Origin of the sequence: Pontibacter cellulosilyticus, assembly GCF_014306105.1 — a bacterium.
In the GTDB taxonomy this organism is placed as follows: domain Bacteria; phylum Bacteroidota; class Bacteroidia; order Cytophagales; family Hymenobacteraceae; genus Pontibacter; species Pontibacter cellulosilyticus.
The window spans coordinates 1-115,343 of record NZ_JACRVF010000001.1; the positions used below are offsets into that span (position 1 = coordinate 1).

Genomic DNA, 115,343 nt, shown 5'->3' on the forward strand with positions numbered 1-115,343 from the left:
GTACACACGTTACTAAAGTGAGCAGGAGGGCAAGAAAGGCCCGGCTAGCTCTCTTATTTGCATAAGAGGTTAGTGCATTCATCTTTTTTGGCTAAAAGTTGAAAATTTGACTTTACTAATAATTTGGAGTTTGATAGATGTCTTAATTCTGTTGGCGCATCCTTAAGACTGTGCTATAAACCTTTCTACAATTGCTTTCTTTTAGGTTGTGTGGCTAAGCGATTCATATATAAGTTGTTGCAAATATAATGGGGAATTTTTTACAAATGCTAATATTTTATTCAGAAATCTAAAAAAAATTATAGATGTCAAAAATAATACTATTATCTGTATGGCATAAAATGCCTTTTTTGATGTAAAAATAAAGATTGCATGCGTACGGTTATATCTATAAAAGGTTATTATGCTTGGTAAAGTTATATATGTTGATGTTATTAATTTGCGGGTTAACACTTGTTTTTCTTTAGTGAAAAAAAGACACAAAAGCACACCAAGTTGGAACTTTTAGGTATGAGAGAAATGCGCCATGTGGAGGAGATAATATAGGAATATTGTTATACTGCTATATCTGTCATTAATTCAGTACAACCATTTATTGGAAGAGCATATAATTTCTCTATTATAATTTTATCGGTAGGTTGTTAGTTATTGATAGGACCTATAGTTATGTTGTTGCTCTTCAGTTTATTAAGCCATAATCTGTATTCTTCTTTCTCATGAGCCTGTGTGATTGTACCGTCTAGTAACACATTTTCATAAGTAGCTGCCGCCACAAAAGTACTGTCTAAAATATCGTTTCGCCAGGTTCCGGTTTGGCCCATGGTGCCCAACACATTATGGTGCATAGCGTTATTATATGTAGAGTTGAGTTTGTAATAGTCCTTGGCCCAAATACCACCCGACCAGCATTGGAAAAGAGACCCATCTTCAAATCTGGCAGACACAATGGCTCTGTTCTGATACATTTCAATATTGTTACCACCTGCAATGCCCAAGCAGTAATTACCAAGACCCACAAGTTGATTATCGTAGACTTTTAAATATGCAGTGGCCATGGTAGAATCAGTACCAGGAGAGTCAGTGATAATGCCGCCACCAGTGTACTTTTTCTCATTAGCTGGAAAAGGGAAGGCTCCCTGTATGTAATTGTTATGGATTCTGATAGGAGAGGTGGCAGTTCCCCGAGAGTTATAAATATTAATATTATCCTCTACAGCAGACTTATTAGGTTCGTTTACTACTTCGTTCCATGCTATTTCTATATGCGGTACTTCTCCTCGGTAGTTAAACTGCACAAACTGAACAATGGCCAATCCATCATAAACTCTACCATCAATATTGCGCACCTTATTATACTTAATTTTAACAGTATTTGCAGGAGTACCGTCTCCCACGTATTGCACCCCAAGATAGATGCCAGCAGTGCTCTGTAATAAGCAGTTCTCAATAACTATATTCCTAAAGACATCTACATTTAAAAAGCGGCGGGGTTTTTTATAGTCAGAGTATGGGGTGGGGGTAATTCCATAACCTTCTGTATTGCGAACAGTGATATTAGCGCCATAACCCACTGAACGAATTAATGGACCGGCGCCTCTTATAACAGCATTTTCAATGATAACAGGTTCCTTTGTGCGTATGTCTATGGCAGGCACATCAGCATCTTTAGATTCCCACTTACCAGTATAGGTACCGCCATGTTTGATAATCAGTGGCCCCTGAAAACCTTGTTCTGCTGTATGCGGAGACACCTGCATTGCTTTAAACAAAGCAACTGCAGAAAAAAGTAACAGCAGGGTAAGTATAAAAAGTAAAAGCCGTTGCCCGGTACGCTTGTGGTTACCGGGAACGGCAAAGTATAAACTCTTTATATTTCCAAAGTATGTATAGGTCATTTTAGGATATACCCGAAAATGCGCCTTGCATAGCCGTTGGCTAAATAATACGGTATGTAAGGGCTTGGGCAGTTTTTAAGGGTAAAACGAGTAAAGTCGCGAAGGTTACCGCCTCCTTTTATATCGAAAAGGTGGTTGTAAAAATTTTTGATAGACTTAGACTGCCTGTTTTTGCGCTCCCCGCTTTCTTCAGGGTAAGTATAAAGTTTTGCGTCGTAGTTGCAGTACAACTCAAAGCCATTGCGCAGAGCTGTATGAGTGAAATCATAGTCAGCTACATAATGAGGGAAGTTATCCTGGTCCAGTAAACCGATTTTCTCAAAAACGGCTCTTGGTACAAGGAGTCCTCGGCCTGGTAACTGTGATACCAGATGGATGCCAACCTGCTTTTCTTTGGGTAATTCCTGTAGCAGGTAGCGCACTTTGTTTAGCTTGAAGTCGATGATCTCACCACCAAAAGCAGGCTCGCGGGTAGCTGCGTCCATTTCTAATGCACCAAGTATGGCATTTGGCTTCTGTGCCATCCATTTATAGGTGCTTTCGATAAAATCAGGAGCAGCCTCTAAATCGTTGTTCAGTGTCATAATGTACTCTGCGCCATGCTGTAGCGCATACTTAATGCCCATGTTTACACTGGCTGTCCAGAACAGGCCTCCGTCCCCAAACAACACATCTACCTCCGGAAACTCCTTTGCCAGCATATCGGCAGTTCCATCAGTAGATCCGTCATCTACAACTATAACTTTGAAAGAAGTATTTGTCTGCTTACGCAGCGATAAGAGGCATTCTTTTGTGAAGTGCTTTCTGTTAAAAACAGGTATAACTATATATATCATGGGTGTAAGGGCTAATATGTAACAGAGAGTTTTACAGTATCTGCTAAAGTATACTTGTTGTAGAACTCGTTGATATGTTTTGTTTTTACGGGCCAGGTTTGGGATTTAGAAAAGGTATAACCGTTTCTGCCCATCTGTACCCGCAGTTCTGGGTTATAGTAAAGTTGCTCCACTGCTTTTGCCAGTCGATCAACTGTTTCTTCGGGTGTTGTTACGGAAATTTTGATGCCAGCGTTATCAGGCACCAGATTTTTACCGCCGTGCAGGTCCAGCGTAAGTATGGGCAGTCCGTAGGCCATCGACTCTAAGAACTGTGCTGCAGAAGAGTCGCGGAGGCTGCAGAACATAAACAGGTCGCTTTTGGTATAAGCGCGCTTTACCTCATCCCACGGCACCTGGCCTTTCCAGTCTACTTTGTTTTGCAGGTTATACTTTTGGATTAATTCCGGGACCAAGTCGTGCATGTGGCCATCGCCAAGTATGGTTAGCTTGAATGGTACATCCGGACTTACCTTGCTTAGTGCCTCCAGCACCAATGGCAGGCCTTTACGCGCAAACAGGCGACCAACCCAAAGTATTTTAAGTTCCTCAGTAGGTGGTCTTTCCGGGTAAGCTTCCGGGTAAAAGCTCTCGGGAAGGCTAGTGTCCAGGAACATCTGCGGGTTGAGGGCTCCATTGTCGCGGGCCATATTGTAAGTGTCCTCATTAGTGGTAAGCACCAGCGAGGAATTGCGCATGGTTTTACGGAAGTCAGGGTTAACCCGCAGCAGCAACTTACTTATCCAGGAACGGATTACTTCTGTTTTCCACCAGCCATAGAAATATTTCTTGAAAGCTCTGGGTGCTTCCTGTCCGCCGCCGGCAGGTCCAAAAATCAATGGCTTGTTCAATCGCCAAAGTGCAGTGCCAAGTTGCAGACTTCCGATGGTTACGTGGTGCACCAGGTCAAAATTGATCTGCTTGTCCAGCTCTTTTGCTTTTTTATAAGCTTGCTGCTGCCAATAGAGGTAGTGTGGGTAAAAACCCAAATGGTATTCAAACAGCTTATCCACTAGTTTCGGTACCTCAACAAACACAATGTGCAGGTTAGGCATGTTAAGCTTCTCTACTTCCTTCTCAATGCTGGCTTTTCCTTCTACCGTAGTCAGGCACCATACTTCGTGTCCAAGCTTGGCAGTGTTCAAAGCCCAGTTCCAGCCGTTGCCCAGTTCAGTTCCTCGGTTCGGTTCGCAGGCATATGCTGATAAGAGTAGTTTCATGGTAAGGGTATTTTAGAGGCTAAAACTAAACAGGGCCTTCAGTTTAGCGCTTACTTTGTTCTTGATCAGGTAATTAAAGTTTCTTCTGTCTGATTCCATATCGCGGAGCACAAACCGTGGGTGGCGCAGCGGAAATGCAATTTCCTGCTCTGGCACAAAGGCATTCTTATCATGGAGGTTAAAGGTATGGGTAGCATCCTCGCCAAAGCCAATGTTGCGCACCAGGTTTACTTCTGGTATCACACACAGGCCAGAGTTGCTGTATACAGTAAACTCCCACTGGTAGTCCCACACGTCACCTTTGTTAATGTTAGCATACGTTTTCTCCAGTTGGCCCAGTCGGTACTTTTCCTCCAATTTGTTCAGGAAGATGCCGTTTAAATAGCCTTTCTCCTTCAGCTCTTTATAAGTTGGAATGTTGAAGTCGAAAAGCTGCCAGGCACGGCGCCAGGTAGCCCAACCCCAAGCGTTTACCTTATCAGAGAAGTAGTAGGAATAGTCGTTGTCGCGGCGCCAGCCATTAAGGTAGTTGTTGCCGCTGATGTGCATTACGCGGGTATCATACTTATACTTTTCCAGCACCTCCTGGCAAAACCAGAAAAAGCTCTTAGAGGGTACACAATCGTCTTCGAGTATAATGCCGGTTTCCTCGTTCTCGAAAAGCCAGGAGATAGAGGTGGAAGGGGCCACACCACAACCCAGGTTAGTCTCCTGAAAGAGTGTTTTTACTTCACAATCCCAGTCTACCTGCTCTACAATACGGCGTGTTTCGGCACATCGTTCGGCATCGGTGGGTACGTGGGGGCGCGGACCGTCAGCGGCAACATAAAGCTTCTTGGGCTTTACCTGTCGTATGCGATCAAAAACTTTCTGTGTTGTGTTGGCTCTGTTAAATATGATCAGCAACACCGGAGTGTGCAAAGGTTCGTTTGGAGTAGAAGTACTCATACTTGTTATAAGGGTTTATATAGGATAGTACTGCTCTTTCTAAAATGTGGTTTTGTATGATTTATACAGAATTCAATATTTTTTGCATGTTTAGGCGGCGAGCCTTCATACGCATCCCGGATTTTTGAATAAATGTTTGGTAAGTGACTTTTTCCTCCTCTATTGCGGCAATAGCCCAACCAAGCACACCATAAAAGAAAACAGGCAGCACGTATGAAATACCAAAGATGAACCCACTGCTTAAAAATGAGACAAGTATAATCTGATTGATTGTGAGCACACGCATACGCATGGCCTTGACAATAGGGTAGAGGCTAATGAGTAAAAAAAGAATGAAACCGATGAAGCCTGCATAGAATAGGATCTCAACATAAAAGCTATGGAAGTGATGTCCATTTCCGTCTTCAAATACGGGTGCATCTATATCGTCGCGGTAAAACTGGATAGGGAGCTCAAATCCTTCGAATCGCATACCCAGCATAAAATGCTCCTGTATAAATGGCAAATACGACAGCCATTGCTGGTAACGCCAACCACCGGTTCCCTGACTTTCGAAGTTTTCTATATCTGAAAAGCTCTCTTGTACCTTTTCTATGATTTCGGGGTGTATAGATAGAATAAAGCCACTCGCAACTACTCCAAGCACACCCACTATAGTACCGATAGGCAACAGCTTCGTAAGAAAGTTAATGGGCTTATCCGTTTTAAACTGTATAAAGAAGTAATAAACAATCAGCACGAAGGCAGTAGAGATCCATACGGTTCTGTGCTGAAAGAAAAAGATGGCAAAGAGCATAAAAAATGCCATAAAGAGGCTGGCGAACTTGCTCTTATAGAAGTAGTTGCTTAAGAAGTATAAAAATGGCACTACCAGCATGTACACTGAGTTGGAATATACGCCCCGCTCATGGTTAGTAAAAGCAGATATACTAAGTGTGTGCGGGTTTATAAGAAGAACATTGAGCCAAAACCCTGCAAGTATAAACCATACTACATGCTTTGTTTTCAGGTGGTAATTCGCCTTATAAAAAGTATAAACAAAGTAGGTGTAGGTGAAAATAAGCACCTTTACAAACACGTGCGGGTACACCATAAAAGAACCATACACATACTTCGATTCGAAAACAAGAGCCGCTATGTACAATAGCAACATAAAGAAAGCAAACCGCATGTATTTTGACATCCTGTTAAAGAACAGGATGCAGTACAGCATAGAAAAACCTGCCATACCCTTTAAAAGCATGTTCTGTATTAATCCTTGCTGCAAAGGGTTGTCAGGTGCCATCAACTCCACAAACATCTGATCCATCAGCATGATGAGAGCGAGTGGTATTATAAACAGGAAAGTATAATTCAGCTTCATAACAGAACTGTTTTAAGCCCGCATAATGCTTCTGCTATCCGCTACATGTTCTTTGTCTTGTAGGGGTGAAAGCGGTTTTTCTAATATTTCTGAATAATATGCAAGGTGTTGATCCACAATTACTTCTTCAGAATAATTGTTGCGGGCAAAAGTGTAGGCCTGCTGTGCCAACTGCTTGCAAAGCATGTTATCTTCTATCAGTTTGAGTATTGCTTCTGAAATCTTCTGTGGCAAATTGATATCGCAGAGTAGGCCGGCATTGCCACCATCCAACAAGATTGGTACATATCCGCTGTCTTTACCTCCGATTACAGGCGTTCGGGCAATCATTGCCTCAAGCAATACCATTCCGAAAGATTCTTCCCGGGCAGGGTGCAGGAGCAGCCTGGCGTGGCTGATCTCGTGCAGTACCTCATCATAAGACTGTACGCCCATAAATTTTACGCCGTCTTCTAAGCCTTGCTCTCGTGCATACTGTTGTGCAGCCCCTTCTGGCTCCATACCGGCACCTAAAAGGTGGTACTCCAACTCAGGGTGCTTTTTCCTTACTAATGCGAAAGCATGTAAAGCTGTGCTAATATTTTTTCGATGCGTAAAACCCATCCCCACCGATACAATGTGGTTGCTTTTCTGCACAGGAACCTTGAGCTGGTCCTCGAGTTCGGCTGGATAGAAATTATTTATGATACGAGTTTTCTTCTTGGTACTGTTGTCCAGCATATTATAAGTATAGCTGGAGTTTGCGATCAGGTGCTTTGCTTTGGTAACCACAATGTAGTTTATGGCCCAACGCACTAACCTGAAAATGTCCTTGTGTTGGAATAGAATCTGTAACGCCACATCGTGCAGGCCAACTGCTGTTGGAATTCCTGTGCGAAGGGCAGCCCAAGAATACTCATAAGACCAGAAAGCGCTTATAAAATCAGATGGGTGTTGCTCTATCAGCCGCTGAAGCTCTTTTACTTCGAACTGAAAAAAGCGACGGCCAGGCTGTGGACGTTGAGGCGCAATACAGACCTTCAGGTGCTTGCCTTCAAAAACCATTGCTTCCTCTATGAAGGGAGAATTTGTGTAAGCTATCACATTAAAGCCACGGTGCAGCAATGCATTGATAAAATGCGTTGGCAGTGGAAATGTATTTGTTTCCGGTAAGTTCTGTTCCTTAAGCTCCCAGTCGAGCAGTCTCAGGTCTATAGGTCCACAAACCCCTATGGTAAGTTTCTTATTCATACTTCTCATACTCCCTCCGGTTCTTGAATAATACTGTTTTTGTACTTTGATATAATGCGGCCCGTGAAGCTCGAAGTGTCCTCTTGAAGTCCCATTTTATTTAAAACAAGACTGATTTCTGATTTCAGTACTTTGTGTGGGTATAGCAGTGTGAATAACAGGAACAGTATGCCGCACGCTGCTAACTGCATGGCAAATATTACCACAACAGGTAACTGCATCTCTCTTAAAAACAAGCTAAGCAAGTGCACTGCCACTGCTATCAGAGTGCCGTTTAAAACACCCGGTATATAACAACGCAACTGGTTTCTGAAGGATACACTCAGAATGCGCTTCATAGCGAACTGAAACAAGCCCATCCTGATAACCTCGCCGAAGAAAACTGCTGCGGCAAAGCCAACCAGACCATAACCCTTTAACAGCAGGAAAAGGCCAATCAGGACCACCATGTATACAATCGTGATCACGATCTTCAGGTTAAGTTCTGCTTTTGCATCGCATACAATGCCCGAGAACATTGTGATAAAGCTAATTGGAATAGCTAAACTGAGTACCTGGAGTACTGGAACAGCTTCTCCCCACTGTTCGCCCAGCACAATGCGCACCAGTTCTGGGGCAGCAACCAATATGCCCATACAAACCGGGATAAGCACAGCCGCCAACAAGGTAATACTGGATAAGTATACTTTCCCTAGCTTCAGGACGTCGTTCTGCAGTTTACTAAAGGAAGGAAAGATAACTTTAGATATTGTACGGGTGATGTTATACATGGGTAAGTTTACCAGCATGTGCGCTCTGGTGTATATACCTAGCTTATGCATGCCCAGCACTTTACCCACCAAAATGATGTGTAGTTGCGAGTAAATGTACTCCAGCACACCCAAAAAAGACATTTTACTGCCATAGTTAAACAATGGCTTGTAAGCAGGCCAGTATAAGATCGGAAAAACAGAGTGGCGCACCATAAAATATGAACCAATTGCAGTAAGCACTACCTGTGTTAAAGTAGCATACACTAAGCTCCAGAAGCCAAAACCCAGGTAGGCTAGCACTACACCTACTATCAAATATGATATGATGTAAGACGCAGTTTCTACAATTCCCATGGCTTTAAACCTCATTTCGCGCTGTAGTAAACTTAATGCTGTAGACGAGAAGCCGTTGATCAGAAACGAGAATGCCATAATCCTCACAATTGGAGCTACTTCTTCGTTTTCGAAAAACAGGGCGGCTGTAGGTGCCAGAAACCATACAACAACTGTAATAACTACACCCAAAAGAACTGAAGTAGTAAAAGCAGCTCTGATGTTTTCTTTACTTAGCTCCTCTTTCTGGATAATTGCCTGGTTCAGACCCAAATTGGCGAAATAGTTACCAAACCCGAGGATAACTGTGGCAAGGCTAACAAGACCAAACGCCTCCGGAGCCAGCAACCTTGCCATCACCGAAGTATAACCAATCTGCATAACAGCATTGGCTACAGTGGAGGCGGTTGTCCATTTAAGTCCTGTAAATGCTCTAGAAGCTAATCCTTTACTCATTCCAACAATTAAATTGCTTTTTATTATAAGCGCCCACCAACCTTAAGATGGTGGGCGCCCCATGTATGACCTAAGCTGTTAAAGTTCTTCGCTACACATAATAGTAGCTTGCTTTACGCTTATAACCATACTCGTATGTTTTATCAAAATTCAGGTCGTTGATTATTATATGGATATTCTTAATCTTCTTGGCAGCATATAGCTCGTTTACCTGGTTGAGCAATTCCTTGTTTGTATACTTATGCTTTACTACATAAATATTGGTATCCATATGCTTCATCAGTACGAAGAACTCTGATACATAACCTATTGGAGGAGTATCTATTACAATAAAGTCATACTTCCCGCGAAGTTCTTCTATCAGTTTATTCATGCGCGGCAACTCCAGCAGGTGAATAGCATTTTCCGGAATCGGACCGCACGGTATTATATCCAGGTTTTCAATATCTGTTTTCTGAATTACCTCATCGGCAATCATGTCCTGGTTAAGGTAAGTGGATAGGCCTACCTCTGAACTAACATTAAAGTACTTGCCAAACGTCGGTTTTCGCATATCAGACTCTATAAGTATGGTACGTTTGCCCGACAAGGCAAATTCGTGACTCAGGTTAACAGAGCAGAACGTTTTACCTTCACCTGAAATAGAGGAGGTAATTCCTACAACCTTAAAGTTGGTGCTTGATAACAGGTACTGCAGGTTAATTCTGATAGACCTGAAAGACTCTGCTATGGCTGATTTTGGATTGGTTTTTACAGCCAGCTTATCTGATTTAGATCCGTGGGCAATAACTCCCAAGAACGGTATGTTTGTAATAGAACTTATATCATTTTTGCCCTGGATGGTATTATCAACATTGTCTATCAGAACAATAAGTCCGGCAGGTATTGCCAGACCAAGTAACAGGGCCAGCAGATAAATCATGTTCGGCTTTACGTTAACCGGACCATTACCCCAAAATGAGGCTCTGTCCACTATCTTCTTATCGGTAGTGTTGGTGGCCAGTGAGATAGCAGCCTCTGCACGCTTCTCCTGCAGGAACTCATACTTCTTATCTATAAAATCTGCTTGCCCTTTCAGGTCTGCCAGGCGGCGTTCGTGCTCAGGCTGCTTGGCCAGTGTGGTCTCAAGGGTGGTTATGCGTTTTTCTGTTTCCCTGATGGCAATATCAGCTGAAGAGATCAGGTTTTTAAGGTTAGCTATAATAGCGCTTCTTATACTTGCGATCTTACCGTCTACTTCTTTTAGCATAGGGTTGATCTGCGTAGCACTTGTCTTATATCCTGCCTTTTGTTTGTTCAGATCAGAAAGCTCCAGGAAAAGGTTTGCCAGAATAGGGTTTTGTACACCTGCTACTGCCGGCGATACCGCTTCTGTAAAGCCTTGGTTATTTTCTATCTCCTCTAAAATAGCAGCGTAATATTGCCTGTCGGTGCTCAGCTTTGCCTTATCAATTTCCAGCTGCGACAGACGCTCATAGGTGCTATTTGCCTGGGCATCTATGTTTGAGATTCTGTTGGCAGAACGGAATGATGACAGGGCTTGCTTGCTTTGCTTTAAAGAGTCAGTCAATGTGGCGATCTGGCTATCTATGAACTCCAGTGTTTTGCGGCCGTTGGTGTTTTTCTCTTCCAGGTCACGAGCTACATACACATCCATCAAGGTATTCAGGAAAAGCATTTCCTTATCAGGTATGGTACCTTTAGTACTTAACTCGAGCACACGCGAATCTCTTTCAATCGGGTCGATGTTCAATGTGGCAAGGCGTTGGCCAACCTGGCTCTCCAGGCTATTAAGTACAAAGTAGTGTTTTTTTGCTGGCGGCTCACCTGCTCCTTTTTTGTTTCTTCTTAAAGTGAAACTGATATTCTCGTCAGTGTAAGGCTCTCCAAACTTCAATACTTTAGTAAAGCTGATGTATGGCACATAGCCTAGCACCTCATGGCGGTTAAAGTTGTAGCGTGGTACATTCTCACCCTCAACTGTTAGCTCATACTCTTTGTCGTTCAGTACTTTCACTTCAAAGGGTACATCCACCAACTGGATACCGGATGTGTCTAGCTCAACTATATAAGGCGTTGTTTCAAATTGCTCTTGTTTTATGAGGTCAAAGCCACTGTTGAGCCAGTGGTCTGGTACTTTATAATATGAGGTGGAGAAATCTAATCGTTGCAAGGCCGACTTTATCATATCAGCTGACTTTAGCAAGCCAATCTCGTCTTCCACTTTTATACCCTTATCCTGCACATGCAACAGCTCCAGTAGTTCCTGTGCTTTTTTAGATCCAGTTTGCTGATCTCCTAGCAAAAGAGTAGAGTGGAAAGCATAAATTCTCTCTGAACTTTTTACATAGACATAAGCTACAGCAAGTGCCAACAGCGTAAATCCAGCAAAAAGGTACCATCTCGATCTGAACTTGAATAACCAGCTTCTAAGGTCTATTTCATGTTCTTTATTCGCCTTTTTCATTTTATATTCACAAAATTTAATATAAGTCCAGCCGTAGAAAGCACGCCTAGAATAGTGCTAACTACAATCAAGTTATCTCTTCTAATCTGCGTTTTGCGCGGCTCAACATACAGCACATCGTTCGGCTTGAGGAAGTAGTACTGAGATTGTACGAGGTTTGGGTCTTTGAGGTCGAGTAAAATAACCTCAGTGCCACCAGGCTTCTGGCGTATAAGCTTCAGGTTTTCTCTGTTAGCACCCTGCGTAAGGTCGCCTGCCATACTTAGCGCCTCCAAAAGGTTCGCCTGCTCATTGTATACATAGTAGTAGCCAGGAGTTCGCACCTCACCTAAAACACTAATCTTAAAACTTATAAGCTTTACTACAACGGTTGCATCATTAAAGTATTTGTCGAGATTTCGCTGTATCAGGTTTTGTACCTGCGCTACTGATAAACCGGAAACTTTCAGTTCACCTAGCGTTGGAAGCATAATTTTTCCGTCTTTATCAATGGAGTAGCCGCTTAGATAAAGGCTGCTAGGGCCTGATATGCCGAAGGCATTGTTAGGATCAATGATGTTGAAGGCATTGGATAGCTCAGGCTGATTGCTAATCACTTTGATAGAGAGGACATCATTGGGCTGCAGTTCGTATTCTTTGTAAGGAGTAGTAAAGTTTGTTGGTGTGTTCTTCTTAAGCTTTTCGTTTTGCATGTAAACCAGCTCTTTCTTCGTGATGCAAGATGTCGCCATCATTATAAGAAGGAGATAGCACAGAATATTTCTCATGTCTCAATATTAAGGGTGTAAGATGGCCTTAGGGGGCCTGCCAAATAACAGCCGAGGCATTGCAAGGCTGTCCATTTAGGTGCATAAATGAATTCAGCCATATATACTATAGCTAGCTAAAAAAGATGCTGAATTGATGAAATATTATAGAGATTTAATATATAAACCTGCGTTTTGGCCAGTAAGTGAGGTTTTTGAGAAAGGAGACACAGGAGGGAGGCAAAAGCACGATAGGTTTGAAAAGTTAAGTCTATCTATGAAAAGTATAAAAGCAAAGAACCGTTTCATGGGAGTGCAAAGCACTTCACCAAGAAACGGCCCTAACCTTTAGCTTAATATCTTATATGGTATGCTATTCAATCCATTTAGTCCTCTTAGCTTTGATAGCTGCAGGTTTACGCTGTGTTGTTCTGGTAACAGCACCCGGATGGCGCACTAATTGCTGCGCATAACCGTTCAAGTGCTCTAGTATGCCACCTTTTAACTTCCAACCCATTGGGATAAACCCTGCTACTTTTGTTGCCAGCAATTCTAAATCCGGGGCAACAACAATATTGTATTCCATTTTGATTACCTTTTAACTACAGATTCAATCTACTAATAAATTTTGAAATAACAACGGCTGCGCTACGAAAAATTAGCGCAGAGGTTACATTCATTAAAAATATTTAGCATATAATTTAAATAGTTATACTTAACACACTGCTTTGTGAGAATAATGTTGATTTAGTGCTAGTTTGAAGAGTTGTTGGATGAGTTGTTTGAGAAGTGACAAAGCAAAAATCATCTTTGGATTACTGTATGAGAAATTCTTGGTGCCAAAAATTCTATGTTTTTGTACTTTGCAGTAAAAGCTGATTTGGTAAAATGTTGATAGTTAGGTAGAAAGATAGTAGTTAAGCAACTAACTTAGCTAAGATTGATTATAAATTCAGTTTTGCCTGAGCCATTGCTGCTGAGAGAGAAAGTATAGCCGTGATTCATGAGGATATCCCGTACCATGGTTAAACCAATACCTTGTCCTGTTTTCTTGGAAGTATAAAATGGGGTGAACAGGTGCGGCTGCACATGCTCTGGAATGCCCTCGCCGTTGTCTGTAATGGTGATGCGGGGCGGGTAGAGCTGAGTTTGTACCTCGATTTCGCCGTTTTCTCCTATGGCCTCCATAGCATTTTTAAGAATGTTCAGCAGCACCTGCTCCATCTGATTCTTGTCTAACGAAACGTGCAGGGGCGCAGTAGCTAGTATAGGTTTGAGTTGAATGTGTCGCTTTTCGAGCTCGGGCTTTAGTAGTCTGTGCAGGTCGTGGAGGAGGGCATGCACGTCTACACTTTCTTTTTTTGGCTGCGGCAGGCGCACAACATCTGCAAAATTGGCCATAAAGCGACTTAGGTTCGAGTTGCGCTCAATCGCTACCTGCAGCACATGCTCATAGTCCGGCTGATCGTCGGGGTTAAGCTGCGGAGCGTAGTACTGCAAAGAACCAAGTATAGAGTTAATGGCGCCGGTTGTATTGTTCACTTCATGCGACATTACCCGAATCACTTTCTCATAGGCTTGCCGTTCGTTGGCAAGTATAGCTTCGGTTAACTCCTCTATAAGTATAAAGTAATGCTGAAAGCCCCGATCCAGGAAATGGGCACGGTGGCATCGAAAAGTCCAGGTGCCGTGTATCCGGAACGTGACCGATTGTCCGGTTTGCAGGTCTTGTAGCGGTTTCGCCCAGTCTGCGGGTAATTGGCTTACGTGCTTTCCTTTCAACTCTTCCAGCTGTTTGCCCAGGAAACGCTCTGCCGCCGGGTTTATACTTTCCACTTGGTAATCGAAGCCTAGAAGTATAATGCCGGCAGGGGAGGCCTGAATCAATCTTTCCAGCAGATAATGCTTTTCTGCCTGTGCTACCCTTTCCTGCCGCAGTTGCGTCATCATACGGTTATACACGTTTACCAGGTCGTCGAGGTCTTTCTGGCCTACTGCCATAAAGGTAGTAGAGAAGTCTTTGTCTTTCATCGACTCAATACCAGCCCTAATGAGGTTCAGCGGCTTGAAGAATGATTTGTAAAGGCTAACAGTGAAATAAATAGAAACAAGTATAAGCAGCTCCATTCCCAGGAAAAGCAGTTCATCCTGTTGCAACAGGTACCATGCCAGCATGCCCAGCAGAACATGCACAAACACAGCGAAAAGTATAAACTTACTGCGCAGGGTCATAAGGAATGTTAAACTTATCGAGGCGGCGGTAAAGGGCAGCACGGCTCAGACCAAGCGCCCTAGCCACTTTGCTAATGTTATTATGGTAGTAATCCATTGATTTCTTGATCATGGATGCCTCCATTTCGTCCAGGGTCATAGTGCCCACCGCAGGCAGAGTCTTGTCGCCGGGTTTGGCAGGGCTTTGCTGCGCCTGCGCCTGAAAATCCTCAGCCTCTAATACCGGCTGTTCAGCAACCAACACCGTGCGCTCCACCAGGTTCTTCAGCTCACGGATGTTTCCCGAAAGGTGCAGACTTTTTAGCCACTGCAGTGCACGTTGGCTAACCTTTAGCTCTGGTCGGTTATAGGTTTGCTTTAAATTATCAACAAAATACTGCACCAGTAGCGGTATATCTTCTTCGCGTTCACGCAGAGCCGGCAGTTTTATCTTAATAAGGTTAATGCGGTAGTACAAGTCTTCTCTAAACTTGCCTTCCTCTACCAGTTTTGCCAAATCGCGGTTGGTAGCGCATACAACCCTGATGTCAAGCTTACGGGAGCGGCTGTCGCCTAGCACTTCATAAGTACGGTCCTGTAGCACGCGCAGCAGCTTTACCTGGCTGTTCATGTCTAGTTCACCAATCTCATCCAGAAAAATAGTGCCTTTATTTGCCATCTCGAAGCGCCCCATACGGTCAGACTTGGCATCTGTAAAAGCACCGCGCTTATGGCCAAACATCTCACTCTCGAAAAGGGTAGAGGAGATGCCGCCGAGGTTTACCTTTACAAAGGGCTGCGATTTACGGAGGCTATTGCGATGCACAGCCTCCGCTATTAGTTCTTTGCCAGTTCCGCTTTCGCCCTCTATTAACACAGAGGCATCAGTAGGTGCTATCTGGCCAATCTTTTTCAGTATCTGCAGCAACTGCGGGTCCTGGCCCACAATGTTTCGTAAATCATACTGCTGGTCCAGTTTTTTACGTGTAAGTGACTCCCCATTGGTTTCGGATGCCTGCTCGGAAAGGCTCAGGGCCGTACGAACCGCCTGCAACAAATAGTCGTTACTCCAGGGCTTCGTAATAAAATCAGCTGCACCCAAACGCATGCCTTCCACGGCCAGACTGATAGAGCCCCAGCCAGTAATAAGTATAACCGGAAGGTGAGAGTACACTTTTTTAAACTGCTCAATTAATGCCAGACCATCATGGCCGGTGGTATCCATAGAGAAGTTCATATCCATGATCACAAGCTTCAGGGCATGCTGCTTAGCCATGAGAAGCGCCTCTTCCGGAGAGGACGCTTCTTTGGTTTTAAAGCCGTTCTGCTTCAGCAGCAAGCTAAGCGATGCGCGTATCGCTACGTCATCATCTATTATCAGGATCATGGTTTATGGGCGAATTAGAAGTATAAATATAAGCTTTATTAGAATAACTGCTGCAGTCGCAGCTTAATCTTCGTGCAAGGCAATAGCCGGATGTATGGCCGCCGCTTGTTTACTTGGATACAGAGCACATAGTATTACTAAAGTATAAATCAAAAATACTGAAGTAAGTATAGCTTGTATAAATGTTTCGGTAGGCACCTCTTGTATTATGCCCAGCAGCGGGAACTGTACCGCAAAGAAACACCCTATTACAAGGCCAAAGGTTGCCAACACCATAATCTCACCAATAAACTGCTTGTATACACTACTGGCAGAGGCACCCAATGCACGGCGAAGGCCAATTTCGGAGTGGCGCTTGTTTATGTTATGCCATAGTACGCCAAACAGCCCCAATGCCACATTTAAAATCAAAAAAGCGCATACAATGGCAAATATGATCATCGGAATTAGTATTTGCTTCAGGTATGAGCGGCGCAAGTCTGGCATTTGCTGTAGATCTGTGGTCCAGCCAGTGCCGATGTTAGCTGCCGTTTCCAGTACCTCTTCTTCGAACTGCGGATTTGTACCGGGTTTTATTTTAATGTAAATGGTGCCCATTGCCCTTGATGCCGTGTCTTCCAGAGCCGTTCTTTCAAAGTATGAACTGGTGAGGTCATCCATTTCACCGGTTGGCTTAAAGGCTGTGATCACACCAATAATGGTACGCTCTGTATCGCCTCGCATTACCGTTTTGCCAACAGCTGACTCACCCGGGAAAAAGGCTTCTTCCACATCTTTGGTAACCACAATTGGTTGCCTGTTAGAAAATGCATCCTGATCGTTAAACCAGCGGCCATCCACCATCTCAATACCCATTACATCTTTAAATGCATTGTCTTGTACTGTTATCACATTGGCTGTTCGTTCCATGCCATCATGGGCTAGTTCCGTATTAGAAGAACTTCTTGTATATGGTCCGTTGGGTCCTGCCAGGGCAGCATGCTCAATCTGTGGATAGCTTCTCAGTTGCTTAAGTAACTGAGCTGTACGCTCTCGCCTTTCGGCATCAGGCATGTCGTTGCTATATGTTTGGAGTACCCATACATTGTCGTATTTAAAGCCAAGCGGTTTAGAGGCATTTGTATAGAAGTACAGTAGTAGGGTAGATACTCCGAACAGTACCAGGAAGGAGAAGAAAATCTCCACAATCATCAGAAAGTTACCGCGCTTTCTGTTCCACATCAACTTAAATAAATGGCGGATCATACATTACCTCCTTTCAGGGCTGCCACTACGTGCAGTTTAGACATTTTAAAAGCCGGATACACACCGGATAAGAATCCAAAAACAATACAGATTAAGAAGCTATAAGCAAAAATGGTTGGATTAATAGCCAAGTTGGAGTATGGAATAATGCCGCTGCTGTTAATATAAGCCAGCACCCCCTGCGCCAGCAAAAGACCAAGTGCACCACCTATAAGCGTCAGGATCATGTTCTCCACCAAAAACTGCCCTACCAGCGTAGCTGAAGAAGCACCAAAGGCTTTTCTAACGCCAATCTCGGAGGCACGCTCAATAATGCGGCTAATGTTAATGTTTACCAGGTTGATGGTGGGCAACAACATAAAGAAGAGCACTCCCAGCGTTACCCATGTAAAAAACATGGTAATGCTAATTTCTCCCTCAGCACTGGTTACACCTCTGATGTAGGTTTCTACCAAAGTATCTGCATGTAAGTATACACTCTTATAGTTGGCAGCATCAGGGCCTGGTATGATTACATTTTTGAAGGCCTGGTTAAACTCTTCTTTGATGTTATCAATATCAGATGGCGAATTGGCGAGGATAATGGCTTCAAAACTGCCTCCGAACTGTGGCTTGCGGTAATCTTCTTTAATATTTGTGTAAGGAAGCCAAACATCGGCGTAAGTATAAAGGCGGTTTGCAGCTACGTTTTTAACTACACCCACAACTTTATACTTTGTTCTGTCTACTTCTATAAACTTGCCTAGTGCATTTGTACTGTTGCCAAAGTAATTTTGTCTCGTAGCCTCATTTATAACGGCTACTCTGCTTATGCCATCCACATCTCCTTTACTGAAAGGCTGTCCTTCTACAAATTCAAAATCCAGTACATTCCAGAAGTTGCTGTCGGTAAATCGCACATCCAAAGGCAGTTTTCGATTATTTACGTAAGCATTGTAGCTGTAGTCGCTTGTATAAAACGTCATGTCCTGTGGCGTTTTAAGTGGACGCACATACTTGTCCAGAATATAATAGCCTGGGTTTGAATTCATGGTATAGCCGTTGCCGGTCATTTTGAGCCTGTTTACATAGAGCATCCTGTCTGTTTTGAGCTCTGGGTTTTCGGGGCCAAAAAGGTGATTAACCATGGCAGTAGCCACCATCAGTATCATGAGAGTAAAGCTTATGCCAAAGAGGCTGATGAAGGTAAAGAACTTGCGCCGCAAGAGCACCTTCCAGGCAATTTTAAGATAGTTCTTCAGCATGGCCTTAAACGTTAGCGTAGTCGAATATCTTGGAATCTGATACCTGCTGCCCATCGAAGAAACGCACAAGGCGCTCTGTTTTCAGAGCCATACCTTCGTCGTGTGTCACCATTACGATGGTGGTCCCGTCAACTTTGTTCAGGTCCAGCAGAATGTTCATGATTTCTTCACCCATCACAGAGTCCAGGTTACCGGTAGGTTCGTCGGCAAGTATAATTTGCGGCTGACCAATAAGTGCACGGGCAATGGCCACGCGCTGGCGCTGCCCACCTGAAAGTTGATTCGGATAATGCTTGGTGCGTGCGCTAAGGCCTACTTTCTCCAAGGCCAGTTTTGCTCTTTTACTGCGTTCTGAAGCAGATATTCCACTTCTGTAGAGTAGGGGTAGCTCCACATTATCCAGCACACTCAGGTCGTTAACCAAATGGTAGCTCTGGAAGATAAAGCCGATCTTCTCGTTTCGGATATGTGCCAGCTCTTTGTCTTTGTAGGTTCGGATTACCTGGCCGTCTATCTCCACAGTGCCGCTGGTAGGTATGTCCAGCAGGCCCATGGTGTTAAGCAAAGTAGACTTGCCACAACCGGACGGTCCCATGATAGACAAAAACTCTCCTTTCGGCACGTGCAGGTTCACGTTTTGTAAGGCCACCGTCTCAATGGTTTTGGTTTGGTAGACCTTTTCGATGTTTGATAGCGTGATCATAGTTCTAATATCGTTAATCGTTGGTAGTTAATTGCTAATTGTTGCTTCTTTATAGTATCTGTTTACTTTTCAATCTTTATAACTTATCGCCTGCTGCTGTTGAAAGTCAAATAGGGTGAGGGCTCTTAGCTGGTAATAAGCTTCCCAAAAAGCACTTAGCGAAGCGATGTAAGCTCTCCGGGCCTGGTCTTTCTCTGCCAGGGCAATGTTAAGATCTGTAATGCTGATGCGGCCAATTAAGAAGGTGCTCCTGGTAATCTCATAGCGTTCTGCGGCAATGACATCGGCTTCGGCGGTAGTGGCAATTCTGTTTTTGAGGGTGTTATATTGATTTACCTGTGTAATTACCGCCTGCTCAAAATTCGTCTGTTCCTGGTTGATCGTGTATTCTACCAGCTGCTGATTTAGCTGTGCTGCTTTTGTGATGGACCGCTGGCGGCCCCAGTCGAGCAGTGGCATCGTAAAGCCAATGCGGGCACGCTGCTGATTATCGGGCTGATTGTATATGTCTGTGAAAGACTCACCACGGTCTGTAAGACCAAAGGTGGCGAAGAGACTGGCGTTTAATCCGTTATCGCCTTTAGCCTTGGCTACCTGACTTTCGGCCTCCAATAGCCTGCGCTTAAAGCTTATACTTTCTTTGCGGTTCTTTCTGGCTTCTGCTAATGCCAGCTCAGCAACTATACCTGTCTCCGGCACATTCTGTGGCACCAGCAGCGCAAGGGGCTCATTTTCTTTTATACCTAAAAAATTCTTCAGGGCAAGCTGTGCAGTCTGCTCGTCAAGTTTTGCTTGTGCGAGTGCCAGATCGGCATTTAGTACAGCCAGGCGCAACTGCAGCAGGTCGTTCTTAGAGAAACGGCCCAATTTATATTTTTCATCAGCCACCTGGTACAGTGTGTCGTTGTTTGCCAGGTTTTTAGCAGCTATACTCTTATTTACCTGCGCTAGCAAAAGATCAAAGTATAAGTCTGTCGCTTTAACTGCCAGCTGCTCTTTGTTTTCTGTGAACTGCTTTTGCGATTCCTCATACTTTAGCGGCTCTATGCGCTTAGTCCAGGCTAGGGCGTTGTAAGCAAACAAGGGTTGCTCCAGTCCGATAATAGCCGGGTTGCCGTTGTAGCGGGTTTGGTCGCGGTCAAAATCGTCGAAGCGCTGCATAAGCGAGGTTACAAACACACGGCCACCTGTCGGGCTGATTACCTGGCTAAGCGACACCCCCACATCGGAGCTGTTGATGGACACCGGCTGAAAAGCGATGGTACCGTCCGGCTGGGTAACCGGTGTAATGGTGCGGCTAAAGTCTGGTAATGTGCCGGCGAGGCTAAGCTGTGGCAGATAACTAGACTTAAAGCTGCGCCACTGCCAATAACTGTTTTCTCGGCTGGTTTCTACCTGCTTCGCCTCAGTAGATTGTTCCTGCGCCATAGCAATTACCTCTTGCAGGCTTAGCTGCCTGATTGCCGTCTGGCCCATACTTTGGCTGCAAAGCAGTATGAAGAGTAGAAAAATCAGGTATCGGTATTTCATAGTTTTGTTGATTTAATCTGCATCTGTTGACCCACCCCTGGCCCCTCCTCGGAGGGGCCAGGGGTGGGTCAACTCGTATAGTTTAATTTAGCTTCATCTTCTTTAGGTGCTCGTGCTCTTTCATAGAAGAAATGATTACTTCATCTCCGGCGCTAACACCGTTTTCCAATTCAACAAAATCAGGGTTACTCACGCCTAAGGTTACCGGTACACGAACTACCTCGTCATTGCGAAGTATAAAAACCTGATTACCGGTTGCGCTGCTGAAGTATGGACCGTTCTTAACACGCAGCGTGCTTGGTTTGGTAGCGGTTATCACCTGCACATCCACCCGCAGATTTGGCCTCAGAAGCTTATGCGCTTCACTTGGCAGTGCTACATAAAAGGTGATGGTGCCGTTTGTTACGGTGGGCTCTATGGTTGCGATGGTGCCTTTTAGGTCGGTATTTCCTACCCTAATGCTGGCTTCGCTGCCTACTTGAAGTTGCTCTGCGTAGGTGTCGGAAATAGAGGCTTTTACTTTAAAGCTGCTTAGATCGGCAAGGCGGGCTATTACATCACCGGCGTTAATATTGCTGCCTACTTCGTTTTTTACCCAGGTTACCACTCCCGGACTGGTTGCACGAATCTCTGCCTGTTCCATCTTGCGCTCCAGCTCTTCAATGGATCTGCCTTGCATGGCCAATGTAAATCCCAGTTCCTGTTCGTCGGCTTTCAGTAAGGCGCGTTCGCTGGCAATATCACGTTCCAACTGGGCAAGCTCCTGCTGTGCAATCTTCAGGTTTAGCTCAGCCTGTTTTACCTGCTCTTGTGTGCCGCCGCCAATCTTTATCAGATATTTTTCATCGTCAAGTCTTGCTTGCAGGCTTTTCACGTTCATGCGCTTTATCTCCAACTGCGACTCCAGGCTGTTAAGCTTTTTCTGTAGCTGCAGGCGCATCTGCACACTTTTATGTTGGTTTAGCTGTTGCTCGTCTTTTAGTTTGTCGTAAGCGAGCTGGGTAAAAGAGCGGTCGAGTAGCAAGATCTGTTCGCCGGGCTGCACCTGCTCACCGCTGCTGCGTACTACCTGCTCAATGCGTGCCTGTATCGGGCTTGTAATTACCTGTTCATTTTCGGGTACCACCACACCGGTTGCAGTTAAGGTAGCTATCACCGGACCATTCTCTACCACAGCTGTGCGTATCTCTGCGCGGCTTATACTTGGTGTGATCAAACTTCTGAAACCAAGTATGGCAAATACTACCAAGGCAATGGCTGCCGAAATTTGCCAGATGCGTTTTCTCTTGTTGGCTTTGATGGTTGTAGATGATAGCTCCCGATCCATAGTTTTATTTTATACTTGCTCGGTTCTATATAGCCAATTCAAGTGCCAATTATTTAATTAATTGATAGTGAGTTATTTGCGATATAAAAGTATGATTTTAAGTATATAAAATGTGTTCAGTATTGAACAGGTTGTTCGGTTTTAGGAGTAATTTAGGAGAGGGTAAATTAATGTTTGAAGGGTAAGGAATAGAGAAGTTTCATCTTAAATCACGACACTATTTCTTGACGTTTTGCGCATACTTTCCCTTGTGACTCCTCGTTATAAACGAGATGAGGATTATACTTTTATCCCTACTTTTCCTAAACATTTTAGTACCGGCAGTTGCCCAGAATCTTGTTAAAAATCCGAGTCTGGAGATTTACAAAGACGGTGTTGTCGGCTTCAGGAGAATCAGCGGCACACCTGATGTAGCCTCTAAGTATGATAAAGTAATTCAATACCCGCCATACTACAATTCGTACCAGGCAGACCTGCCCACCAGGAGTGTGTCAAGCGTTCGCTTCGGTGACATTTGCCTGTGCCAATGGTTCAGCGAAACATCCAGTGAGCTAACACAGGTACAACTGCGGAAACCGCTCAAAAAGAATAAGGAGTACCTGGTTAGCCTTTATACTATAAAAGCATCTGTAAGAGAGCCAGCAATAAGTGAAGTGCCAGTATACTTTACTAAAAAGAAGCTGCCATCAACGAGCAAAGTATATGGCTTTGAAGAGCACGAGCTAACAGGCCAGCAGATACCATACGTGTCCCTCACCTCAGCCAGAAGTCCTGTGCTGGATTCCATGGAAGACTGGGTAAAAGTATCGGCAGTGTACAGGGCAAAAGGTGGAGAACGCTACCTGACCATCGGCAATTTTCTGGGTGCTAACCAGGAGGCGCTGGAAGCTATGAACCCCGAAGGCTGGGAGGAGATAAAGCGGTACATTGTGCAGGGTACTTATTATTGCTACGACAATATTAGTGTTATTCCGCTTTCAGAGGCAGTGCCAGAAGAGGGGGAGATTACAAAGCCAACCAATGTAGAATCTCCCTTTGCTGCGGACAGAATCATTACCTTAAGCGATGTCAACTTCTTAACCGGCAGTCACGATATCTTGCCTGTTGCTTTTCCTACGTTAGATGCGTTGGCAGACTTTATGGCAACTGAATCGGAAGTAACGGTGCACATCATGGGTCATACAGACGATGTCGGATCTGAAGAGGATAACCTGCGGCTTTCTGTACGTAGGGCTAAGGCAGTAAAACAGTACTTGGAGAGCAATGGAGTTGCAGCTGATCGGGTTACTTATACAGGATTTGGGGAAAACGAGCCTAAGGTGCTAAACAGTACTGACGAAAACAGAGCCAGGAACAGGAGAGTTGAAATACAAATCAGGCAAAAGTAGTAATGGAGGCCATTGAAGACTATTTTCCTGGGCAAAACCCGGTGCCGATGGAGCGGGTAGTGAATGCTTACGTCAAAAGTATTCAGGGAATAGGCACAGGTGAGATTATTCGGGTGTTTTATCTATCTTCCTGAGCATTTCTCCGCATCTTTCCTTAATTTGCCCCAAACCGAAAAACAAAACGCTACATGACCTACAAAGAAAGATTAGCAGCTATCCGCAGCCAAATGAAAGGCGAGGGCGTGAGTGCCTATATCATTCCATCGGCAGATCCGCACATAAGTGAGTACGTTCCAGACAGATATAAATGCATTGCCTTTGCTTCGGGCTTTACCGGCTCGGCAGGCACACTAGTTATAACCGAAGAGGCAGCACACCTCTGGACAGATGCCCGCTATTTTGTGCAGGCCAACGAACAGTTAGAAGGAACAGGTTTTGAACTGGCTAAACTAAGAGTGCAGAATGCACCGGAATATATTGGGTGGTTAGCAGAGCGCTTGCCGGCAGGAGCTACCGTAGCTTACGACGCTAAACTAATTTCTGTAAGTCTTGCACAGTTATTGGAGGCAGAGCTTTCGCCGCTTGGTATCAACATAAACAGCGACCGCGATTACCTAGACCCGATCTGGCAAAACCGTCCGGACCTGCCTACTGCACCAGCCTTCCTGCTTGGAGAAGAGGTAGTAGGAGAGTCGCTGGAAAGCAAAATGCAAAGACTCAGAACCGCCCTTAAAAAATACAGAGCTGATTACCACCTGATCTCTTCGCTGGATGATCTGGCCTGGTTGTTTAACATGCGTGGCTCTGATGTAAAGTGCAATCCGGTGGTGTTAAGCTTTGCGTTGATAAGCCAGAATAAGGCAATGCTGTTTGTTGATGCGGCCAAATTCTCTGAAGCAGACCAAGAGAAGCTAAGAGCAGCAGGCGTTGAGCTGGAAACATATGACATGATCGAACGCGCTGTTTCGGCCATACCTGCTGACAGCATTCTGGTAGATCCCCGCCGCAATTGCTACGCGCTTTATAAGCAATTGCCCAAAGAGGTTCGCGTGGTACAGGATACAAATCCAACTACTTTCTTTAAATCACAGAAGAACGAAGTGGAGGCAGAGCACACCCGCCATACTATGGTGAAGGATGGTGTTGCCCTTACCTGTTTCTTTAAGTGGCTAGAGGAGAACATCGGTAAAACCAGAATTACCGAACTGACAGTGGTAGACAAAATGCGCGAGTTTCGTGCAGAGCAGGAGGGGTTTGTCGGCGAAAGCTTCGATACCATCTCTGGCTATAAGGCACATGGTGCCTTGCCGCATTACCGTGTAACCGAAGAAAGTGATGTGGAGCTGCAGCCGGATGGCTTGTTCCTGGTAGACTCCGGCGGACAGTATACTTCCGGCACTACCGATATCACCCGCGTGGTGTCATTAGGCAACTTAACAGAGGAGGAAAGTATAGATTATACATTGGTGCTGAAAGGTATGATCGATGGCTCGACAACCCGTTATCCAAAAGGCACCAAAGGTTACCAGATCGATGCGATCACCCGTAAGCCGCTTTGGGACTATGCCCGCAACTACGGTCATGGTACTGGTCACGGTGTCGGCTTCTTCCTGAATGTGCACGAAGGTCCGCATGTACTAAACCCAACACCAACGGATGTGCCGCTGGAGTTAGGCATGATCTCGTCTGTGGAGCCTGGTATTTACCGCGAGGGTAAACACGGCATCCGCATCGAAAACCTGGTACTAACGGTGAAGGATGAGACCAACGATTTTGCTGAGTTCTATACTTTCGAGCACCTCACACTGGCGTTGATCGATACCACACCTATTAAAAAGGAGCTACTGGAAGCACACCAGATCAAGTGGCTGAACGAGTACCACCAGCAAGTGGTAGAAAAACTTGGTCCGCACTTGCGTGAAGACGAACTGGCCTGGCTAAAAGAGAAAGCGAAGCCTATATAACTGGTAATTGTAGACTGATTTTTTTGGAGCGGCTATACTTTGAGGTATAGCCGCTCTTTTGTTTTTAGCCGTATATGAGATTTAAAGTTGAATTCCTTGAACAGGATATGCATAGGGGAAGCAAGTTATAGAAAAAGCCCATCAACTTTCATTTAAAAAGCTACTTCAACCCTACTAAATAGTAGTACAAATCCGCAACATTTCCTCTAAAAATCAATATACAGTAAGTCGATAACAAATGCTTATACTATGCCCTTGAGAACTTTTTACCGCACCATAGCTGCCCTGGTTATACTTAATTTACCTTTGGCAGCACAAGCACAAACCACACCCCGACCAGCTTCTGTAACTGTTAAAATTGATGTTCCGCAAAACATGCGCACCGGCGTTTTTGCTGTTGATCGTTTTGCCACCATACCACCCGATTTTAAGCTGGAAGTTTATGCGCGGGTAAGCGGTGCCCGTTTTATGGCGGTAGCACCAAACGGTGACCTCTTCGTCTCGATGCCCTGGGATGGGAAAGTAAAAGTGATAAGAAAGTTAGCAACTGGCGGAATAGAAGACTTTGATTACGTAGATGGCCTGCAGCGTCCGCACGATATTGTTTTCCATAAGATTGGCAGCACGCAATATGTTTATATCGCCGAGAAGAACCAGATAGTCCGGTATACTTACACAAACGGCGACAGACGCGGACAGAACAAGCAGGTTGTGGTGGCAAATTTGCCAGACGAAAGTTTGCCTGAGTTACAGGGCAGCTATGGCCATGTGCTCAAAAACATTGCCCTCGACAGTAACCATAAACTGTACGTATCCATCGCCTCTACCTGCAACGCCTGTGTAGAAGATACTCAAAGCAATCCTAAACGCGGCGCCATTTACCAATACAATGCCGATGGCACGGGTGGTCGCTTGTTTGCGCAGGGCATCCGTAACGCGGAAGGGCTTGATTTCGTGCCGGGCACCAATAACCTGTGGGTAACACTAAACCAACGCGATAACGTGGCTTATCCATTTAACGACGGCACCGGCAATTATGGCAAAGTGGTACAGAGCTATGTAGATAATAACCCACCTGAAGGTATAACTTTTGTGCGCGACGGAGGCAACTATGGATGGCCTTTCTGTAACCCCGACCAAAGACAGGGAATGGACAATATGCCTTTTATTAATGATGTGCAGTTAAATGCAAACGGTGCCGTTGACTGTAATGGAATGGACCGCGTCAGCAAAGGAATACAAGCGCACTCGGCACCACTCGGTTTGCTGTTTACGCAAAACACACAGATGCCGGAGGCTTACCGCAATGGTGCATTAGTGGCCTTGCACGGCTCCTGGAACAGACGAAAAGCCACAGGCTACAAAATTGTATACTTCCCGTGGCAGAATGGCCTACCCGGAAACCAGATGGACTTAGTTGGCGGTTTCCTGAACTCAGACTCTACAGAAGCTTATAGCCGCCCCAATGATATTGCTATTGATGCACAAGGCAACCTATACATCTCTGATGATGGAGCAAGCGCAATTTATAAGCTAACCTACACTGGAGCCGTTACCTCTGCAGAACGCGAGGCGTTGGATAGAGCTGTTGAAGTGTATCCTGTACCTGCCTCTAAAGCATTGAACATCAATGTAAGCAACCTGAAGAGCAGAGAGGTACAGTTTATACTTACCAACGCTCAGTCAGCGAATGTGCTGAACGAATCAAGGCATATAAAAGCGGGTGCGGCCAACAAACTACAGCTAGATACCAGTAAACTGGCAGCCGGGGTATACTTTTTAAGTATAGTCTCTGGTGATACCCGCGTAGTGCGCCGCATAGTCATTCAGTAATCATAAGAAAGCTGCAACTAAAGAAGCCCCTTATACTTCTGGAGGTATAAGGGGCTTCTTTAGTTTGAATAATATGTTAAGTAATGCTAGTACTAATTTATTGCATCACCGTCCAACAATCATTTAAACAGATCAACAATTAGCCATACCTTTGCGGCTCACGACAGGCTGTTTTGTGGCGGCCACTTTTCATGAGCAGTTTTATACTTTTATTCGGGTGCCTTCTACTTGGTGTGCTGCTGCAGCGGGTTCGTAATTTCCCGCCGAACACGCCGCTGGTGCTCAATCAGTTTATCATCTACATTTCGTTGCCTGCGCTGGCGCTATACTTTATTCCGGAGGTAGCACTTGATAGCACCGTGTTATTGCCGGTAGGAGTGGCGTGGATATGTTTTGCGGGTTCAGCATTATTTTTCTGGAGCCTGGGCAAAGCATTTGGTTGGTCACGTAAGCTGATCGGTTGCCTTATACTTACAGCCGGCTTGGGTAATACTTCCTTTATTGGCTTTCCGGTAATAGAGGCTCTTTACGGACAAGAGGGTTTGAAAACAGCTATTTTGATTGATCAGCCCGGATCCTTTTTTATACTTTCTACGGTAGGCATTGCAGTAGCTGCGGCATTCTCCAGAGGTACAACCGATGCCAAGGCTATTGCTAAAAAGATATTTACCTTTCCGCCCTTCTTTTCTTTTGTGCTGGCTATAATTTTAAACCTGCTCAACCTGCATTTCTCAGATGATGTGAAGGAGGTTTTCCAGCGATTGGGTAGTGCCGTAACGCCGCTGGCACTGGTTTCGGTAGGGCTGCAGCTCCGGATTGAACGGAAAAGTAAACACTGGCGATTCCTTATTCTTGGGCTCACTTACCAGCTTATGCTTGCGCCTCTCCTGATCTATACTTTATACTATGGAATTATGGATTTGCGAGGGGAAATGATTCAAATAACCATCGTGGAAGCTGCCATGGCACCCATGATTACTGCTTGTATTGTGGCGGCAACATATGGGCTTAAGCCAAAGCTGGCCAACATGATGATTGGATTTGGTATACCGATCTCCTTCATTACCCTAGCCTTCTGGTATTGGTTAGTGCAGGGAATTTAAGTGCAGAAGAGCATTAAAAGAAAGAGTGGCCTTTTCGCCACTCTTGATTATTCTTCCGGCTCTTCGTACGTGTCGAGCTTGATTTTCTCAATCATCAGGTAGTTCTTAAACTGATGGATCATGCGGTCCATCTCCTTCTCCTTGGTGGCAAGCGCCTCTACTTCTTCATCTGATGTCTGCAGCACAGGGCGCAGTTTGTAAAGGCTGTCCTGTAATTGCGGAATAGCTGCCTCGGTATGTTCTCTCAGCTCTTCGTTTGGCTGTGTATGCAGGCTCTGCTCCAGCTCCTGGATATACATCTCGAGGAACTCAGCCATATGCCACGGGTTGTTTGGTTTGTTCCAGGTAAAGGTGGTGTTGCAGCGGCGGCAGCGGTAGGTGTTGCACTTCCAGCCATGCTCGTTGGTGGCAACGCCATTCTTCTTCAGCATATCAGCTTTTCCGCACTTGGGGCATTGGGCGTTATCCTCAATTACCTTCTCCAGGCGTTCTCGCTTATCCAGTATAGCAGCACGGTTTTCAGCATGTTTGTAAAGCTGTGCCTCTAAGTTCTGGCAAGCATTGGTAAGTTGCTCATGCTCTTGGCTCAGTTCTCCCGTCTCCATCAATAAAGTGGCACGCTTGCTGAAAAAGCGTATCAGTTTTATCAATTCCCTCTCGTTTGCCTTAAGTGCTGTAGTGTTCATAAGTTAATGCTTTGTACAAAGGTACTAAAATATGATGGAAGAAGACAGGAGAGGGGGAGTCTTCTGTCTCTGGCGGTGAAATCCAATTTATGAGATGAATATTAAGATTCTTATTAATCTCACCTATTTTGGAAATTTCTCTGAGCCATGCCAATTTAGGTGTAGGGTCATTTATTCTTTGCTGCTTTCAAAGTAAATAAACGTGTTGACTTTTAGCTGGCTTTTCGCCTCGCCGGCTGGGCCTTACTTTGCTCCTTGATGAGAAAAGTAAGCAAAAGAATCAAGACGCTCCAAACTCGCTGAACGCTCAAACAAAAAATCGTCATTTGGTGCACCTCGCTGAAGCTGTTGCTGCGAACTAGTGTTTCTGTTTGTACTTCCATGGCAAAGGCTATAGCCAAGAAGTGACTATCCCAGTTTCTCTGTGGGGGTAGGGGCCCTCTTTAAAGAGGCGCCTTGTGAGATCCGGTGCCCGGAGGGCAGCGCGTCAGCGCAGGAGGGAACACAGCGGCGATGCAGAGAAACGAGGCCTCCCGGCCTTGAGGGCACTAAAGCCTGAAGTGAAAGTATAGGCAGGTAAGACTGAAGGAAAGACCTAGCTAGAAAGAATAGCAGCTTTTACATCTCGATTTTATCTCTACTTCTCCCTAACCCTCTTATAAATTCTGATAGCGAGCATCAGAATGATAGAAAACAATATCAGTCCTATTATGCCCCAAACCATACTTAAAGCACTTTTAAGCACTACCAGAAACACAATGCTTATCAGGAAAAGCGTGGCTACCTCGTTCCAGATTCGGAGTTGGGTAGAAGTATACTTTAGCATACCCTGTTGCTGCTGTTTAAAAATGCTATGGCAGAGAAAGTGGTACACGTAAAGGCCAAGCACAAAAGACAGCTTCCAGAGTAACCAGCTTGGGAAGGGATCATACAAACCTAGTGTAACCACAATGCTGGTTCCGAAAATAAGGGTAAGTACAGCAGAGGGCCACGTAATGCCATACCAAAGCCGCTTTTGCATAATGGAGAACTGCTGCTGAAGTATGCTGCGCTCTGGTTCCGGCTTCTCCGAGGCCTCTGCGAAATAGATAAACAGGCGGACGATGTAAAAAAGGCCCGCAAACCAGGTAACTACAAAAATAATATGAAGCGCTTTGAGGTAAAGGTAGTCCATAGCCCAAGGTGGTGTTTCTGCAAAGGTAATCTGAAATGTTTAAAGCACTACCCAAAACAAGAGCTATACTTTTGCGCAGTATTTTTGCGCGGAGTTTAGTACCTTCACAGCATCCTGCAAAAAATTACCTTTGTTAAGATGAAAATAACCACACCCACCCTTTTACTGGACAAGCAGAAAGCCCTGAACAACATCCAAAAGATGGTAGAGAAAGCCAGAACGAGTGGGGTGCGCCTGCGCCCGCACTTCAAAACCCATCAATCGGCACAGGTCGGGGAGTGGTTCCGAGACTTTGACATCGATGCCATTACTGTTTCCTCTGTCAGGATGGCGCAGTATTTTGCCGGCCACGGCTGGAACGATATACTGGTGGCTTTTCCGGCCAACATCCTGGAAATGGAAAGTATAAATGAGCTGGCAAGTAAGATAAACCTGCACCTGGTGGTTGTAAACATCGAAACAGTAGAGGCGCTGGCGCAGGGCGTGAAGTATCCGGTTAAAATATGGGTCAAGATTGATGCTGGCTATCGCCGCACCGGTATATTGCCGCATGCGCACAACGAGCTGGATACAATCCTGAATGCAATTCAGCAGAGCGGGAAGCTACAATTCGAAGGATTCCTGGTGCATGACGGGCACACGTATAAGCAAACAGAAAAAGAGGCTATCCAAACTATCCATAACACTTCTGTTTACCTGCTGCACCTGCTCCGCGACCGCTATAAGAATCAGTTCCCGGAGCTTAAGCTTTCGCTGGGCGATACACCATCTTGTAGTGTTTTAGATGACCTGAGCGGGGTTGATGAAATAAGACCGGGCAATTTTGTGTTTTATGACATAACACAGCAACATATTGGCTCTAACACTTACCAGGATATTGCTGTCTGTATGGCTTGCCCTGTAGTTGCCAAACACCCCGACAGGCATGAAATCATACTTTACGGCGGCAGTGTGCATTTCTCCAAAGACATGCTGTTACAGGCAGACGGCAGTCCCAGTTTTGGCGCTATTGTAGCCCTAACAGCAAATGGTTGGAGCGAACCGCTGGAGGGGATAGAACTGGTTTCGCTTAGCCAGGAGCACGGTATTGTGCGGGCTACCCCGAAGCAGTTTGAAAAGTATAAAATCGGAGATCTGATGGGGGTGCTGCCGGTACATTCCTGCCTCACTGCCGACCTGATGAAAGGTTACCTGACCACTGATGGGGAGTATCTGGAGCATATGTCTGGAGTAGTACAGCAGCATGTGTAGCTATGGCAAAGCAGATGGACCTGTGGCCTGAAAACAAGGCTACTTACGAGGAGGAGATGGCTTTGGAAAGTATAAAGAAGATTAAAAAGCCAGCTGTCAGGTACAAAGAACCAGCAAAGCGCACAGCAGTCAAAAAGCCGGCGAAACCAAGAAAACCACGAGGTAAAAAGAAACAGCAAAAATCATCGAAACCCTTCTGGATAGGCGTTGCCGTGCTGGCAGTTATTGCCATGGTAGTGCTGTACGTGGAGTTTGTAGCAGATAAAAAAGAACCTGTTTGGCCGGAAGGGCACAGCCCTATGGGCAATACCTTGCTAGGTGTGGATGTATCGCGGTATCAGCGAAAAGTAGAATGGGACAAAGTGAAGGCAAACGATGTATCCTTTGCTTTTGTGAAAGCAACGGAGGGCGAAAAGTTAAAAGACACCTATTTCGACCGAAACTGGGAAAACACAGGCAAGGCCAGCATCATAAGAGGGGCATATCATTTTTACCTGCCTCACCTGAAACCTGATGTGCAAGCTAAGAATTTCATCAACACAGTTACATTGGGCCCCGGAGACCTGCCGCCCGTGCTGGATGTGGAGGTGAGGGGCAAGATGCCACTTAACCATTTCCGGGGCGACCTGAAGGAATGGCTGGTAAAAGTAGAGCGTGCCTACGGGGTTAAACCCATCATTTATACCGGTTATAGTTTTTACAGAGACTACCTGGAGGGCTACTTTGACGAGTATCCGCTCTGGATCGCCCACTACAATGTAAAGGAGCTGAAACTGCAGAAAGATGAAAGAACTCTTCTCTCTTTCTGGCAACACACCGACAAAGGCTCTATAGAGGGAATTAAGGGCAGCGTAGACTGTAACATATTTTACGGCAGCATGCGTGAGCTAAAAAGGTTTTGTATTCAGCCGCCAGTTGCCAGAAACTAAAAGGGCGCAGCCATCTGGCCGCGCCCTTTTAGTTTTTATACTTCCTGACTAAAATCTGTCATAGTCTCTGTGTCTGTCCTGGTCAAAGTCTCTGTTCCAGGTTCTGCTACGGTTACGGCTACCCATAAACTCAGGCTTCTTTCTGGAGTCGAAGGCATGGTTCGGGTCATAGTCGTAATCGCTGTCGGAGTGGTGGATGCGAGTGTTCTCCGTATCCCGCGCGTAAGGGTCGTGGCGCTGACGGCTACCATAATCTCCGCCGGAGTAGCTGCCTCTGCTGCTAGAACTGCTTCCGCTGTCGTAGGAGCCCATAGAGCCATAGTCGCCCATGCTGGAGCCTCTGCTGCTGCGGTTGTACCCGCTGCCCATGTAATTGCCCTCAGATCCACCGTAATTCGACGAGCCGTAGTTATCGCGGTCCCAGTAATTGCTGCTGTCGCTCATGCCTCGCTGGCCTCTGCTGCGGTCGCGGTCAAAGTTATAGCGGCCCTGGTCAGAGCCCTGGAATCTTCTGGAAACATCAGAGCCGTAAAGATCTTCTGGATTGTCATCGTAATTGTAACCGGAGCCGTGGCTGTCGTAGTCGCTGCTGTAGCCATAGGAACGGCGTCCGGAGGAAGAGCCTGAGCCCATGCCGCTCTCGTAGTGATAAAGCGAATCGGAGCTACCAGAACGCTGAGAAGGATAGCCGCCTCTACTGCTGCCATACCCTTGCGAGCCACCGTAGCTGCCCATATTACCAAAGTTGCGGGAAGTGCTGTAGGTGTCGCCGCGGCCGCTTACATTTCGTGAGCCACCCATTTCATTGCCTTGGTTGCCCCAGGTGCCACCATAGCTTTCATTACCATATCCTCCTCTAGCCGATGCGCCATAGTCATCAAAACGGTAGTTCGTGTCTCGTTCAGGATGTCTGTACTTTTCGGAGCGGCGCGTCTGATAGCTTCCTTCACCATACTGTTCTGGATGTCTTGTGTTCATAGCTTTCGTTTTTAAGGTTGTAAATTCGATTTTACATTATTCCTTAACGAAAGACGGGAGGAGTAGTTAACCTGTTTTGCTTATTCGTGCTGGCTGCGCTTTAACTTTTCCGAATGAAAGAAGGCGGAGAGTGAACTTGGCTCCGGACGCATAGGATCCGCTTTAACTACTTTAGGTTGTAAATAGGCACTAAAATGACTTCGGCTGACAGTATAGCCTGCTGATACAAGGGCTGCTCCTATCACAAGCACGTATGCTGCGTACCGGATGCCATCGTAAAAGCCATGACGGGTGCGGTGAATCATCAGCCTGAGCGGCATAATTACCGGCTGAAGCAGGGAAGCATGCAGCAGATTGCGCCGCACCCATTCCATAAAACGTTCCTGACCAATAACAACGATAGTACCTACAATGGCTACGTTGGTTAACGCAAATAATGACATCATCTGCACATAAGGGTTGTTATACACGTGCCCATACTTGTGCTGGCTAAAGATGATAGCACCTATACTTAGCAGGCAAATTAGTATGTTAGGCAAGCTGAGTAAGAAGTTGTTCTTTGGCTTGTCATCTTTCGGAGTTGGGATGTAAGGCACTTTAATCCGAAGGATAGAGTAAATGAGCCCTAAGCCAAAAACCCACCAGGTGCCGGTACGAAGTATACCGCCAAACATATGAAAGCCTTTTTCACTTTTCTCGTGGTACCACCGCTGCGCAAACTGCCTTATGCAGATAGAAATACACAGGAACGGCATAAACATCACGATAAACTCACCCAGCGACACATACCACGGAAACTCAGCAAGTATAAGCGCCAGTACGGGAATCAGGAAATCAACGAAGTTGAATACCCCGAACAGGTAGTATAGCGGAAGTGTAAAGTAATGTATTTTCTGGCGCCAGGTAAATTTCGAGAATAGCTTGGGGTAAACCGCAAACAGCAACTCAAAGGTGCCGCGCGCCCATTTTATCTGCTGCTTGTAATAAGAAGCCAGCGTTGCCGGTACAAGTCCTCTGGTGAGTATCTTGGGTACGTAGGCAGATTTCCAGCCCTTGGCGTGTAGTTGCATGGCCGTATGCATGTCTTCAGAGAGACCAGCCGCATGCCCTCCAATGCTATCCAGTGCTTTTCTGCGGAAGGTACAGTTGGCTCCGATTGCCTGCACAGTGCCGTAGCTGTTCATGCCCATCATCATAGGGCCGTAAAAACTGTAGGTTTGCTCTGCGGCGCCGTAAGCTATAAGACTTTCCTTTTGGTTGCTGTACGCTTGCACCACCTGCACAAAGCCAACATCCGGGTCTTCGAAGTATGGCAGCACCTCATCCAGAAATTCAGGTTGTGGCACATGGTCCGGGTCAAGTATAAGGCAAATATCGCCGGTAGCCTGTTTCAGAGCATTATTAATGTTGCCAGCCTTAGCGTCGATTTTTTTAGTGCGTGTTACATGTATAACTCCCAGTCGCCGACAGGCAGCTTTCAGAGCAGGGTCGTCACCTTCATCACACAAGTAAGTAGTATGCGGGTATCTGATATTTTGTATAGCCTCTAAAGTGCCGATTATCATACTATGCGGCTCTCCGGGGCAGGCTGTCGTTAAAACGTCTACTTTATACTTTGATTTGAGATTAGGCTTAATAGGAACGCTGACGTCATAGTAATGGTACCATTCGTGCAGCGTACGGAGAAGCTTAAAGCCAAGGGCTGTAGTTAACAGCCAGAACAGCGGTCCGTAGCCTACATGGTCTTCATCCAGAAACCAATACAGGAATAACCCCATCGTCAGAAGACCCAGCAGTATCATTAGTCGAATAGCTCTAACATCCCTAGGGTCAGGAGTTAGTTCCATGTCCGAACGGTTGTGCTGAGTGGTCTGATGTTCCGGGCTAGTAGAAAACATCATGTATGCGTATTCTTAAAGGGTTTCAAATTTTCTTCGCAGAATCTCTCCGGGGCTAACATCACATTTTTCATATTCTGTAACTGTGAACATCTGCACCCTATCCTCGTAACTATACTTGCCGGATTCATAAAAGTTGAAGTTTAGTCAAAAAAATATTATAATTTCTGCATATCGTCATACCAATTCATCCTTATGTCGAATTTGAAACTATCTATAATCGTTATACCTGTTTTTATACTTTTTATTCTCTTTTGGGTTGGCTGTACCTCCAAACCAGCCATACAGGATAAGTATGTGGCAAAAAGCCGCAAAGTAGAGGTAATAAAGGAAAAAGATGGGAAGTACGTGCTGTATAGGAATGGAAAGCCCTATTACATTAAAGGGGCTGCCGGGTATGACTATTATGATCGCGTGGCAGCCTATGGCGGAAATTCGGTGCGGGTGTGGGATACCGAAGATGCCCAACGCATATTGGATGAAGCCCACAAGAACGGACTGACTGTTACACTTGGCCTGTGGATGCAACGTGAGCGTGAAGGGTTTAATTACTACGATAAGGAACTAGTGCAGCAGCAAAAGGAGGAGCTAAAGCAGGTTGTACTCAAGTATAAAGACCACCCGGCTCTGCTGATGTGGTGCGTGGGCAATGAGCTTTATGCAGAGGGATCTAATGTGAAAGTATGGGATGCCGTGAACGGTATAGCCGAAATGATACACGAGGTAGATCCGGACCATCCTACCACTACCACGGTTATGAACGTGCCCTTAAAAGTAATTAATTTGATTGTGGATCGTTGCCCCGCATTGGATATCCTGTCAATCAATTCTTTTGCCGGATTACATAATATGCACAGCGAGATGGCACAGACAGACTGGAAAGGGCCCTATGTTGTGTCGGAGTTTGGAGGTCGCGGCTATTGGGAGTCTTACCTAACCTGGTGGAATGCACCTATCGAGCAAACAAGCTCAGAGAAAGCGGAATTTACCCGAAAGTTCTATACGGACGTTATTCGGAAAGATACGACACATTGCCTTGGCTCGTACGTGTTCCTATGGGGCGAAAAGCAAGAAACTACACCAACCTGGTTTAGTACGATAAATACTAAAGGTGAAGAAACAGAGATGATACAAGTAATGGGGGAACTATGGAGCGGCAATGAAGCAGATAACAAAGCACCTTACATCGCATACCTTAAACTAAATCACAAATTTGCCTTCGATCAGATCTACCTGCGGCCTAAGCAAGCATATCTTGGGGCTGTTTATACTTTTGATCCCGATAAAGATTCGCTGCAATTGCACTGGGAAGTACTACCAGAGATAAAATCAGAAGACGGCAACACCGGAGAAGAGATAACGCCGCCACCTATCCACGGCCTTCTGTCAAATACGGGCAACGATAAACTTATACTTACCACACCGCAAAAAGAGGGAGCTTACCGGCTATATGTATATGTGCGTGACGGCAAAGGTAAATTAGCCACAGCCAATATTCCTTTTTATGTGACGAAGCAGTGATGCAAAGTTGGTGTGCTTGCTTATGTTCAATTTGTAATATTTGTATTGTGTAAATTAAAAGTTGCTTTAAACTAACTAAATGCTGCCTTTATGTTGTGCAAACACAACCAACTGCAGGTAAGTTAAGTAAAAGTTTCTATTCAAGAGTGATGGATAAGATGTGGTAAAATACAATATTATAGATATTTATTTTTGACAATTTACCCCTCTCGGTTATCTATAAATGAAAACAAAATGGCGAAGGTAATAGAATTACAAGAAGGGTTGCACCAGCAGAAAGCCCATGATTTTTACCGCGAGGCGTTAGGTATACTTGCTGAGAGCAAAATAGACTTTCTAGTAGGCGGAGGGTTTGCCCTACGCCTGTACACAGATATTATGCGCGACACGAAGGACTTGGATGTATTTTGCCGGTCCGGTGATTGCCCTAAAATGCTAAAGGTATTTAAAGAACAAGGATACGAAACCGAACTGACAGATGCACGCTGGCTGGCAAAGGCTAAAAGCGGTGAAAATTTCATGGATATCATCTTCAACAACCCCGGCAACCACTGTGCCGTGGACGATACCTGGTTCGAAAAATCTGTGAAAAGCGAGCTGCTTGATATAAAGGTGCGGGTTATACCTGCCGAAACCCTTATCTGGTCTAAGCTGTATGTGCAGAACAGGGAACGGTACGATGGGGCAGACATCAACCATATCATTCTGCGCTATGGCAAAAAGCTGGATTGGAAATGGCTATGGTCACACATGGAAACGCACTGGCAACTCGTGCTGCAACAGTTTATGTCATTCATGTTTGTTTACCCATCCGAAAGAGACCTTATACCAAAGTGGCTTTATGATGAGTTGCTGGTAAGGGCAAAGGATCAGTACGAAATGCCGGCGCCAGTAGAGAAGATTTGTAGGGGGCCGCTTATTGACCAGACACAGTATGCAACCGATATCACCGATTGGGAATATAAGGTTGTAACAATCAGATCAGTATAAAACATGGCAACAAAAAGCAAAGACACCAAATTACGCGTAGCAGCCGTTGGCGATATACATGTGCGGGAAAATGATACAGGTAAGTGGGAAGAATATTTTAAGGAGGTTTCGGAAAAGGCAGATGTGCTGCTGCTGTGCGGAGATCTGACAGACACTGGCAGAGTAGCAGAGGCCGAAGTACTGGCTCATGAGCTAAAAGCCTGCTCTATACCTGTAGTGGCTGTTCTAGGTAACCATGACTATGAGCGCGATCACCACAAAGGTATTCGTAAAACACTGGTTAGAGAAAACGTGCATGTGCTTGATGGGGATTGCGTGGTAATAGATGGTGTTGGCTTTGCTGGCGTAAAAGGCTTTGGCGGAGGGTTTGACAAAGGCATGCTGGGCATGTTTGGAGAACCCATGATAAAAAATTTTGTGCAGGAGGCAGTGGATGAAGCCCTAAAACTGGACGGAGCTTTAGCAAGGCTCGACAGCGAGAATGAGAACATCAAAAAAGTAGTGCTGCTGCATTATGCGCCTATTAAAGGGACTGTAGTAGGGGAGCCGGAGCAGATATTCCCTTTTCTTGGATCCTCGAGGTTAGCAGAGCCTATTAACCGCAGAGATGTAGTGGCTGCTTTTCACGGTCATGCGCACATTGGCACCTTAAAAGGTGAAACCTCTAAAGGGGTAAAAGTATTTAATGTGTCCAAACCTATACTTGTAAAGGAGGGGTATGAGCAGCCGTACTTCATACTAGAAGTATAAAATAAGCGTTAACGAAAGTCTAGAATGGGGCCGGAGTATGATGCTGCGGCCCTGCTTTATTTTTAAAATGTAATCATTGTCAAAAAACTGGTGTTGGTAGTCAGGAGATTAGTCTGTGAGAAATGCTGCAACTGAAGAAGACTTAAAAATACTCCCAAAAATTAAATTACCTTTACACCCTTTTGGGTCGGAACACATTGTCCAGCCTGAATTCAACAAAATTAAACTTTATGGCTGCGCCAAAATTCCAGATTCAAAAAGACTCTTTCCACGCTGAGCTAAAGCGAAGAATACAGGATTACTTCCAGGAGGAAGGCATCTCCACAACAGGCAACTACAAACTTTACACAAAGGCCATCATACTTACGCTAGGTCTGCTGCTGTTTTACATACACGTGGTATTCTTTACTCCTGAGAGCGCACTGCTTGCTATACTGGAGTGTATTATACTTGGTATACTTACAGCAGGTATAGGGTTTAACATTGTGCACGATGGTTCACACGGCAGCTTCAGCAAAATTAAAAAGTTGAATAGCATTGCCGGCCTGTTCCTGAACCTGCTGGGTGCCAATGAATTTATGTGGAACACCAAGCACAACGTTATACACCATGCTTATACTAACATAGACGGTGTAGATGACGATCTGGATGCCGGGCCGCTGTTAAGGCTATGTGAAACACAAAAGCTACGCAGTTTCCACCGTTTTCAGCATTTCTATTTCTGGGCTGCCTATTCTATGCTTTTCTTCTATTGGGCTTTCTTCTCAGATTACCAGAAGTACTTTACCAAAAAGGTAGGGAGCATGCCGCTTAAGAAGATGAAGGTATCAGACCACATCAGCTTCTGGGCGTTTAAAGCAGTTCACATCATTTTCTTTGCCGTGCTTCCGATCTATACGGTAGGTCTGTTGCCTTGGGCGATTGGTTTCTTTGCCTATGGTCTGGTGGTTGGCTTTGTTATGAGCATTGTGTTCCAATTGGCGCACACTGTACGCGAAACGCACTTTCCGGTAGCTTCTGTAGCCACTAACAGGATGGAGGACGAATGGGCCGTGCATCAGCTTAAAACCACTGCCAATTTTGCTACAGATAATAAATTGGTTACCTGGTTTTCAGGTGGCCTTAATTTTCAGGTGGAGCACCACCTATTCCCGAAAATATCGCATGTGCACTATCCGGCAATAAGCAAGATCGTAGCGCAGGCATGTATGGATTTTAACATTCCTTACCACAACATACCAGGCATGCGCCTGGCGGTGGTGTCGCATGTATCGCATTTAAAGCAATTATCAAGGCCGTAAAGTATAAAGTTTATACTTTGGCTAAAAAAGGGGCTGCAATTTTTTGCAGCCCCTTTTTTATGCTTTAGTAATAGCAAGACCGCTACTGAACATGATGGCATCCTCGATGGTGCCGCTAATCGAATCGGGGAGGTTCGTATACTTTTTGATGGCTTTCCGGAGGTAGAAACTAGCAAAGGTGCCTGCAATGGCTGCAGCTGCGCCTACAAGTGCGCCTTTTGCCGTATCGGCTTTGTTTGCTGTAAACACAGTGGCACCAACTACTGCCCCAGATACAGCACGTATGGCCAGGGAGGGTGCTTTAATTCTATCCGGCACTTTTGGGAGTTTATCTCCTAGCAGCTCAGTCGCTGCCAATACTTTTAGGCCCTTGGCTACTGTGTCAGATTGCAGGAAGTGAAGTGGGCTGTGAGCTAAACTGCTGGAGGGCATTCTACTTAATTCATCACTCAGCAGCGCCGGCGCCGACATAGCCCTCATACCGGCCACGGCACCCATTCCTACTGCTTTCCAGATATAGTTACTTTGATCGTATAGCATAAAATTTGTTTTCGTTTCTGCTGTATACGCATAAAGCTTGTTTGTTACCGCCTCTGAATAGAAGAACTTGGACAGTATATGTTTTCTACACTATGGCACAAAGTATAAAAGCAGGTGCAGAATTGGCAGGAATAGGCTTAAATCAAAAAGGGAGCTCCAAAAGAACTCCCTTTTTCATACAGTGCAGTTTTAGCTGGCTCTGTATAGTTTATAGTTGTAAATAAAATCAACAAAATCATCAACCGAATATACCGGCACGTCATCCGGAATTGTGAGGTTATACTTTTTTTCCAACTTAAGTATTATCTCCACAACATCCAGGATATCAAAGCCTAGCTCCGTAAGGTCGTTGACCGAGATAAGCCGCTGTGGGGTTATTTTTTTAAATGAACTTATAACTTTAACCACTTCCTGGCGAATAGCCTGTGAAGTAAATTGTAAGGTACTCATGAGAATAAAAATAAAATTGAGTTAAGCCCCTGAGAGGTAGGTTGTGCACAGCAGGTTACCGTGCACAGCTCCTAAAGCATCAGGAATAGCATTTAATACACAAACTCGTGCGCCATCTTTTTCTCTTCCAGTTCCTTGGTCTCGTGCTCCAGCTCTTCTATGGTCTTATCAACCAGCTCAATCCTGGTCTTTTTATCCAGGCCAAGCTTAGCCAGAATACGATCAAAGCCATAGTAGATAATTGGCACCACGATTAAAGTCAGGAACATAGATGAGCTTAAGCCTCCAATCAGGGCCCAAGCCAGACCATTTTTAGAAGCTGCCACCGAGCCACTGGCTAATGCTATCGGCAACATACCAATTACCATGGCCAGCGTCGTCATCAGAATAGGGCGGAAACGGATTCTTACTGCTTCGATCAGGGCTTCCTTCACTTCCACGCCTTCATCTTTCAGCTTGTTTGTAAAGTCAACCACCATAATGGCATTTTTGGCAACCAGACCAATCATCATAATGATACCGAGTATAGAGAAGATACTCAGCGACTGGGCAGCCAGCCCCAGGGCAAGCAAGGCACCAATAATGGCAAGCGGAATAGAAAACAGTACCACCAACGGATACACGTAAGAGTCGTACAGCGCCACCATGATCAGGTAAACAAAGATGATGGAGGCCAACAAAGCAATGCCTAATGTGCCGAAGCCTTCGCTTTGATTTTTCAGGTCGCCACCGAATTCATAGTTTACACCTTTAGGCGCATCCATTTCATCTAGCTTAGCCTGAATATCGGCACCGATCGCACCGGACGTACGGCCAATTACCTGCGAGTTCACGTTAACCGAAGTCACACGGTTGTAGCGCTCTAACTGAGACGGACCAGTAGACTGTTTGATATCAGCGAACTGCGCCAGGCGCACCAGCTGCCCTTTGTTGTTAACAAAAGACAGATTGCCTATGTCGGTTACGTTGCGGCGATCAAACTCATCCAAGCGGATGTTGATGTCGTAGTCTTCGGTGCCGGAGCGGAACGTAATATCGGAGTTACCGCTAAAGGCAAGCTGCATACTTGCACCTACACTCTCCAGCGACAGACCAACATTAGCCATCTTATCACGATCCACTACTACCTCAATTTCCGGGTTACCACCTTCTACCGAAGTCTCTACGTCTACAGTACCCGGCACACCTTCTACAATACCCATCACCTGCTGTGAAAAGGCCATCACGCTATCAAGGTTAGAGCCAGAAATTATGATTTGAATAGGCGCCTGCGCGTTACCCACCAGGCCCACCGGCACCGGTGTTACTTCCACGTCTGGAATTCTACTTTCGATATCCGCCTTGGCCTGGCGGCTGAACTGGTTAGTGCTGAAGCTACGCTGCTGCACATCTACCAGCGACACAGAAACATCTGCTTTATAGGCGGTATTCTGGCCGGCCTGGGCCGATGAAGTTGTACCAACAGTAGTAAATACTTTCTCTACCTCAGGAATAGACTGTAGGTACTCTTCTACTTGCTTTGTTGCAAAGTTTGTCTGCTCAACGGTAGCATTTTTAGGTAATTCTAACTGTAGGCTCACCTCACCACGGTCGCCGGCAGGTATAAACTCCGAACCGATAAAGCCATACTTAGGCAGCATGAACGAAGCAACCAGCATCAACAGGGTGACACCCAGCGTTATGAATTTGTGGTTAAACGCCCATTTAAGCGCTGCTGTAAAGCCATCTATAATCCTATCCAGGAAACGCTCAAAGGCAAGTATAAATCTTCCGAAGATGTTCTTATCCGATATGTGCTCCAGTCGTGAGAAACGGCTGGCAAGCAATGGTATTAGCGTAAAGGCTACGAACAATGAGATCATCGTTGCAATGGCTACCACCACGGCAAACTGACGCAGGATGTCAGACACCAATCCAGAAGAAAGCGCAATCGGGATAAACACTACCACAATTACGAGGGTAATGGAAATTACTGTTGACGCAATCTCACGGATACCATCATAAGCAGCCTGTGCCGGCTTTTTACCCATCTCCATATGGCGGTGAATGTTCTCGATCACCACAATGGCATCGTCCACGAGTATACCAACTACTAGCGACAGCGCCAGCAACGACATCAGATTAAGCGAGTAACCCAGCAAATACATGGCAATAAACGTTGCCACCAGCGAGGCCGGAATAGAGATCATAACGATCACGGCATTGCGCAGCGAGTGCAGGAACAGCAACATAACCACCGCCACAAGTATAACGGCGATCATCAGGTCGTGCATCACCGAGTCGGCAGCCTCCAGGGTAAAGTCAGAAGAGTCGTTGGCGATGTTAAATGCCAGGCCTTCTGCTTCGTAGGTTTTCTCTAGTTTGGCTAGTGCTTCTTTGGTCAGGCGGCTCACTTCCACGGCATTGGCATCAGATTGTTTCTGGATCGTGATACCCACAGAGGCCTTTGAATTGATACGGTTAAGTACTTCAATATCCTTCTGCGTATCCTGTACCTCCGCCACATCGCCCAAACGCACAATGCCATTCTGGTCTTCGCGAATGATCAGGTTGTGCAACTGTTCCAGCGATTGGAATTTACCAGCCAAGCGTATTTGTGTCTGCCCACTTTCCTGCTTTATTTTACCAGTAGGAAAGTCCAGGTTAGAGTTGCGGATCTTCTGCTGCACCTGCAGGATAGACAAGTTGTAAGCTTCCAGCTTATTTGCATCTATATTTACTTTGATCTCACGTTCCTGGCCACCCAATACTTTGATAGCAGCCATACCTGGCACACGAGACAGCTCCGGCTTAATCTTTTTATCGATCAGGTCATAAAACTCTGTTGCCGACATGTTAGCTGTGGCACCCATTTTGATGATCGGCAGGTCGTCGAAGTCGAATTTGTTCAGCGTTGGCGCATCGGCATTCTCAGGCAGCTTGGCCAAAATAGTGTTTATCTTACGCTGCGCATCCTGTAAGCTTAGGTCTACATCAGTACCCTGGTTCAGGTTGATAACCACCATGGAGAAGCTCTCCAGCGATGTGCTTTTCATCTCTTTCACATTCTCCAGCGAAGACAAGGCATCTTCTATTTCCTTTGTAACCGAGTTTTCTACCTCGTTTGGCGAAGCACCAGGGTAGATCGTACTAATCGTGATTACAGGCGGACTGAACTTTGGAAGAAGCTCGTAGTTCAGCGATTGATAGCTCACAATCCCAAGCAGTGTGAGGACGGTAAATACCACCACTACCAGGGTTGATCGCTGTATCGATAATTTGGTTATGTTCATTTCTTGGTTTCTCTTAAGAAAGAATTAAATGCTATTCAGTAACGCGAGCATAAACGCTCGCAACAGCAGGGTGGATTACAGCACAGAGACTTTAGAGCCTTCGCGAAGATTGATCTGCCCACTCTGTACTACCTTTTCGCCAGGCTGCACACCTGCCAGTACCTCAACCTTGTTCTGTGTTACGGTACCCACTTTCACTTTGCGGACGGTCGCAACACCGTCTTTCACCACGTACACGCTTGGGTTCTGAATGCTGCCTACAATAGCCTCACGTGGTAAAAGCTGTGCTTCGCGCTGGTCGGTGATCTCGAAGAAGGCAGTGCCATACATACCCGCTCTTAAGTTGTTGTTCTCAGCGTTTTTTACTTCCACTTCCACATCAAATTTTAGGGTAGGGTCTGCCTGGGCTGCGATGGCTGTAACCGTGCCTTCATATTCCTGGCCAGCACCGGCATCGGCCTTTACGGTTACTTTATCACCTTTGCTGATCAGCAATACTTCGCTTTCGTTTACTTTTACCTGGAGCTTCAATTTATCTACGTTCACAATGTGGTACAGCTTAGTGCCCGGGTTTAGAAACGAGCCAACTTCTACATAAATCTCGTTGATCTCACCACTGATAGGGGCAGTAATACGTGTTTTAGCTAAACGCTGGCGTGCAGCTATTAACTGGGCTTGCGTAGATTTTGCTGCTAAACGGGCATCTTCCAGTTGCCTTTGTGTAATTGCCTCTCCGGCAGCCAGGTTCTCGAAACGCTCAAGGTCTCTTTTAGCCTTCTCGGCATTTGTTTGGGCAGTGGCTAAGTCAGCTGCCATGGTGTTGCTTTCAACCACTGCTAATAGTTCGCCGGCACGTACTTTATCGCCTTTGCGCTTTAGCACACGCTTTATCTGTCCTTGTGTTTCTGACAAAAGTGTTAGACTTTGGATAGGAGCGAAGTTACCCTGTGCTGTAAATGACTTATCCAGCCTTTCTGCTCTAACTTCCGTGATTGCTACCGGTATAGCGTCGCTTTTGATATCTGCAACTGCTGCATTTGCTGCCATCTGCTCTTTATTGCTCATCAGTTTAAAACCAATAGCCGCCAGGGCAACAAGCACAACTACGATATAAATAACCTTCTTCATTTTGTATTTTGATGTATGTCTTATTTTGTAAGTGATTCCAGATTTCCTTTTGCCTTCAGATAGTTTAGTTGTGCTATCTGGTATTTCAGCTTCTCGTTGTTTAGGTTAGTGAGCGCTTCGCGCAGTGCTGTTTCTGCATTAAGCAAATCGCTAAGTGGCGCCAGTGCTTCCTTGTATAGTTTGTTGGTGGTGTCATATACTTCCTGGGCAAGGGCTACATTACGCTGTTGGGCTGCTATGTTGTTCTGGCTGTTGCCCAACTGGCTCAGGGCATTGCTTAGCTCCACTTGTGTATTCCTGTTGTATTGCTGTATATCCAGGTCCAGTTTTTTTAGTTCAAGCTGGCGCTGCTGTACCTGTGCTGCTTTGCGCAGACCGTCAAACACCGGTATGTTTAGTTGCAAGCCCACCTGTGAATTGGGAAACCACATAGCTCCAGAGTTGCCGATCATCTGGCCATCATATTGCGACTGGTAATTGTAGTTACCAAAGGCAGCAAGAGAAGGGTAGTAGCCAGCCCTGATATTCTCAATCTCAAGCGCCTTCAGTTCTTTCTGTTTATTTAGGATTTTGAATTGGGCACGCTCTGTTGCGGTTTCAATATTACTGGTCAAATTTGGATGCTCCTCCAGCAATACGTTATCAGCAGAGGCTCCTAAAGTAAGCTGCTCCTCAAGGGGCATTCCCATAAAGAACTTTAGTACATTAAGCTGCTGCACGTAACCTGCCTCCAGGTTCTCTTTCTGGTTCTGCAGGTTAATCTTGCTCACTTTAATGCGGTTCACATCTACCTTTTTTACCAGGTCGTTTTTGTACTGCAGCGTCAGGATCTTCTCCAGTTGGTTTAGTTTATCCAGGTTAGCATTGATGCTGTTAAATTGCTCTTTCGTCTGCAGTACTTGGTAGTAAGCGCTGCCAACGTTATAGATCACATCTTCGGTGGTCATCTCTTTTCGGATGCGGTACAGGTCTTCGGCACTTTTGGCAGCTTTTAGGCCTACAAAGTATGATTTGCTGAACAGCAACTGCGAGACGGACAGACCAGCCTGTATGGTGTTGTCTGTACCCATCGGTTTGATAAGCGGGCCAGTGCCTTCCGGGTTAAAGTCGGCTGGCAGGGCGATCATAGACTTCTCCAGTGTTCTTATGGCCGAGCCCTTTACATCCACCTGCGGTAAACCGGCACTGCGAACCTCATTGATCTGGTATTTGGAGAACAGCTCATCATAAGAGGCCTTTTTTATGGACTCGTTGTGCTCCAGGGCATATTTTATACTTTCCTGCAGCGTAAGCGTTTTGGCACTGCCCGGCCCTTGCTGCTGAGAGAAGGCTGGCGTTAGTAGAAGTGCCATCATGCCTGCAAGTATGTGTTTCTTGATCACGGTATTATGTTTGTTATATTCTATAAAAAACTACTTAGTTCTGAATTATAAGAACTAATAAGACAAATTTTTTTATTTTCTGCTTTCTTCCCACTTTTTCAAAAGAAGAGGTAACTCATGCTGCAGATACTCCAGGAAGTCGATAAATTCAGTAAGACAGCTATTGAATTCTGTTGCCTTATCAGACCGTGCCTCGAGAACCTCTATGAGCAGCGACTTAAAGTTGATAATGTTGTTGAAACGCTGTGCCAGCGAGTCGCGCCAGTTAGATGTTTTTAATTTAAAATAGCGCTTGCGGTCACCGGCAAAGGTTATGTACTCTACCGGACCCGTTTCTATCAAAAGATTCAGTGCTGTACTAGTCGCACTTTTGCTAATGTTTAGTGTCTCACGGATCTCATCAAACGTAAGCTCAGGCCTGTCTGCAACAAACATAAGTCCCATGATACGGCCGGCAGCTGGCTGCATACCCAGCTTCTCGTAGAAGATGCCTATTTTCTCAATAAGAGCTTTCTTATGTTCTGTTAATGCCATTTATCTATATTAATGCTGTGCTAAGAACAGTACAAATGTATAAATTAGTTCTTTTGGTTCAAAATATACAGAACTAAAATTTATTCTTCTTCAGCAATTCAAATATAGGGTTTTCGCTATTGACAGAAAATACCTAAACAGTAGTTTAGTTAGATTGATTAATCCAAACTTACAGGAGTTGAAAGAGCTGGCAGTTTATAATGCTGCAGGTGGGGTAATATCCAGGCTTTAGCCTCTTCTGTGGTATCAAAAAATTCAATACCTACATTTTTGCCATAAATACGATAGGCTTTCTCGCGAAGGGAGTTACCCGGAGCAGTGTGCGATATATCCGCAGGACGCACAATGGCAATGTGTTTTAAATTAGTTTGGGTAAGAACAAGGGCCAGCACTTCAGTAGTCCATTTCTGATCTTCCATACTAAGCTCGTTCATACGTCTACTTTCGTGTATCCACAACTGAATTTCATTGTTGTGAATCAACTGTGCCAGTTGTTGCAAACCATTCTTATACTGTTGGCTACCGATAGGCATAGCCCACTTGCTGTAAAGGAGCTTTTTAGAAGAATCTAGCCCATATAAGAGATAATCTAATTCGTTTTTCATGATCAAGTACCCTAAGCTAAAAGTAACAAATAATACTTTTTGTTAATCAACAAAGCACGAGCCAAACAAGATATCAAATTTATCAAATTTTTCTGTAAAGCATTAAAATAAAGTAGTTTAAAGCCGAAATGTATGATAAAGGCCCTTTTTAGAGTATATAATAAGCTTTGTACTTATGTCTGTAGTTACATAGGGTGATAATTTATAAACAGCAGATTTTCCAAGTAATGGAAAACCTGCTGTACAAAGTATAAATTCTGGAAAAGTCTTACAGCTTTAATCTAAATTTTGGTATTGTACCGGCTACTACATCTATTAACTGGGTAGTTAATATTAGGAACATTTATTCGTTGTTATATTCATCGTTTTTCCATTTATCCGCTGCCATTGCGCCAAGCACAAGTCCGCCAAGGCCAAGTATGCCGGTTAGCAGTTTATACTTGTTTTTGCTCAGCCAAAGTTGGGGACTAGAATCGGTAGCCTCTGCTTCAAAGTTGCCGTGCGCTCCATGATCCCCGGGTACAGGTTCCCATAGGTTGTGCTTTCGGTTAGGGTCTTCCGGCTCGTCTGTTTGTTGGCCTTTGAATCCTGTTTTTGCCAGCACATAATCGCCTAGTTCCGGTGCTATTTTATCTCCTACAATGGCTTGTACAGTTGGGTAACCTACGTATATTTCACGTCGGTCGTGTTCAGCGGCAAAGAGTATGGCATCAGCAGCTACCTCTGGTTGATAGATCTTGCCCATCGGCTTCGGCTTTTTGGGCAGTCGTGTTTTCACAAAACCAAATTGGGTCGTGTTCATGGCTGGCAGCTGCACCATTGTCGTCCTGACATTAGTTTTGTCGTGCATCAGCTCTGTGCGCAGCGAATCAAAGAAACCTTGTATGGCATGCTTGGAACCGCAGTAGGCTGACTGAAGCGGAATACCACGGTAAGCAAGCGCCGAGCCTACCATAATAATAACCCCTTTATTGCGGGGCAGCATGCGCTTAAGTGCCGAAAGTGTACCATATACCTGGCCCAGGTAGGTTACCTCAGTTACACGTTTATACTCTTCGGCTTTCATTTCTTTTATTGGACTGAAAACGCTGTTCATAGCGTTGTTCACCCATACATCTATCGGGCCTAATTCTTCCTCTATTTTAGCCGCTGCGTTCTCTACAGCCTGTGCGTCTGCTACGTCTACCTGCACATACACAGCTTTTCGTCCCATTTGCAGTACTTCTTTCTTAGCACCCTCCAAGCCATCGATGCCGCGGGCAAGCAGGCCCACATCGTAGCCAGCCTCAGCAAATTTTCTGGCACAAGCCCTTCCTAGACCTGCCGATGCTCCGGTTATTACTACAACGCCTTTGCTGGTGTTCTCAGTTGTTTCCATATAGTTCGTTTATGGTTGTCAGTATATTTCTTAAGCTCTGTTACGCCTGTATTTTATAGTAAGTTTATTTATCTGCTATGCGGGTGCAGCAGGCTATACTTTATAGTTTTAGCCTGGCACAACACCTTTTGGCGCAGCAGCGTAGACTCCTAACATTATAAACGCACAAGCTATGAAACAGGAAACCAGCATAATTGACCACATTAGAAACGATAGCAGCAAGCCAACATCGTACCGTCGCGATATTGCCGCGCTGGCAGCACTTGGTTTACTAGACTTTAGTCTGATCTCTCTTTTTCAGATGGGTAAGATAAAGGAGTTGCCTGACTTGCCGGGAGAGGTGTTTGATACCAAAAAAGTGAACACGGCAAAGGATGCCGTACTTTTTGGTCTTCCTGATGGCGTCATCAGCCTGGGAGGTTATGCAGCTACGATGTTTTTGGCTATGGCAGCTACTAGGTACAAAAATCAATCGAGGCTGCTGGATGTGGCGCTGGGTGGCGTAGTATTAGGACAGGCAGCAGGTGCGGCACAGTATATGGTAAACATGACTACTGTACAGAAAAAAGCCTGCATTTATTGCATAGCAGGTGCCGTAATTAATTTTGCCGCGTTAGTGCCCTTAACCAAATTGTTTAAAAGAAGAGGGTAGAGAGTGATGCCCGTTTGCAGTTATTGTTCCTATTTATGATGAACATGGGCTAAACCTAGTCTGCTGCATGTGCAGCAATTTCAGATGTCTTTGTTCAGTTCCTGTAATAAGACTTTTGATGTGCTCGGAAGATAATAGGATTCTAATCTCTCAACATTCAGGATGGGATTGGATTACTGTCTTATCAAATATTAACTGCAAATATTTACTCGGTATAGCACCTTGCGAATGTTACCATTTCTTTGATCAAAGGATTTACTAATTTTCCTTTTGAAGTTAAAGAGTACTCAACCCTAGGAGGAACCTCTCCAAAGTTTTCTCTGTGCACAAGTCCGCTATCCACTAACACCTTCAACTCCTGAATAAGCATTTTCTCGCTGATATCAGGGATCGTTGCTTTCAAAACACTTAATCTTAGTGGCTTGTTGTATAACTGGTGCAAGATGAGCAGTTTCCATTTTCCGCCAACCAGTTCTAAAGTGGTGCGAATGGGGCACTTTGCTGTAATGTATACTTTCTCGTTTTCCATACTTACAAAAAGGTTAGTACTGTTTAATTGTTATAGTATGTCAAAGGTGACTAAATTTAGCTTTATTCTCAAGAACTAAACTGTTTAAGATGAAAAAGATAGCGTTGATGGGAGCAACTGGTCAAACAGGTGGTGAATTTTTGAAGTTGGCTCTTGATAAGGGTTATCAAATAAAAGCATTAGTTAGAAACCCAGAAAAGCTAAAGTTAAGGCATCAGAATTTAGAAGCCGTGCAAGGAGATGTGCTCAATGAAAAAGATGTAAGAACTGCTGTGCAAGGATGCGATGTGGTAGTAAGTCTTTTTGGCCATGTAAAGGGTTCGCCAGAATGGCTTCAGACGAACGGCACAAAGAACATTGTGGCAGCCATGAAGCAAGAAAACATCAGCAAAATAATCTCCCTGTCGGGTGGAGGACTTCCTTATCCGGAGAAGGACCAACCTAAGTTTGCTGATAAGCTGATACGCCTGATCATGAAGATAGCCGTGCCTAAAATCTTAAATGATGCCGTTGAGCATCATAAGGTGCTTGCGAACAGTGGTTTGAATTGGGTAATTGTAAGAGGGCCCAGGCTTACCAACGACACGAAGCAAGGTGCTTACAGAGTTGGTTGGGTGGGAGTGAACGCCAGCACCAAGATTGCAAGGGCTGATTTGGCTGACTTTATACTGAAGCAGGTAGAAGATGAGCAATTTCATCATCAAATGCCCTTTGTAAGTTACTGATTCGGCTGCAGCAAATTCTCGTTCTTTTTCACAAACTCTGCAAAGCTGTTCGGGCTTTCATCAATTATGTTCTGTACCCAAGGAGATATATGAGGTAGCTTTTGAAAGCGGGGCAGGAAATGTAGCATGATCATTACCAGAATAAACTGAGAAGGTATACCCTCTTGTCTCTTCGTGAAGTAAAACGACAACAGGTTGGGGCTTTTATAACTTATCTCTCTACCAAGAACATTGCTCAAAACATCTGCCATCTCATTAAAGTTTAGCCTTTCTTCATTTGTCAGGTCATAGGCTTTGTTGATGTGTGCTGCTGGTAATGCCAAAACCTTTGCGGCTACTTTCCCAACATCTTCTACATCAACTAAAGTGAACTTTGCATTACCGGCAGGTAAGTATATGCTGTTCTTCTGAACCAGATCTCTTCGTAACGTCGTTGTAAAATTCTGCATGAAGTATGCTGGCCTTAAAAAAGTATAGTTGATTCCGCTCTTTATAATCAGCTTTTCAATTTTATGATGTGGGATGAGAGAACTCGTATCTGCTCCCTGCACTGAAAGGAAAACAATATGCTTTACACTTTTCTCCTGAGCAATTCGTATGAGCGGGTTAAAATATTTTTCTACATCGGATAACTGAGGCGGACGCAATAGGAACAATGTATCACAGACTTTAAGTGCTGAATTTATACTTTGTTCATCAGAAAAGTCAAAATGTACTGTATCTATATGTAGCTGCCCGAACAAATCATCATCTGTTTTAGGCTCCCTTACACCAGCAATAACCTGGAAATCACGTTTTATTTGGCTAAGGCTTTTAATTACCTCCAGCCCTACATTGCCAGTTGCACCCGTTATAAGTATTGTGCGCAGTTTGTTTGGTGTGTGCATAGAGCAACTATGGTTCGATAGCTTATATTTTGATAAGATACAATTTAATTGGTTAAGGTGCTTTATAGGACAGAATCACATTTAAAGCTGGCTCAGCTAAGTTCTATATTTTTATGAAGGGGATTCTCAGTTACCGTGGCAAAGTTTATGGCTAATAAATCCCAATCGGCATGATACACAAAAAGCACCTGAAGTCAGGTGCTTTTCGTACAGTAAGTTATACTTTCTCTACTCATTTGTTTCTTCCAGGTGCACCAGGTACTTGGTAAGCTTATCCCATTGTAGAGCTTGTACACCAGCCCAGCCGCCTTCAGCAATCAGGGTGTTTAGTAGTGCACGTTCGCCGGCGTCTTTGCCTTGGTTGTTTATACCTTCGTTTTTACCAATCTCGTAGCCGTGGAGCGTGTTACCTTCCCGAGTTACTCTAAAGGTACTGCTGGCCTCTTTTATAAAAAAATGCTCTATTTCTGCGTCACCTTCACCTAACTCCTTTGGTTGTTCACTTGGGTGAACAGTGAACTCAGCCAGATTATCTTCAACTCTGATACCTGTAATCCGCACCCAGTTATCGATGGTAGTAGCGGGTAGGATGATTTTCATAAAGAATCCGATCTCTGGCATTTTAGCAGTTATGCGTCGGCCTCTTTTATCATACAGGTGAAACGTGGAGTTAATCCCCGACATCTGAGACCACTCATTTACATCAAACAGTTTTTGCTTAGAACGTTCAAACTCATGTATAGCCGTTTGCTCGCTAGGGTAGGTGTTCTTGTTGCTGTATACTTTATCTTTGGTTTCCTCGCCCTGCACTACCTTTACTTCTTCCTTTATTTTATTAAAAATATCTTTTATAGACATACTTATTCTCCTTTCCAGATTATTTGTACTACACCTTATACTACGAAGAAAGTACGCATTGGCTCAGGAGATGTTAGTTAATGCGACATACTAGTTTGTTGCCTACTTACCTATTGGCAGAGCTGCGTAAGTTAAAAGGCATAAACAGTTTAACATATCAAAGTTTAATGTGCAGACATGGTAAGGCTGTTTTTTTAACTTAAAAGTATACCTGCTCGTTAAATTATACTTTATGAACTACACTTAAATAAAACTATGGAAGATTTTGCAGTAGGACTTGGTGTCTTTGGGCTAATTATAGGCTTGATAGTACTAGTTATTTACCTCTGGAGTATTGTATGGGCTTATAAAGATGCAGAACGGCGCGGAAAACCAGGATGGCTGGTTGCCATTGTGGTTGCTTTCCTGGCATGGCCTATAGGTTTGCTTTTGTGGCTACTCGTACGCCCAAACGACAGAACCACCTACAACCCTTGATATAATTGCTGGAGCAGGAAGCTTTATTTTCTATTAATAAGGTATGCACCGATAATCAGGGCGATGGCTCCTAGAGCACGGGTAAGGGTTAACGAATTTTGCTTAATTCCGAGCAGTCCGAAGTGGTCGAACAATAGTGCTGTAATTAGCTGGCCTGCTACTACCATTGCCAATAGGTTAGCCACGCTCATACGCTGTACCGATACAATAACGCTGGTAATAAAAAAAGCACCCAGAAATCCGCCTGCGAATTTGTACCAAGGAGCACCTGATAGCTGGCTTAGCTGAGGAATTTCCTGCTTTGTTAGTAGCACCAGGGTAACCAGTACCAGCGTACCTACGGAAAATGAGATAAGCGCTGCTAGCAACGGACTGTTCACAACAACCCTCAACTGTCCGTTAAGTGCAGTTTGTGTGGCTACTGCTGCGCCTGCCAGTATGGGCAAAAGTATAATCCAGTTAAAGTTTACCTGGGGCATAAAGTATAAATTAATTGAGCATATAAAGGTAAAAGTTATTTTGTACTGCTGCCACCCCAAGATGTCAAACCCAATATTTTAACATAAAAAAAGCAGCGACCAGAAGCCGCTGCCTTTCCTTTATTATCCATTCTGTCATTAATTTCCTGTGCGGTTAAGCTCTTCCAAGTTTATGTTGCGCTTGCGGGTTTCAAATTTGGTGCCTTTGTTAAAGCGGTAACGGATGTTTACTCTTAAACTTCGGGCACCCTGGTACTGGTTTATGGCATTCACGTTACCGTTCAGATTAGTTTCAATTTCCATCAGGCGGCCTTTAAAGATGTCTGTCACGTTCAGGGCCAGTGTTAATTTGTCATCCATAAAGCTGCGCTTTAATCCAGCATCAAACCACAGTTGGTCCTTCATGCTGTACAGGCCAAACACTGCAGGGCTCTGGTAACCGCCGTTTACTTCCAGTTTAAAGTTTTTTGGCAGCATAAAGCTATGGTTGCTTTGGATGATCGTAGTCACTTTGTCGTTTACCACCACATCGCCACGCGATAGGGCAGTGTACTCCTGATACATGGTGATGATGTTATTATTTACCTGCCACTTATTTGAGATAGTGATAGGAGCTACCAGGGTTACTGTTGCACTTTTAAGATCCTTCACGTTCTGCTGCTGGAAAACCGTAGTGTTGTCTTCCGGATTCTGCTCCGGCATCTCAGCCATAAAGTCTTTAGTGTGGGCATAGCTCATAATCAGGTTGTAGCGCTGCTTATAGGTATGCGTCATTTCAAAAGAGTTAACATACTGTGGCTTCAGGTCCGGATTTCCTTTTACATAAGTATAAGGGTCTATGTAGAAGATAAATGGATTGAGTGTTTGGTAGTTTGGTCTGTTAATGCGGCGGCTGTACTTGTACCCGATCTGGTAGTTGTCGTTTACTTTCTGCTGTAAGAAGATGCTCGGGAACAGGTTCAGGTAATCGCGTTTGTTCTCTGTGTTTTTGGTAACCAGCAAACCGGTTGAGTTTGTCTGCTCGGCACGTAAGCCTGCCTGCATTGTAATGTTTTTGCTTAGTGTAGCTGAAACGTTTGCATAAGCTGCATAAATGTTTTCTTCATAGATAAAGTGGTTGCTGCGTTTTAGGTCAGCTATGCGTACGCCATCAGATAGCTCAAAGAACTTTAGCTGATTATCAGACTTCACATAGCTGGCTTTTGCACCTGTCTCTAGTTTAGCCTTGCCTATTGTTTTTGTGAAGTCTACTTTGGCAGAATAAATGTTGTAAGCTACTGGGTTATCGCTTTGCAGTTGCTCATTCTCAGCTGGCTCACTCAGGTCAGCTCTCTGCAGGAAGTTGTTGATATCAGAGTTGGTTTCACTGGAGATGCTCACATAATCCAGGTCTGCAGATAGAGTAGTACCAAGTGTATCTAACTTTCCAACATAGTGTAAGTTGTAGGTGCCACCTTTATAAATTTCTCCTGTTCTGTTTTTTGCCTGTATAAATAAATCGTTGCCATTTCTCAGGTAGGAGTCAGAATCGAACCTAGTGGTGTTATCTCCGCCATTTAAGCGGGCCATGATTCCTATACTGTGTCTGTCGTTCAGATCGTAGTCGGTGCCAATGCGCAGCGATGGTTGTATACGCTCGGATTTTTCATAGGCAGTTTGGTCATACTTGCTTTTGCTGCCGTCCTGGTTCAAAAATACACGGTCCAGTTCAGCATCGCGGTACCACATGCGGCGGGTAAAGTCAAGGTTTGCAGATGTATTCCATTTACCGCTTTTGTGGTGTATCTCGCCACCGGAAGTATAGGTGCTTAGGCTGTTGTACTGGTATCCGGCGTAGGCGCTGCCACTCATACCTGCAACCTGCGCTTTTTTAAGGTTGATGTTGATTATACCGGATGCGCCTTCTGCGTCGTGTCTGGAAGACGGATTGGAAATGATCTCCAGATCTTTAATGTTCTCGGCACTCATACCCTGCAGCATACTTTGCAACTCTCTGCCAGATAGGAACGAACGCTTGCCATTGATCATCACCTGTACACCTGCTTTACCATTCAGCTGCAAATTGCCATCCTGATCTACCCAAACACCCGGAGATTTCTCCAACACTTCATAGGCTGTGGCACCGCTGGCTAATGCAGTACCTTCTACACTAACCACCATTTTATCCGGCTCTATTACCACCGTTGGGCGCATGGTTTGCACCTGCACTTCAGCCAGTACTTTGGTGTCGGAGTTTACCTGAATTTTTCCGAAGTCTTTTATAAAGCTGGCACCGGTTACTTCGAAAGTTAGGGTTTTAAATTCGGTGTAACCAAGGCCGCTGATCTTAAGCAGGTATTTGCCGGCGGCAGGTGTTTTGATCTGGAATCGGCCATCCATGTCAGCAATGGCACCGGTTACTACCTTAGCAGAAGTTGCCTCTAATACGGCCACATTTACAAAGCCCGCCGGCTGTTGTTTTTCATTTAAAACAGCGCCGGTCAAGAATCCTTCGGATTGGGCTAACAAGCTTTTGTTGCCAAGCAACAGCAATAACGAGAATAGGAAGTATAATTTTTTCATAGTTCTATTTGGTTCGTGGTAATTACTGTGATTTAGTATTGCAAAGTTAGCTATAGTACTTTGTAATGCAAGGTACTGTTGAAGTATTTTCCACACTTTTAGACGAACTGCTGGATTTTATCGGTTAACGCTGCCGGGTTCGGGCTTAGAAAGTATAGAAAAGCTGTGCGCTTCAGCTTACAACACACACTAGATGCAGCACGTAGAAAGCTGGTTGCCTGAGTTGCTGAAAAATTACAGAAGATAGGGGAGGGGTATAAAAAGAAAGCAGGTAACCTTTTGATTACCTGCTTTATACTTTGCTTGATTAAGCGTATTTATTTTTTGAAAACTTCTTTATTGCTACCACACGACAGCATGGCATCGCCAAAGTATGGGTTACGGATTTCCTCATTAGAGCTAAGCCAGTAAGCACCTTTGTTGTTAAAGGCCATCGGGCAATACTGGTAGTACAGCGTCTCATCTGCTGCATCAAATGCCTTAGCCATCGAGAATACAGCTTCTGATAGCGGTTGCAGGTTTTCACGCTGAGCGCCTAAATCTTCTGAGTTTGCGATCTTGGTGGCATTGTCTACTACCACAGCCGTTTTTTCTTCAGCAAATGCTTTTTCGTCGGTAGTAAGTGTGGCTATAGGCATCGCCTTCGCTACGGTAAGTACCTCGTTTGCTGCGGCTTTGGCAGCTGCGGCATCAGATGCTACCAGTGCGTCAGTTAGTTTCATGTACTGGTCTACCAGCTGCGAAACCTGCGTTTTTAGCGGCTCAGCCACATTAGAATAGTCTGGAGTTTCAACTACAACTGCCCCCTCAGCCTCGTCAGTAGCCATGTCATCGTGGTCCATGCCTTCGTGCATTTCTGCCGTTGCCTCTGCGTTTTCTGTATTGTTCTCAGAGCAAGCCGAGAACGTGAATGCTGCCACAACAGCTGCTGCAAAAAGTGTCTTTTTCATGTGTTGTTTATTATTAGTGATTAATTTGATTTACTTTATAAATGTAACTACAGCTCCAACAGCTGCATGAATCAGCCATTTTAGCCATACTTGCAATTTTGACTTTGGCTCCCCTTCTCCGATTTTATAACAATCCCTGATTAATACTTCAGGTGTTTACTTGTAACCTACGCTAGCTAGTGCACATGGCTCTCCACAGGTTCTGGCTTTTTTGCTTTATCTACCATTACCTGCCCCTCACGGTATGTTTGCGTTGTTTCGCCGCAAGTTAGCATGGCCTCGCCAAAGTATGGGTTACGAATCTCTTTCTGCTCGCTCAGCCAGAAGGCACCTTTGTCATTATTGGCCATCGGGCACTTCTGCTTATACACCACATCCTTGGTAGTACCAAAAGTCTCTACTGCATCAATCAGGTGGTCCGACAGGGGTGAGAAAGCTGTTCGCTGCTGCTCTAACTTGGTACCCTGCTGTATTGCCTCAGCATGTGTTTTAAGACCTGGCAAAAGCTGCATCCATTTGGCGTGTGTGCTGCCATCGAGTAAACTCATATCTACTTTGTTTATTACTTGTATCAGGTTGCCTGCTTGCTTACGCGCTGCAGCTGCATCAGAGGCTACCAAAGCATTTTTCAAAGTATAATACTGATCAACTGCTGCAGTTAACTGATTCTTAAACGCTTCTGGAACTTCCATTTGTTTATTGGCTGGCGCTGTCATCATACTATAATTACCGCTTAACTGAGCTGCACCGTCCACGGCGAATACACCATTCGTTACCACCTGCTCACCTTGGCTCAACCCAGATTGGATCGTGTACATATCGCCTATACGTGGACCTAACGTTACTTCGCGCATTTCAAAAGCAGGTGTTTCACGGTCATCCACTTTTACATAAACCACAGAGCGTTTACCTGTCCAGAGTACAGCAGAGCGCGGCACAGCCAGGGCATCTCCATTACCGGTAGCTTTGGTAGATGACTTAATGCGGGCATTCACAAACATACCCGGCTTTAACTGCTTGCTGGGGTTCATGATCTCGGCACGCACCTCAACTGCTCTTGTACTGGCATCTAGTACTGGTGTTACAAACTGTACCTTAGCTGTAAACTCCTCACCAGGAATGCCTGGCACAGTAAAGTTAACGGTGGCACCTTCTTGTAGCCAGGACAAGTCTGTTTCATAAGCATCCAGCACAATCCACACAGAAGATAGGTTGGCTACTTCAAAAAGTACTGAGCCAGTGCTTACATAATCGCCCACAGACACCATACGTTCTGTTACCACACCTGACCTATCAGCGTAAATATCAAAGTTGGTGATGATCTGGTTCGCGTTCTGGATGCGCTGTATCTGGCTATTCGACAGGTTCCAGAGTTTTAGCTTGGTTCTAGCAGCTTCGTACAGCTCCGGGAAAATGTCTCTTGATTTGGCTGCCTCCTGTAGTTCACGCTGCGCAGTGATCAGTTCCGGTGAGTAGATTGACGCCAATCTTTCACCTTTCTTAACTTCCTGACCTGTAAAGTTTATATATAAACGCTCGATTCGACCCGGAAATTTGGCCGTAATAGAAGATACTTTCTGCTCGTTCAATGCTACCGTACCAGTTAAAAGCAGCTCATTTTCCGGGTTTGACATCTGTACCGGTGTGGTCTGGATGTTAGCCAAAGCAATAGCTTCCGGTGTCATTTCGAGTACGTATGGGCTTGGCTCTCCAACACCTTGGCCAGCAGTTGTTACCGGAATCAGGTCCATGCCGCAGATTGGGCACTTGCCGGGCTCGTTCTGGCGAATCTGTGGGTGCATAGAGCAGGTATACTCTACCACGCCGGCTGTTTCGCCTTCATGGTCATGCGCTTCCTCGGCAGTCCTACCACCGAAAATGAGCCAGCCTAAGAACAGGCCAGCCAGAGCTACCAGTAAGTATTTCGCGTATTTCTTATTTCTTGGGTTCATCTGTTTATCGCTTTCTGTCATTTCGTACGCTAGTGAGAAATCTGGAGCAACTAAGTCTTCTTCAGATCTCTCCCGCAGGTTGAGATGACATTTAGTAGTTTAACTATCGCTGTTCATCATTCGGTTAATAGCCGACACGGCAATGTGCTGGTTTGTGATTGCCTGCAGCTGTTGCTGTCTGTAACCAAGTATGGCCTGGCGCTGGCGAAGTATTTCTTCAATGCCTGCTCCTGCTACGCTGTAGTTGGTTGTCAGCAAACGGATGGCCTGTTCGTTAAGCATAATCTGCTCTTCCAACAACTTAAGGTTTCTGGTGGCTCGCTCGTAGTCATAGAGTAGGTTAGAGAGCTCCGTAAACAGCATGTTTTTAGCCGCTTCTTTCTGCAGCACTGCCGCTTCTTGCTCAAACTTAGCTTCCTTTTTAGCTGCGTTATACTTTTTGCGGTAGATCGGCAGTGTTACGCTTACCATTGGCATCAGCATATTATCGCCACCCATCTGTAGCTGCGTCATTTCGTCCATGCGGGGCTTGAACACCATGTAATTTACACCCAAGCCAAACATAGGTCTGCCCATCAGCTGCGCCATGCGGTACTGTGCCTCACGTGCTTTCTCATCCCACTCATACATCTTCAGCATTGGGTGGTTCTGCAGGATAGAATCTTGTATTAGAGATAGCGTGGCCGGTAGGGGAATAGGTTGTAATGAGTCCGCTATCTGCACCGTCATATTCGGCTCACGGTTGAGTAGATTATTGAAAGCCACAATCAATGGTCTTTTAGAGTCACGGAGTAATTCCAATCGGTTCTCCAGGTCTTTCACTTGTACTCGGATTAAGATCACATCCACCATACTGTTACCCGAAGAAGCCATTGATGCCATGCCGCCGCCTGCCATACCGGTGTTACCAGATCTTGATGGCGTAGTGCTGCTTATTGATCGTCCTCCCATACCTTGCATGCCAGAAGATGAGCTACCAGTTGAGCCACTGCCCATATTTGATGAACTACCTGAGCTACGTTGTGGCGTACTTGGAGCGCCCCCTGCCGGAGCAGATTTATACTTGGCCAAAGCTACACGCTCCAGCGCCTGCAGTATCTCCAGTTCGCGTTCCAGCAATTGCACTTCTTCATTGATCTGGTACAGATTCAGCCAGGTGGTTCGCACGTCATGGTAGAGGTTTATCTTAGTTTCCATAAAGTTCGAGAACTTCATCTGCGCCATGTATTTAGCTTCGTCTTTGGCAGCACCAAGTGTCCCGAACCATGGGAACATCTGCATAATGGATGCTTCACCCACCTGGTTGCCCATCACCCTTTCCATGGGTTCCAGGAAGAAGCCGAAGTTGGCCTCGGGGTCAGGAAGGGCACCAACCTGTGGCACCTTCTGTAATGCTGCCTGGTACTCGGCAAAGCGGGCTTTCAGCAACGGGTTATTCTCTCCGGCAATTACCTGGTACTCCTGCAAGGTTTGCGCCTGCAGGGTAACTATGGATGCAAAGAGAAAAAGTATACTTGCTATTAACTGTTTCATTTTATATCACATTAAATACTCTTAGCCAGCTTTTCGCCTCGCCGGCTGGGCCATACTTTTCTCCTTGATGAGAGAAGTATGCAAAAGAATCAAGACGATTTTGTTTTTCGGGGGCCCCAACCCCCACTCGCTGAATGCTCAGACAAAAAATCGTCGGTGGTGCACCTGGCAAAAGTTTATGTTGCATAACTTTCATTATGCTAATTCTTTTACACGTTTGCCAACTTTTACCTCTTCGCGCCAGCTGTAAAGCACCGGCACAATGAACAGGGTGATCAGAGCTACTACCATACCGCCAAAGGTCGGGATAGCCATCGGGATCATAATATCGGAGCCGCGGCCTGTAGACGTAAGCACTGGCAGCAGGGCCAGCAGGGTAGTGGCTGTCGTCATCAGACATGGCCTTACACGGCGCATACCGGCCTCCAGCACAGCTTTGCGCACCTGCTGCTTCGACTCCGGGTGGAACTTCTCAAAACTTTGCATCAGGTACGTTCCCATTACCACGCCGTCGTCAGTAGCGATACCGAACAGGGCGATAAAACCGACCCAGACGGCCACGCTCAGGTTAAAGGTGCGCATCTGGAAAAGGTCACGCATGTTCGTGTCCAAGAACGAAAAGTTCATAAACCAGTCCTGCCCGTAGAGCCACAGCATCATAAAGCCGCCGGCAAAAGCCATGGCAATGGACGTGAAAATGAACAGCGTGGTGGTAACAGAACGGAACTGGAAGTATAAAATCAGGAAAATAATGAGCAAGGAGAGCGGAATCACGATGGATAGTCGCTTCTCGGCGCGCACCTGGTTTTCGTAGCTACCTGAGAACTTATAGCTCACACCGGCAGGCACCACTAACTCTCCGGATGCAATCTTTTGAGTGAGGTAACGTTGCGCATCTTCCACCACCGGTACTTCGGCAAACCCATCGCGCTTATCGAACAGCACATAGCCGGTCAGGAAGGAGTTTTCTCCACGGATCATCATCGGACCTGGACGGTACTCCAGATTAGCAATTTCTCCTAAAGGTACTTGTGCACCACTGGCAGTCGTGATCAGGATTCTGTCTACAGCTTCCGGGTTGTTGCGGTACTCACGGGCATAGCGGGCACGGATAGAGTAGCGCTCGCGGCCTTCCACAGTCGTCGTTAAGGCCATGCCACCCATTGCCACTTCGATATACTCCTGCACATCAGCTACATTCAAACCGTAACGGGCCATGGTGCGGCGGTCCAATTCGATCTCCATGTATGGCTTGCCCAAAGAGCGGTCAGCATACACAGCCTCCTGCTTAATCGATGGCACCTCTTTCAGGAAGCGCTCCAGCTGCAGGCTGAAATCCTCGATCGTTTTCAGGTCGGGGCCATATACTTTGATACCCATCGGCGCACGCATACCCGTCTGCAGCATCACCAGTCGTGTCTCTATTGGCTGTAACTTCGGCGCCGAGGTAACACCCGGAATATTAGCCACGCGTACAATCTCATCCCAGATATCATCCGGACTCTGTATGTGGTCGCGCCACTGACGGAAATACTCCCCGTCATCATCCGGAATCAGGTTACCAGCTTCATCGCGCATAAATTCGCCATCGTCGTTTACCGCGAATCGAACTTTATAGCCCTGCTCATCGGTAATGTACTCTGACTTGTACTGGATGATGTTCTCGTACATCGACATCGGAGCAGGATCTAACGCTGTTTCGGCACGACCCGCCTTGCCCACCACTACTTCTACCTCAGGTATGGCTGTGATAAGCATATCCAGCTGCTGCACGATGCGCTTGTTGGCCTCGACGCCGGAGTGCGGCATTGACGTTGGCATGAGTAGGAAAGCACCTTCGTCCAGTGATGGCATGAACTCCTCACCCATACCTGGAAAAGTATGTACCAATCCGCTCCAAACCGATGTGGTACGGATGTTAGCTCCTACTTTATCAAAACCACTGGCTACCCAACCGAACATGGAATTAAAGCCTACCCAGCTCAATAAACCAATTACCATGATCATGGCAGGTATGGCCAGGAACTTACCTTTATTGGCAAGACACCAGTTGAGGATGCGCGGATAAGCTCCGATGAAGAGAGCAAATGCTCCCAATACCAGACCGATGATAAGTAGGATGAACAGGAAGTTCACGATCAGGCTCACCGAAGCACCCAGTGGCATCCAGTTCTCCGCCAGCAGCCATGATACAGCTACTACCGCAATGCCTACCATCACAGGTGTGTTATACTTACCATAGCGTCCCGGCTGGTAAAACGTCAGCAGGTTGTTAGAAGCAATAAGGAGGAGCGTTATACCCGCCAGTGGAAGTATAAAGATGGCGATGGCACCCAAGCCCAGCAGCACCCAGTTCAATATCTTAGACCAGGAAACGTTCTTCGACTTAAGGCCAAGTATGGTATGGGCGAAGGCCGGCATGATCAGGATGGTGAACACCAGCGAAGCCACCAACGCAAAGGTCTTGGTAAAGGCCAGCGGACCAAACAGCTTGCCCTCTGCTGCCTCCAGTGTAAACACCGGCAGGAAGCTAACGATGGTGGTGGAAACCGCCGTAATAATGGCCGTGGCTACTTCCGTGGTACCTTCATAAACCGACTTCAGCAGCGACTGCCCCGGCGGCGCCTCATCAATATGCCGCAGCACGTTCTCGTTGAGTATGATTCCCAAATCCACCATAGTACCTATCGCAATGGCTATACCTGACAGAGCCACGATGTTGGCGTCCACGTTGAAGTACTTCATCATGATGAAGGTCATGAGCACGGCCAGTGGCAGCAGGGCAGAGATGAGCAGCGAGGCGCGCAGGTTATACACCATCACGATGATCACGATAATGGTGATGAGAATCTGAAATATGATCGCTTCGTTAAGCGTACCCAGCGTTTCATTAATCAGCTTCGTACGGTCGTAAAAAGGCACAATGGTTACTTTGGAAGTGCGTCCGTCGGCCAGTTTCTTGGAAGGCAGACCGGCAGAGATCTCGTCCAGTTTCTCCTTCACGTTGTTAATCACTGCCAGCGGGTTATCGCCGTAACGGGCAATTACCACACCGCCTACGGCCTCGGCACCGCTTTTATCCAGAATACCAAGCATAGAGCGGTCGGCTGGACCGATGTTCACACGGGCTATGTCCTGAATGCGGATCGGCACGTTGTTATTTACCTTCACCACGGCCTGCTCGATGTCTTCTATGTCTTTTACATAGCCCAGGCCACGCACCAGGTATTCCACTTGGTTAATCTCCACGGTGTTAGCGCCCACGTCTTGGTTGCTGTTCTGCAGGGTGTTCATCACCTCCATCATGGAGATGTTGTTTGCCTTCATGGCCACAGGGTCCAGGTCTACCTGGTACTCTTTTATATAGCCACCCACAGAGGCTACCTCAGCAACGCCTTCGGCACCAGACAGTGCGTAACGCACATAAAAGTCCTGAATAGAGCGTAGCTCGTGCAGGTCCCAGCCTCCAACTGGGTTGCCTTCTTCGTCGCGGCCTTCCAAAGTATACCAGTATACCTGCCCCAGCGCCGTAGCGTCCGGACCAAGCTTTGGCGTTACCTCGTCTGGCAGCAGGTCGGATGGCAGGGAGTTAAGTTTCTCCAGGATGCGGGAGCGGCTCCAGTAGTACTCTGTGTCTTCATCGAAGATGACATAGATGCTGGAAAAGCCGAACATGGAGGTCGAGCGGATGGTTTTCACACCCGGCATACCCAAAAGTGATGTTGTAAGAGGATAAGTGATCTGATCCTCCACGTCCTGCGGAGAACGGCCCATCCACTCGGTAAAAATAATCTGCTGGTTCTCACCGATGTCCGGAATGGCGTCTACCGGAACCGGGTCGCGGGGCAGGAAATCAACATTCCAATTAAAAGGAGCGGTTACGATACCCCAGCCAACGATGAGCAGCAGGAGCAGCGTAGTTACGAGTTTCTGCTCCAGGAAAAATTTTATAATGCTGTTTAACATGCTTTATTCGATTGAATATACGGAAGTACGGCTACCGGAGGGCAGCAACAAACTATACCAGCCCTAAAAGGGAGGCAGTAATCGAAAAAAGCAGGTTTATAGAAGGAAAGACTGCACCAACACCGGAATGTCGCGGGCCAGTGGGGGAGACTCGTATAGCGCGTATGCAGGTTTTAAGTCTGATTCAGGGGCAAACCACTGAAGTACAACTGCCTTTACAACAGCTATAAATTTGATGTCCTGCAGCTTTAAAAGGGAAATGTCTTTGTGCTTGGCCGCAACATCCAGCCGCTCCATAATTACCTGATGGTCTTCGCAGCAGCTCTTGTCATCGGCCTCTTTTTGTGCGGCATGGCAAGGAGGAAGCTCTTCTTTCTCTTTCTCCATCGGGCATTCTGCCTCAGCGCCAAAGAAAGTAATATCGCGCAACTCACCGCCACAAATATGCATACCCACAGCCATACCCGTCGAGGAGACGAGCACCAGCAGCGTAAGGGTTAGCAATAAGATCTGGCGGTATAATTTCATGTTTTGTTTTTATACTTGCTACAAAGGTATAAGGTGAGGCACAAGTATACTTACACAATTAACAAAAACTTTTACATATTTTCTCCTTCTGCACATAAATTGTGCCGCTTTAGCTGAAGTTTTATTCGTCAAAAGAGGGATAAAGCGTCATGCCGCCGTCTACGTAAATAGTGGTGCCTGTAATATAATCTGCCTCATCTGTTACCAACCAGGTAGCCACTTTGGCAATATCTTCCGGCTCACCAATACGCCCGTAAGGTATCTGCTTTAACATTTTTTCTCTACCCTCTTTGGTTTGCCAAACTTCCTGGTTGATGGATGTTTTGATGGCACCTGGCGAAATAGCATTTACCCTGATTTTATACTTTCCAAGTTCCTGCGCCAGCGTTTTCATCAGCATCTGTAAGCCAGCCTTAGCCGAAGTATAATTGGCGCGTCCTGCCCATGGAATGATGTCGTGCACCGAACTGATGAAGACGATATTCCCGACTGATGTTCTTTCGTCTGGCTTCACCTTTCGCTTCACAAACTCTTTAGCAGCAGCCTGTGCACATAAAAAATGACCTGTCAGGTTAGTATCCATAACTTTTTGCCACTCTTCTAAACTCATTTCCAGAAAATCCTGATCCTGCTGAATGCCGGCATTATTTACCAGTATATCCAGTTTGCTGAAGTTTTCTAAGGCTGTATCGATCAGTAGCTGTGCATCCTGTGGTTTGGCAACATCAGCCTGAAGTATAACTCCTTTGCTGCCTGCTTTTTCAATCTGTCGCAGTGTTTCTTTGGCACCTTCTTCGTCGGAGTGATAATTGATAACCACGTTGGCACCCGCTTTTCCCATGGCTATGGCTATGCCTTGTCCAATACCTGAGCTGGCTCCCGTTACTACGGCTACTTTACCCTTTAGTCGTTTATTTTCTAGTTTACTCATACTTAATACCTGTGTTCTCTGTCTCCAGACAAGTCTCTGTTTAATTGGTAAGCGGCGCTGATAAGGGCAAGGTGCGTGAATGCCTGCGGGAAATTACCCAGCTGTTCTCCCTTTAAGCCGATCTGCTCCGAAAACAGCCCCAAGTGATTCGCATAACCTAACATCTTTTCGAAATGAAGCCTTGCCTGTTCTACCTCACCGCTCTTAGCAAGGCTTTCGATGTACCAGAACGAGCAAAGGCTAAAAGTGCCTTCCTCACTATCAAAACCATCGGCTGCACCGTCTTTCTGGAGATAACGGTAAACAAGTGAGTCGGAAACTAAATGCTCTTCAATGGCCCTTAAGGTCGCTTTCCAGCGTGGTTCAACCGGACTTAAAATGCGCACTAAGGTCATGAGAAGGACAGAGGCATCCAACACATTAGAGCCTTTGTACTGCACAAAGGACTGCCGCTCTTCACTCCAGTAGTTCTCAAAAATTTCTTTATAGATTTCATCGCGTACTTGCTGCCACTCTGCCAGTGGAGCCGGAAAAGAACGGTTGCGAGCTATCAATATGGCTCTGTCGAGGGCAACCCAGCACATCATTTTGGAATACAGGAAATCTTTCTGCTCATGGCGTACTTCCCAAATGCCATGGTCCTTCTTTTTCCAGTTTTTGATGACGTAATCCACAAACAGGCAAATGTTTTTCCAGAACTCGTAGGTTATGGGGCCGCCGTGCTTGTTGTAGAGGTAAATAGTGTCAATCAGTTCGCCGTAAATGTCCAGCTGAAACTGCTTGTAGGCCGCATTGCCAATGCGAACGGGATCAGAGTTCATGTAGCCCTCTAGGTGCTTCAGTTCTGCTTCGTCCAGCTTTGTTTCTCCGTCAACAGCGTACATCAACTGCAGATCGGAGGCCGTTGTCATGTCTTTGCAACGGTCCATCAGCCAGGCTAGAAAAGCTTTAGATTCTTCTGTAAAACCAAGCCTTAGAAAGGCATACATGGTAAAAGCGGCATCCCGAATCCACGTATAACGGTAGTCCCAGTTGCGATCGCCACCAATAGTTTCGGGTAGGCTAAAAGTAGCGGCGGCAATGGTAGAGCCATGCTCCAGCGAAGTCATCATTTTGAGGGTGATGGCCGAACGGTGCACGATTTCGCGCCAGCGGCCTTTATAGGTGCTTTGCTCTATCCAATCGCGCCAGAATGCTACTGTTGCTGCAAATGCCTCTTCAGAATAATGCTCCAGGTCTTTTCGCTTAAACATACTTTCGTCTTGCGGCACAGCCTCAATGGCAAACACAGCAGACTCCCCTTGTTTCAAGGTCCATGTTCCGTGCACGTCTCCTTTACGAAGTTTCACTTCCTGATTGCTTAAAAACCGGAACTGGTATCCGTCAGAGCCTTTACTTTTGAAAAAAATATCGTCTTTCTCTTTGGTGGCTTCATGGTCGGCACGGGCGTAGTCGAAGCGTGGCTGGCAATCCATTTCGAATTCCATGTGCCCTTTTATGATTTTAAGGATGCGAACCACGGCACAGTTCTGCTCTTTCTTTTTTACAGGCATAAAGTCGGTCAGCTCGGCCATGCCATTGTCTGTAAAAAAGCGCGTGAGCAGCACACCTGTATCGGGTAAGTATAACTGTTTGTGATGCGTACCTTTGTCTGCAGGAGCAATGCTCCAGTAGCCTCCTTTGTCCTTGTCCAGCAAGGCCGCAAAGATGGTAGGAGAGTCGAAGCGAGTAAAGGGAAGATAATCCAGAGAGCCTGCTTTGGATACCAGCGCAACGGTGTGCAAGTTTCCAATCAATCCATAGTTTTCTATTGGCTGATAGGTTCGTTTCATAGGCAGGCATGTATAGCAAGCTTTATACAAAACGGCCAGCAAGCCTTAATGTTTAAGATTGGCTGCTTTAAAGCTACTCAAGCAATCAGAACATTAACTTATACTTGCTCCAACGCCTTTGCCTGTGGCACAGAAACCTGCAGATGCTCCAAAATCAGTTGAAATACGTCTGTTGCCTGTAGCTCAGATGGCAGATCTTTTTTATACTTTGTAAGCAGTAGGGGCCACTCGTTTTTATCTGCAGGCAGGTGGCCGTGCGAGCCTTTTATCAGCGTAGCATCCAGTGGTATGATGTTCATCAGAGTTCTGAAACCCAGTTTCTTTTTCAGGAGCTTTCCTACTACCAGCGGTACCGGGAACTTGATTTTAGGATCAATGAACATCTCTACCGGATCGTAACCGGGCTTCTTGTGGATGTCTACCATACGGGCATAGTCAGGAGCTTTGCTGTCGTCGAGCCAGAAGTAGTAGGTAAACCAGGCATTTGGCTTTGCCAACACCACCAGCTCTCCGCAACGTTCATGCGCCAGGTTATACTTGTTCCGTTCGTCGCCAACCAGTACCTCGGCCACTCCATCCTGCTGTTGCAGCAGTGCCTTTACATCAGCTATCTTTGATTTGTCGCGAATGTATACATGCGCCACCTGGTGGTCTGCCACCGCAAAAGCCTTGCTCATGGCAGTATCTAGAAGCTCTGTGCCACGCTCTGTGCGTACCTGTATGTAGCCGTGGTGCCGTAGTACACGGTTTAAGTGCACCGGTTGATTTACATCTGAAATACCATACTCCGACAACAGCATCACCTGCGCACCTTTCGCCTCATAAAAAGTTATCAAATCACCCACCACGGCATCTATTTCCTGCAGATCTTTGGCAATGCGTGGGTCTGATGGGCCCAGGCGTTGCAGGTTGTAGTCGAGGTGGGGGAGGTAGATGAGTGTGAGCGTTGGGTTGTACAGCTCATCCGTTATTTTTGAGGCATCTGCAATCCACTTGCTTGACTTTATACTTGTTTTCGGGCCCCAGTAATTGAACAGCGGAAAAGTACCTAATTTAGCTTGTAGTTTATCCCGCAGATCGGCTGGTTGGGTGTAACAGTCAGGTAATTTGCGGCCATCGGCCAGGTACTGCGGGCGCGGCGTTAAGGTATAGTTGGCAGAGGTGTTCATGTTGTACCACCAGCCCATATTGGCTACCGTAAATTCAGGATTGGCTTTGCGTGCTACATCCCATACTTTAGGAGCCTGCACCAGCTTGTTAGACTGTCGCCACAGCTTTACCTCGTCCTCATCTCTAAAGTACCAGCCATTTGCAACAATACCATGCTCTTCCGGCCATTTGCCGGTTAGGTAAGTGGATTGTGCGGTACAGGTAACAGCCGGAACAACAGGTTTAATACTTGCCTGCTGCGCCTGCTCAGACCATTTGCTTAAGAAGGGTGTGTTTTTACCTATGAGAGACTTCGTGAGCCCTACCACGTTCAGAACTACTGTCTTCTGCATTGTTGGTGTTGTTTATACTTTGAAGAACCCACTGCATTTCTCTTTTGATGGATTCCGGTAAGTCTGTTTTAATTTCTTCAGGCAGCACTTCCCAGGTATAAGTTTCTACTTCAAGATGCTGGGTAATTTGTTCTTTCCGGAGGAGTTGCAGCACTTGCGTTACATCTTCCTGTGTAGACTGTAATCCGTTGTACTGCTCCGTAAACAGCGGCACATGAAAGTGAGTGCGCCATTCTACGGCATTTGGTTTACGAATGTGCTGCAGCGCAAAAGTCAGGTCAGGGTACTGGGTCAGTTCACCATCATCGCTGCGTTCTACTACCTGGTGCAGGTAAGTAGACTCTGCCAGTGTAGCAAAAGACTCAGCCAGTTCGCCGCGTGTTTCTACATCCTCGGGCAGTTTTGTTTTTAACGCTGCGCTCAACTGTATCTTTCCGATCTTTATTCCGGCTTGCTTTAGTTTCGCAAAAGCTTCGCTTGGCTTTTCATAGGCCAGTGCAAAGTGGCAAACATCGTAGCAGAGCTGTAGGTGCTGGTAAATTGCTTCTCTGGCCTGCGAATCATCAAACCCTTCAGATTTCTGCAGCCGTTTTATGCCTCTTGGCAGCAACCATTTATCGTAATAGCTGATCACCTCATCGGAGTTTTCCAGGAGGCCGTCTGGTTCGGGCTCTATATCTATATGTATCTGTTTGCCGATTCTCTGTTTTATCTCGAGCAACGCTTCTACTACCTGCAGCAGGTGTTGGGTGCACGAAGTGTAAACAGAGTTCATTTTTGTTTCATCGGCATCTAATAACCATGGTTTGTAAGATAGGGGAGATGTAGAGATACCTCCCTCCATACCCGATGGCAGTAGTTCGGCAAGTATGTTTGCCAACCTAATTGTATACTTTACCCGATCCTCAGTTGTCCAGTCAGGTTTGTGCACATCGTCTTTTACCTCCTGGTGATGAAATCCTCCATACGGAAAGCCGTTCATCGTGAAAACGTACAGGTTTTCCTCGCTCAGCCATACTTTGAACTCCTGCAGGTTAGAGCCTTCCAGCAGCTCCTTGCTGGCCAGGTTAGACAGGCGCAGACCAATGCCGAACGGTTTGTCAGGAGAAAGGTCTTTTTTAAGCGGGGGCAGGTACTGTTTTAGCGAAAGGAAAACCTCCTTCCATGTTTCACCGGGATGAATGTTGGTGCAATATGTGAGGTGATATCCTTGTGCTAACTGCATGTTTTAACAGGTATTAAAGTGAGACAACCAGTTTATACTTCTTCGTTAGGCCTGGGCCAGTATCTGCGGCTGGTGGTTTATGTGTAACATCTGAATGGCCTTGAGCAATAGCAACTCATCCATGTGATGTACTTCCACACCTTTGCCAATACTTTGCAGCAGCATAATGGTCAACTGGCCGCCCAAGTGCTCCTGAAACTCTTTTAGCCCATTTAAAATGGACAACTGGCTGAATGGCTCGTTCTGGTGCAGCAGTTCTGGGGTAAATAGCTCAAAACCCAATATCCGTAGCACGTTCAGTACATCATTGCATTCTGCCTGAGTTATCATACCCTTTAAACAGGAGTAGGTTACATCCAGGGCAATACCGATAGCCACTGCTTCGCCGTGGCGCAGATTATAGTTGCTCAGTTGCTCAAGTTTATGCGCTGACCAATGGCCAAAATCCAGGGGACGCGAAGAGCCGGTTTCAAATGGGTCGGCGCCGCCGATGTGCTGCACGTGCAGTTTGGCACAGCGGTGGATGAGCCGTTGCATAGCCTCCATGTCACGGTTTGCCAATTTTACTGCATCCCGTTTTATACTTTGATAGAAGGCAGCATCTTTAATAAGTGCCACTTTGATGGCTTCTGAAATGCCGCTGCGCCAGTCACGGTCATCAAGGGTTAGCAGAAAGTTGCTGTCATTTATGACGGCTACCGGAGGGGCAAACGTGCCAATAAAGTTTTTCTTGCCAAACGAGTTGATGCTGTTCTTTACACCTACCCCTGAGTCGTTTTGCGACAGCACAGTGGTTGGGATACGAATATGACGGATGCCCCTGTGCGCGATGGTGGCTACAAAACCAGCTAAGTCAAGCACAGCGCCTCCGCCGATGGCAAGCAAATAGGAATGCCTGCAAACGCCAAACTCGTTTACCGCCTGCAAGATCTGCTGTAGGTAAACCGGGTTGTTCTTCGATTCCTCTCCTCCCGGTATCAACAATGGCTCTGCCACCAGGTTTATACTTTCAGTGTTGCTTAAAGCAAAATCCCGGATCTGCTGTAGCAGGTCCGGGTGCGTATTTGCCACGCCACTATCCAGCACTACCAGCAGCTTTGCAGGTGTGCCAGCTGCATGGCTTTGCTTTAAAATATCAGTTAGTAAGGTGTTATCGGTAGCAAAAAGGCTTTGTGTAAAGTACACCCCATACCTGAATTTTACTGTAAACTCTTGTTCTATCGTCTGGTTCATGTTCAGGGTGTTAGTTAAGCTATTGTAAGTGGCATTGTAAGCTAGTGTTGTATATAATAACTGATCTTGCGGAAAATGAAGCAAGATGCTTTAAAAAGGTATTTCATTTTATGTTACGCTAAAATTCCGTGCGATGTATAAAGAAACAGGTAAAAGTAAGAGCACGATCAGGCCGTATTGCCAACCAGCAAAACCGGCTGCTATACTAGCGTTCATCACGATCAGAGAAAGTATACCGGCTTTTACGGCTTTCATAATCAGTTGAGGCTCTTTGGCAGGCATGGCCCGCACCAGTGGAGGGAATATTAAGTATGCGAAGAGTAATAGGAACGGAATGCTATATATCAGGTTAAATTGAGGGAGTACAGCTAAACTGCAGATGCCTGCAAATACAAGCAGGTACATGAGCAGAGCACCTTTCAGGGCTGCTGTATTGCCTCCGTGTACTTCGCCGCGGCTCACCATGGTAATAGCAGCGATGTATACTATAGGAATAAAGGCGATAAACCACAGGTTCTCTACCATGGCAGGTATGGCGCTAACGCCCAGCAACAGGTTGCCGCCACGGCAGGCACCCATGTTCACAGGGCCTAAAAGCTTATTATGTTTGCCTTTCCAGTCGTAGAGCAGGGCGAGCAGGGCAACAGTCAGCGCAATGGCGGCACTTACAACAGAAACCTGCCAGGCAGCCAGTATGCCTCCAGCCAAAAGTATAGCCCCCAGTAAACTTGCTCCAGTTATACTTGCTTTTCCACTTGGTATGGGTCTTTCAGGTCGCTCTATTCGGTCCAGTTCGGCATCAAACACATCGTTAAACACCACACCGCCGCCATAAAGGCCTATGGTTGCCAGCACCAACCAGCCTAGCGGCTGCAGGTATTCCGGCATAAAGCCATTGTCCCATAAGGTAATAGAGTATAATGCACCGGACGCGGCAAAACCCATCATAATGTCTGCAATGGCTGTTACAATGTTTGCCGGGCGCATCAGCCTCAGGTAAGCTCCTATTGCTGCCATGCTTTAACGTACGATGTTCGACTCCAGCATGTCGCCGGATTTAATCTCGCCCACAACCGGTGTCTGGCCGCCACGCAGTACGGAGTTATCAGAGAATTTTTCGCGTTGGTCTACTGTGGAAGGTGTCAGCCAATCCGACTCGTGCATCTGACCGCTCTTGCCAAACGAATCCAAGGCATTCTGGTAGCATACTTTGCGCACATCTTCTATACTTATGCCTTTCTCCAGCATGAGCGAGGCAGTTTTAGGCACTGATAACGGATCGGACACGCCCCAATCGGCAGAGCTGTTCACGATAATGCGCTCAGAACCATACTGCTTCACAATCTCTACCATCCGTTCGTTGCCCATCTTAGAGTTCGGGTAGATGGTGAAGGCAGCCCAGAAGCCACGGTCCAGCACATCTTTCACGGTTTCTTCGTTGTTATGGTCAATCACCACCATGTCCGGCGCAATACCATGCTCCAGGCATACTTCCATACTTTTGATAGTGCCGGCCTTCTTGTCGCGATGCGGAGTATGCACCTGCACGGGTAAACCAACCTCTTTAGCCAGGTCCAGCTGTGCCCGGAAAAATTTATCCTCGGCAGGCGTCTGGTCGTCGTAGCCGATTTCACCTACACCTACAACACCTTCTTTGCATACAAAAAGCGGCAGCAACTCCATTACCTGCTCGGCAAGCGCCTCGTTATTTGCTTCCTTGGAGTTTAGGCCGATGGTGCAGTAGTGCTTAATGCCAAACTGGCTTGCCCTGAAACGCTCCCATCCAACCAGGCTGCTGAAGTAATCTTTAAAGGAGCCAACCTCCGTGCGGGGCTGCCCTAGCCAGAAAGCAGGTTCTATGATCGCCACAATGCCGGCCTGGCGCATGCGCTGGTAGTCATCTGTGGTCCGGGAGGTCATGTGAATATGCGGATCGATCAGCATAAGGTTGGGAGTATTCATAAGGCTAAAGGTTGTGAGTGTAAAGATTGGTTATGTGTATTGTTGGTTTGGTTAGTTCAGTGCTAAATGTCTGTTCCCGATCAGGTCCCAGGTAAGTTCGCCGCGTGTTACACGCTCTTTTAAAGCAGCGTGCTCATTTAGCAGTTCTTTTGCAGGAGCATATTGGCTCTGTGAGCAGGCAAGTGCTGCTGCCTGCTGCTCCAGCTCATTAGGCTGTTCAAAAAGCTTTTTAATGTCGGGCAGCAGGTTTGCATCCAGGTAGGGGCCAACAGAGCGCCATAGTTCCGGCGACACAGTACGGCCAGCAGCCCAACGCTCATGTGCATAATCAGAGAGCATGCGCGCCAGCTTTGGGTTTACACGCTTCTCAATGCCATAGATTCTATAAATAGGCTTGCCTACAAACAGGGTCTTCAGCACCATCTGGTTCCAGGCATCCTCTTCCATATAGTCGGCGGCATAAGGGTTGTCTAAAGCCACAGCTTCGAACACATCACCCATATTAGTGCGCACGCCTTCTGCTGCTCTTTTCTTAAAGCTTTCGGGGTGCGGCAAAAGAGGGAGGGCCGCATAAAGTGCTACCAGTTCACCCATGTCGGCTGTGTTAAACAGCTGCTCTATGGTTGCCAGAAAATCATCCGGGTTTTGGTGTGGAAACGAAAGTAGCAGAATTGTGCGTGCGGCTTGTGCGACTGACCAGTGTGATGGATTGAATCCTGTTCTGATGGTATTGGCTGTTTCAAGATTCTGCGCTGTGAGCGCTAACTTATCTTTACCCACAAATCGTGGAGCGGCACTGAAGGCCAGGTACAGGTCTTTAGGCTGCGCTGTTTCGGAAGAGAGCATTGCCGTCTTCTCAGAGAGCCATTGCTGTGCCTGCGGAGTTACATGTTTTTCTACCAAGCTCTTCAGAAAAGAAGAAGCTTCATAAATATCTGCCTGATACAAAACGGGTGAAGTTTTGGTTTTACTCATTTGTTCCGGTTTTATACTCAGCTTTGGCTAAACGGAAATGCACGGCAGCAACTGATCTTTGCCAAGCTAACAGCGTTTTAAGCTGTAAACTGCAAATAAGAAGTGTTCTGATGTGTAGATGTTTGGCCTAAAGTTGAATACTATATAGCAATCCAAAAATTGCTGTTAGACTTATACGAAAAGGTTATCTGAAAGTTGGCTGAGAATTGCACTGTTTGGAAAGGGTTTTCAGTATTTCAGACTAGAAATATTATACTTGTTATAAACGTAATGCGCTGATTTTATACTTGTTGTGAAAACATTGAAAAGGCCGTTTAAACTAATTTTAGCCACAAAAAAAAATATTCAATCCGTCTCTAAATATCTTCAGAATATTATTGGACAACATTTATCTAGTATTAACCCTAAAATTTTAACCGTTTACTCAGAAATACGTACAGTAAGAGATTTTTTAATTATTGAATTGAACTATGCGGGACTTTTCAACGTGTTAAAGTAGTAAATTGGTACAGATGAAAGAATTAGATAGACTTAAAGAAGGATTAGGCGAAAGCCATGTATTGCTTTACAAAAACGAAGACAGAGGTTTGAAATGCTCTTTTGTAAAAGAGGGATTAGTGGTCGATTCGTTTGTGATTGAAGATGATGTGTTGGCTAAAGCATTGGCCGAGAAAGGCCTTAATGGCGTGGTAGAAGGAAGTAACTTCCAGATGCTGCGCAATAATTATGATTGGTTTTCGCTAAGCGTAAAAACGAAAAAACTATATGAGGAACTGAAGTAGGCATAGCTACTCCTGTTATACATATTTAAACCGCTCTTTATCCAGCATAGGATAGAGAGCGGTTTTTTTCTTTTCGGGCTGCTAGTCTTATACTTTATACTTCATCCTATGAAAGCAGAAATTGTTAGTTTTGTGTATCTCCATTGGGTCGTAAACGAAGCATTTACTTAAATACCAGCCTATTCTGTATCAGTTTAAGTATAAATGGCGTAGCCTTGTAGAGCAAGAAGAAAAATAATTTCTATTAAGGGTAGAACAGTTTAATACGTGTGTGCTACATTTCGCTGGTAGTGAAAAGTTGGCACAGTACATCAGGTAAAACAATATGACGCAGTATAACCGGTGGTCGCACCCACACGACATTGATAAACGATACACAAAACGCGTAGCCTACTTTAGTATGGAGTTTGCCATACATCAGGCGCTAAAAACATACTCTGGCGGACTTGGCTTTTTGGCCGGCTCGCACATGCGCAGTGCCTTCGACCTGCGCCAGGACATGATCGGGATTGGTATGCTTTGGAAGTATGGCTATTACGATCAGGAGCGCAGCGAAGACCAGACTATGCGCGTGCTGTTCCAGAAGAAGTACTACAATTTTCTCGAGTACAGCGGCATTACGGTAGAGGTAGAGGTAAACGACCACCCGGTGCTGGTAAGGGCTATGGTGCTTAAACCGGAGATCTTCGGTACGGTGCCCATGTACTTTTTAACCACCGATGTGCCGGAGAACGACTACTTGGCCCAGACAATTACCCAAAGACTATACGACCCGGAGCCTATGGCGCGCATTGCACAGAGCATCGTGTTGGGTATTGGCGGTGCTAAGGTAGTGGAAGCATTGGGCGGAGCAGAGATATACCACATGAACGAGGGACATGCCCTGCCACTGGCTTTCCACCTGTACAAGCAATACCGTGATGTAGGCGAGGTAAGAAAGCGCATGGTGTTTACCACCCACACCCCCGAAAAAGCGGGTAACGAGGAGCACGATATCCATTTACTTGACCAAATGGGCTTCTTCAATGGTATTCCTCTGGAGGAGGCTCGTCGTATTACAGGCATGCACGCGCTTATGTTCAATCATACGCTGGCTGCGCTGCGTTTATCAAAGGTATCAAACGGGGTATCACAGCTGCATGGCGAGGTAGCCCGCACCATGTGGTACGACAACGAAGGCGTGTGTGAGATAAAAGCCATTACCAATGCGCAGAATGTGCCTTACTGGATGGACAAAACCATGCAGGATGCCTTGGAGCAGGAGGATGATGCAACATTAAAGCGCCGCAAGACCGAAATGAAGAAGCAGTTGTTCGAACTGGTAGCAAACCAGACCGGCAAGCTTTTCAGGCCGGAGGTGCTTACCATTGTCTGGGCACGGCGCTTTGCTGCCTATAAGCGTGCTGACCTGCTGCTGCGCGATGCGGAGCGTTTCTTCAGGATGGTCAGCAATCCGGATTACCCTGTACAAGTGATCTGGGCAGGAAAACCCTATCCGTTTGACCATGGCGCAGTGCAAACATTCAATAAGCTGGTAAAGATGTCTCATAAACGAGACAATGTAGCCGTGCTTACAGGTTATGAACTACAGCTTTCGCGTTTGTTAAAGCATGGTTCTGATGTGTGGCTTAACACGCCGCGGCGCCCACGCGAGGCATCCGGAACCAGTGGTATGACAGCTGCGATGAATGGCTCTGTAAACTTTTCGGTGCAGGACGGCTGGATACCAGAGTTTGCTAACCACGGAGAGAACTGCTTTATCCTGCCTATTGTAGACGTTACCTTGCCAGATCAGGTACAGGACGATGTGGATTATGAGAACATGATGCGTATACTGGAGCAGGAAATAATACCGACTTACTATAACAAGCCGGAGCGTTGGCTCGAGGTTGTGAAGCAGAGTATGCGCGATGTAGTACCAGCCTTTAGTGCTGACCGCATGGCACATGAATATTACGAACAGATGTATAACTACTAAAGTACAGATAAAGAAAAAGGCCGCTCAAGTATAAACTGAGCGGCCTTTTTTATGCTTATACCTTATGCTTTCTCAGGCGTCTTTGCCAGTGTCTCCAGCAGAAAATCCCAATACTTCTGAACAGAGCTGATCTGTACTTTCTCGTCAGGGGAGTGGGCTCCGGTAATGTTAGGACCAAAAGAGATCATTTCCATTTCAGGGTAGTTAGCGCCAAGTATACCGCACTCTAAACCGGCGTGGCAGGCGTTTACATGTGGCTCCTGCTTAAACTTAGAGCGGTACAGATCACTCATTACCTTTACAATAGATGCGTCTGGTTTTGGCATCCAGCCAGGATAAGAGCCACTGAACTTTACATCGGCACCAGCCAACTCCAACGCAGATCTGATGGCACGGGCAAGGTCCATTTTCTCAGAATCCACGGAGCTGCGGGTAAGGCAAAGTATGGTAAACTCACCGTCTTTTACCAATACGCGCGCCACGTTATTGGATGTCTGCACCAGGTGCTCGATGTCCGGGCTCATGCGGTAAATACCGTTCGGGCAAGTATACAGCACGCGCAGCAATTTGCCATTAAAGTCAGAGGTAGCTACCTGTGCAGGCGTCTCTATGCTGTCAAGTATAACCTGCAGGTTCGGATCAGTTGTGTTGTGCTCTTTTTTAAGTATAGCTTTCTGCTCCTCTACAAAAGCTTTAAAATCAGCTTCCTTGTCTGCTGGCACAGCTACTTCTGCAACACTCTCGCGTGGGATAGCATTGCGCAAACCGCCGCCGTCTATGTTTGCTACACGCACACCAAATTGCTCCGCTGCCTGCGACAGCACCCGGTTCATCAGTTTATTGGCATTGCCACGGCCCAGGTGTATGTCCATGCCGGAGTGGCCGCCGGTCAGGCCTTTTATACTTAGCTTATATCCTTTGGCACCAGCCGTAGTTTGTTCCTGCTCATACTTGCCTGTGGCTGTTACGTCCACGCCGCCTGCGCAGCCTATGGTCAGTTCACGGTCATCTTCTGTATCCAGGTTCAGCATAATGGTAGCATCCAGCAGGCCCCCTTTCAGGCCCATAGCACCGGTCATGCCTGTTTCTTCGTCAATGGTAAACAGCGCCTCAATAGGAGGGTGGGCAATATCGTTAGAGGCAAGCAATGTCATAATAGAAGCTACACCCATACCGTTGTCAGCGCCGAGCGTGGTGCCTTTTGCTCTCACCCAGTCACCGTCCACGTACATGTCAATGCCCTGAGTTTCGAAGTCGAAATCAGTGTCGGCGTTTTTCTGGTGCACCATGTCCAGGTGGCTTTGGATAGCAACCGTCTGGCGGTTCTCCATGCCTTTGCTGGCTGGCTTTTTAATAATCACGTTGCCCACTTCGTCTACATAGGTCTCCAGGCCAAGGCCCTCGCCGAATTCTTTGATGAACTGGATTACGCGTTCTTCTTTTTTAGAAGGGCGGGGTACAGCGTTCAGGTCTGCAAAATTGTTCCAGAGCGCTTTGGGCTCCAGGTTTCTAACTTCTGTGCTCATAGTTTGTATGATTTTGCGTGGTATACTTTATACCTGGCGCATCGGTTTTTGCTAATTTAATAAGTTTACAGGAGAATGCTGCATAGCTTGTTACAAATGCAGGCTTATACTTCTGATCGTACAGGCTAGGCTTTTACTTCCTGCCTGGCTGGGCTGTCGGTTAGTTTCTCCCGCAGGTTTACAAAGAACTTTAGCGTGAACTGGAAGATCGGGCTAAAGATCAAAGTATAAAAGAAGGTAACTACAAACACAGGTCCGCCCATTAGCCAGCCAATTGCTAATGCCACCGACTCCACCATAATTCTCGCTTTGCTAATGGACAACTTTGTCCTGTCAGAAATGGAAAGCATAAATCCGTCGCGCGGGCCAGCCCCTATGCCTCCAGCCACATACATGCCCCCGGCAATGCCACCAATCAAAATGGCAATGATTAGGTAAACATAGTCTAGCCAGCTTCCGGTTTTATCGGGTAATATGTCCAGCCAAAGAAAGAAGTCCATAAACGGGCCAATGAGCAGGGCATTCAGAAAAGTGCCGATGTTGATGTATTTGCTATGCATGAACCACGCCACGCCCACAAGAAACAAACCAGTGACTACACTCCAGGTGCCCACAGTAAAACCAAACTTTTGCCAGAAAGCTACATTCAGCACCTCCCAGGGGTGCAGGCCCAGGTATTTTACTTTAAAAGCAAGTGCGTTGCCCAGCCCAAATAACATCAGGCCCATAAAAAAGAAGGTATAACGAATGATCCAGTCTCTCATCAGAAGTATAAAAAGGATGTTGCCATCCCTGTAAATAAAAACACCTGCTTGCAGGCAGGCGCAAAATTACAAAAAGAAAAGCAGGGAGATTGTCTAAAATGATTGATGCAAGCTAAATCGCATAAACTTTAATCCCAGTCTGTAGAATGGAGACGGAGATTAAAGTTTATTTGTTGAACGTGATCACGCTGTAAAGTTCCGGCTCCAGGAACGGCCCGCCAGGGTAGCTGCCTGTATAGTCGAAATTAACCCACAGGTCGCCGCCTGTTTCGTGGAAGTGAATTTTTCCACCGTTTACTTCATCCGGAAACAACGTTCTGATCGCGAAGCTTACTTTATCTATGTCTTCAACGGTTCCTACTTTTACCTCAGTATACATGTGGCTTGGCGAGATAACAACGCGTGCTTCACCTCCGATAGCCATAACTGAAGAGGCCATCAGTATGGCGTAGTCGTCGCAGTCGCCTGCCAGCAGACCCATACTTTCTGTTGGAGGGGAATAGTAGTCCATGCCCAGAGGGTCGTTTACATACTTCCAGTTAAGGCGGATATGCTTGAACAGTGAAAAATAACGCGCAGCCTTACCAAACTTACGGTAGTACTCATCATGAAAATAGCGGGTAGAGTTCTCAACGGCGAAGGCCCTTACTTTTGGGTGGGTTGGCTGCATGGCGCTTTTTACCCGCTGGTCCTGGAAGTAGGTGCCCCGAACCGGTTTAAAGTAGGATACCTTGTGCGGGTTGCTGGTCATGTTCACCAGCATGGCATTGTAGTCGGCATAGATGCCATCCAGCGTCTGGTCTTTAAACGTCTTGTTAAAGGCCATGATGCTTAACATACCGATAAACATCAGCACAATAAGCTTACGGCTATACTTGGTAACTAAAACAGAAATAACGGCAGCGAACATGAGGCACAGCAAAAAGTGCAGTTCGTAGTCCATCGAGTTGTAAGGTGGAATATAGAAACTGAACAATACAGCCATCGGAAACACAATAATGATCTGTATGAACCGAATGGCAAAGTTCAGAAGCTCGGTAGGTTGGAAAAATCGCGTCATGTGATCTCAGGTTTGAGGGTTCTGGCGCCGGGTATTCTAGCTGCAGGCCATGTTTCGTGGCACGGCAGTAACGCTCTTTAATTTAACAACGCAAAAGGCAGGCCTTTTGACTCCTTTAAGATATAAAAAAATTAAATTTTTTTCATGTTATTTCTTTCGTGGTCTAAAACAGGTAAATTTATACTTCAGCATCAGTAAGTTAACACCGCTTCTTCTATAAAACTATGATATTTGTCAATCCTTCACGGGTAGTGCCGGGCTTTTCCAAATTAGTACAAGGGCAGACAGCCGTGCCTGTACCTCCAGACTCTTCTCACATCTATCATTCTTTCTTTAAAACATACTTTGGAGACACTGTAAACCAACATGGCTATGCGCTGAAGTATGTGGTAAATGGCAGGGAACGTTACACCGTAAATGGCCGAAGACACACCGTTACCGATGGAAAGTTACTTGTAGTAGGCCATGGCAGTGCGTGCAAAGTAGAGGTAAACGAGAATGAGACGGTGGAGGGGCTTTGCCTGTACCTGAACTCCGGGCTGGTAACACAGGCGTGGGGAACACTGGGTACAGAAACAGATAAGTTGCTGGATGTAAGGGAGCTGAATATGAGTGCGCCTGAAGTGTTTGAGCACGTGTTTGAGGCAGATAAAATAACGCTAAAGCCCCGTTTAGATTACCTGCGCTACCAATTGCAGGAGGGGCTGCTCACAGAAAGTGCCCAGACAGAAGAACTGTTCCTGAACCTGGCCGGTGATCTTTGCCGCCTACAGTTCGAAAACCAGAAGCGGGTGCAGCTGCTGCCGGCAACTAAAAAAGCCACCCGAGAAGAGCTGCTTCGCCGCCTGCTTATTGCCCGCGATTACCTGCACGATAACATCACAGAGCCTTTAAATTTAAGCCAACTCGCAGAGGTAGCCGCCTTGTCAGAGTTTCATTTTCTGCGGCAGTTTAAGGCTGCCTTCGGCAAATCGCCCTACCAGTACCTGCTGCAGTTGCGCCTGCAACTGGCACAACACCTGCTGCACATAGGGGGCATGTCGGTAACAGAGGTGGCGCAGGCATGTGGCTTTAGAGAGGTGCAGGCCTTTAGCAAGATCTTTCGGAAAGCTACGGGCAAAGCACCCTCGGCGTACCAGCGCATTATTTAAATTTAGCAACTTTATACCGGTCTTACAGGTGCTATACGCGTAGTTTTAAGTATAAAACCACCCACTATTGCTATGAAGAAGATTACCCTATGGGCTATGGCTGCACTAGCTGTTGGCCTGAGTTTATCCGCAGAAGGCCAGAACCTGAAGCGGCGTCCTTTCCTGGGCGTGCAGATCTTGCCTGTTACCGACTCCCTGGCATCGGCCTATAAAATGAAAGCACCTACAGGAGGTATGGTGGCTGCTGTAATTCCTAATAGTACTGCCGCTGCGTTAAAGCTGCAACCCAACGATGTGATCGTAAAGATTAACGACACGAACATCCAAACCTCCAGCGATGTAGTGGCAAAGGCACGCACCTTTACCACCGGCCAACCAGTAACTGTAAACATCATCCGCAACGGGAAAACACTTACGCTGAAGGAGAAGGTAAAGGAAATGCCGCGCGAAACTGACCCGAACGCAGAAGTGATTTACGATGAAGTGAAAACAGAAAATGGCTATACCCGACTCATCGCTAAAAAGCCGAAGGGAAAGGGCAAATATCCTGCTGTATTTTTTATTCAAGGCTATGGCTGCGGTTCCATCGATAACCTGCCGCCTTACGACCCGCAGCGCAAACTAATGGATGGCCTGGTGGAAAAAGGCTACGCTGTGTTTAAAATGGACAAACCTGGTTCCGGCGATAGCCAGGGCAGCGCACCCTGCACCGAAATTGCCTATGCCGAAGAACTGGCAGCCTTCTCTGCCGGATTGAAAAAGTTGAAGACATATGACTTTGTAGATGCGGAAAATGTATTCCTGTTTGGCCATTCGCTTGGTGGTAACACGGCTCCTATTATTGCCTCGGAATCAAAAGTTAAAGGCATTGTGGTATACGGTGTGGCCGGCAAGCCATGGTATGAGTATATGCAGGATGTATTCCGGGAGCAGCGGGCGGTAGTGGGTACAGACCCGGTGCAGATAGACGAGGATATGAAGGTACTGGCACCGCTTACCTATGAGTTTATGATCCAAAAGAAGTCGCCGGAGGAACTGGCAAAGAACCCGGCGTATAAACCCTACCTGGAGCAAAGCTTTGACTACGACGGCAAAGGCCATGTTTTCGGGCGGCATTATACTTTTATGCAGGGGATACAGGAGGCGCCGCTAAACAAGGCCTGGCGCGATGCCAATACTAACTCACTGGTTATTTACGGCGAGGCAGATATTGCCTCCATTAGCCCGCACAACTCGCAACTGCTGACAGATGCTATTAATACCATGCACCCCGGATCAGCAACCTACAAATTTTTGCTCGGCACCGACCATGGCTTTATAAAAGTAGGTACAAAACAAGACCTGCTGCGCCTTCAGCAAAGCGGAAAGTTCGGCGCTTACATGCGCGATAATTTTAACCCGGCCCTAGTGAATATGGTGGATAGTTGGATGAAGCAGACAGTGAACAACAAAGCAGTTGGCAGCAAGTAAGATTTATACCTGGCTGCTGTGCCTGCCCTTGCTGTTTCTCCTGAGTAGAAGCCAGCCGGCATCAAATCAAGACCAAAAGCTGCAGGCTTTGCTTCAGAACTTTGCTATTGGTTACCGGGCTCTTAATATGCCGGGCGTTACCCTGAGCTATATAGACCGGCTTGAACGAATACAAGATACGCAGGGGCTGGTTAAGCAGGAGCAGCTTTTTAAACAAGCAGCAGCCGATGCAAAAGAAATAGACCCTACAAAACTGACGGGCAAGTATAAAGTATACTACCGGCAACTGCTCTACGAACTGGACCTGAACCAGCGCCGTATTGCGCTTGAGAAAAAGTTTAAACAACAGGCAAAGCAACCTCCTACAGCTGATGGTATACTTTACCAGCCGCTAGGCAAAGAATTTTATACTTACTGGCTGCAGGAGTACCTGAGCCTACCTGTTACACCCGACGAGCTCAAAGCTTTTGGTATGCAGGAGGTGCAAAACGTAAAGCAACAGATACGGCAGGTGCGCAGGCAACTAGGCTATGCCAACGATAGTGCAGGCTTTTACACGCACCTCAACAGCAGCAGGTTTATACTTACCAAAGAGAAAGAGATCATCAGCAGGTATCAGCAGAAGTACGAAATCGTAATGCAGCACTTGCCTAAACTGTTTCTCGTAACAGATATCCGCCCATTATACTTTACCAAAATTGCTGATGCCGACAAAGACTCTCCGCCAGGAGTTTATGCACCACATAACACTACCTTTCTGTTTAACTTCTACCGGCAACGCCACAATACCCGCTCCATGGATTTCCTGCTGCTGCACGAAGGTGTACCAGGCCATCATTACCAGTCGGAGCGGAGGCGGCAGCTGAACAGTGAAAACCCAATGGGCAACCTGTTTTGGTACTTTGCTTACTCAGAGGGCTGGGCAGCCTACACCGAAGAGCTAGGGCAGGAGCTGGGCCTTTACCAGACACCCTATGAATACCTAGGTAAGCTGGAGTGGGATTTAGTACGTTCGGCAAGGGTGGTCATGGACGTGGGCCTGAACTACGACGGCTGGACGAAAGAACAGGCAATGGCTTTCTGGAAAGAACACATCCCTAACCAGGACGACATTGCCCAGCGCGAAATTGACCGCATGTTACGCTGGCCAGTACAGGTGCATACTTATAAAGTAGGCGCAGACTTTATACTTAAGCAGCTACAGCAGGAGAAACAGCAAAAGGGCAGTGATTTTGACATACGTGCTTTTCATGAGGCGTTTCTGAAGTATGGGCCTTTACCGCTGGTGGTGCTGGTGGAGGAGGAGCGGGGGTAGGTACCAGACTAGCTAACTCGGCTGTGAACATTACTAATTAATGTTATGTTATTTTGCTCCTGTTAACGACTCGAAAAGGAGATAGTAGTTTACAGCTTTGCTATAAATTGTATTTTCGTTTACAGTATTTGTCAAACTTCTCGAGTATCTTGCCTCAGGCGAAGGTTCAGAATGATTTGTGTTAATAGTGTCGCTAAAACCTCTGTTCCACCCAAGTCAGCTTTGTTTAGCTGCATTGGGTCTGATTTATTCTTTCCTGCTAATCAAAAAAGGTAAAAGCTGCAACAGCATTTAGAAGTGTTTTTCTATTACACCTTATCATATCATGGACATCTGTACTTATAAGTAAAATATCAATTTTTAAAGGAACGTTACCTTGTATAATAATTAAGATATTTGTGGCTTAGCTATCAGTTGCTTTCCTCATAGTATTGTTACATGAGTTCGCTTTATCAGACTCATTTTTTTTCTGCACTATCCCTTCATATCCTATTTCTTTAATACACGGAGTACTAACTGACCTAATATGTCAAGAAGAGGGTGTACTAATTTTTAAATGGTTATTTGTGAAATATTATGTTTGCTGTATATCTATTTTGCTTTTATTTGTTTTAGTTTGTTTGTAATCATTTGCTTGCCATAATTGTACTCTTCAATACTCATCTTTTGCCTGTTTTTTTCAAGTAGCTTCTCAGTTAGCCTGAAATAGTCTAGAGCTATGGGATTGAATCCTAATTCTAAGTATAAATTTCCTGTCTCAAAAAGATCAAGCAGAGAGGTGTTTTCACTAGGGTTTCTATCAAGCCTATCCTGAAAACTTGTTACAATTTTTTTTGCGTCCTGCTTAAGACCATTATTCAAAAATGTTACAGCTATTCTGTTTATATCTTTAGAACCAAAATTTATACCTCCGTTCTTTTCTAAAGATTTATAGTATGTTATTAGATTTTCTGAATTGAAAAATTGGTATTTAAAATACTCTTTAAAAGCATTCATAACACCTATTTGGAAAACTGTTTGATGAGATTCATTTTCAAAAATATCTTGTTTAAAAACTATTTTGTCTTTTAAAGGCTCTTTTTCAAGGAATGAATTAAACTTCTTGCTATTTGTTAGCCAATTCTCATTCATAGGAGTCTGGCAGGTATAATAAAACTTTTTTGAATTGATACCTAATGTTCCATTCTTACTACTTTCTACTACTATTTTGTCCACTAATTGCCCTCTGTCATAATTGAAATTAGCATCAATCGAGAAATAAACATCAAACATTTCTGGTTTAGTGAGTAAAGTGTAGTTTAGGAAAGTCCCACCGTTTGAGAAACCAATTCCTATTCTGGTAGGTATTGTACGGTATTTTTTTTCAATTAATGGGAATACATTATTACTTATAAACTGCTGAAAAGCGTCAGCATTACCTAACTGTCCTCTCAATTCCTGGAGAGTTTCTTTATGTTTATTTGCAGGGAGAAAATCTTTATTTCTGTTCTCAGAAATTATTCCAACCACAATCATAGGAGCTAAATTGTAGCTTTGAAAACTAATAGTAGAATGGACGGCATCAAATATTTCTCTTTGCTGAGCATCAAGAACATAAGCTACCTCAAATTTCCTCTCAGGATCAACTTTATATGCTTCAGGTAGATATATAACAACTTTCCTTGAACCTAAGGGAAAACCTGCATCAATTGCCAAAGTATCTATACTCTGGCCAAAGGAAATGCTTGTGTAAAGTAATAAATAGAGGAGTAGTAACCTTTTCATTCTTTAAATTTAATAGTTTTTTAGCACAACCAATTCTTAATCAACTTAAGTTGCGCAATTTCACCCGCGCCTTAACATTAAGGAATCTATTCTGCCAAAGGCAGTTTTACGTTTTAAAATTTGCAAACTAAATTCGTAGAGGCGTAATTTCTATGGCTTCCATGTCGCAGTCACCAACGCCTTATACAGGGTGCCAATATAACTTTTCATTGATGCCGACTCTTTTGTTTGTTTCACCGCCTTCAAAGCCATTGCAGTGGGCTTTAACTAAGACATTTACTCTGCCCCGAAACTGATTGGAGGACCTGCTGGTGGAGCGGGACTTAAGTAGGCTATACTGCCACTGTAATGTAAGCCCAACAGCAAACGCAAGCAGAGGCATTACTTTGCCTCTAAAAGTGCTAGCGCAATCCCATTGGGACTACTTTCACAGGCCTCATCTCTTTGCTTATGAAAATCCACGCCGTTTTTGTTGAAGGTTTAGTAATGAACTCATCCTCCATATCTTCGCCAATATCTTGACTTAAATTATTGAGTAGATCGCAATTCAGATAACTAGCGCACAACTCATGTTCTAGAAATCTCTCCCAAGAGTCTGACAGAGTAGTTTAAATGAGTGTAATTAGATGACTACTAATTACACTCATCTACTCATTCAAAATTTCAATCCTATTGATACTGAATATACATCGGCGTTGGCTTCAGGGCCAGCACCTCTTCCGGAGTCATTAGGCGGGAGTTGTTTTTAGTGTCGTTCTTGTAAAAGATCTTGAAGCCTGTAAACTGCACCGGCTCGTTTTTGATATAGCGGCGGAAGGTGTCTTTTTTAAGGGCAGGAGGTCCCCAGCCATCCATGTGCATTACTACCTGTACATCTGGCCTAAGTGTGATGTTTTCGGTGTTGGTGATCATCCCTTGTGTAAAACGGTGCACGATAAGCAATTTAGGCGGCAGGTTGTGCTGCTTTGCTACGTCAGATAAGAACTTTGTGGCATAGTTAATGTCTGCGGCATCAAAGGTGCCAATACGTCGGCCTGGTACACCACCGTTCTTCATCGAGAACTCCGCATCGATACCCAGGTGTACTTGCGGCAGTTTCAGGAACTGTTCTAACCGTGGAAGCTCTTCCTGCAGCGTGCTTTGGCCTACCTGGACATCCAGAAAAACAATGGCATCGCGCTTGGCGGCCATCGCCAATACATCCTCAATCATCTTGTCGGTCATGCGCAGGCGGTATTTACCTCCGGCACTTGGTTTGCCTTGCGCGGTAACTACTATAGCATGTAGGGCGGGTTGAATAGGTGTAACAGGGTCAGCTTTTCGCCAGTTTTCTATTTCCTGGTCCAGCTTGCTAAGCATTTCGTCTACAGGATACTCGCCTAAAATACCCATTCGCTTAGACAGTGGGTTACCATAATAGGCAAGTATACGTTTGTGCGGAAGTATGGCGCCAGGCAAAGGCTTAGGGCCTGGGTAAGTATAACCTGTATCCGGTGCTGTCGTTTCTGGTGCAGTAGCTAATGCTGCTGCCGTGTCCGGACTGGCAACTGCCTGTGTGTCGGGGGCAGGAGCGGGAATAGTGGCTGTATCTAAAGCTACCTGATCATGGTTAGGCAGTGTAGCAGAGTTAGCTTCGCGATCCTGGGAACAGGAGGCCGTTAGCAGCAAACCACAAAGTATAGTTGCTGTCTGTAGGGCATAATGTTTAAGGTAGCTGGTGCTGGTAAATGTGTTATTCGGCAAAAGTCGTAGCGGCTTCATCTAAAGTAAACGTATATGGAATTTATACGCTTAAGATAGGTAATTCTACAGACAAAGAAGGCAGGCAGCTACTTTTATTAGTTAAAATTTCAAGTATGGGTGTAATGGCGCTTCAGCCATTGGCTTAAGCCAGTTAATCCCGGAAAAAGTACACGTTCTGTGATATTGGCTTGGTCCAGTTTGTCGCGGACTTCCCACTTTAGCCCGGCAGGTATAATTACCCTAAAGTATAAATCATCGTGTTTCTGCAGCCATTGGCTCAGCTCTGTCTTCACATCCGACATCATCGAGAACAAAGCGTATTGGTGCACGATGCGCGCATCCAGCGAAGGCGGCTCCAGGAACATCACATACTCCTCCTCCTGGAAACTCTTAAGTGCTTTAAACGACGGTGCCACCGGCTCGAGTACTTCCGGCGTAAACACGTTAGAGCCTTCCTCTTCCAGAGCCTTCAGAAGCGGCGGCGGCAAAAACTCCCTCGACTTTACATAGTTTACACACCAAACGCAACCGTCCTGGTCAAAGCTGCCCAGGTCTTCAGTTGCAAAATGCAGGGCCACATAAGGAGAGTAGGTCCAGTCGAGGAGGCGGGTGGGCAGGCCATGGTGCTGTGCCAGGGCAAGCCAGTTCCAGACGGAGTTGCCGGAGGCGGCGCTGGTGTGGGCATACTTGCGGAAGTTACGCAGCAGGTGAGGCTCCAGTTCTTCATACTTGCTGCCGATGCGCATAATGCTGGTGTTCAGGTTAAATTCAGAGTTAAGGGTGCCGCGGTATACATAAGATGAACGGAAACGCTCTATCTTATCGTCCCAGCTGTGGTCAAAAAGGGCAGACTGCAGCTCGGTCCAGCTATTAACATGAACATCGTTTGCGTTATAGTCCATTGGCTGATCGTAAGGGTTCGGTTTTACATACTGCTACGGCTGCTGATGGTTACACAGGAAAAAACACTGTCAAGTTTACCACTAATCTTATACTAGCTTTTTCACGGATGCTTAGAAGAACAAATGCTCCAAACGACAAGTGTGGGCATCATACAAACATATTTATAGCATTTCGATATATGCATAGTCTGGTATTTTAATTATTTATTATATGATTTAATTTATAACATGCTTTAGTCACTATCGTAAACCTGAACTATGTTCAATTTCTAAAAACAGACTTATGTTTTATCACGACAGTAAACTACAGTACAAGGTACGTGTAGAGAAACCTAATCCTGCTTTTGCCAATATGCTGCAACAAGCTATCGGAGGCATTGAAGGAGAGATAAGAGTTTGCCTGCAATACCTGTTCCAAGCATGGGGCAGCCGCGGCCCTAAAAAGTACCGAGATATGCTGATGGAAACTGGCACAGAAGAGATCTCTCACATTGAAATGTTGGCTACCGCAGTGGCTTTGAACTTAGAGGGAGCGCCAGTGTCTTTGCAGGAAGAAATGGCTAAAGATAAGGTGATTGGAGCTGTAATGGGTGGTATGAACCCACGCCATGTGCTTTCTTCAGGCTTGGCGGCAATGGCAGTAGACAGCAATGGAGTCCCATTTAATGGCTCGTGGGTAGTAGGTAGCGGTAACCTGGCGGCTGATATGTATGCAAACGTAATGGCTGAGTCTACGGGCCGTTTGCTGGCAACGCGCCTGTGGGAGGCCACTGATGATCCCGGTATGAAAGACATGCTGTCGTTTCTGATCGCGCGCGACACCATGCACCAGAACCAGTGGTTGGCTGTACTGGAAGACCTTGGCGGCCTTAAAGGAGTACATCCTATTCCAAACTCATTCCCTCAGGCTAAAGAAAACCACGACTATAACTATGCGTTCGTCTCTACAAAAGTAAACGATGAGGATGGCTCTATTGAAGAAATGCGGAACGCGCGCTGGAGCAGTGGTAAATCGATGGATGGAAAAGGTGAATTCAGTTTTAACCTAGGCTTACCCCAAGGTGATTTACCAGAGCTTGCGCCACCAGATCCAAGAGGCCATGCACAGGTAGAGCAAATGAATGGGCAGGCCGGTATAATGAATAAGATAAAACACAAATTTTAGCTAAGCAAGCAAGTATAAATAAGAGTGCGGGGAATTAATTCTTCGCACTCTTATTATATATAGGCTAAAACAGCTCCATCTGCTTGCCTGCACGGGTGCAGAAGTGGCTGTAATTAAAGGGCTTTATACTTCTGCCGGCCATATACTTCTGCTTGCTCAGCTTAAACAGCTTTGCGATAGCCTCAGCAAATTTACCCTCGCCACGCATGCGGGTGCCAAAACGGCTATCGTTCAGGCTACCGCCGTGGCAGTCGGCAATTTGGTTTAGCACCTTGGCGGCACGATCCGGGAAAGCTTCTTGTATCCAATCCTCAAAAATGGGACCTATACTTCCGTTCAGGCGAACAATCGTATAAGCAGCGCTTTGTGCTCCGGCCTCGGCTGCCTGTTTTATGATCTGCGGAATCTCTGAGTCGTTGAGGCCGGGAATAACAGGAGCCACCATTACATTTACAGGTATGCCCACGGCACTTAACTGGCGCACCACTTCCAGCCGTTTTGCCCCGGAAGCAGTTCTTGGTTCGAGTTTAAGCCGCAACTTTTCGTCGAGGGTAGTGATGCTGATATTCACGTGCAGTAGGTCCAGCTTATTTAGCTCCTGCAACAGGTCTAGATCGCGAAGTATGAGGGCATTTTTAGTGATGATGCTAACCGGGTGGCGATATTGCAGCAGCACCTCGAGTATCTGACGGGTGAGCTTCTTTTTAGCCTCTATGGGTTGGTAGCAATCGGTGTTACCGGCCAGCATAAGCGGCATCACCTGCCAATTCTGGTTCTCCAACTGCTTGGCCAGCACCTGCGGCGCATTTTCCTTTACAATAATCTTGCGTTCAAAGTCCAGACCTGCGCCGTAGCCCCAGTACTGGTGCGTGTTGCGGGCATAGCAGTAAATGCAACCGTGCTCACAGCCTTGGTAGGGGTTAAGGGAGTAGCTCAGGCCAATGTCAGGGCTTTCTACTTTATTCACGATTTTCTTCGGATGCTCTGCCAGAAACTCCGTTTTAGAATTCGACAGCATCGCTTCATCTAATCCCTCGATATGCTCCGCTACATACTCCTGCTTTAAGTATGGGTTTGCCGGATTATACTGTGCGCCTCGCCCTTTTAAGTATTCTTCTGCTTTCATCTTAGTTTATACTTGTGCTAATTTAATTAGTTTTAGCTAATAAAATTAGTTTCAAGATAATTTTTAATATAAGTAGCAGAAACCTAAAATGTAACTGCAGTAGGACTTAGAGAGTTAAAGAGGGAATAGTAACAGAAAAGTACAAGCACGATGAAGCACAAAGGCAAAGTATGGTTTATTACAGGAGTGTCCAGTGGTTTTGGGCGCGAATTAGCAAAGGAAGTGGCAGCTCACGGAGATAAAGTAATTGGCACCGTCCGGAAAAAAGAGCAGGTGCAGGAGTTTAATGACATTGCACCGGGAATAACCTTTGCCCATGTGCTGGATGTAACACAACGTGCCGATGTTATTTCTGTGATGCAGAAGACCTATAAGCAGTTCGAGCAGCTGGACATGGTAGTGAACAATGCAGGGTTTGGCTTTTTGGGTGCAATAGAAGAGGCAAGTGTAGTTGAGGTGCGCGAGGTGATGGAAACAAATTTTTATGGGGCGCTACACGTAACGCAGGCTGCGCTACCAATCTTTAGAGAACAGAAACACGGCCATTTTCTACAGATCTCTTCTGTGGCTGGCTTCCGTGGTACCCAGGGCTTTGGCGTGTACAATGCCAGTAAATTTGCGCTGGAGGGCTTTAGCGAGGCACTGGCACAGGAAGTGGCGCCCTTTAATATAAAAGTTACGATAGTAGAACCGGGGCCGTTCCGTACCAATTTTGCCGGACCAAGTATAAAAAGGGCTGATGATCATATAGATGCCTATGCCGAAACAGCAGGTGCTTTTGAACGAGCTATGCATGAGCGCAACGGAAAGCAGGACGGTGACCCTGCCAAAGCTGCAGAAGTGCTGTGGCAGGTGGTAAACTCCGAAGATCCACCGCTTCGGTTACCGCTAGGCCAGATTGCTTACGAGGCAGTCAGAACGAAAATGCGCAACCTGGAAAACGATCTCTGGAAATGGGAGCGGACCGCTACCAAAACTTCTTTCGAAACATAAGCCTGACTATGAAAAAAATAGCTCTTATCGCTGCAGCCATTGCCTTTCTTGGTAGTTGTAACTCAAACCATCCTGTGGTGCAGCAGCAGCCTTCTACTGTTACCACTCCGGCTGGCTTAACTGTTACGTTGCCTCCTCCCCATGAAACGGAGTCGGACATGAACTTTCCGGAAGTAATTGGCTGGAAGAAAGGAAATAAACCCACGGCACCAGCCGGTTTTAAGGTCAACAAGTATGCTGATGGCTTGCAGAACCCGCGCTGGATATATGTAACGCCGAATGGTGATGTATTAGTAGCCGAGGCAAGTACAGAAGTAGGGTTTCTGAAGCGAATCGGAGCTAAAATTGTAGGCATATCCAAGGCCATGGCTCTAGGCAATAGTGCGAATCGTATTACCCTGTTCCGCGATACAGACGGAGATGGAACCCCTGACTTGCGCAAAACCTTCCTCAGCAACCTGAACCAACCCCTGGGAATGTTAGTGCTGAACAACTATTTCTATGTAGCGAACACAGATGGTGTGTGGCGCTACCCTTATCAGCCGGGCGAGACAACTATTGCTGCAAAAGGGGAAAAGATACTAGACCTTCCGGCGGGTGGCTATAATAACCACTGGACAAGAAATATCATCTCCAACGCCGATGGCTCCAAAATATATGTAGCCGTAGGCTCAGCAAGCGACCATGGGGAGCATGGTATGGATGAAGAGCAACGTAGGGCAAACATACTTGAGATAAATCCCGATGGTACTGGTGAGCGCATTTATGCCAGCGGACTTCGTAACCCGGTTGGCATGGACTGGGCACCTGGTACCAATACCCTCTGGACTGCTGTTAACGAACGTGATGAGTTAGGGGATGAACTAGTGCCAGATTACCTGACTAGCGTGCAGAAGGGAGGATTTTACGGTTGGCCCTATTCATACTATGGTGATCACGAAGACCCGAGAAGGGTAGGAGAAAGGCCTGATCTGGTACAAAAGGCGCTGGTCCCCGATGTACCTTTGGTAGCACATTCTGCCTCACTGGGATTAGCTTTTTATGATAAAGACGCCTATCCGGAAAAGTATAGGAACGGGGCCTTTGTCGGACAGCACGGCTCTTGGAACCGTTCCGAATTAGTAGGGTACAGGGTGGTTTTTGTGCCTTTTAAGGAAGGCAAGCCAACCGGACCTGCAGAAGATTTCTTAACAGGCTTTTTTGCAGACAAACAAGCCGGTGAAGTATACGGCCGTCCGGTAGGAGTTACGGTAATGCCGGACGGTGCTTTGCTTGTTGCCGATGATACCTCCAATACCATTTGGCGTGTGAGTGCTAACAAATAGCCGTCTGAACAAACATTTTCCAGTGTCGGTCCGGAGACTTGCACTACTCATCATAAAACTGATACCTAACTGTATGGCAACTTTACTGGACTTTATCGGCAATACTCCGCTTGTTGAGCTCACACGCATAAACACCAAACCCGGTGTTAAACTTTATGGAAAACTGGAAGGCAACAACCCCGGCGGTAGTGTAAAAGACCGTGCCGCCTACAGCATGATAAAAGGTGCGCTTGAACGTGGTGATCTGAAACCTGGTATGAAACTAATAGAGGCCACCAGCGGAAACACTGGTATTGCACTGGCGATGATCGCTCGGTTGTTCGGCGTGGAGATTGAACTTGTAATGCCAGCCAGTGCTACCAGGGAAAGGGTGCAAACCATGCAGGCCTTTGGCGCCAAAGTTATACTTACACCCGCCGAACGATCTATGGAAGGAGCCATTGACTACGTTGCAGAGCAGGTGAAGCAGGGAGGATACATGGTGCTGAACCAGTTTGGCAACCCTGATAATTACAAGGCACACCTACGCACCACCGGCCCCGAGATCTGGCGAGATACAGAAGGTAAAGTCACACACTTTGTGTCATCCATGGGAACTACCGGAACAATTATGGGCGTATCGCGCTACCTGAAAGAACAAAACCCGGAGGTGCAGATAATCGGAGCGCAACCTGTTGCAGGGTCTCAGATACCTGGCATTCGTCGCTGGCCAAAAGAGTACCTGCCCAAAATTTTTGAGACGGAGCGTGTAGACAGAACCATTGACGTAAGCCAGACCGAAGCCACCATCATGACCAGGAGGCTGGCCAGCGAAGAAGGTATCTTTGCAGGTATGAGCAGTGGTGGTGCTGTGCATGTGGCTTCCAAGCTGATTGAAGAGCTTGAGCACGGGGTGGTAGTATGTATCATCTGTGACCGGGGAGACCGCTATCTTTCCTCCGATTTGTTCTCTCAGTAATCGTGTTGATTTTGAGTTTCTTACACTCAAAACATACTTGTAAATTTGTATCTATAGTAATAAGTGTATATATTGGTGTATGTACATTGAATTGAGATTTAAATGAGAAAAATAAAGAAAATACACAAAGCCGTAAATGCTCCTATGGGAGATTTGGTAACTTACAGAGCAATGCCAACTCATTCGGTGGAGTACATTGATCCGTTCCTGTTTCTGAACCACCACGGTCCGCAGGTGTACAAGCCAAACAACCAGGGGCTGCCATTTGGACCGCACCCGCACCGAGGTTTCGAAACGCTCACGTTTATACTTGACGGCGACATTACCCATCAGGACACTGGCGGCGGCAAAGATGTGATAGAGGCGGGAGGTGTGCAGTGGATGACAGCCGGCTCAGGATTAATTCATGCAGAGGTGTCGTCGGAGAAGTTTAAGAAGGAGGGAGGTCCGCTGGAGATACTGCAGCTGTGGTTTAACCTGCCCGCCAAGTATAAAATGGTGAAGCCGGCTTATGTTGGTTTGCAGAAAGATAAAATACCGGTGGTTAAAGAAGATGAGGGCAAGGTAAAAGTTAATGTTATTTCCGGAACCTGGGCAAGCACTAGAGGACCAATTCCATCGCTGAGCGACATACACATGGCAAGTATAGAGTTGCAGGAGGGCGGCAGCATTACTACAAGTATAGATCCGGAACGAAACATCTTCTTCTATGTAGTGCGCGGGGCAGTAAACGTAAACGGCGAAAAAGTTGAAAAGCTGCACCTGGTGGAGTTTGCCAACGAAGGAGAGGAGATAACAATAGAAGCCACGGAAGACAGCTATATTTTACTCGGCCACGCTAAACCTTTCAACGAGCCTGTTGTAGCCCATGGCCCATTTGTAATGAACACCGAAGAAGAGATACGGGAAGCATTCCGGGATTACCAGCTGGGTAAGATGGGTAGCTGGGAAGAGTAGCCTGAATATTAAGACTACCTGCATATAAAAACAGAGGGAGCGGCATTTCGTACCGCTCCCTCTGTTTTTTTAAAGCAATTCTTCAAATAGAATTCTCCTTATGCTTTTATACTTGCTATCGTTTTCCGGATCTCTTAGGAGCAGCATTTCGGTTGCCAGAAGCAGCTTTGTTGCCAGTTTTAGATGCACCCGGCTTTCCGGTTGCAGTTCTGCCGCCACCGCTTTTTGCACCTCCTCTTGTACCTTTGGCACTACCAGAGCCTGATGTAGCTGGTCTAGATTTTCCGATTCGCTTACCCGATCCACTGAATTCTGCTGCACCTGCCTTGTTCGGTTTCTGATAAGCACTTCTTTCTGTAGATGCTTTTTCTCTGCCTGCGCTTCCTTTATAACCAGAGTCTTTAAAGTCGGACCTGGTTTTTGCGGAAGATTTGTCTGGTTTAGATGATGCGACCTGCTTTAGGCTTGCAATTTCCGGTGCGGTAAGCGTGCGCCAGTGGCCTTTCTGCAATTTGGTCAGGGTGATGCTTTGCACTCTTACACGCTGCATAAAAGTAACCTTGTATCCCAATGCCTCACAGGTCTTTTTCAAACTGTGGTTCATGCCCGGCTCAAGTGTGATCCTGAAACGTGTGGTTGCCTCTTTGTTGATGACTGCCTTCTTCGGGTTGCCTTCTTCAAAAGAAGCACACGCTTCGCTCAGTTTGGCAATAAAGTCTGATGAGATAGGCTTGCTAACGGTAACAACCAGTTCTTTCTCCAGCTTGTTATCTGCTTTTGCCAGCTTACGAACAAAGTCGCTGTCGTTGCTCAGGAAAAGAACCCCCTCATCTTCCCTGTCTAATTTACCGATTGGCTGTAGTGAGGCAGGATGATTAATAGCACGAACCACATTGTCGCGCACTTCCATATCTGCCGTGGCCGATAAGCCGGAGGGCTTATTCAGGACAAGGTAAACAGGGGCTTCATCGCGCACGCTCAGCAACTGATCGTCAATCCGTACTTTGTCTTTTGGGGTAACTTTAATGCCTGCTTCCGGTTCTTTGCCGTTTACAGTTACTCTTCCTTCTTCTATCAGCCTATCAGCCTCGCGGCGCGAGCAAAAGCCGGTGTCGCTGATGAATTTATTTAATCGCTTTGGTTCCATGTTATTTCGTGTGGCGCTATACTTCAGGTATGTAGTTTGTTCCGCGTCCTTTTGTTGCGCCAGATGTTATGAAAAGGCAAAATTACATGAAAAGGAGAGGGAATGAATAATTACGAATGAATAATTAATAATTAGGGGCAGTCTGGCTCACTAAGTATAAACATCTCAGACATTGCTTATATCATGCACCTTAAGTATGAAAATACCTTCTAATTCATCATTTGTAATTCAAACATCTATCTTCTTCTGCCGCCTTTTGCTCCGCCACTTCTTCCTTTTCCGCCTGTCGCAGTACCTTTCGATGCACCACGAGAGCCTCTCGCAGAATTTGATGTCTTAGGTTTGTCACGCTTACCGGCTGCAGCATTTTTACCACCTTTTGGGCTACCTCCAGGTCGTCCGGATTTGGCAGCAGGTGAGCCGCCGCTGCGGGATTTAGGTTTGCTGCTTTTTGCGGGAGCAGGAGCTTCGGCACGTTTTTTACCTATAGAGCCTTCCTCTGTTTTAGTTGAGCCCGCTACCAGGCGTTGCAGTTCTGCAATCTCTGTTTCGGTCATGTTTCGCCACTGGCCTAAAGGTATTTTGTTAAGTGACAAGTGCATGATACGTGTGCGCTGCAGGGTTTGTACTTCGTAACCTAGCACCTCGCACATGCGGCGAATCTGGCGGTTCATACCTTGTGTAAGTATGATCCTGAACTTGTTTGCCCCCAGTTGCTCCACGAAACACTTTTTAGTGTTCACGCCAAGTATAGAAACACCGCCACTCATCTTTTCTACAAAATCCTGGTTAATGGGCTTGTCAACTGTTACGATATACTCCTTTTCGTGCTTGTTTCCGGCTCGCAGAATCTTGTTTACTATATCACCGTCGTTGGTAAGTATGATCAGCCCCTCGGAGTCTTTGTCGAGGCGGCCAACCGGGAAAATGCGTTCCGGGTAATTTGTAAAGCTGATGATGTTCTCGCGTTGCGAGGTGTCGGTGGTAGTCTCGATGCCTGCCGGTTTGTTCAGTAGTAAGTATACCGGCTCCACTGCATCTACCTGCAGAAGGTTTCCATCCACTCGCACCTTATCCTTAGCGGTTACTTTTGCGCCTACTTCGGGACGTTTACCGTTAACCATTACGCGTCCCTGCTCTATCATTTTATCGGCTTCGCGGCGTGAGCAGTAGCCAGAGTCGCTGATGAATTTATTTAGTCTGATCGGTTCCATGTGGTGCTGTGGCTGTTAAAAGCTTTCCGCAAAAATGCCTGCAGAAGCGTACAAGCCATTTATATGCTATACTTATATTTTCAAAAGTACGTTAAAGCTGCTGATTTACCTATTTTACAGCATGCGTGGAAACTAATTTGCTACGGCAGCGCTTCATAAATTACCCTAAACCATAAGCAAGGCATGCAGGAATACTCTATGTTTGAGAGGCTCCCATTCCGGAGCCAGGAGGAAGCGTTAGCGAAAGGCGGTACCATGCTTGCCCAACGTAAGCATAACGGCTGGACAGTTACACTCTATGCTCTTAACAATTCGTTTGTAGAGCTGTGGTCTGGAGAGATGGTGCAGGTATACAGTACCTTTAAAAAGTCAGCCAATGCCGTGGCTATACTTGAGCCTTATGCAGATGTAATAGATGTGAAGGATGTGTTTGATCTTTGGTAGATCTTTTTCATTATTTCCCTTTCCTGACGCAAGTGTTAAGCGAAGAGTTAGTTCTGGGGTATGATGACCACCCTTTAGACATGCGAAAGATATCAGGATGTAGAGAGGTAATATATTGTGTTTCTTTTTCTGATGATAAAGACCTCGCAGCGTCCGGAGGTCCTGCGAGCGTCTAGGGTGGAAGTGCCATCAATAACGTAGCTCACGTCAGACACTCGCGGGTCATAAAGACGCCGCGAGGTCTTTGTAATTCTTGCTTATTTTGAAGGCTCCCTGCCATGTCAAGTCACAGGTTACGCTAATGCCGAAGACTTGCGCCATCGAAAGTATAAAACAGAAAGGACCGCCAATAATATCAATGGCGGTCCTTTCTGTTTTACTTCATTTGCTTTGTAAACTACTCACATCCAATCACCTCACCGCTACCAATTGGGGCACCAGGAGGCAGGTCAAGCGAACGGCTAGGTTTGATCTCTTCCGTTACAGGACGGTTCAGGCGATCCAGTGCAAAGGCTAGGTGTGCCTGGTAAGGACTGCTGCTGCCTTCGTTGCGTTTGCGGTTGGCATAATCCTTAATCTGCTGCAGCGCTGCGGTGGCAATGGCACGTGCCTGGTAAGAGGTATTTTCGTTATGGGCTAGCTGTAGCAGGTGCGTTAATACCAGTTGCTCCGTCTGCATCTGCACTACCTCCTGCAGGCCTTTTTCACGACGTGCTTTCCATGTTTTATCGATTAACTGCTCCGTTACATCCTGCAGGCCAAGGCTGCTGTGGCGGGCATTCAGTTCTACCAAACGTGAGGCGCGTTCCGGGTGCAGCAACAACGAAAGCGAAAAATCAGCTGAGGCCTCAGCGGCTGCCAATGGGTCGAAGGTAAGGCCGGTGCGTTTTGCGAAAAGCTCACGGTTGTTTCCTAAACCTGGGGCACGGGGCGGTATTAGTTTTATTATATCCTCAGGCAGCGTGAGCACTTCCGATGAGATGGTGCGCAACATTCCGTCCAGGGCTTTCTGCTGATCGCTTTTGCTTACCGGCTCCGTTACAACCTGCTTGTCGCCGCGGGTAGCGTACGTATAATTTAACCCACCAACTAATTTTGATGCAGCTTCGGTTTGGTAACGGTGGAAGTTATAGATCGGCACCAGCACATCCTCCAGGGTGCTCATAGCTGCTCCGGGCTTAATGTTTTCCTCTGAAAAGTTTTTCAGGGCCTTCTCGCGAATTCGCAGCACATTGGCAAGTTCCTCGGCAGCATTCAAGCCGTTGTCCCATAAGTGTGCAACCGGGTGTGCACCGCCAGCTGCACGTGCGTCTCTGTCAGAAATAAACAGTAGCCCTTCTTTGGCACCTTGCTGCAGAATCTCATTCAGTGCCTTCTGCTCATTCGTGCCTTTCGGAAAATCCTGGTAACCATACATAATAGCCACTTTGTCCCAGGCACCGATACCGGTTTCATATGCTTTGCTCAGGTCGATATTTCCGGCGCGGTTCAGCTTTACCATCGGGTGCGGGTAATCCATAACCGAGGCATTCTCGTTTGAGCTGGCGGCATAGTTGTGCATAATACCCAACGTATGGCCAACCTCATGAGCTGACAGCTGGCGGATACGTGCCAGTGCCATTTCCATCATCTCTTTACTCGCCGGCTTTCCATCTTCGTAAGGTGCCAGTAAACCTTCCGCGATCATGTAATCCTGACGCACGCGCAGTGAGCCTAATGAAACATGGCCTTTCACAATCTCGCCTGTACGTGGATCTACTACAGTGGCACCGTAAGACCAACCGCGCGTGCTGCGGTGTACCCACTGAATAATGTTGTAGCGCACATCCATCGGGTCGGCTGTATCGGGTAGTACTTCCACCTGGAAAGCATTCTTATAGCCGGCTGCTTCATAAGCCTGATTCCACCAACGTGCTCCTTCTACCAGGGCAGAGCGGATAGGCTCCGGTGCACCGTTGTCTACATAATAAATAATCGGCTTCACAGCTTCGGATACTTTGGCAGTTGGGTTTTTCTTCTGAAGGCGGTGGCGGGCAATAAAGCGTTTGTCTATGTTCTCGTCAACAGGGGTGGAGTAATCGAAATAGGAGATGCCAAAGTAACCGGCACGTGGATCCATTTGCCGTGGTTGAAAATTACTGTCCGGCAGCTGTATAAAGGAGTGGTGCTGGCGCAGCGTAAGTGCATTTACATCCGGTGCTACCTCGCGCACGTAGCGTCCGGCATCCTCGCCACCTGTAAACGTGAGGGTAGCTTCAAACTCGGTGTTCTTTGGGAAATTCTTCGTGCGTGGCAAGTATAAGGCAGAGCGGCTGGCGTCCAGCTTATAGTTTCCCTGGCGGCTGCGTTTTATACTTCCCACCACATCATGTGCATCGCGAAGAAGGAAATCAGTAGCATCAACGAGTACTTTATTTCCTTCGGCAGCTTCTGCTTTAAAACCCCAAAGTATAGACTGGGCAAAAGACTCTTCCACGGCACGGCGTTCGTTCGGATTATTGGAAGTAGCGCGGTAGGCCAGGTTTGGCTGCACCAGCATCACTTTCGGCCCCTGCCTGTTAAAGTATACCACCTTAGTGCTGCCCAGTTGGCCACGGTCCAAGCCAATGTCATTAGAACCCAGTCCGGCAGGCAGTGAGTTTACATACAGAAACTCCTGGTTCAGCTTATCGATCTCCAGCCAGATTTTACCGCTGGCATCGTCGTAGTAAAAAGTGAAATAACCGGGGTAGCGTTTCATGCCTTCGGTTTTGGAGGCAATGCTCGGTAGCTTTTGCGCCATGGCCATACTTGAAGAGAGCACAAGCAGTAATAGCCACAGGCCTTTAAATAAGGGTGATTTCATGTTTTATGGTAAGGTTAGTATAGGTTGATGATGTAATATAAGGAATTATAAGGATTTGCTAGCCTTGTAATCCTGTTGTTCTAGAGAGTTGACGGTTCCGGTTTATACTTTCAGCAGTCACTAAAGCCGATGCCAACTGAGCCAAAACTGCACTTTGCAACACTAAATTTCTTATCTTCCCGTATACCAAAAAACCTTAACCAGACACACAAAAATTATGAAAAACACATGCACAATGCTGGGCCTGGGCCTGCTACTAGTGGCTTGCGGAGGAGAAAAATCTGAGTATGATAAATACTATGAGAGCGATTATGAAGCCGATACAACACAAATAACAGGACCTGTGCCGCAGGCCGGCGGAGAGCAGGTTCAGATGGACAAGGGCGCAAAGCTGATCTCTCTTTCAGATTGTCTTGCCTGCCACCGCGAAAACGAAAAGCTGGTGGGTCCTGCCTATGTGGATGTAGCCAACAAGTATGAATCCAATGACAAGAACATCGACTACCTGGCCGGGAAGATCATAGAAGGTGGTTCCGGTGTTTGGGGAGAAGTACCGATGACTCCGCATCCCAACATCAGCCAGGAAGATGCCCGCGAAATGGCCAGGTACATCTTAACATTACGAGATCAATAAGCTTTTTATACTTCCTTCAAGTGTCTTAAACAAATGCAGGACTGGAAGCCTCTGTTTGATGGCAACTCTTTGCAAGGGTGGCACCGGTATGGCAAAGATACCGTGGGCATTGCCTGGAGAGCAGAGGCTGGTGTACTGCACTTCGTCCCGGTCCAACACGACAGAGGTGACCTAGTAACGGAAGAGAGCTTTGAGAATTTTCATTTGAAACTGGAGTGGAAGGTCTCAGAGGGCGGGAACAGTGCCCTTTTGTTTTACGTGCAGGATGATCCGGAGCGGTTTGAGTACACCTGGAAATCAGGCCCTGAAATACAGTTGCTGGACAACCAACGTCACCCCGATGCCTTTAAACCTAAAAGCAAGGCAGGAGATTTGTATGATCTAATAGCAGCAGAAGAAGATGTGGTAAAACCAGCTGGCGAGTGGAACAGTACGGAAGTAATTTGTGACCATGGCCGCCTTAGTATAAAGATGAATACTAAAACCATACTTACCACAACACTCTGGGATGAGCACTGGCAGGAGTTAATAGCGCACAGTAAGTTTGCTGACATTCCGGGGTATGGCTTGTTCAGGTCGGGTAAAATTGCCTTGCAGGACCACGAGGATGAAGTATGGTTTAGAAACATATTTATCAGAGAATTATAGTATTACCATGCCTAAAACCAACTCATCAGACAGCCTTACTGCAACACTTGAACTTGATGCCAAAGCCAGGTTAGGAGAGGGCGCGCTGTGGCACCCAACAGAGCAGGTGCTGTATTGGGTGGATATTGAAGGAAAGGCGCTGCACCTGTATGATCCTGAAACAAAAAAAGACAAAGCCTTTGATGTGGGGGAACGCATCGGAACGGTGGTGCCAGTAGAAAACGGAGGAGCCCTAGTGGCGCTGCAGAATGGTATCTTTCACATCGACACAAGGTCCGGAGAGCTACGTTTTCTTACTAATCCAATCAAAGCAGATGATATTCGGTTTAATGATGGAAAATGTGACCCAGCCGGCCGTTTCTGGGTTGGTACGATGGCCCTGGACACCAGAGTCGGAGCAGCCGACCTGTACATGCTCGACCTGGATGGAAAGGTGCATCATAAGCTGGATAAGCTGACCATTTCCAACGGCATTGTATGGTCGCTTGATAAAAAGACGATGTACTTTACAGACACCAAAACCCAAGAGGTAAAGGCTTATGATTATGATAATGAAACCGGGGAGATAAGTAACGGCAGCGTGATCATCAATATCCCCGAAGAAGAGGGCTCGCCGGACGGAATGACACTGGATTCAGACGGTAATTTGTGGATTGCTTTACATGGTGGTGGGGGTGTAGCAAAGTATAACCCTAAAACCGGAGAGCAGCTGCAGAAAGTAAAAGTACCCACTGACAATACCACTTCCTGTGGCTTTGGTGGTAAAAACCTGGACACGCTCTACATTACAACTGCCAAAGAGTGGCAAAGCGAAGAGAAACTGAAAACCTATCCGAAAAGCGGCGGTTTGTTTTCTGTAAAACCGGGTGTGCGTGGAGTGCCTGCCAACTTTTACAGAGGTCCTGTACAGGGTCTTTCGGCTTAAAAATGACAATACTTTATAACTATAAGAACTATGATACAAACGAAAGGATTCGCGGCCTACGATGCCACTTCAGACTTGAAACCCTATGACTTCGAACGACGTGATGTTGGGGCCAATGATGTAAAGATTGAGATACTGTACTGCGGCATCTGCCACTCAGATCTGCACCATGTAAAAGGCGAGTGGGGTGAAATTTTATACCCATCCGTACCTGGCCATGAGATTGTGGGACGTGTTGTGCAAGTGGGTGCTGAAGTAAAGAAGTTTAAAGAAGGTGATATGGCTGGTGTAGGTTGTTTTGTAGACTCCTGCCGCCATTGCCATAGCTGTCGCGAAGGGCTGGAGCAGTATTGCGAAAACGGATTTGTGGCAACCTATGGCGGTCAGGCAAAAGACGGCAGCGCACCTACACAAGGAGGCTATTCTAACAACATAGTGGTAGATGAGCAGTATGTGCTGCGGGTGCCTATGAACATGGATCTGTCAAGGGTTGCACCTTTGCTTTGCGCTGGTATTACAACCTATTCACCGATCAGGGAATGGAAAATAGGAGAGGGCCATAAAGTAGGCATTGTTGGTTTAGGCGGCCTTGGGCATATGGCGGTAAAAATTGCTGCCTCCAAGGGGGCTGATGTAACGGTGCTGAGTACCTCTCCCGAAAAAGCGAAAGATGCCCATGAACTGGGTGCACATAATTTTGCCAATACCCGCGATAAAGATACGGTCAAAAGTATGGTCAATACATTTGATTTCATCATCAACACGGTGTCTGCCCCGCATGATTACAACATGTACATGAACATGCTGAAGCGCGATGGCACGATGATTCTCTTAGGCGCACCACCGGCTCCTGCTGAGATCATGGCGGGCAACCTGCTGTTTAAGCGTCGCCGTCTGGTAGGTTCGCTTATAGGTGGCATTGCCGAAACTCAGGAAATGCTAGACTACTGTGCCACGCACAACATACTTTCGGATGTGGAAGTAATCCCGATCGACTATGTAAATGAGGCCTATGAACGTATGGTGAAAGGAGATGTAAAGTATAGGTTTGTGATTGATATGGCGAGCCTGAAGTAATTTTGAGAGCCTCTGCTGTTATAGCAGAGGCTTTTTTCTGTGACACCTGGTCCAACTACCCCTGCCCCTCCTTATCCAAGGAGGGGAGTTTTTACTTACTGCTTCTTCTATAATCTTGATCTCTACTGCCTTTCCTTATTATCACCTTAAGCGAGCTTTTGTGAAGAGATGTTAAGCACAAGCTACAGTGCATTAAGTTTTGCAGAAGTAACAGCAGAGTTCCCCTCCTTGGATAAGGAGGGGCAGGGGTGGTTGGACCCAGTACTGCAAAAAATTATCCGGCCTTTCGCAGCACAAACGTCGTCATACTTCTTTCCTGCTCTACCAGCACCGTTTTAAGTGGCTCCAGCATCTCTGCATTTATTTCAGCAATAATCTCCCGCAGCAGCGCTTCATCAGCGAGAAACCAAACCGGCCCGTGCGGCATCTGGTACATTCTCTCTCCAACCTGCTGCAGCTTTCCTTCCATACCTATGGTTGTACTTAACCGGCAGAAAAGCATGCCTCCCGGCTTTAGCACATGCCAAAGCTCTTGCACCATACTTCTGAAATGTTCCTCTGATTTGGCAAAATGTAATACAGCGCTGCAGATCACTACATCAAAGGCAGCATCAGCAAAAGGTACAGCACTCAGATCAGCTACAACAAAGTTTTTCGGAGAAAGGGCAGGGGCCAGTTCAGATGCCATACTTTTCACTTTGTCGATTGCTTCTGCCGATACATCCGCTCCGTATACTTTAACTCCCGCCTGTATAAGGTACTGTATATTTCTGCCTTCGCCGCAACCGGCATCCAACAGTTTAACTCCTTTGGAAATCCGTCCTTTTAGCAGTTGATCAAACAGGTAAATGTCGATGTTGCCAAAGTGTGCAGCGAGTGAAGTTAATGGTATGTGAAACATGAAATTGGGCGTTATTTAAGTATGACAAACGTGTTCGCAGAGCTAATTTAAGTATACTTTTCCTGCCATTTTCTATATTTTTGTTGCATATTGAAGCCTGACAGAAGTATAAAACAACTATGAATATAGCAGCCCCATCCACAACAGTACAACGCTCCGGCCTTTCGGTAAGCGAGTTTATCCAAAAGTACGCCAACCATCCCACTTACATTCCACCAACCGGACCAGTGCTTAACGCCAAAAACTGGCAGTCAGAAGCGGCTCTGCGTATGTTCCTGAACAACCTGACCGACGAGGTGGCCGAGGACCCAAGCCGACTGGTAGTATACGGTGGAATAGGGCAGGCAGCACGTACGGTGGCTGATGCGCAGAAGATAATAGAAGTACTGTTGAACCTGGAAGAGGATGAGAGTTTGCTGGTGCAGTCGGGGAAGCCGGTGGGCAAAGTAAGAACACATGCCGAGGCACCGCGTGTACTGATCGCCAACTCTAACCTGGTGCCGCATTGGGCAACCTGGGAGCACTTTAACGAACTGCGTGAGCGTGGCCTGATGATGTATGGCCAGATGACAGCCGGCAGCTGGATCTACATTGGTACGCAGGGTATACTTCAGGGTACTTATGAGACCTTTGCAGCCTGCGGCAGAATTCACTTTAACGGCGACCTGCGCCACAAGCTGCTTGTAACCGGCGGACTTGGCGGTATGGGTGGCGCACAGCCTTTGGCTGCTACCATTGCAGGTGCTACTTTCCTGGGTGTAGACGTGGATCCGGAGCGTATCAAAAAACGCCTTGAGACCCGCTATATTGATAAAATGACCTACGACTACGAAGAGGCCAAAGCATGGGTGCTGGAGGCGAAGGAAAAAGGAAAAGCCATCTCTGTGGGGTTGGTTGGTGATATTGGCGATGTACTGGAAAAACTGATTCAGGACAATATCACCCCGGAGATACTTACAGACCAGACGTCTGCCCACGATCCGATAAACGGTTATGTACCCAATGGACTAACGCTGGAGGAAGCTAAGAATTTAAGAGAAAAAGACCCGCAGGCCTATAAGGCACTATCCCTGAAAAGTATGGCCCGCCACGTTGGTTTTATGCTGGAGTTGCAGCGACGCGGCAGCCGCACGTTCGACTATGGCAATAACCTGCGCGAGTTCGCACAGCAGGGCGGCGAGAAAAACGCTTTTAACATACCGGGCTTTGTGCCGGAGTACATGAGACCGTTGTTCTGCGAAGGCAAAGGTCCTTTCCGCTGGGCTGCCCTTTCCGGCGACCCGGAAGACATCAAGGTAACGGATGCAGCCTTAAAAGAACTGTTCCCGGAAAATGAGCACATGATCAAATGGCTGGATGAGGCTGAGGAGAAAGTGGCGTTCCAGGGACTGCCGTGCCGTATTTGCTGGCTGGGCATGGGCGAACGCGAAAAAGCAGGCTTGCTGTTTAACCAGTTGGTGCGCGAGGGCAAAGTAAAAGCACCTATCGTAATTGGCCGCGACCACCTGGATTGCGGTTCTGTAGCCTCACCTTACCGTGAGACCGAAGGTATGCTGGATGGATCGGATGCCGTATCGGATTGGCCGTTGCTGAACCTGATGTCAAACACGGCTGGAGGCGCTACCTGGGTATCCTTCCATCATGGTGGTGGCGTGGGTATTGGCTACTCACAGCATGCTGGTATGGTTATACTTGCTGATGGAACAGAGCGGGCAGATCGTTGCCTGAGCCGTGTGCTGCACAACGATCCGGCCATGGGTATCTTCCGTCATGCTGATGCAGGCTACGAAACCGCACAGGAAAATGCTGAAAAGTTTGGATTGAAGATCTGATTCGTTTGCAGGAGGAATGACTATAAAGTATCAGTTCATGCAAGTATAAATCATCCCCCTGCCCCCTTCAAAGGGGGACTGCCGTTAAAACCGAACCTTTGCCTGTGCCAGAGCTAACTTGTTAATAATTTAAAAAGAGCCAGGCAAAGTATAAACAGCAGCTAATGAGATCAGTAAAATAACATTTAGAAGCTACTCCGTACATAAAGTATAAAAATCAGTAATACCACAACATCTAAAACCATGAAAACCCCAGCATCCACCCATACTCTAATAGGTCCTTTTGCTCAGATACTAACCATGGCTGAACTGCCGGAAAACGGAGCCATTGCCGATGAGCAGATGCAGGTACTGGAGGATGCGGGTGTGTTGGTGAGTAATGGCGAAATTCTCAGAGTAGATGATTTTATTAAGCTAACGCAGGAGGCAGAGCAGTATAATTACGGCATCGAAACAGTTGATGAACCGATGGTGCTGCTGCCGGGCTTTATCGATTCTCATACCCACATCTGCTTTGCCGGCTCCAGGGCAAACGACTATGCCATGCGTGTAGCTGGTAAATCATACTTGGAGATAGCGCGAAGCGGCGGCGGTATACTTGACAGTGTGCGCAAAACACGCGAAGCTACTGTAATTGAGCTGGTCGAGTTGCTAAAGCTGCGTTGCGACCGCCATTTTAGAGAAGGTGTAACTACCTGCGAGGTAAAAAGCGGTTATGGCTTAAGTGTGGATGAAGAAATAAAGATGCTGGAGGCGATACAGCTGGTAAATAAGCACCATGCCCTGGACCTGATCCCTACCTGCCTTGCTGCGCACATGCGGCCTCCAGAGTTTACTAGCTCCACAGCTTACCTGCAGACAATCCTGGAAGAACTTCTGCCAGTTTTGAAAGAGCAGAATTTAGCTAAACGAGTAGATATCTTTGTTGAGGACACAGCCTTTACCGAGCAGGAAGCGATAGAATTTCTTTTAGCTGCCAAGAAGCAGGATTTTGATGTAACTGTGCATGCCGATCAGTTTACTACGGGAGGCAGTAGAGTAGCCGTAGAAGCCGGTGCCGTAAGTGCAGACCATTTGGAGGCCAGCGGAGATGCTGAGATTGAGCTGATGCGCATTGCAGGCGTGGTGGCTACTGTTTTACCGGGTGCCTCACTTGGTTTAGGCATGCATTATGCGCAAGCCCGTAAAATGCTGGACGGTGGCCTCTGCCTGGCTATTGCCACTGACTGGAACCCGGGCTCTGCCCCAATGGGAGACCTGCTTTTGCAGGCTGCCTTACTCGGTGCAGCCGAAAAGCTAACTACCGCCGAAACCTTCGCCGCTATTACAACCCGTGCAGCCCGCGCGCTTAACCTGACCGACAGAGGTCAACTGGCAGCTGGCTACCTAGCCGATATGATCGCCTTCCCAACAGCGGATTACAGGGAAATTTTATACTTCCAGGGCAAACTGAAACCAACCAGGATCTGGAAAAGCGGTAAGGAAGTATAGCTAAGTTCAATCATCTACAACAAAACGCTCAACTTTGTATAAACCATCTACTAAGGCTGCCTGGGTTGGCCGCACCGACACCGCAGACGGAATGTTGGGACTGCGCTGGAACCAGGCTATTCAGTTTTTAAATCTTTCTGAAACAGTACCGGCAGTAGCAACAGGAGAAGTAGCTTTTGCTTTCCTGGGTTTCTGTTGCGATGAGGGTGTAAGCAGGAATATGGGCAGGGTAGGAGCAGCAGCCGGCCCTGCTGCCTTGCGAAATGCCATGGCCTCGTTTGCGCACCATTTGCCGCAGCATGTACATTTATTCGATGCAGGTGATGTGCTGTGCACGAATGAGAACCTTGAAGAGGCACAGGAGCAGTTAGGAAGAAAAGTAGCCATACTTTTAAAGCACGGATACAGGCCGCTTGTGCTGGGTGGCGGCCATGAAATTGCCTACGGCCATTATTTAGGTTTAGAGCGGGCCACAGCTGGTAAAAGCTTAGGCATACTTAATTTCGATGCCCATTTCGACCTTAGAAGCTACGCACAGCAACCAAGTTCTGGTACTCCATTTCTTCAGATTGCAGACAGAAGCAAGGCACACGGTGATGACTTCCGGTACAAAGTGCTGGGCCTGCAGGAGTATGGTAACACGCGCATTCTTTTCCAGGCGGCAGACAGGCTGGGAGTGGAGTATACTTTTGCAGATGAGGTACAACTACATAAGCTTCCGCAGCTTATTAAAAGCCTTGATCAGTTTTTAGACTCTTTAGATAAAGTTTATATTACGGTTGATTTGGACGTTTTTGCAGCAGGCTATGCGCCAGGTGTGAGCGCTGTAAATGCTTTGGGCCTGCAACCAGAAATGGTGCTTGAGTTATTGAAAGCTGTTGCTAAAAGCGGGAAATTGCTGAGTATCGACATTGCAGAACTTAACCCTGCATTCGACCTCGACAACAGAACGGCTAAACTGGGTGCAGGTATACTTTACCAGCTGGTTAGCAACTGGAGCAAAGTATAATCGCACACTTAGAACCTTAATAAAAAGCTTAAAAAAGCCGCCTTACAAAAAGTTGCAAGGCGGCTTTTTAGTTAGTTGCCAATCTTAAATTTGGTCCAGTAAGTGGTGTTGCTTGTTTTCACTTCTACCAGGTAAGTGTCTGGTCTTAGTTTGCCGACGTTATAACTCCAGGCATTTTTCTTGTCTGCTATACTTACAGGCTTTGTAAACACTGTTTTGCCGGCATGGTTTTTTACTTGCAAAGTGGCATTCTCATCCAGTTCCTGCGCGAAGTCCAGTTGAAAAGTGCCTTTGGCGGCAGGCTTTAAATTAATTCCGGACAGCGTTTCTTTCTTGTTTTCACCGCCTTCTTCGCTATCAGCAGTTACTAAAATATGTTCCTGTGCAGGTGCTGCTATTTTTTGGTTTTGCGCTTGTAACGTCAGGGATAATGCAGCCATGGGCAGGCTTACAGCCAAGGCTAAGGCATACTTTTGCTTCATCTTTGTCCTCCTTTTATGATTAAGTATGAGTATAGCTCGTGTTACTGCATATTTGGGGCCAAATTATCTGAAGGCACTAACTGTTTTTTATCCTGGCTATAACACCAGCCTTGCTCCGGTGTCACAAAGGCTCCTCCCAACCACACAGGAGCAGGTGAAAAAACCCTTTTACCATCTAATACTTCTTCACCTAATGTCGTCAATTTATAGGGCTCTTCCGCTTGTATTAACTCCGACTGCAGGCGGTTGAGAACTTGCTTTACCTGCAGGTCTCCAAAGCCATAACCAGGCTGCTGATGCCAGAACTTTTCGATTAGCTCCTGCTCTGTTGTAGCGCCTCCTTTTACAATTCTGAGGATTTCAGTTTCTGGTAACCCTAAGCCTGTTTTGCAGTCGGGGAAGCGCTGTATGTGTAGCTCCAGGGCTTTCTCCAGGTGAGGTTCAAGCAATCTGTTTTGCTGCAAGTATACTTGCAACTGTAACGGGTCGGGGCCGGCATAAAGCTTCCACAGTTGCTGCGCCTGTTGCAACTGAGCCTCGGACTGTACCTGGCGGTTTTCGAATACATGGTGCATTTCCTCCGGGCTTAGGTAACCTACTGCCTTACCATCTACTGGAGTACACACCGAGACAACAGCCGGCTTAATTTTGCTCAGTTTCTGAAGCAAATAAAGCAAGTTTACCTGGCACATCAGATCAGTATCAAACCAAAGTATAACTTCGAAAAAAACATTGGCTACATTCAGTTTTTCCAGAACATCCAGCACCTTCAATTTATACTCCGGTGCTGTTCCGTGGCAGTTTTCTATAATGTACTGCTGGCGCCTTTTCCAGAACTCCTGCTCCGGTAACATGCCTATTACCGGCCCCTCAGAAAGCACTTCTCTCCAGATAACCACCTGTCCCGGAAAATCAGCCGTTTCAAATGCACCCAGGGAGGCGTCGCCGTTTAGGATGTGGAGCGAGGGGAGCTTTTTCATAGTTTGGGTTATACTTTAGATTGTAACGTAAGAAAGGCAGCGACACAAGTAGTGCACTGCCTTTGCTTCAACATTATAGCGGAATACTTGCTAATAACGATTAGGCTAGCGGTTTAGTCTGTATGCCACCACACGATTATCTTTAAAAGTTGGCACAAACAAAAGGCCTAACCTGTCGGAATAACTGATATCGGCTGCGTTTATGCCTTTGTCGACTGTGTTAAGTATAAGCCAGTTCTTGCCTTCTTCGTTCACAAAGTATACTTCGCCGTTCCAGTTCGATACCAGGTAACCTCCGTCTACCTCTGCTATGCCGTCTGCTGATTTAATGCCTTTGGTCCAGTCGCTCCATTTCTGTGTCTCAGGGTCTAACAAACGAACCTCTCCGTTAAAGCCAACAATCATGCGGTTGCCATCTAGGTAAATTCCGTTGGGCCTATCACCGCCAGTATTTTTCATCCAGTTGCTCACGCGGCCATTGCGCAGCAGGTAAATGCGCTCTTCTGCCGAGTCTGTTACATACACGTTACCGTTTTCATCTACAGCCACATCATTCAGGAACTTTGCATTTTCAGCTGTATAACGGCCTAGCACAGCTCCAGACTGTGTAGAAATGGCTACTATCTCATCAATATCCGCAACATACAATACATTGTTGTGCAGTGCCATCCCTTTAGGATCATTTAATCCGGAAACCCAGTAGAGTTCGTCAATCTGCCCCTCCGGATTGAGCTTTGATATAAAGCCGTCACCGTCTTTTTTAGATGAATTGTTCTGGTTGATGTTGGTGACGTAGATGATGTTGCGGCTGGGATCGAATAGCGCTGACTCAGGGGTGCGCAGGGTGTTGTCGGTAGCCCAGGCTTCTTCTAGCTTTATAGGTACTCTTGAGGAGAACAGGCCGCCGCTGCAGTTGCTTAAAAGTAGCAGACATAAAAATGAGCATACACTCGTAAGTATAAATCGCATACTAGTTTCTTTTGATTTATACTTTTGTACGGGTGTATGCCCTTGCTGTTATACTTGTAATTGTTAGTCGGTGTAGAGGCCAAGCTTTTGAAGCGTGCGCTGCCGCGACAGTTTTCCGGTTGCTGTTTCGGAAAAGGCAGGGCTATAGTAAACTTCCTTGGGTACTTCAAATTTACGAAGCGTGCTGCGCAGCCTGTCCATTAGTATAGCCTCATCCTCTTGCTGTAGCTGCTCACCTTCCATAATCAACACGACTTTTTCACCTAAAAGCTCGTCTGGCTGTGGGGCAATGAAAAAGCGCGGCGAGTCAGTCATATCTACAAAAGCTTCGGCAATGGCCAGTTCTACTTTCTCTACCTGCACCTTTACGCCACCAGAGTTTATTACATTGTCTACCCGGCCAATCCATTTAAACCGATCTTTGGTGAGCAGTTCCACAATATCGTTGGTTACAAGCAATTCTCCGTTTGTAACATCCCCTTTAATGGTAAGGCACCCACGCTTGTCCAATCCTACTTTTATACCATCTAGTACCTGGTAATATGCTGCTGCCTCTGGTCCGTTAAGGCGGCGCAGGGCAATGTGCGAGGCAGTCTCAGTCATGCCATACGTATGGTAAACCGGCGATTGAACGCGCTGTAGTTCACGCTGAAGGGTAGGGCTAACAGGCGCTCCACCTACCAGAATGCCCTTCATGCTGTTGAGCTGTGGCAATGCTTCCGGCATTTCCTGCAGTATGGTTTGCAGCTGCATAGGTACAAATGAGGCAAAGGCAATGTTTTCGTCGCGGGTAACTAACGTTAACGGATTTCCTATTGGCTCTACGATCACCATTTTCAGCTCCGCCATAAAGCCACGTGCCAGCATCATCATACCGGCAATATATTCTGTGTTGAGGCAGATAAGAGTAAGATCGCCTTTTTGCAGGTTTAATAACTCAATGGTGCGGCGTGCGCTTGCCTCTAACTGGGTACGTGTAAGCACAATGGTTTTGGGAGTTCCGGTAGAGCCGGATGTTTGTATCGGGAATTCCTGGATGCCGTTTAGCCAGCTGCGGCAGAACTCCAGCGTTTTAGATTCATAGCCGTTCAGGGGAATGCTGTTCCGGAAAGAATAGTTTGATATTTCGTCGTAGTAAAACTTTTTGCCGTTCAGCAGCAGGAAATCTTCAGTCATGGATAAAGCAGCATGTATCGCTTTGCCAAGCGTTGGTAAAACTCTGGTTAACGTAGCATCTTACGTTCTGCTGCAAAAATGGGAGAGAAGAAGCTGTAAAACAAACAAAGCAGGCCTTGAATTAGAATGTTATTGACAGAGAAGTGTAAAATCAAAGACACGTAGCTTTCCTGTAAGGCAGAATGCCTGTTAAAGTATATCCCCTTTGTGGCTATAGCGCTAGTACAGCCAGTCTTTCTTAGGCTTGCGTATCAGGCGGTCTACAGAGAACTTACCTGAACCGTAGATCAGGAACACGATCAAAAGGACCAAAACGATAATTGATGACCACAGCTCTGCATTTTCAGAGTAGAAGCCTCTTTCCGGGTTAATAAAAAATACTGCTCCCAGCAGAATTGGCAACTGGAAAAGTATAGCAACGCGGGTTATCAACCCAATAGCTATAAATAATCCTCCTACCAGGTGTGCAAACCCAACATAATGTGCCAGGCCTATTGATACCCATGGAAACTGGCTTTTACGCATGATAGCATATAAGGCCTCTGAATCACCGAGAAACATAATACCCTTCACCATTAAAAAGATGCCAAGGCCCATTCTGATAAAATCGATCCAGATCGGATGGTGTGTGTCTGCCCAACGTTCTACGCGGTGCATGTCGTGAGTTAGGTTCATGGCTGCAAATTGATTAGTGAAACATGTTGTCTTTTAATTAGTTAAACGATTTATAGTTTATTTTGGACGTGGTTTTGGAGAATAGTGTAGGGGGATGACAATCTTTCTCCGACCAAGTTAGGCTATACTTTATTTTCTGAAGCACCGGATCAAACCACCCCTAGCCCCTCCTTATCCAAGGCGGGGAATTATGCTGTTACTACTGCCAAAGTATAAGCTCTGTAGCAAGCTTAACCTCTTTTCCACCAAGATTTTTACAAGATGACAAAGAGGAATGTCCTTGACTACTGTGATGGTATCTAGAGAATTAGTAGGTGAAATTCCCCGCCTTGGCTAAGGAGGGGTTAGGGGTGGTTGGACCTGATATTGCAGGAAAGCAAGCCTGAAGACTCGCACCTAGTATGCTGCACCAAATGGATACTGGCGCTATAAACTAAGAATTAAGCTAAAACTCTATACTTCTGACTGCCCTTCTGTACTTCTCAAATACCTCCGCATTTTCTGGACTATTGGTAAACACCTCAAGTATGCCGGCGCCAGCTTCTGCTGTAAAGAACTCTGGTAGGGCTTTTCCCAGTTCTCCCAGTGTGTTTACTGCCGTGTACTTCATGCCAAAATCGCGGGCAGTGTTTTCGGCGTTCAGCCTCTGTTTTGTTTCGAAGTAAGGCTCCAGTTCAGGTTGTTGTTTAGGGCCATCTATTAACCTGAAAATGCCTCCTGCATGGTTATTTAAAATAATGATGCGCAGGTTTTGAGGCAGGTAATTGTGCCACAGGCCGTTGCGGTCATAAAAAAAGGCCATATCACCTGTAAGCAGCGTGTTGATCTTTGTGCTGGAGAGGGCACAGCCAACGGCGGTGCTGGTGCTGCCGTCTATGCCGCTGGTGCCACGGTTTGCAAACACTTCTACTTCCTGCTCAGGTTTTAATCCGATGATGTTGGCGTAGCGAACAGCCATACTATTGGCTAAATGTAAATTGCTTTTGCTCGGCAACTGCTGCATCACCTTAGCCACCACACTTAACTCACTGTAAACAGCATTGGAAGTATAAGTTTGCAGAAAATCAGCAGCCTTCTCGTTCATGCCCATCCAGGCTTTTGTAAAGGCGGCTTTGTTTTTTATACTTCCTGCCAGGCTATAAAAAAAGCTTGGAGCAGCGCATCTAACCA

At 46.3% G+C, this 115,343-nt stretch carries 95 protein-coding genes (1 of these 95 running past the window's edge); 31 read left to right on the forward strand and 64 right to left on the reverse strand.

Annotation, left to right across the window (positions count from 1 at the left end):
• Positions 1-641: 641 nt before the first annotated feature.
• The 17 genes from H8S84_RS00005 to H8S84_RS00085 form a co-directional block, all read right to left on the reverse strand.
• A complete protein-coding gene (locus tag H8S84_RS00005; protein ID WP_230406995.1) occupies positions 642-1,895 on the reverse strand; it encodes a glycosyl hydrolase in 1,254 nt (417 codons plus the stop codon).
• On the reverse strand, positions 1,892-2,731 hold the full coding sequence (locus H8S84_RS00010) for a glycosyltransferase family 2 protein (protein ID WP_187065227.1): 840 nt from the start codon (positions 2,729-2,731) through the stop codon (positions 1,892-1,894). The genes H8S84_RS00005 and H8S84_RS00010 overlap by 4 nt, the downstream gene beginning before the upstream one ends.
• Positions 2,732-2,742: 11 nt before the next feature.
• Complete coding sequence (locus tag H8S84_RS00015; protein ID WP_187065228.1) at positions 2,743-3,990, reverse strand: glycosyltransferase family 4 protein; 1,248 nt, start codon at positions 3,988-3,990, stop codon at positions 2,743-2,745.
• A 12-nt stretch (positions 3,991-4,002) separates the two neighbouring features.
• Entirely contained in the window at positions 4,003-4,938 is a 936-nt protein-coding gene (locus H8S84_RS00020) for a nucleotide-diphospho-sugar transferase (protein ID WP_187065229.1), read from the reverse strand.
• A gap of 61 nt (positions 4,939-4,999) precedes the next feature.
• Positions 5,000-6,301, reverse strand: coding sequence for an O-antigen ligase family protein (locus H8S84_RS00025; protein ID WP_187065230.1), 1,302 nt, complete (start codon positions 6,299-6,301; stop codon positions 5,000-5,002).
• Between the two features lie 12 nt (positions 6,302-6,313).
• A complete protein-coding gene (locus H8S84_RS00030; RefSeq protein ID WP_187065231.1) occupies positions 6,314-7,531 on the reverse strand; it encodes a glycosyltransferase family 4 protein in 1,218 nt (405 codons plus the stop codon).
• Between the two features lie 5 nt (positions 7,532-7,536).
• Positions 7,537-9,072, reverse strand: a complete 1,536-nt coding sequence (locus tag H8S84_RS00035) for a lipopolysaccharide biosynthesis protein (RefSeq protein ID WP_187065232.1) — start codon at positions 9,070-9,072, stop codon at positions 7,537-7,539.
• Positions 9,073-9,163: 91 nt separating this feature from the next.
• Complete coding sequence (locus H8S84_RS00040) at positions 9,164-11,539, reverse strand: GumC family protein (RefSeq protein WP_187065233.1); 2,376 nt, start codon at positions 11,537-11,539, stop codon at positions 9,164-9,166.
• The gene (locus H8S84_RS00045) at positions 11,536-12,273 is read right to left on the reverse strand and encodes a polysaccharide biosynthesis/export family protein (protein WP_230406996.1); all 738 of its coding nucleotides are present in this window, start codon (positions 12,271-12,273) and stop codon (positions 11,536-11,538) included. The genes H8S84_RS00040 and H8S84_RS00045 overlap by 4 nt, the downstream gene beginning before the upstream one ends.
• 385 nt (positions 12,274-12,658) lie before the next feature.
• The gene (locus tag H8S84_RS00050; RefSeq protein ID WP_187065235.1) at positions 12,659-12,871 is read right to left on the reverse strand and encodes a hypothetical protein; all 213 of its coding nucleotides are present in this window, start codon (positions 12,869-12,871) and stop codon (positions 12,659-12,661) included.
• Positions 12,872-13,215: 344 nt separating this feature from the next.
• Entirely contained in the window at positions 13,216-14,517 is a 1,302-nt protein-coding gene (locus H8S84_RS00055) for a sensor histidine kinase (protein WP_187065236.1), read from the reverse strand.
• Positions 14,501-15,883 (reverse strand): sigma-54-dependent transcriptional regulator, encoded by a 1,383-nt coding sequence (locus tag H8S84_RS00060; protein ID WP_187065237.1) that lies wholly within the window; start codon positions 15,881-15,883, stop codon positions 14,501-14,503. Before H8S84_RS00060 ends, H8S84_RS00055 begins: the two co-directional genes overlap by 17 nt.
• Before the next feature lie 63 nt (positions 15,884-15,946).
• The gene (locus H8S84_RS00065; protein WP_187065238.1) at positions 15,947-17,128 is read right to left on the reverse strand and encodes an ABC transporter permease; all 1,182 of its coding nucleotides are present in this window, start codon (positions 17,126-17,128) and stop codon (positions 15,947-15,949) included.
• The gene (locus H8S84_RS00070; RefSeq protein WP_187065239.1) at positions 17,125-18,372 is read right to left on the reverse strand and encodes an ABC transporter permease; all 1,248 of its coding nucleotides are present in this window, start codon (positions 18,370-18,372) and stop codon (positions 17,125-17,127) included. Before H8S84_RS00070 ends, H8S84_RS00065 begins: the two co-directional genes overlap by 4 nt.
• A 4-nt stretch (positions 18,373-18,376) precedes the next feature.
• The gene (locus H8S84_RS00075) at positions 18,377-19,075 is read right to left on the reverse strand and encodes an ABC transporter ATP-binding protein (RefSeq protein ID WP_187065240.1); all 699 of its coding nucleotides are present in this window, start codon (positions 19,073-19,075) and stop codon (positions 18,377-18,379) included.
• A gap of 69 nt (positions 19,076-19,144) precedes the next feature.
• Entirely contained in the window at positions 19,145-20,605 is a 1,461-nt protein-coding gene (locus H8S84_RS00080; RefSeq protein ID WP_230406997.1) for a TolC family protein, read from the reverse strand.
• Between the two features lie 82 nt (positions 20,606-20,687).
• Positions 20,688-21,932: an efflux RND transporter periplasmic adaptor subunit gene (locus H8S84_RS00085; RefSeq protein WP_187065241.1), complete on the reverse strand. Its 1,245-nt coding sequence runs from the start codon at positions 21,930-21,932 to the stop codon at positions 20,688-20,690.
• Between the two features lie 272 nt (positions 21,933-22,204).
• Between H8S84_RS00085 and H8S84_RS00090 the strand changes: the two genes are divergently transcribed.
• From H8S84_RS00090 to H8S84_RS00105, 4 genes are all read left to right on the forward strand, one after another.
• Positions 22,205-23,320: an OmpA family protein gene (locus tag H8S84_RS00090; RefSeq protein WP_187065242.1), complete on the forward strand. Its 1,116-nt coding sequence runs from the start codon at positions 22,205-22,207 to the stop codon at positions 23,318-23,320.
• Positions 23,321-23,508: 188 nt separating this feature from the next.
• Entirely contained in the window at positions 23,509-25,284 is a 1,776-nt protein-coding gene (locus H8S84_RS00095; protein ID WP_187065243.1) for an aminopeptidase P family protein, read from the forward strand.
• A gap of 249 nt (positions 25,285-25,533) precedes the next feature.
• A complete protein-coding gene (locus tag H8S84_RS00100) occupies positions 25,534-27,117 on the forward strand; it encodes a T9SS type A sorting domain-containing protein (RefSeq protein ID WP_187065244.1) in 1,584 nt (527 codons plus the stop codon).
• A gap of 191 nt (positions 27,118-27,308) precedes the next feature.
• Positions 27,309-28,220, forward strand: a complete 912-nt coding sequence (locus H8S84_RS00105; RefSeq protein WP_187065245.1) for an AEC family transporter — start codon at positions 27,309-27,311, stop codon at positions 28,218-28,220.
• 47 nt (positions 28,221-28,267) lie between these two features.
• Here H8S84_RS00105 and H8S84_RS00110 read toward each other — a convergent pair whose 3' ends face one another.
• Together H8S84_RS00110 and H8S84_RS00115 are read right to left on the reverse strand one after the other, a co-directional pair.
• Positions 28,268-28,906, reverse strand: coding sequence for a hypothetical protein (locus tag H8S84_RS00110; RefSeq protein ID WP_187065246.1), 639 nt, complete (start codon positions 28,904-28,906; stop codon positions 28,268-28,270).
• Between the two features lie 637 nt (positions 28,907-29,543).
• Positions 29,544-30,080, reverse strand: a complete 537-nt coding sequence (locus H8S84_RS00115; RefSeq protein WP_187065247.1) for a CopD family protein — start codon at positions 30,078-30,080, stop codon at positions 29,544-29,546.
• Positions 30,081-30,218: 138 nt separating this feature from the next.
• On the opposite strand from H8S84_RS00115, the gene H8S84_RS00120 reads away from it, so the two are divergent.
• Together H8S84_RS00120 and H8S84_RS00125 are read left to right on the forward strand one after the other, a co-directional pair.
• Complete coding sequence (locus H8S84_RS00120; RefSeq protein WP_187065248.1) at positions 30,219-31,331, forward strand: alanine racemase; 1,113 nt, start codon at positions 30,219-30,221, stop codon at positions 31,329-31,331.
• Between the two features lie 2 nt (positions 31,332-31,333).
• Positions 31,334-32,260, forward strand: coding sequence for a glycoside hydrolase family 25 protein (locus tag H8S84_RS00125; protein WP_230406998.1), 927 nt, complete (start codon positions 31,334-31,336; stop codon positions 32,258-32,260).
• 48 nt (positions 32,261-32,308) lie between these two features.
• On the opposite strand, the gene H8S84_RS00130 is transcribed toward H8S84_RS00125, so the two are convergent.
• Both H8S84_RS00130 and H8S84_RS00135 read right to left on the reverse strand, forming a co-directional pair.
• On the reverse strand, positions 32,309-33,238 hold the full coding sequence (locus H8S84_RS00130; protein WP_187065249.1) for a hypothetical protein: 930 nt from the start codon (positions 33,236-33,238) through the stop codon (positions 32,309-32,311).
• An 80-nt stretch (positions 33,239-33,318) separates the two neighbouring features.
• On the reverse strand, positions 33,319-35,085 hold the full coding sequence (locus H8S84_RS00135; RefSeq protein WP_187065250.1) for a glycosyltransferase: 1,767 nt from the start codon (positions 35,083-35,085) through the stop codon (positions 33,319-33,321).
• A 246-nt stretch (positions 35,086-35,331) separates the two neighbouring features.
• On the opposite strand from H8S84_RS00135, the gene H8S84_RS00140 reads away from it, so the two are divergent.
• The 4 genes from H8S84_RS00140 to H8S84_RS00155 all read left to right on the forward strand — a co-directional run bounded on the left by H8S84_RS00140 (position 35,332) and on the right by H8S84_RS00155 (position 39,698).
• The gene (locus H8S84_RS00140; protein ID WP_187065251.1) at positions 35,332-36,657 is read left to right on the forward strand and encodes a glycoside hydrolase family 2 TIM barrel-domain containing protein; all 1,326 of its coding nucleotides are present in this window, start codon (positions 35,332-35,334) and stop codon (positions 36,655-36,657) included.
• A gap of 234 nt (positions 36,658-36,891) precedes the next feature.
• On the forward strand, positions 36,892-37,647 hold the full coding sequence (locus tag H8S84_RS00145) for a nucleotidyltransferase (protein ID WP_187065252.1): 756 nt from the start codon (positions 36,892-36,894) through the stop codon (positions 37,645-37,647).
• A gap of 3 nt (positions 37,648-37,650) precedes the next feature.
• Positions 37,651-38,397, forward strand: a complete 747-nt coding sequence (locus H8S84_RS00150) for a metallophosphoesterase family protein (RefSeq protein WP_187065253.1) — start codon at positions 37,651-37,653, stop codon at positions 38,395-38,397.
• A 230-nt stretch (positions 38,398-38,627) separates the two neighbouring features.
• Positions 38,628-39,698 carry a fatty acid desaturase family protein gene (locus tag H8S84_RS00155; RefSeq protein WP_187065254.1) on the forward strand — a complete coding sequence of 357 codons (1,071 nt, stop codon included), beginning with the start codon at positions 38,628-38,630 and terminating at the stop codon, positions 39,696-39,698.
• Positions 39,699-39,755: 57 nt separating this feature from the next.
• On the opposite strand, the gene H8S84_RS00160 is transcribed toward H8S84_RS00155, so the two are convergent.
• From H8S84_RS00160 to H8S84_RS00195, 8 genes are all read right to left on the reverse strand, one after another.
• On the reverse strand, positions 39,756-40,238 hold the full coding sequence (locus tag H8S84_RS00160; protein WP_187065255.1) for a DUF4126 family protein: 483 nt from the start codon (positions 40,236-40,238) through the stop codon (positions 39,756-39,758).
• A gap of 189 nt (positions 40,239-40,427) precedes the next feature.
• Positions 40,428-40,688: an acyl carrier protein gene (locus H8S84_RS00165; protein WP_187065256.1), complete on the reverse strand. Its 261-nt coding sequence runs from the start codon at positions 40,686-40,688 to the stop codon at positions 40,428-40,430.
• A gap of 92 nt (positions 40,689-40,780) precedes the next feature.
• Positions 40,781-43,960, reverse strand: a complete 3,180-nt coding sequence (locus H8S84_RS00170; protein WP_187065257.1) for an efflux RND transporter permease subunit — start codon at positions 43,958-43,960, stop codon at positions 40,781-40,783.
• A 75-nt stretch (positions 43,961-44,035) separates the two neighbouring features.
• Positions 44,036-45,088, reverse strand: coding sequence for an efflux RND transporter periplasmic adaptor subunit (locus tag H8S84_RS00175; RefSeq protein WP_187065258.1), 1,053 nt, complete (start codon positions 45,086-45,088; stop codon positions 44,036-44,038).
• A gap of 20 nt (positions 45,089-45,108) precedes the next feature.
• Complete coding sequence (locus H8S84_RS00180; RefSeq protein ID WP_317175411.1) at positions 45,109-46,470, reverse strand: TolC family protein; 1,362 nt, start codon at positions 46,468-46,470, stop codon at positions 45,109-45,111.
• A gap of 72 nt (positions 46,471-46,542) precedes the next feature.
• Positions 46,543-47,004, reverse strand: a complete 462-nt coding sequence (locus H8S84_RS00185; RefSeq protein ID WP_187065259.1) for a GbsR/MarR family transcriptional regulator — start codon at positions 47,002-47,004, stop codon at positions 46,543-46,545.
• A 158-nt stretch (positions 47,005-47,162) separates the two neighbouring features.
• The gene (locus H8S84_RS00190) at positions 47,163-47,609 is read right to left on the reverse strand and encodes a hypothetical protein (protein ID WP_187065260.1); all 447 of its coding nucleotides are present in this window, start codon (positions 47,607-47,609) and stop codon (positions 47,163-47,165) included.
• A gap of 343 nt (positions 47,610-47,952) precedes the next feature.
• Positions 47,953-48,987, reverse strand: a complete 1,035-nt coding sequence (locus H8S84_RS00195; protein ID WP_187065261.1) for an SDR family oxidoreductase — start codon at positions 48,985-48,987, stop codon at positions 47,953-47,955.
• A gap of 172 nt (positions 48,988-49,159) precedes the next feature.
• Between H8S84_RS00195 and H8S84_RS00200 the strand changes: the two genes are divergently transcribed.
• Positions 49,160-49,639 (forward strand): vitamin K epoxide reductase family protein, encoded by a 480-nt coding sequence (locus H8S84_RS00200; RefSeq protein WP_187065262.1) that lies wholly within the window; start codon positions 49,160-49,162, stop codon positions 49,637-49,639.
• Between the two features lie 205 nt (positions 49,640-49,844).
• Here H8S84_RS00200 and H8S84_RS00205 read toward each other — a convergent pair whose 3' ends face one another.
• Complete coding sequence (locus H8S84_RS00205) at positions 49,845-50,168, reverse strand: winged helix-turn-helix transcriptional regulator (protein WP_187065263.1); 324 nt, start codon at positions 50,166-50,168, stop codon at positions 49,845-49,847.
• 89 nt (positions 50,169-50,257) lie between these two features.
• Between H8S84_RS00205 and H8S84_RS00210 the strand changes: the two genes are divergently transcribed.
• Positions 50,258-50,893, forward strand: coding sequence for an NAD(P)-dependent oxidoreductase (locus H8S84_RS00210; protein WP_187065264.1), 636 nt, complete (start codon positions 50,258-50,260; stop codon positions 50,891-50,893).
• On the opposite strand, the gene H8S84_RS00215 is transcribed toward H8S84_RS00210, so the two are convergent.
• Positions 50,887-51,780 carry an NmrA family NAD(P)-binding protein gene (locus H8S84_RS00215; protein WP_230406999.1) on the reverse strand — a complete coding sequence of 298 codons (894 nt, stop codon included), beginning with the start codon at positions 51,778-51,780 and terminating at the stop codon, positions 50,887-50,889. The two genes, H8S84_RS00210 and H8S84_RS00215, sit on opposite strands and share 7 nt — an antisense overlap.
• Before the next feature lie 228 nt (positions 51,781-52,008).
• Positions 52,009-52,638, reverse strand: a complete 630-nt coding sequence (locus H8S84_RS00220; RefSeq protein WP_187065265.1) for a hypothetical protein — start codon at positions 52,636-52,638, stop codon at positions 52,009-52,011.
• A 255-nt stretch (positions 52,639-52,893) separates the two neighbouring features.
• On the opposite strand from H8S84_RS00220, the gene H8S84_RS00225 reads away from it, so the two are divergent.
• Complete coding sequence (locus H8S84_RS00225) at positions 52,894-53,115, forward strand: hypothetical protein (RefSeq protein WP_187065266.1); 222 nt, start codon at positions 52,894-52,896, stop codon at positions 53,113-53,115.
• A 23-nt stretch (positions 53,116-53,138) separates the two neighbouring features.
• Here H8S84_RS00225 and H8S84_RS00230 read toward each other — a convergent pair whose 3' ends face one another.
• The 15 genes from H8S84_RS00230 to H8S84_RS00300 form a co-directional block, all read right to left on the reverse strand.
• Positions 53,139-53,594 (reverse strand): DMT family transporter, encoded by a 456-nt coding sequence (locus H8S84_RS00230; protein ID WP_187065267.1) that lies wholly within the window; start codon positions 53,592-53,594, stop codon positions 53,139-53,141.
• 138 nt (positions 53,595-53,732) lie between these two features.
• Positions 53,733-56,156 (reverse strand): outer membrane beta-barrel family protein, encoded by a 2,424-nt coding sequence (locus H8S84_RS00235; RefSeq protein WP_187065268.1) that lies wholly within the window; start codon positions 56,154-56,156, stop codon positions 53,733-53,735.
• 317 nt (positions 56,157-56,473) lie between these two features.
• Positions 56,474-57,106, reverse strand: coding sequence for a DUF3347 domain-containing protein (locus H8S84_RS00240; protein WP_187065269.1), 633 nt, complete (start codon positions 57,104-57,106; stop codon positions 56,474-56,476).
• Positions 57,107-57,282: 176 nt separating this feature from the next.
• Entirely contained in the window at positions 57,283-59,058 is a 1,776-nt protein-coding gene (locus H8S84_RS00245) for an efflux RND transporter periplasmic adaptor subunit (RefSeq protein ID WP_187066621.1), read from the reverse strand.
• Positions 59,059-59,157: 99 nt separating this feature from the next.
• Positions 59,158-60,591: a TolC family protein gene (locus tag H8S84_RS00250; RefSeq protein ID WP_187065270.1), complete on the reverse strand. Its 1,434-nt coding sequence runs from the start codon at positions 60,589-60,591 to the stop codon at positions 59,158-59,160.
• Between the two features lie 195 nt (positions 60,592-60,786).
• Entirely contained in the window at positions 60,787-64,557 is a 3,771-nt protein-coding gene (locus tag H8S84_RS00255; protein WP_187065271.1) for an efflux RND transporter permease subunit, read from the reverse strand.
• 96 nt (positions 64,558-64,653) lie between these two features.
• A complete protein-coding gene (locus tag H8S84_RS00260) occupies positions 64,654-65,085 on the reverse strand; it encodes an HYC_CC_PP family protein (protein WP_187065272.1) in 432 nt (143 codons plus the stop codon).
• Between the two features lie 121 nt (positions 65,086-65,206).
• Positions 65,207-66,016, reverse strand: coding sequence for a glucose 1-dehydrogenase (locus H8S84_RS00265; protein WP_187065273.1), 810 nt, complete (start codon positions 66,014-66,016; stop codon positions 65,207-65,209).
• A gap of 2 nt (positions 66,017-66,018) precedes the next feature.
• The gene (locus tag H8S84_RS00270) at positions 66,019-67,848 is read right to left on the reverse strand and encodes a glycoside hydrolase family 15 protein (protein ID WP_187065274.1); all 1,830 of its coding nucleotides are present in this window, start codon (positions 67,846-67,848) and stop codon (positions 66,019-66,021) included.
• A 98-nt stretch (positions 67,849-67,946) separates the two neighbouring features.
• Entirely contained in the window at positions 67,947-69,350 is a 1,404-nt protein-coding gene (locus tag H8S84_RS00275; protein WP_187065275.1) for an alkaline phosphatase family protein, read from the reverse strand.
• Positions 69,295-70,575: a metabolite traffic protein EboE gene (gene eboE, locus H8S84_RS00280; RefSeq protein WP_187065276.1), complete on the reverse strand. Its 1,281-nt coding sequence runs from the start codon at positions 70,573-70,575 to the stop codon at positions 69,295-69,297. The genes H8S84_RS00275 and eboE overlap by 56 nt, the downstream gene beginning before the upstream one ends.
• A 45-nt stretch (positions 70,576-70,620) precedes the next feature.
• Positions 70,621-71,808 carry a 3-dehydroquinate synthase gene (locus H8S84_RS00285; RefSeq protein ID WP_187065277.1) on the reverse strand — a complete coding sequence of 396 codons (1,188 nt, stop codon included), beginning with the start codon at positions 71,806-71,808 and terminating at the stop codon, positions 70,621-70,623.
• A gap of 108 nt (positions 71,809-71,916) precedes the next feature.
• Positions 71,917-72,825 carry a UbiA-like protein EboC gene (gene eboC / locus H8S84_RS00290; protein WP_187065278.1) on the reverse strand — a complete coding sequence of 303 codons (909 nt, stop codon included), beginning with the start codon at positions 72,823-72,825 and terminating at the stop codon, positions 71,917-71,919.
• A gap of 3 nt (positions 72,826-72,828) precedes the next feature.
• Entirely contained in the window at positions 72,829-73,770 is a 942-nt protein-coding gene (locus tag H8S84_RS00295; RefSeq protein ID WP_222621544.1) for a TatD family hydrolase, read from the reverse strand.
• Positions 73,771-73,821: 51 nt separating this feature from the next.
• A complete protein-coding gene (locus H8S84_RS00300; RefSeq protein WP_187065279.1) occupies positions 73,822-74,745 on the reverse strand; it encodes an EboA domain-containing protein in 924 nt (307 codons plus the stop codon).
• A 512-nt stretch (positions 74,746-75,257) separates the two neighbouring features.
• On the opposite strand from H8S84_RS00300, the gene H8S84_RS00305 reads away from it, so the two are divergent.
• Positions 75,258-75,527, forward strand: coding sequence for a hypothetical protein (locus H8S84_RS00305; RefSeq protein WP_187065280.1), 270 nt, complete (start codon positions 75,258-75,260; stop codon positions 75,525-75,527).
• Between the two features lie 325 nt (positions 75,528-75,852).
• A complete protein-coding gene (glgP, locus tag H8S84_RS00310) occupies positions 75,853-77,505 on the forward strand; it encodes an alpha-glucan family phosphorylase (protein ID WP_187065281.1) in 1,653 nt (550 codons plus the stop codon).
• Between the two features lie 62 nt (positions 77,506-77,567).
• Here glgP and H8S84_RS00315 read toward each other — a convergent pair whose 3' ends face one another.
• The 3 genes from H8S84_RS00315 to H8S84_RS00325 all read right to left on the reverse strand — a co-directional run bounded on the left by H8S84_RS00315 (position 77,568) and on the right by H8S84_RS00325 (position 80,855).
• Entirely contained in the window at positions 77,568-79,031 is a 1,464-nt protein-coding gene (locus H8S84_RS00315) for an aminoacyl-histidine dipeptidase (RefSeq protein WP_187065282.1), read from the reverse strand.
• A 125-nt stretch (positions 79,032-79,156) separates the two neighbouring features.
• A complete protein-coding gene (locus H8S84_RS00320) occupies positions 79,157-79,795 on the reverse strand; it encodes a YczE/YyaS/YitT family protein (RefSeq protein ID WP_187065283.1) in 639 nt (212 codons plus the stop codon).
• A gap of 166 nt (positions 79,796-79,961) precedes the next feature.
• Positions 79,962-80,855 (reverse strand): transglutaminase, encoded by an 894-nt coding sequence (locus H8S84_RS00325; RefSeq protein ID WP_187065284.1) that lies wholly within the window; start codon positions 80,853-80,855, stop codon positions 79,962-79,964.
• 224 nt (positions 80,856-81,079) lie between these two features.
• On the opposite strand from H8S84_RS00325, the gene H8S84_RS00330 reads away from it, so the two are divergent.
• The 3 genes from H8S84_RS00330 to H8S84_RS00340 all read left to right on the forward strand — a co-directional run bounded on the left by H8S84_RS00330 (position 81,080) and on the right by H8S84_RS00340 (position 84,791).
• Positions 81,080-82,006, forward strand: a complete 927-nt coding sequence (locus tag H8S84_RS00330; RefSeq protein WP_187065285.1) for a helix-turn-helix domain-containing protein — start codon at positions 81,080-81,082, stop codon at positions 82,004-82,006.
• Positions 82,007-82,078: 72 nt separating this feature from the next.
• Positions 82,079-83,476, forward strand: coding sequence for an alpha/beta hydrolase family protein (locus tag H8S84_RS00335; protein WP_187065286.1), 1,398 nt, complete (start codon positions 82,079-82,081; stop codon positions 83,474-83,476).
• The gene (locus H8S84_RS00340; protein ID WP_187065287.1) at positions 83,463-84,791 is read left to right on the forward strand and encodes a DUF885 domain-containing protein; all 1,329 of its coding nucleotides are present in this window, start codon (positions 83,463-83,465) and stop codon (positions 84,789-84,791) included. Before H8S84_RS00335 ends, H8S84_RS00340 begins: the two co-directional genes overlap by 14 nt.
• 591 nt (positions 84,792-85,382) lie before the next feature.
• On the opposite strand, the gene H8S84_RS00345 is transcribed toward H8S84_RS00340, so the two are convergent.
• The 3 genes from H8S84_RS00345 to H8S84_RS00355 form a co-directional block, all read right to left on the reverse strand.
• The gene (locus H8S84_RS00345) at positions 85,383-86,555 is read right to left on the reverse strand and encodes an alpha/beta hydrolase (RefSeq protein ID WP_187065288.1); all 1,173 of its coding nucleotides are present in this window, start codon (positions 86,553-86,555) and stop codon (positions 85,383-85,385) included.
• A gap of 669 nt (positions 86,556-87,224) precedes the next feature.
• Positions 87,225-88,316, reverse strand: a complete 1,092-nt coding sequence (locus tag H8S84_RS00350; protein ID WP_230407000.1) for a hypothetical protein — start codon at positions 88,314-88,316, stop codon at positions 87,225-87,227.
• 89 nt (positions 88,317-88,405) lie between these two features.
• Complete coding sequence (locus H8S84_RS00355) at positions 88,406-89,200, reverse strand: FRG domain-containing protein (protein ID WP_187065289.1); 795 nt, start codon at positions 89,198-89,200, stop codon at positions 88,406-88,408.
• Between the two features lie 283 nt (positions 89,201-89,483).
• Between H8S84_RS00355 and H8S84_RS00360 the strand changes: the two genes are divergently transcribed.
• Positions 89,484-90,365 (forward strand): manganese catalase family protein, encoded by an 882-nt coding sequence (locus H8S84_RS00360; RefSeq protein ID WP_187065290.1) that lies wholly within the window; start codon positions 89,484-89,486, stop codon positions 90,363-90,365.
• 64 nt (positions 90,366-90,429) lie between these two features.
• On the opposite strand, the gene H8S84_RS00365 is transcribed toward H8S84_RS00360, so the two are convergent.
• Positions 90,430-91,491, reverse strand: coding sequence for a PA0069 family radical SAM protein (locus H8S84_RS00365; protein ID WP_187065291.1), 1,062 nt, complete (start codon positions 91,489-91,491; stop codon positions 90,430-90,432).
• Positions 91,492-91,641: 150 nt separating this feature from the next.
• Between H8S84_RS00365 and H8S84_RS00370 the strand changes: the two genes are divergently transcribed.
• The 4 genes from H8S84_RS00370 (at position 91,642) to H8S84_RS00385 (ending at position 95,724) form a co-directional block, all read left to right on the forward strand.
• Positions 91,642-92,484, forward strand: a complete 843-nt coding sequence (locus tag H8S84_RS00370; RefSeq protein WP_187065292.1) for an oxidoreductase — start codon at positions 91,642-91,644, stop codon at positions 92,482-92,484.
• Positions 92,485-92,492: 8 nt separating this feature from the next.
• Positions 92,493-93,809: a PQQ-dependent sugar dehydrogenase gene (locus H8S84_RS00375; RefSeq protein ID WP_187065293.1), complete on the forward strand. Its 1,317-nt coding sequence runs from the start codon at positions 92,493-92,495 to the stop codon at positions 93,807-93,809.
• 73 nt (positions 93,810-93,882) lie between these two features.
• Positions 93,883-94,767 (forward strand): cysteine synthase CysM, encoded by an 885-nt coding sequence (cysM, locus tag H8S84_RS00380; protein WP_187065294.1) that lies wholly within the window; start codon positions 93,883-93,885, stop codon positions 94,765-94,767.
• A 102-nt stretch (positions 94,768-94,869) separates the two neighbouring features.
• Positions 94,870-95,724, forward strand: coding sequence for a pirin family protein (locus H8S84_RS00385; RefSeq protein ID WP_187065295.1), 855 nt, complete (start codon positions 94,870-94,872; stop codon positions 95,722-95,724).
• Between the two features lie 115 nt (positions 95,725-95,839).
• On the opposite strand, the gene H8S84_RS00390 is transcribed toward H8S84_RS00385, so the two are convergent.
• Positions 95,840-96,871 carry a pseudouridine synthase gene (locus H8S84_RS00390; protein ID WP_187065296.1) on the reverse strand — a complete coding sequence of 344 codons (1,032 nt, stop codon included), beginning with the start codon at positions 96,869-96,871 and terminating at the stop codon, positions 95,840-95,842.
• Positions 96,872-97,107: 236 nt separating this feature from the next.
• The gene (gene rluF / locus H8S84_RS00395; protein ID WP_187065297.1) at positions 97,108-98,085 is read right to left on the reverse strand and encodes a 23S rRNA pseudouridine(2604) synthase RluF; all 978 of its coding nucleotides are present in this window, start codon (positions 98,083-98,085) and stop codon (positions 97,108-97,110) included.
• Between the two features lie 198 nt (positions 98,086-98,283).
• Between rluF and H8S84_RS00400 the strand changes: the two genes are divergently transcribed.
• A complete protein-coding gene (locus tag H8S84_RS00400) occupies positions 98,284-98,529 on the forward strand; it encodes a hypothetical protein (RefSeq protein WP_230407001.1) in 246 nt (81 codons plus the stop codon).
• A 397-nt stretch (positions 98,530-98,926) separates the two neighbouring features.
• Here the strand turns inward: H8S84_RS00400 and H8S84_RS00405 are convergent, their stop codons facing one another.
• Positions 98,927-101,374: a zinc-dependent metalloprotease gene (locus H8S84_RS00405; protein ID WP_187065299.1), complete on the reverse strand. Its 2,448-nt coding sequence runs from the start codon at positions 101,372-101,374 to the stop codon at positions 98,927-98,929.
• Positions 101,375-101,591: 217 nt separating this feature from the next.
• Here H8S84_RS00405 and H8S84_RS00410 point away from each other — a divergent pair, with 217 nt between their 5' ends.
• The 4 genes from H8S84_RS00410 to H8S84_RS00425 are packed head-to-tail and all read left to right on the forward strand — an operon-like array spanning position 101,592 to position 104,658.
• The gene (locus tag H8S84_RS00410) at positions 101,592-102,008 is read left to right on the forward strand and encodes a c-type cytochrome (protein ID WP_187065300.1); all 417 of its coding nucleotides are present in this window, start codon (positions 101,592-101,594) and stop codon (positions 102,006-102,008) included.
• Positions 102,009-102,041: 33 nt separating this feature from the next.
• Positions 102,042-102,656, forward strand: a complete 615-nt coding sequence (locus H8S84_RS00415; RefSeq protein WP_187065301.1) for a 3-keto-disaccharide hydrolase — start codon at positions 102,042-102,044, stop codon at positions 102,654-102,656.
• Between the two features lie 7 nt (positions 102,657-102,663).
• A complete protein-coding gene (locus H8S84_RS00420) occupies positions 102,664-103,581 on the forward strand; it encodes an SMP-30/gluconolactonase/LRE family protein (RefSeq protein WP_187065302.1) in 918 nt (305 codons plus the stop codon).
• 30 nt (positions 103,582-103,611) lie between these two features.
• Complete coding sequence (locus H8S84_RS00425; RefSeq protein ID WP_187065303.1) at positions 103,612-104,658, forward strand: NAD(P)-dependent alcohol dehydrogenase; 1,047 nt, start codon at positions 103,612-103,614, stop codon at positions 104,656-104,658.
• 274 nt (positions 104,659-104,932) lie between these two features.
• Here the strand turns inward: H8S84_RS00425 and H8S84_RS00430 are convergent, their stop codons facing one another.
• The gene (locus H8S84_RS00430) at positions 104,933-105,559 is read right to left on the reverse strand and encodes a class I SAM-dependent methyltransferase (RefSeq protein WP_187065304.1); all 627 of its coding nucleotides are present in this window, start codon (positions 105,557-105,559) and stop codon (positions 104,933-104,935) included.
• A 119-nt stretch (positions 105,560-105,678) separates the two neighbouring features.
• On the opposite strand from H8S84_RS00430, the gene hutU reads away from it, so the two are divergent.
• From hutU to hutG, 3 genes are all read left to right on the forward strand, one after another.
• On the forward strand, positions 105,679-107,391 hold the full coding sequence (gene hutU / locus H8S84_RS00435; protein WP_187065305.1) for a urocanate hydratase: 1,713 nt from the start codon (positions 105,679-105,681) through the stop codon (positions 107,389-107,391).
• Between the two features lie 243 nt (positions 107,392-107,634).
• On the forward strand, positions 107,635-108,882 hold the full coding sequence (gene hutI / locus H8S84_RS00440; RefSeq protein ID WP_187065306.1) for an imidazolonepropionase: 1,248 nt from the start codon (positions 107,635-107,637) through the stop codon (positions 108,880-108,882).
• A 34-nt stretch (positions 108,883-108,916) separates the two neighbouring features.
• Positions 108,917-109,891, forward strand: a complete 975-nt coding sequence (hutG, locus tag H8S84_RS00445) for a formimidoylglutamase (protein ID WP_187065307.1) — start codon at positions 108,917-108,919, stop codon at positions 109,889-109,891.
• Positions 109,892-109,962: 71 nt separating this feature from the next.
• Here hutG and H8S84_RS00450 read toward each other — a convergent pair whose 3' ends face one another.
• From H8S84_RS00450 to menD, 6 genes are all read right to left on the reverse strand, one after another.
• Positions 109,963-110,331 carry a T9SS type A sorting domain-containing protein gene (locus tag H8S84_RS00450; protein WP_230407002.1) on the reverse strand — a complete coding sequence of 123 codons (369 nt, stop codon included), beginning with the start codon at positions 110,329-110,331 and terminating at the stop codon, positions 109,963-109,965.
• An 83-nt stretch (positions 110,332-110,414) separates the two neighbouring features.
• Positions 110,415-111,353: a DUF1835 domain-containing protein gene (locus H8S84_RS00455; protein WP_187065309.1), complete on the reverse strand. Its 939-nt coding sequence runs from the start codon at positions 111,351-111,353 to the stop codon at positions 110,415-110,417.
• Positions 111,354-111,458: 105 nt separating this feature from the next.
• Positions 111,459-112,322, reverse strand: coding sequence for an SMP-30/gluconolactonase/LRE family protein (locus tag H8S84_RS00460; protein WP_187065310.1), 864 nt, complete (start codon positions 112,320-112,322; stop codon positions 111,459-111,461).
• 63 nt (positions 112,323-112,385) lie between these two features.
• Entirely contained in the window at positions 112,386-113,498 is a 1,113-nt protein-coding gene (locus H8S84_RS00465; RefSeq protein WP_187065311.1) for an AMP-binding protein, read from the reverse strand.
• A gap of 219 nt (positions 113,499-113,717) precedes the next feature.
• A complete protein-coding gene (locus H8S84_RS00470; protein ID WP_187065312.1) occupies positions 113,718-114,173 on the reverse strand; it encodes a DoxX family protein in 456 nt (151 codons plus the stop codon).
• A gap of 445 nt (positions 114,174-114,618) precedes the next feature.
• On the reverse strand, positions 114,619-115,343 hold the 3' end of the coding sequence (gene menD, locus H8S84_RS00475) for a 2-succinyl-5-enolpyruvyl-6-hydroxy-3-cyclohexene-1-carboxylic-acid synthase (protein WP_187065313.1). 976 nt of this gene lie beyond the right edge of the window; 725 of the gene's 1,701 nt are visible here — the last part of the coding sequence; its start codon lies beyond the right edge, outside the window — the gene reads right to left on this strand; the stop codon is at positions 114,619-114,621.

Coding starts and splice junctions, on each gene's coding strand:
- H8S84_RS00005 (WP_230406995.1), bottom strand. CDS start 1,895: ATGACCTATACATACTTTGGAAATATAAAGAGTTTATACTTTGCCGTT.
- H8S84_RS00010 (WP_187065227.1), bottom strand. CDS start 2,731: ATGATATATATAGTTATACCTGTTTTTAACAGAAAGCACTTCACAAAA.
- H8S84_RS00015 (WP_187065228.1), bottom strand. CDS start 3,990: ATGAAACTACTCTTATCAGCATATGCCTGCGAACCGAACCGAGGAACT.
- H8S84_RS00020 (WP_187065229.1), bottom strand. CDS start 4,938: ATGAGTACTTCTACTCCAAACGAACCTTTGCACACTCCGGTGTTGCTG.
- H8S84_RS00025 (WP_187065230.1), bottom strand. CDS start 6,301: ATGAAGCTGAATTATACTTTCCTGTTTATAATACCACTCGCTCTCATC.
- H8S84_RS00030 (WP_187065231.1), bottom strand. CDS start 7,531: ATGAATAAGAAACTTACCATAGGGGTTTGTGGACCTATAGACCTGAGA.
- H8S84_RS00035 (WP_187065232.1), bottom strand. CDS start 9,072: ATGAGTAAAGGATTAGCTTCTAGAGCATTTACAGGACTTAAATGGACA.
- H8S84_RS00040 (WP_187065233.1), bottom strand. CDS start 11,539: ATGAAAAAGGCGAATAAAGAACATGAAATAGACCTTAGAAGCTGGTTA.
- H8S84_RS00045 (WP_230406996.1), bottom strand. CDS start 12,273: ATGATGGCGACATCTTGCATCACGAAGAAAGAGCTGGTTTACATGCAA.
- H8S84_RS00050 (WP_187065235.1), bottom strand. CDS start 12,871: ATGGAATACAATATTGTTGTTGCCCCGGATTTAGAATTGCTGGCAACA.
- H8S84_RS00055 (WP_187065236.1), bottom strand. CDS start 14,517: ATGACCCTGCGCAGTAAGTTTATACTTTTCGCTGTGTTTGTGCATGTT.
- H8S84_RS00060 (WP_187065237.1), bottom strand. CDS start 15,883: ATGATCCTGATAATAGATGATGACGTAGCGATACGCGCATCGCTTAGC.
- H8S84_RS00065 (WP_187065238.1), bottom strand. CDS start 17,128: ATGATCCGCCATTTATTTAAGTTGATGTGGAACAGAAAGCGCGGTAAC.
- H8S84_RS00070 (WP_187065239.1), bottom strand. CDS start 18,372: ATGCTGAAGAACTATCTTAAAATTGCCTGGAAGGTGCTCTTGCGGCGC.
- H8S84_RS00075 (WP_187065240.1), bottom strand. CDS start 19,075: ATGATCACGCTATCAAACATCGAAAAGGTCTACCAAACCAAAACCATT.
- H8S84_RS00080 (WP_230406997.1), bottom strand. CDS start 20,605: ATGAAATACCGATACCTGATTTTTCTACTCTTCATACTGCTTTGCAGC.
- H8S84_RS00085 (WP_187065241.1), bottom strand. CDS start 21,932: ATGGATCGGGAGCTATCATCTACAACCATCAAAGCCAACAAGAGAAAA.
- H8S84_RS00090 (WP_187065242.1), top strand. CDS start 22,205: ATGAGGATTATACTTTTATCCCTACTTTTCCTAAACATTTTAGTACCG.
- H8S84_RS00095 (WP_187065243.1), top strand. CDS start 23,509: ATGACCTACAAAGAAAGATTAGCAGCTATCCGCAGCCAAATGAAAGGC.
- H8S84_RS00100 (WP_187065244.1), top strand. CDS start 25,534: ATGCCCTTGAGAACTTTTTACCGCACCATAGCTGCCCTGGTTATACTT.
- H8S84_RS00105 (WP_187065245.1), top strand. CDS start 27,309: ATGAGCAGTTTTATACTTTTATTCGGGTGCCTTCTACTTGGTGTGCTG.
- H8S84_RS00110 (WP_187065246.1), bottom strand. CDS start 28,906: ATGAACACTACAGCACTTAAGGCAAACGAGAGGGAATTGATAAAACTG.
- H8S84_RS00115 (WP_187065247.1), bottom strand. CDS start 30,080: ATGGACTACCTTTACCTCAAAGCGCTTCATATTATTTTTGTAGTTACC.
- H8S84_RS00120 (WP_187065248.1), top strand. CDS start 30,219: ATGAAAATAACCACACCCACCCTTTTACTGGACAAGCAGAAAGCCCTG.
- H8S84_RS00125 (WP_230406998.1), top strand. CDS start 31,334: ATGGCAAAGCAGATGGACCTGTGGCCTGAAAACAAGGCTACTTACGAG.
- H8S84_RS00130 (WP_187065249.1), bottom strand. CDS start 33,238: ATGAACACAAGACATCCAGAACAGTATGGTGAAGGAAGCTATCAGACG.
- H8S84_RS00135 (WP_187065250.1), bottom strand. CDS start 35,085: ATGGAACTAACTCCTGACCCTAGGGATGTTAGAGCTATTCGACTAATG.
- H8S84_RS00140 (WP_187065251.1), top strand. CDS start 35,332: ATGTCGAATTTGAAACTATCTATAATCGTTATACCTGTTTTTATACTT.
- H8S84_RS00145 (WP_187065252.1), top strand. CDS start 36,892: ATGGCGAAGGTAATAGAATTACAAGAAGGGTTGCACCAGCAGAAAGCC.
- H8S84_RS00150 (WP_187065253.1), top strand. CDS start 37,651: ATGGCAACAAAAAGCAAAGACACCAAATTACGCGTAGCAGCCGTTGGC.
- H8S84_RS00155 (WP_187065254.1), top strand. CDS start 38,628: ATGGCTGCGCCAAAATTCCAGATTCAAAAAGACTCTTTCCACGCTGAG.
- H8S84_RS00160 (WP_187065255.1), bottom strand. CDS start 40,238: ATGCTATACGATCAAAGTAACTATATCTGGAAAGCAGTAGGAATGGGT.
- H8S84_RS00165 (WP_187065256.1), bottom strand. CDS start 40,688: ATGAGTACCTTACAATTTACTTCACAGGCTATTCGCCAGGAAGTGGTT.
- H8S84_RS00170 (WP_187065257.1), bottom strand. CDS start 43,960: ATGAACATAACCAAATTATCGATACAGCGATCAACCCTGGTAGTGGTG.
- H8S84_RS00175 (WP_187065258.1), bottom strand. CDS start 45,088: ATGAAGAAGGTTATTTATATCGTAGTTGTGCTTGTTGCCCTGGCGGCT.
- H8S84_RS00185 (WP_187065259.1), bottom strand. CDS start 47,004: ATGGCATTAACAGAACATAAGAAAGCTCTTATTGAGAAAATAGGCATC.
- H8S84_RS00190 (WP_187065260.1), bottom strand. CDS start 47,609: ATGAAAAACGAATTAGATTATCTCTTATATGGGCTAGATTCTTCTAAA.
- H8S84_RS00195 (WP_187065261.1), bottom strand. CDS start 48,987: ATGGAAACAACTGAGAACACCAGCAAAGGCGTTGTAGTAATAACCGGA.
- H8S84_RS00200 (WP_187065262.1), top strand. CDS start 49,160: ATGAAACAGGAAACCAGCATAATTGACCACATTAGAAACGATAGCAGC.
- H8S84_RS00205 (WP_187065263.1), bottom strand. CDS start 50,168: ATGGAAAACGAGAAAGTATACATTACAGCAAAGTGCCCCATTCGCACC.
- H8S84_RS00210 (WP_187065264.1), top strand. CDS start 50,258: ATGAAAAAGATAGCGTTGATGGGAGCAACTGGTCAAACAGGTGGTGAA.
- H8S84_RS00215 (WP_230406999.1), bottom strand. CDS start 51,780: ATGCACACACCAAACAAACTGCGCACAATACTTATAACGGGTGCAACT.
- H8S84_RS00220 (WP_187065265.1), bottom strand. CDS start 52,638: ATGTCTATAAAAGATATTTTTAATAAAATAAAGGAAGAAGTAAAGGTA.
- H8S84_RS00225 (WP_187065266.1), top strand. CDS start 52,894: ATGGAAGATTTTGCAGTAGGACTTGGTGTCTTTGGGCTAATTATAGGC.
- H8S84_RS00230 (WP_187065267.1), bottom strand. CDS start 53,594: ATGCCCCAGGTAAACTTTAACTGGATTATACTTTTGCCCATACTGGCA.
- H8S84_RS00235 (WP_187065268.1), bottom strand. CDS start 56,156: ATGAAAAAATTATACTTCCTATTCTCGTTATTGCTGTTGCTTGGCAAC.
- H8S84_RS00240 (WP_187065269.1), bottom strand. CDS start 57,106: ATGAAAAAGACACTTTTTGCAGCAGCTGTTGTGGCAGCATTCACGTTC.
- H8S84_RS00245 (WP_187066621.1), bottom strand. CDS start 59,058: ATGAACCCAAGAAATAAGAAATACGCGAAATACTTACTGGTAGCTCTG.
- H8S84_RS00250 (WP_187065270.1), bottom strand. CDS start 60,591: ATGAAACAGTTAATAGCAAGTATACTTTTTCTCTTTGCATCCATAGTT.
- H8S84_RS00255 (WP_187065271.1), bottom strand. CDS start 64,557: ATGTTAAACAGCATTATAAAATTTTTCCTGGAGCAGAAACTCGTAACT.
- H8S84_RS00260 (WP_187065272.1), bottom strand. CDS start 65,085: ATGAAATTATACCGCCAGATCTTATTGCTAACCCTTACGCTGCTGGTG.
- H8S84_RS00265 (WP_187065273.1), bottom strand. CDS start 66,016: ATGAGTAAACTAGAAAATAAACGACTAAAGGGTAAAGTAGCCGTAGTA.
- H8S84_RS00270 (WP_187065274.1), bottom strand. CDS start 67,848: ATGAAACGAACCTATCAGCCAATAGAAAACTATGGATTGATTGGAAAC.
- H8S84_RS00275 (WP_187065275.1), bottom strand. CDS start 69,350: ATGCAGAAGACAGTAGTTCTGAACGTGGTAGGGCTCACGAAGTCTCTC.
- eboE (WP_187065276.1), bottom strand. CDS start 70,575: ATGCAGTTAGCACAAGGATATCACCTCACATATTGCACCAACATTCAT.
- H8S84_RS00285 (WP_187065277.1), bottom strand. CDS start 71,808: ATGAACCAGACGATAGAACAAGAGTTTACAGTAAAATTCAGGTATGGG.
- eboC (WP_187065278.1), bottom strand. CDS start 72,825: ATGGCAGCAATAGGAGCTTACCTGAGGCTGATGCGCCCGGCAAACATT.
- H8S84_RS00295 (WP_222621544.1), bottom strand. CDS start 73,770: ATGAATACTCCCAACCTTATGCTGATCGATCCGCATATTCACATGACC.
- H8S84_RS00300 (WP_187065279.1), bottom strand. CDS start 74,745: ATGAGTAAAACCAAAACTTCACCCGTTTTGTATCAGGCAGATATTTAT.
- H8S84_RS00305 (WP_187065280.1), top strand. CDS start 75,258: ATGAAAGAATTAGATAGACTTAAAGAAGGATTAGGCGAAAGCCATGTA.
- glgP (WP_187065281.1), top strand. CDS start 75,853: ATGACGCAGTATAACCGGTGGTCGCACCCACACGACATTGATAAACGA.
- H8S84_RS00315 (WP_187065282.1), bottom strand. CDS start 79,031: ATGAGCACAGAAGTTAGAAACCTGGAGCCCAAAGCGCTCTGGAACAAT.
- H8S84_RS00320 (WP_187065283.1), bottom strand. CDS start 79,795: ATGAGAGACTGGATCATTCGTTATACCTTCTTTTTTATGGGCCTGATG.
- H8S84_RS00325 (WP_187065284.1), bottom strand. CDS start 80,855: ATGACGCGATTTTTCCAACCTACCGAGCTTCTGAACTTTGCCATTCGG.
- H8S84_RS00330 (WP_187065285.1), top strand. CDS start 81,080: ATGATATTTGTCAATCCTTCACGGGTAGTGCCGGGCTTTTCCAAATTA.
- H8S84_RS00335 (WP_187065286.1), top strand. CDS start 82,079: ATGAAGAAGATTACCCTATGGGCTATGGCTGCACTAGCTGTTGGCCTG.
- H8S84_RS00345 (WP_187065288.1), bottom strand. CDS start 86,555: ATGAAAAGGTTACTACTCCTCTATTTATTACTTTACACAAGCATTTCC.
- H8S84_RS00350 (WP_230407000.1), bottom strand. CDS start 88,316: ATGAAGCCGCTACGACTTTTGCCGAATAACACATTTACCAGCACCAGC.
- H8S84_RS00355 (WP_187065289.1), bottom strand. CDS start 89,200: ATGGACTATAACGCAAACGATGTTCATGTTAATAGCTGGACCGAGCTG.
- H8S84_RS00360 (WP_187065290.1), top strand. CDS start 89,484: ATGTTTTATCACGACAGTAAACTACAGTACAAGGTACGTGTAGAGAAA.
- H8S84_RS00365 (WP_187065291.1), bottom strand. CDS start 91,491: ATGAAAGCAGAAGAATACTTAAAAGGGCGAGGCGCACAGTATAATCCG.
- H8S84_RS00370 (WP_187065292.1), top strand. CDS start 91,642: ATGAAGCACAAAGGCAAAGTATGGTTTATTACAGGAGTGTCCAGTGGT.
- H8S84_RS00375 (WP_187065293.1), top strand. CDS start 92,493: ATGAAAAAAATAGCTCTTATCGCTGCAGCCATTGCCTTTCTTGGTAGT.
- cysM (WP_187065294.1), top strand. CDS start 93,883: ATGGCAACTTTACTGGACTTTATCGGCAATACTCCGCTTGTTGAGCTC.
- H8S84_RS00385 (WP_187065295.1), top strand. CDS start 94,870: ATGAGAAAAATAAAGAAAATACACAAAGCCGTAAATGCTCCTATGGGA.
- H8S84_RS00390 (WP_187065296.1), bottom strand. CDS start 96,871: ATGGAACCAAAGCGATTAAATAAATTCATCAGCGACACCGGCTTTTGC.
- rluF (WP_187065297.1), bottom strand. CDS start 98,085: ATGGAACCGATCAGACTAAATAAATTCATCAGCGACTCTGGCTACTGC.
- H8S84_RS00400 (WP_230407001.1), top strand. CDS start 98,284: ATGTTTGAGAGGCTCCCATTCCGGAGCCAGGAGGAAGCGTTAGCGAAA.
- H8S84_RS00405 (WP_187065299.1), bottom strand. CDS start 101,374: ATGAAATCACCCTTATTTAAAGGCCTGTGGCTATTACTGCTTGTGCTC.
- H8S84_RS00410 (WP_187065300.1), top strand. CDS start 101,592: ATGAAAAACACATGCACAATGCTGGGCCTGGGCCTGCTACTAGTGGCT.
- H8S84_RS00415 (WP_187065301.1), top strand. CDS start 102,042: ATGCAGGACTGGAAGCCTCTGTTTGATGGCAACTCTTTGCAAGGGTGG.
- H8S84_RS00420 (WP_187065302.1), top strand. CDS start 102,664: ATGCCTAAAACCAACTCATCAGACAGCCTTACTGCAACACTTGAACTT.
- H8S84_RS00425 (WP_187065303.1), top strand. CDS start 103,612: ATGATACAAACGAAAGGATTCGCGGCCTACGATGCCACTTCAGACTTG.
- H8S84_RS00430 (WP_187065304.1), bottom strand. CDS start 105,559: ATGTTTCACATACCATTAACTTCACTCGCTGCACACTTTGGCAACATC.
- hutU (WP_187065305.1), top strand. CDS start 105,679: ATGAATATAGCAGCCCCATCCACAACAGTACAACGCTCCGGCCTTTCG.
- hutI (WP_187065306.1), top strand. CDS start 107,635: ATGAAAACCCCAGCATCCACCCATACTCTAATAGGTCCTTTTGCTCAG.
- H8S84_RS00450 (WP_230407002.1), bottom strand. CDS start 110,331: ATGGCTGCATTATCCCTGACGTTACAAGCGCAAAACCAAAAAATAGCA.
- H8S84_RS00455 (WP_187065309.1), bottom strand. CDS start 111,353: ATGAAAAAGCTCCCCTCGCTCCACATCCTAAACGGCGACGCCTCCCTG.
- H8S84_RS00460 (WP_187065310.1), bottom strand. CDS start 112,322: ATGCGATTTATACTTACGAGTGTATGCTCATTTTTATGTCTGCTACTT.
- H8S84_RS00465 (WP_187065311.1), bottom strand. CDS start 113,498: ATGACTGAAGATTTCCTGCTGCTGAACGGCAAAAAGTTTTACTACGAC.
- H8S84_RS00470 (WP_187065312.1), bottom strand. CDS start 114,173: ATGAACCTAACTCACGACATGCACCGCGTAGAACGTTGGGCAGACACA.